A 114,690-nucleotide genomic window follows, 5' to 3' on the forward strand; every position below is an offset into this window, starting at 1 on the left:
CAGGCAAGCCGCCCTATAAGGTCCCTGCCGACGTGATCGCGACGATGGACCGCGCGACCAGCGAGCTCATCGCCAGCGGTGCCTTGGGGCGCGCGCTGCGGGCCGGCGACGTGGCGCCCGACTTCGAGCTCGCCGCACCGGACGGCACCCCTGTGTCGTCGCGCGACCTGCTCGACCAGGGGCCGCTGATCGTCAGCTTCTATCGCGGCGTCTGGTGTCCCTATTGCAACATGGAATTGCAAGCATTGCAGGAGGCATTGTCGGCATTCCGCGAAGCCGGCGCAAAGCTGATCGCGATCTCGCCACAGACGCGGGTCAACAGCCGCAAGTCGGTGCGCCAGAACGGCCTCGATTTCCCGATCCTGTCGGACGAGGGAAACATCGTCGCCGCCGCGTTCGGCCTCCGCTTCGCCCTGCCCGATTATCTGATCGAACTGTACACGAACCTGAAGAACGACCTGCCGAGCTTCAACGGTGACTCCAGCTGGACGCTGCCCATGCCGGGCCGGTTCGTGATCGGGCAGGACGGCGTGATCCGCTATGCCGAGGTCAATCCCGACTACACCCGGCGTCCCGAACCGAGCGACATGCTGCCTGCCGTGCGGTCGGCCGCGCTGGTCCGAGCCTGAACGCCAATCAGGGGCGACGCCAGATGCGGCGGAAGATACTCAACCAAGGGCGAATCGTCATGACCATCAATGGCTTTCAGCTTCACGACTCCACCACCGCTCCCGCCGTCTCGGCGGAGATCCTGAACGGCGTCCAGGCGGCCTGGGGCTTCGTCCCCAACCTTCACCGTGTGCTCGCCGAAAGTCCCGCGGCGATCGAGGCCTATGCGACGCTCTGGGGCATTGCCGAGAAGACCGGCTTCACCGCAGTCGAGCGCAACGTCGTCTATCTCTCGATCATCCATGAGAATGAGTGCGTCTATTGCATGGCCGGGCACACCAACCTGTCGCGCATGGCGAAGGTCGACGATGCCACGATCGACGCCGTCCGCAACGGTCGCCCGATCGCCGATGCCAAGCTCGAGGCGCTTCGCGTATTCGCAGCGCTCGTCACTCGAAACCGCGGAATCGTCAGCCAGGCCGATGTCGCGTCGTTCAAGGCTGCGGGCTACACGAACGAAGCCGTGCTCGACGTGCTGGTGCTGGCCGCGACCAAGCTGATCTCGAACTACACCAACCACCTCGCCGAGACTCCGCTCGACCCCTTCATGAAAGGCGCCGAGTGGGAGGCGCCGGGCAAGTCGCGACAGGCTGTCTGACTCCGCCGCCTCCCGTAGTGCCGGTCCCGCACGTGCGCTCCTACACCATGCCGTAGGACACGATCCGTGACCTCGGCGCCGACCGGATCAACGCTTGGCGAACAGTTCCTGGAACAGCTGCTCCGAGCGCGCCAAGCCCTCCGGCGTGAAAACCACCGACTTGGCCTTGCCGACCGGATCGTGGATCAGCCCCTTGGCATGCAGCCGGTCCATTGCGTCCCAGTCGAAAGACTTCCACGCGCGCGCACCTTCGTGAACTCCCAACGTTAAAAGCGCCAGTACAGCATCGTCGATCCGATCGGTGTCGATGTCCATGACCGCCTCCCACAATCAAACAGGACCGCGATCATGCGATACGTCCCGCCCTGGCTTCAATGGCTGCCTCCCGCAGTGCTCGGCGTATGCTTACCGCCCGAGCCGGTCCCGCTCGCGATCGGTCGCTTCGGGGGCGAAGCGAAGCGCATCATCGTCCTGCTCGACGAACTGCTCGGCCGCCGACGCTTCGCTGCCGGCGATGACCATAGCGTCGTCGGCATCGCCCACTATGGCTGGCTGTGGCGCCGCGCCTTCGCCGAAGTCCTGATCGACGGCCCGACCAGCTTTCCAGCGCGGCATCGTCACGACCGGCGAGTCAAAGGGCATGGGTGGGGCGGCGAGCGCCACCTTCAGGACCCGTCACTCCCACTCGATCGTACCCGGAGGCTTGCTGGTGATGTCGTAGGTGACGCGGTTGATGCCCCGGACCTCGTTGATGATCCGGGTCGCGACGCGGCCCAGGAACTCGTGGTCGAACGGGTAGTAGTCCGCCGTCATGCCGTCCACCGACGTCACCGCCCGGAGCGCGCAGGCATAGTCGTAGGTCCGCTCGTCGCCCATCACGCCGACGGTCCGAACCGGCAGAAGCACGGCGAAGGCCTGCCAGATCGCGTCGTAGAGGCCGGCGTTGCGGATCTCCTCCAGGTAGATCGTATCGGCCTTCCGCAGGATCGCCAGCTTCTCCGGCGTGATGTCGCCGGGGATGCGGATCGCCAGGCCCGGCCCGGGGAACGGGTGCCGGCCGATGAAGCTTTCGGGAAGGCCCAGTTCCCGCCCCAGCTTCCGGACCTCGTCCTTGAACAGCTCGCGCAGCGGCTCGACCAGCTTCAGCTTCATCCGCTCGGGCAGGCCGCCGACATTGTGGTGCGACTTGATGGTCATGCCGCCGCCGGACAGCGACACGCTCTCGATCACGTCGGGGTACAGCGTGCCCTGCGCCAGGAACTCGGCGCCGCCGATCTTGTGCGCCTCTTCGTCGAACACGTCGATGAAGGTGGCGCCGATGATCTTGCGCTTCCGCTCGGGGTCCGACACCCCGGCCAGCTTGCCCAGGAACAGGTCCGACGCGTCGCGGTGGATCAGCGGAATGTTGTAATGGTCGCGGAACAGGGTGACGACCTGATCGGCCTCGCCGGAGCGCATCAGCCCGGTATCCACGAAGATGCAGGTCAGCTGGTCGCCGATCGCCTCGTGCAGCAGGACCGCCGCGACCGAGCTGTCGACGCCGCCGGACAGGCCGCAGATCACCTTGCCCTTGCCGACCTTGGCGCGGATGCGGGCGATCTCCTCCTCGCGGAAGGCGGCCATGGTCCATTCGCCCCGGCAGCCCGCGACATGGTGGGTGAAGTTCCGCAGAAGCTGGGCGCCGTGCGGGGTGTGGACCACCTCGGGGTGGAACTGCACGCCGTAGAAATGCCGGTCGTCGTCGGCGATCACGGCGAACGGCGCGCCGTCGCTCTGGCCCACGGCGCGGAAGCCGTCCGGCAGCCGGGTCACGCGGTCGCCGTGGCTCATCCAGACCTGCTCGCGGGCCCCCAGTTCCCACATGCCCTCGAACAGCGCGCAGGGCTCCTTGACGTCCACGTAGGCGCGGCCGTACTCGCGGTGGTCGGACCCGGTCACCTCGCCGCCGAGCTGGGCGCACATCACGTGCTGGCCGTAGCAGATGCCCAGCACCGGCACCTTCTGTTCGAACACCTCCCGCGGCGGACGCGGCGAGTTCTCCTGCGAGATGAAGGCCGGGCTGCCGGACAGGATGATCGCCTTGGGGTCGAACTCCTTGACCTTCTCCGGCGCCATGCTGAACGGGTGGATCTCGCAATAGACGCCGCTCTCGCGCACCCGACGGGCGATCAGCTGGGTCACCTGGGACCCGAAATCCAGGATGAGAACGCGATCGGCGGTCAGGTCGTTCGAAAGGGGGGCGGTCATGTCTACTCGCTTCAAGCGTGGCAAGGTCTGGCTTCCTAAAGCCGTGTGTTAGCGCACCGGAGGGTCCGCGGACAAGCGCGCCAGCGGCGCCAAGTCCCGCCAGCCATAGGCTGCCTCCGTCAGGTTCGTCCCGGCAAAGCCGATGATCTTCTCGGCCAGCCGGCAACCGCCCAGGCGTTCATAGAACCAGCGGGACGGATTGTTCGCCAGGACCCAGACCACCGCGGAGTTCATCCCGTAATTGGTCAGTTCGTTCGCCATGGCGGCCATCAGGTGCCGGCCGATGCCCCGGCCCTGCGCATGGTCATACAGATATAGCGCGTAGAACTCGCCGCCATAGCCTTCGATGGCGGTCCGCTGCGTCCCGCAGGACGCGAACCCCACCACCCCGAGCGGCGGTTCCACGGCGACGAAGCTGCCGTGGATGCGGGACTGGTCGGCCAGGATCCTGCGCCAGCGCTGCGTGAAGCCCGGGACGGACAAGCCGAGCAGGTAGCCGTCGGGCACCATGCCCGGATACGTCGTTCGCCAACTGGCGACATGAACCTCGGCAATGCCGGCCGCGTCTTCCGGACGGGCGCGACGGATCAGCGCCATGCCTCCTCACTTCGCCGCGCCAGCGGCGTCACGTCGGACCACCCATAGGCCACTTCCATCACCCGCGTGCCGTCGAACATCAGCGGACGCTCGCTTATCAGCACGCCGCCCATTTTCTCATAGAAACGCCGCGCCCGTAAATTGTCGCGCAAGGCCCAGACGGTGCAGGCGGTCATTCCCCTCAGCACGAGGCCCGCTGCCATCGTGGTCATCAGCCGGGTTCCCAGGCCCCGTCCCTGCCCGACCTGAAGGACGTAGAGCGCGTGGAACTCCCCGGAATAATCGTCCAGTCCGACCTGCTCCGGCCCGGTCACGCCGAATCCGACCACCCGGTCCTCGCCGTCCACCGGCATCTCCGAGACGAACACGTCGATGCGGTTCCGCTTGTTGTCCAGCACCTGCGCCCAGTAGCGCGTGCGGCTGAAAACGTCCATGGCGGCCAGCGTGCGGTCCGGGACGATGCCGGGATAGGTCTCGCGCCAGCCGGCCACGTGGACATAGGCGATCGCGGCGGCATCGTCGAGCCGCGCGCGCCGGATCCGCCCGATCATTCCGCGGCGCTCCCGCGCTCCAGCACGGCGGCGAAGAAGCCGTCCGTGCCATGGCGCGCCGGCGAAAGGCGCATGAAGGGTCCGGTCCCGGGGCTGGCGGTGCCGACGGAATCCTGCCACAGCTCGTCTACCGGCTTGACCGTGAAGTCCGGATGGGCCGCCAGGAAGGTTTCGACCTGCCGCTCGTTCTCCTGGGGCAGCATCGAGCAGGTGGCGTAGATCAGCCGCCCGCCCGGCTTGACCAGCCGCGACGCCGAGTCGAGGATGTTGTGCTGCAGCTTCTCCAACTCCTCCAGCCCCGGCCCCAGCAGCCGCCAGCGGCTGTCCGGGTTGCGCCGCCAGGTACCCGTCCCGGTGCAGGGCGCATCCACCAGGACGCGGTCGAACTTGCCCTTGTGGCGCTTGACCCAGGGATCGCGCTCGCTCGACAGCGCCCGGGTCTCGACATTGTGGAGCCCGGCGCGGCGAATTCTCTCCGCGGCGCGCTTCAGCCGCTTTTCCAGCACGTCGCAGGCGACCAGCCGGCCCTTGTTCTGCATGCCGGCCGCGATGGCGAGCGCCTTGCCCCCGGCCCCGGAGCAGAAATCCACAGCCTGGTGGCCCGGCTTCGCGTCGGTCAGCAGCCCGATCAGCTGCGAGCCCTCGTCCTGGATCTCGACCATCCCGCTCTTGAAGGCGTCGGTCGATGCCAGCGGAGGCCGCCCGTGGATCCGGATGCCGAACGGCGACCAGCGGGTCGGCTCGCCCTCGATTCCGGACGCGGCAAGCGCCGCCAGCGCCGCGTCGCGGTCCGCCTTGACGGGATTGGCGCGCAGGTCGAGCGGGGCAGGATCCAACAATGCCGCCAGTTCCGGCACGAATCGGTCGCCGAAAAACTCGCGGAGGTGGCCTGCGGCCCAGTCAGGGCATTCGACCGCGACCTCCTCCGGCATGCCGGGGTGGTCCAGGGTATGGCCCTCCAGCTTGTTCGCCAGCCGGATCTCCCCCTGGCTGAACTGGGCGGGCGCGAATCGGCCGCCGCTGAACAGCTTATCCAGGTGGTCCGCCGGCCGTCCCTGGGCCAGGATCTGGTCGGCGATCAGCAGCGTGCGGGCCGTGACGGGAAAGCCGCCGGCATGCTGGAACCACCAGCGAAGCCGTGCGTGCCGGCGCAGCACGCCGTAGACCGTTTCGGCCACGGCGGCGCGGTCCTTGGCGCCGATGAATCGGCGGGCGCGGAAGAAGGCGCTGATCACGGCATCTGCCGGACGCGGGGTCACCTCCACCTCGTCGAGGAGTTCGATGGCGGCTTGAAGGCGGGCGCCGGGGGTCATCTGGTCTCTGCTGATCGGACGTGGTCACGGGGAAAAGGCGAAGGTGTGACATGGGCGATGAAACGCCGCCACGCAACAGCTTTCATCGTTCCGGCGCCATGGACAAGCCGTGAAAGTGCCGTCGGCCTACGCGCGGCCTGCGCCCTGGGTACTGCGGCATGAAGAAGCTTCGAAGATGTATTGCCGAACGGACGGACTACCTCCATAGTTCTGCGACCGATCGATGTTGCGATGCACCATCGATCGGGAGAGAGCCGTATAGCGTAGTAACTTCAATGGTGCATCGGCATGTCGCCGGTCGAAATCGTCACTGACATCCTGTTTGCCGGAATGGCGGGCATGACCGGCTTCTTCGCCGCCCGCCTCGGCGGAGAGATCTGGTCCCGCATGATCCTCAAGAGCGAAGCCGCCACCCGCGCCCGCGTCAAGCTCAAGCGTTGCGCCCCGCTGATCCCCGCCTTCGAGCAGCGCCGGGCGAAGCTGCGAATCGCCCTGGCGCAGAGCGAGGCCCGGCGCCGTGCGGTAGAGCGCCAGATCGACCAGTTCCAGTCCAAGCTCGACGAATTGCAGCAGCGGGACGACGAGATGATCAGGATCGTCGGGCGCAAGCGGCCCGGCTGCCGGCTGTTCAAGGCGGTCATGGTCAACCGGCACGTGCAGGCCGCGATCCGTGAAGGACGTCCTCACGGCCTGCTCGACGGCAGCTGGGCCCGCGCACAGCATGTGGAAATATGGGCACAGAACCTGCCGGAAGCCAAGGCCAGCCTGGACAGCCGATTCCCGGTCAGCCTCGGCTTCACCCTGATCGAGATGATCGAACCCGAGGAATCATCGGGCGCAGCGACGGAAGGCAACGGAGCGGCCGCATGATCACCACCTACATCCTCTGCTTCTTCACCGGATATCTCGGCGTCCTGATGGGGCTGCGCCTGGCGCTGGACAAGGTGGCGGTCGCCCGGCACCGGGTCAGCAGCCTTCAGCGGGACCGGGTCCGGCAGGTCGCGGCGATCCGCGAAGTGGCCAAGGGCTGCAGGACGGCCAAGCGGAAGGCCGCCGACAGCGACATGCTGGTCGGCCGCCTCACGGCGGAAGTGGCAAAGCTGGAGGAAAAGCTCAAGACCGTCCGCAAGAGCGACAACCGGCTGGTCGTCCTGGACGAGCGCCGGCTGCCCGAGGATCACCGCTGGATCGTCGTGATCTCCGGAGCCGGCGGCGCGCTGCCGGAAGCGACCGGCGAGGAGGGAAACGAGAACTGGAGCGGCAATCTCCGCTTCCTTGTCTGGGCCACGACGATGGAGCGCGCCGTCAAGAAGGCCGCCACGCGCTTCCCGCCCAGCCGCGGCTTCAAGATAGAGGTCGCCACCACGCCGAACGGCGCGGCTGCCAACGGCTCGCCGTCGCAGCCGACCGCCGCTTAGAGGTCGCGGCGGTAGTTGGGTGCCTCGTTGGTGATCATGATGTCGTGGACATGGCTCTCGCGCAGGCCCGCGTTGGTGATCTTCACGAAGTTGCAGCGGGTCTGCATCTCCGGGATGCTGCTGTTGCCGGTATAGCCCATGGCCGCCTTCAGGCCGCCGACCAGCTGGTGGATCACGCCGCTGACCGGGCCCTTGTAGGGCACCCGCCCCTCGACGCCTTCCGGCACCAGCTTCATGGTGTCGCGGACTTCCTGCTGGAAGTAGCGGTCCGCCGAGCCGCGCGCCATGGCACCGACCGAACCCATGCCGCGATAGCTCTTGTAGCTCCGGCCCTGGTACAGGATCACCTCGCCGGGGCTCTCGTCGGTGCCGGCGAACAGGCTGCCCAGCATCGCGCAATCGGCACCGGCCGCGATCGCCTTGGCGAGGTCGCCGGAATACTTGATGCCGCCGTCACTGACGACGGGAATGCCCTGGCGGTGGCACTCGTCGACCACGTCCATTACGGCGGTCAGCTGCGGAACGCCGACGCCCGCGACCATGCGGGTGGTGCAGATCGATCCCGGGCCGATGCCGACCTTGACCGCATCGACGCCGGCGCCGATCAGCGCCTTGGCAGCTTCCGACGTGGCGACGTTGCCGGCGACCACCTGGGTATAGTTGGACAGACGGCGCACCCGCTCGATCTGCTCCATCACCTTGCGGGAATGCCCGTGGGCGGTATCGACGACCAGCACGTCTACCTCGGCATCGAACAGCGCCTCGGCGCGGGCCAGCCCGTCCTCGCCGGTGCCGGTCGCGGCGGCGGCACGCAGCCGGCCCTTCTCGTCCTTGCAGGCGTTGGGGTGAAGTTGAGCCTTCTCGATGTCCTTGACCGTGACCAGCCCGATGCAGCGGTAGGCGTCGTCGACCACCAGCAGCTTCTCGATGCGGAACTGGTGGAGCAGCCGCTTCGCCTCCTCCCGGTCGACGCCCTCGCGGACCGTCACCAGCCGTTCGCTGGTCATCAGCTCCGACACCCGCTGCTGCGGGTTGGATGCGAAGCGGACGTCGCGGTTGGTCAGGATGCCGACCAGCTTGCCCGAGGGCTGCTCGACCACCGGAATGCCGGAGATGCGGTAATTCGCCATCAGGCTCAGCGCATCGGCCAGGGTCGCCGTCGGTTCGATCGTGATCGGATTGACCACCATGCCCGATTCGAACCGCTTGACCCGCCGGACCTCGTCCGCCTGCCGCTCTATGTCCATGTTGCGGTGGATCACGCCGATGCCGCCCGCCTGCGCCATGGCGATGGCGAGGCCGCTTTCGGTTACCGTGTCCATGGCGGCGGACATCAGGGGAATGCCGAGTTCGATCGACTTGGTCAGCCGGGTGCGGGTGTCCGTCTGGGCCGGCAGGACCGAGGATTCGGCCGGCACCAGCAGGACGTCGTCGAAGGTGAGGGCTTCGCGAAACTGCACGATCTGGGCCATTAACCGTCTCCTGGCGTAAAATTTGCGGCACTATACACAGGAAACGCGCCCTGTGAAGTCTACGTTGCCCTGCGGCAAACGCAGGGCTCGCCTAGGCTCATCCTGACATCACCGAGCCTTCCTGGATTTTTGCCGTTCGGCGTCGGTCGGCCTTCGCCTGACAGGGCGAACGCCGACACCCTGCATCGACGCTCCGGCCAGGGTGTCGGCGTCGGCCTTCGGCCGAGGCCGACCTACGTTAATACGACTTTAGCGGACGTTGCTCTTGCCACGCCCCCGTCACACCGACGGTCGGAAAGGCTGTCCCAGGCAGGCCGGCGCCTGGAAACGGCCGCGCCAGGGACCGGCCGATATGATCGTCAGCACCGCGATGGTCGCCAGGTACGGCAGCATGGTGAACACCTGCCCCGGCAGCCCGAAGCCCAGCCCGCCGCTTCCCTGGGCATGGAGCTGAAGGATCGTGACGCCGCCGAAGATATAGGCGCCCAGCAGCACCCGGCCCGGCCGCCACGATCCGAACACGACCAGCGCCAGCGCGATCCAGCCGCGGCCCGACGTCATGTTCTCCGCCCACATGGGCGTGACCGACAGCGACAGGAAGGCGCCGCCCAGCCCGGCCATGGCGCCGCCGAACAGGGTCGCCAAGTAGCGGACCCGAATCACCGGATGCCCGATCGAGTGCGCGGATTCCGCGGATTCGCCGACCGCCCTCAGCACCATGCCGGCATGGGTCCGCTTCAGGAACCAGCCGACCGCCAGGGTCAACGCCACCGACAGGTAGACCATGGCGTCGTACTGGAACAGCAGAGGCCCCAAGACCGGCAGGTCGCTGATTCCGGGAATGTCCAGCTTGGGCAGGCCGGCGATGGGCATGCCGACGAAGCCGGCCCCGATCAGGGCGCTCAGCCCGATCCCGAAGATGGTGAGGGCAAGGCCCGTCGCCACCTGATTCGCCATCAGGGTCAGGACCAGCACGCCGAAGACCAGCGCCAGCGCGGCGCCGGCAAGCGCCGCCGAGCCGATTCCCAGCACGGCGCTGCCAGTCGTCATGGTCACGCCGAAACCCACCACCGCGCCGATCAGCATCATGCCCTCGACGCCCAGGTTCAGCACCCCGGACCGCTCCACCACCAGCTCGCCCACGGCGGCGAACAGCATCGGCGTCGCGGCGATCACCACGGACACCGCGATCAGGACAAGGAAATCGATCATGTGGCGGCGACCTCCCGGCGGGGCTTGGCGGCCTGGTGCCTGGCCGACTGGAAGCGGATGCGGTACCGGACCAGGAAGTCCGAGGCCAGCAGGTAGAACAGCAGCATTCCCTGGAAGACGCCCGTCGCCGCCTGCGGCAGCTGGGCATAGACCTGGGCGTTCTCGCCGCCGATGTAGGAGATCGCCATCACCAGCCCGGCCAGGATGATCCCCAGCGGGTTGAGCCGCCCCAGGAAGGCCACGATGATCGCGGTGAAGCCGTAGCCCGGGGTGAGCTGCGGCGTCAGCTGCCCGATCGGGCCGGCCACCTCGATCATGCCGGCCAGCCCCGCCAAGGCCCCCGCCAGCAGCAGGCTGAACCAGACCGTTCCCTTCTGGCTGAACCCGGCGAAACGGGCCGCCATGGGCGCCTGCCCGACCACCTTGACCTGGAAGCCGGTCACCGTATGGGTCAGCAGGACCCAGGCCGCCACGGCGGCGAACAGCGCCACGAAGGCCCCGGCATGCAGCCGGGTGCCCTCCAGGACGATGGGCAGGATGGCCGCCTCGGTGAACAGCCGGCTCTGCGGGAAATTGAAGCCCTCGGGGTCGCGCCACGGCCCATGGACCAGGATGCTCAGGACCAGCGTCGCGACATATGTCAGCATCAGGCTGGTCAGGATCTCGCTGACCTCGAACCGCGTCTTCAGGAACGCCGGAATCGCCGCCCACAGCATGCCGCCCAGGGCACCGGCCACGAACATCAGCGGCAGGATCCAGAAACCCTCGTCGCCCCAGAAGGCCAGGGCCACGCCGGCGCCGAAGATCGCGCCGATGGTCAGCTGCCCCTCGGCCCCGATGTTCCAGACATTGGCGCGGAAGCCGATGGCGAGCCCGGTCGCGATCAGGATCAGCGGCCCGGCCTTGACCGCCAGTTCCGCCAGTCCGAACTGGGTCTCCAGCGGCGACACCAGGAAGATGTACAGGGTCGATCCGGGATTCAGTCCCAGGAACATGAACAGCAGGTAGCCCGACAGGATGGTCAGCGCGATCGCCAGCAGCGGCGTTCCGTAGACCAGCGATTTCGGGATCTCCCGCCGCGGTTCGAACTTAAGCGACATGCTGGGAGCCCCCCTTGTTCTCCGCCCCGTGTGTTGCCGGCACTTCCGCCGACATCCCGTGCAGGCCGCCCATCAGCAGCCCGATCTCCTCCAGGGAGGCATCCGCCGTGTCGATCGCCTTCGACAGGGTACCGACATTCAGCACCGCCAGCCGGTCGCACAGGGTCAGCAACTCGTCCAGGTCCTGGGAGACGACGACGATCGAGGCCCCGTTCTGCGCCAGGTTGAACAGCGCCTGGTGGATCGCCGCGGCGGCGCCTGCATCGACGCCCCAGGTCGGCTGGGCGATCACCAGCACCTCGGGAGCCTGGAGGATCTCGCGTCCGACGATGTATTTCTGAAGGTTGCCGCCCGACAGGCTGCGCGCCGCCGAGTCAGGCCCGCGCGCCTTGACGCCGAACTCCTGGATGATCCGCTCGGCGAAATCCCGCGTCGCGTCCCGCCTGATCCAGCCGCGCAGCACCAGCTTCATGCGGTTCCGCGCGCTGATCAGCGTATTCGACGCCAAGCTCATGTCGGGCACCGCGGCGTGGCCGTTGCGCTCCTCCGGCACGCAGCACAGGCCCAGCGCCCGCCGCCGCTCGACGCCCAGGTCGCCCACCGGCTTGCCGTCCAGCCGGATGCTTGTCGGGTTCGCGACCGTCAGTTCGCCCGACAGAGCCCGCATCAATTCGTTCTGGCCGTTGCCGGCGACGCCGGCGATGCCGAAGATTTCGCCCGCCGCGACCTCGAAACCGACGCGCTTCAGCGTGGTCCCGAACGGCTGGTCGGTCGGCAGGTCCAGCGCCTCGACTGTAAATCGGGTGGCGGCCTTGGGCCGCGTCCCGCGCCGGGCCAGCGTCTTCAGCTCGGCGCCGATCATCATCTGCGCCATGCCGCGGGTCGATTCCACCGCCGGGTCGCACTCCCCGACCACCTTGCCGCCGCGCAGGATCGTGGCATGGTCGCAGAGATCCTTGATCTCCTGGAGCTTGTGGCTGATGTAGAGGATCGAGCAGCCTTCCGACGCCAGCAGCCGCAACGTGCCGAACAGCCGCTCGACCTCCTGCGGGGTCAGGACGGAGGTCGGCTCGTCCATGATCAGCAGCTTGGGATCCTGAAGCAGGCATCGCACGATCTCGACCCGCTGGCGCTCGCCGACCGACAGGGTGTGGATCTCGCGCCTCGGGTCCAGCGGCAGACCGTAGGCCTGCGACACCTCGACGATCCGCCCGGACAGGCTGCGCATGTCGGGCTTGCCTTCCAGCCCCAGCGCGATGTTCTCCAGCACCGTCATGCCGTCGAACAGCGAGAAATGCTGGAACACCATGCCGATGCCGAGCCGGCGCGCCGCATGCGGGTTGGCAAGCTGGACAGCCTGCCCGTTCCACAGCACCTCGCCCTCGTCGGCGTGGAGCACGCCGTAGATGATCTTCACCAGCGTGCTCTTGCCGGCGCCGTTCTCTCCCAGCAGCGCATGGATCTCGCCCGGCCGGACCGGGAAGCTGACGCCGTCGTTGGCGACGACCCCGGGGAATCGCTTGGTTATTCCGCGAAGCTCAAGACGGGGAGGAACCCCGCCGGCATCGTAGGTCATGTTTCACTCTCCCAGTTCGTCGGGACCCCGTTCCCTCTATGCCTCGGCGTTCGCGGGTTCTGATGCCTCTTTGGACGCTTCGGCGGTCGTTATCAAGAGCTCTGCGGCGACCAGTGCCGCGATCACCTCCGGTCGCTTGTCGCGGTGCAGGGCGGACCCGATCGGGCAGGTCAGCCTGTCCAGCACGCCCGGATCCCCCCCGTGGGCGGTGAAGGTCCGCTCGAACCGCCGCCGCTTGGTCGCCGAGCCGATCAGCCCGGCATAGGCGAAGTCCCCGCGCCGCAGCACCGCTTCCGTGATCTGGAAATCCAGCGCATGCAGATGAGTCAGCACCAGATAGCTGGATCCCGGCGGCGCCTCGGCGACCATGTCCAGGGGCGCTTCCGTCACGACCCGGCGCACGGTCGTTCCGGGCATGGCCTGTGGAAACTCCTCCGCCCGCCCGTCGATCCACAGCATGTCCAGCGGCAGCGGCGCCAGCGCCGACGCGATCGCCTTGCCGACATGACCGGCGCCGAACAGCAGGACCCGCGGCAGCCTGGCGGCGGCGGCACTCTCTTCCGCCTCGATCCGGTCCAGCAACGCCGCGTCGGCCTGTTCCAGGCGCAGCGTCACATGGCCGCCGCAGCACTGGCCGATCGCCGGACCCAGCGGAACGTCCACCATCTCCTCGGGTCCCGCCAGCGCCCGAGCCCGGGCGATCGCGTCCCATTCCAGCCGGCCGCCGCCGATCGTTCCGGCCGTGGCCGCCGGACCGACCAGCATCCGCGCTCCAGGCTCGCGCGGGGTCGAGCCCCGCGCTCCGGCCACCGTCACCAGCGCCGCGCGCTCGCCACGCGCCAGCATGGCCTTCAGCACCGGCGCCAGCCCGGTCATGCCGGCCGCCTTCCCGCCCTCAGGGCCTCGATCGCCGCCAGCACCTTCTCCGGCGTGGCCGGCGGATCGATCCTCGGGCATGTCGCGTAATCGCCGACGCTCGCCACCGCGTCCGAAATCGCATGGAGCACCGACATGCCCAGCATGAAGGGCGGCTCGCCCACCGCCTTGGACCGGTAGACCGTGTCCTTGCGGTTCCGCGCGTTCTCCAGCAGGTGGACGTTGAAGACACGGGGCCGGTCGCTGCAGGCCGGGATCTTGTAGGTGCTGGGCGCGTGGGTCCGCAGATGCCCGCGCTTGTCCCACCACAGCTCCTCCATGGTCAGCCAGCCCATGCCCTGGACGAAGCCGCCTTCGACCTGCCCGCGATCCAGCGCCGGGTTCAGCGAATGTCCGACATCGTGCAGGATGTCGACCCGGTCGACCCTGTATTCTCCCGTCAGCGTATCGACGGTCACTTCCGCCGCCGCCGCACCATAGGAAAAATAGTAGAACGGCTTGCCGCGCCCGGCCGCCCGGTCCCAGTGGATCTCCGGCGTCTTGTAGAATCCGGTGGACGAGAGCTGGATGCGCGCCATGTAGGCGGTTCGGACCAGATCGCCGAACGGGATCTCCTGGTTGCCGATCCGCACCCGGTTGGGCAGGAACACCACCTGCTCCCGCGGCACGCCCCAGTTCTCCACCGCGAAGCCGATCAGCCGCTCCTTGATGGTGGCCGCCGCGTTCTGCGCCGCCTTGCCGTTCAGGTCGGCCCCCGACGACGCCGCGGTCGCCGAGGTGTTCGGCACCTTGCCGGTCGTGGTCGCCGTGACGCGGACCTTCTCGATGTCGATCTGGAACTCCTCGGCGACGACCTGGGCGACCTTCACGTAAAGCCCCTGCCCCATCTCGGTCCCGCCGTGGTTCAGGTGGACGGTGCCGTCGGTATAGACATGGACCAGGGCTCCGGCCTGGTTGTACTGGGTCGCGGTGAAGGAGATGCCGAACTTGACCGGCGTCAGCGCGATCCCCTTCCGCAGCCAGCCACCCCTGGCGTTGTGCGCCCGGATCGCATCGCGTCGTGCTTGATAGTCGGATCGCTCCTCCAGCGCCGTGACGATCTCCGGCGCGATGTTGTCTTCCACGGTCTGGTGATAGGGCGTCAGGTCCCGGCCCTCGCCGCCGTAGAAGTTCAGCTTGCGGATCTCCAGCGGGTCCTTGCCCACTGCATATGCCACCTCCTCGATCACCCGTTCCGCCGCGACCATCCCCTGGGGTCCGCCGAACCCGCGGAATGCCGTGTTGGAGACCGTGTTGGTCTTCAGCGGCAGCGACTTGGCCGTGACCGCCTCGTAGAAATAGGTGTTGTCGCAGTGGAACAGTGCCCGGTCGGTCACCGGCCCGGACAGGTCGGCGGCGAACCCGCAGCGCGCGGCGAACAGGAACTCGACGCCCCTGATCCGCCCGTCGTCGTCGAACCCGACGCGGTAGTCCACCTCGAAATCGTGGCGCTTGCCGGTGATCACCATGTCGTCGTCGCGGTCCGGCCGAAGCTTGGCAGCCCGCCCCGTCTTCTTCGCCACGACGGCCGCCGTCGCCGCGAACAGGTTGGCCTGCGTCTCCTTGCCGCCGAATGCCCCGCCCATGCGCCGGACCTCGACCGCCACCGCGTTGGCCGGCACGTTCAGCACGTGGGCGACGATATGCTGGACCTCGCTGGGATGCTGTGTCGAGCAATGGACCAGGACCTCGTCGTCCTCCCCGGGGATCGCCATGGCGATCTGGCCTTCCAGGTAGAAATGGTCCTGGCCGCCGATGACGATCCGGCCTTCCAGGCGGCGGGGTGCCTCCGCGATCGCCGGTTCCGCTTCGCCCCGCTTCAAGGTCATGGGCGGGAACACCACGGTCCCGCGCCCGCGCGCCTGATCCAGGGTCAGCACCGGCTCCAGGTCCTCGTAGGTCGCGACCGCGAGCCGCGCCGCCCGGCGCGCCTGCTCCCGGGTCTCCGCCGCCACCGCGAACAGCGGCTGGCCCGCGTACTCGATCAGGTCGTCGGCGAACAGCGGCTCGTCATGGCGGCCCATGCAGCTCACGTCGTTGACGCCCGGCACGTCCGCCGCCGTGACGACCTCGACCACGCCCGGCGCCGCTCTCACCGCCGACAGGTCCAGCGACACCAGCCGCGCATGAGGCCGGTCGCTCAGGCCCAGATAGACATTCAGCAGTCCGGCCGGCTCCCGGATATCGTCGACATAGACCGCCTCGCCGGTCACGTGCTTGTGGGCGCTGTCGTGCCGCCGGTCGGAATGAACGGCGCCCGAGATGCGCTCGACGAGACCCGCTTCCGTTGAATCAGGCATGGACCAGCCTCCGGTCGCCGACCAGACGCGTATCCGCGTCGGGATCGGTGGTTTCCACATAGAGTTTCAGCAGCAGGTTGGCGGCCACGGCCATGCGGTAGGACGCGCTGGCCCGCCAGTCGGTCAGGGGGGTGAAGTCCCGCGCCAGCGCCGCCATGGCGTCGCGCACGGTCGCCTCCGTCCAGGGCCGCCCGACCAGCGCCTTCTCGGCTTCCGCCGCCCGCTTCGGCGTCGCGGCCATCCCGCCATAGGCGATCCTGGCTTCCGCCACGGTGCCGCCGTCGATCCTGACCGAGAAGCAGGCGCACACCGCCGAGATGTCCTGGTCGAACCGCTTGGTGATCTTGTAGGCACGGAACCGCGCACCCGGCGCGGGTTTGGGCAGGACGACGGCCTCGACGAACTCTCCCGGCCGACGGTCCTGCTTGCCGTAGTCGATGAAGAAATCCTCGATCGGCATCGACCGCCGGCCGTCCTTCGACCGCAGCACCAACGTGGCGCCGGCCGCGATCAGGGCCGGCGGCGTGTCGCCGATGGGCGAGCCGTTGGCGATGTTGCCGCCGATCGTGCCGACGTTCCGGACCTGCACGGCCCCGATCCGCCGGATCAGCTCGCCGAAATCGGGATAGAGCGCCCCGACCGGATCCTTGATGTCGGTATAGGTGGCTCCGGCCGAGATCTCCAGCGCGGTGCCGGTGTCCCGGATCTCCCGGAAACCCCGGATGCGTCCCGTGTAGATCACGACGTCCAGCACCCGCTGGAACTTGGTGACCCAGAGCCCGACGTCGGTCGCCCCCGAGACGATCCGGGCCTCCGGATGCTCGGCCAGCAGGTCGGCGAAAGCCTCCAGCGTCGCCGGGGCAAGGAACAGCCGCCCGCCCTTGCCGACGCGCAGGGTCTCGTCGTCCTGCAAGCCTGCCAGCCGCTCCGCCGTGGCCGCGGCCTCCGCCGCGAAACGGTCCGCCGCCGGCGCTCCCAGGGCGTACATCCGCTCGCTCGCCGCGACGATCGGCGCGTATCCCGTGCAGCGACACAGGTTGCCGGCCAGCGCGTCGTCCACCGCGGCCCCGTCCGGAGCCTCCTCGCCTTTGTACAGCGCGAACATGGACATGACGAAGCCCGGCGTGCAGAAGCCGCATTGCGACCCGTGGCAATCCACCAGGGCCTGCTGTACCGGATGGAGCCCGCCGTCCGCACCCTTCAGGTGCTCGACCGTCAGCACCTGGCAGCCGTCCAGCGTCGCGACGAAGCGGATGCAGGCGTTCACCGCCTCGTACCGGACCTTGCCGCCCTCCAGCCGCCCGACCACCACCGTGCAGGCGCCGCAGTCGCCTTCCGCGCAGCCTTCCTTGGTGCCGACCTTGCGCTGGTCCAGGCGCAGCCAGTCCAGGACCGTCTGGGTCGGATCGACCTCCCGAATCTCGATCAGCCGGTCGCTCAGCAGGAACCTTACGCAATCGCGCATCGTGCGTCTCTCCTCGCCTCAGCTTCCGCGATATGTGGAATAGGCGAACGGGCTGACCAGCAGCGGCACATGGTAATGGGCACCCGCGTCCGCGATCCCGAAGCGGAGCGGGATGCCGTCCAGGAACGGCGGGTCCGGCAGGTCTACCGCGATCTTCCGGAAATAGGCGTCCACCTCGAATATCAGCTCGTAGATCCCCGTCCGCATCCGGTCGCCGGACAGCAACGGTTCGTCGCAGCGGCCGTCGGTGTTCGTCTTGGTCTCGGTGATCTTCTCCCGCCTGTCGCCGTCGATCCGGAACAGCGTCACCGCCATTCCCGCCGCGGGCGTTCCGTGCATGGTATCGAGGACATGGGTGGTGAGCCGTCCTCCGCTCGCCGCCCCGCTCTCCGCCATTCGTGAAGTCGCCGCCATGTGTCTCTCCTTGCTCGCCTGTTTTCGACTTGTTATCGGTTCGCGGAGTTTCCTAAATTATTCTTTCACCGCTCCGTCTCCGCCGTCGATATCCCTTGGACGGAAAGAGTTTCAAAACTTTCAGGAAGGTCATGCCCCGGGGATGGCATTAGTTTGACGTTACGATCCTATTGGTGGAAGGGTGCAAATGTCTCCGGATAGTTCGAAGGGTCTCGCAACCGCCGTGCCAACGGACACCACGCCGGCCGACAGGGCCGCCGCCGATTTCGTCGCCCGCTTCGGCGGCGTGTTCGAGCACTCGCCCTGGGTCGCCGAGACCGCCCTTGCCGCCGATCCCGCCATCGCCTTGGCCGACATACCGGCGCTCCATGCCGGAATGTGCGCCGCCGTGCGCGCCGCCGGCCGGGACCGCCAGTTGGGCCTTCTCCGGGCCCATCCGGACCTCGCCGGCAAGCTCGCCGTCGCCGGACGGCTGACGGCGGACTCCGCCTCGGAGCAGGCCGGCGCCGGCCTCGACCGCTGCACGCCGGAGGAGTTCGAGCGCCTTCAGGTGCTTAACGACGCCTACACGGAAAAGTTCGGCTTTCCCTTCATCATCGCCGTCCGGGGCCTGACCCGCGCCGACATCCTCGACGCCTTCGAACACCGGATCCACAACACGCCGGAGCAGGAGTTCGAGACCGCGCTGGCCCAGGTCGAACGGATCGCCCTTCTCCGCCTCCAGCAGATGGGTCCCTCGCCCGGCAGAGCCCTGATGGACCGGCTCGACCGGTTCGCCGCCATCTCCGCGGAGCCCGACGCGCTGACCCGGCTGTTCCTTACCCCCGAGCACCGCGCCGCCGCCGATCGGCTGATGGCCTGGATGACCGAAGCCGGCATGACGGCCCGCATCGACCCGGCCGGCAACGTCGTCGGCCGCTACGAGGGCACCCGGCCCGGCCTGCCGGCGCTCCTGATCGGCTCCCACATCGACACCGTGCGCAACGCCGGCAAGTATGACGGCAACCTGGGCGTCCTGGCCGGCGTCGCGGCGGTCGCCGAACTGCACCGGTCCGGCGAACGCCTGCCCTTCGCGGTCGAGGTGATCGGCTTCGGCGACGAGGAAGGCGTCCGCTTCCCGGTGACCCTGACCGGCAGCCGCGCCCTGGCCGGCCGCTTCGACCCCGCCGCCCTCGACGCGGTGGACGCCGACGGTATCGGCTACCCCGACGCCCTGCGCGCCTTCGGCGGCGATCCGGACCAGATCGCGTCGGCCGCCCGCGATCCCGCCGACGTGCTCGCCTATGTCGAGGCGCATATCGAGCAGGGCCCGGTGCTGGAATCCGAGGATCTCGGCGTCGGCATCGTCACCGGCATCAACGGCGCGTCCCGCTACACGGTGACCATCTCCGGAACCGCCGGCCACGCCGGCACCGTCCCCATGACGCTGCGCCGCGACGCCCTGGCGGGAGCCGCCGAGATGGTCCTGGCGGTCGAACGCCACGCCCAGGCGGTTCCCGACCTCGTCGCGACGGTCGGCAGGATCGAGGCCAGGCCGGGCGCCGTGAACGTGATCCCCGGCGGCGCCGTCTTCACCATCGACATCCGCTCTCCCGACGATGCCGCCCGTGTCGCCGCGATGGAGGCCATCGCCGACGATTTCGCCGCCATCGCAGCCCGCCGCGCCCTGACCCACGCGATCGGGAAGACCCACGAAGCGCCCGCGACCGCCTGCGCCCCGGAGTTGATCGAGCGGCTTTCCGCAGCCGTCCGCCGCTGCGGCCTGCCTCCCCGCCGCCTGCCCAGCGGCGCCGGCCACGACGCCATGGCGGTTGCATCCCTTTGCCCGGTCGGCATGCTGTTCACCCGATGCCGGGGCGGCATCAGCCACAACCCCGGGGAGTCCATCACCGTCGAGGACGCCGACCTGACCGTCCGCGTCCTCCTGGACTTCATCCGCCATTTCCGGCCTTGATCAGCGGATAACAAGAGTTCCCATACGCCGGCGGCATATCAGGAACCCGCAGGCCCCATGCCTCCCCGTCCTTGAACCGGCGGAGTCACGGTCGATATGTTAGCATCCTAATAATAAGCTTACTTGGTTCAGTGTCATGAATTCAAAGACGGCCAATCTCCGGGCGACCTTCGGGTTCCGGCTGGCGCGGATCGCGCGCCATTGGCGCCGGGAGATCGACGACGGCCTCCGCCCCTACGGCCTGACCGAGGCCACCTGGCTGCCGCTGCTGCACCTGTCCCACATGGGGAACGAGGCGAAGCAGAAGGATCTCGCCGCCTCGCTCGACATCGAGGGCGCATCCCTGGTCCGGTTGCTCGATGCACTGGAATCGTCGGGTCTGATCGAGCGCTTCGACCACGAGACCGACCGCCGGGCCAAGGTGGTTCGGCTGACCGCGCGCGGCCTCGACCTGCTGGACGGCGTCAACGGCGTCGCCGCCGGGATCCGCCGACGCCTGCTGCTCGGCGTGCTCGACGACGAGATCGCCTCCACGCTCCGGATCTTCGACCGGATCGAGCAAAGCTACTGCCTCGACCACTCGGACGAAGAGGATCGGGAGCCCAAGCGGGCGGCTGGCTGAAGCGCCGTCCATGTTCCTGCTGGACCCCCGCAACCTGCTGTTCGCGGCGAAGGCGTACGGCGCCGCGATGCTGGCGATCTACATCGCCTTCGCGATGGACCTGCCGCACCCGTCCTGGTCGATGCTGACGGTGTTCGTCGTCGCGCAGCCGCTGGCCGGCATGGTCCAGTCCAAGGCCGCCTACCGGGTGATCGGCACCATCGTCGGATCGGCTTTCGCGGTCTTCGCGGTCACCGCCTTCGACGGCTCGCCGGAACTGCTGAGCCTCGTGCTGGCGCTGTGGGTCGGCGTCTGCGTCTACGCCACCGTGCTGGAGAGGACGCCGCGCAGCTACGCCTTCATGTTGGCCGGCTACACCGCGGGATTCGTGGCCTTTCCCATCGTGGATACCCCCGCGATCATCTTCGATACGGCGATCGCCCGCTGCCAGGAGATCATCCTGGGGATCCTCTGCATGGTGGTGGTCAGCCAGGTCGTCTTCCCCCAGCGGGTCGGCCCCCAGCTCATCGGGCGCCTGACCGCATGGCTGAACGATGCCGGCCGCTGGTCGTCTGACGTGCTGACCGACCGGGCCGCCGGCACCGCGGGCGAGGCCGACCGGCACCGGCTGATCGTCAACGCCGCCGCGCTGGACGCCCTGCGCGTCCACGCCAGCTACGACACTCCCGAGCTTCGGGGCGCGGAAGCGGGTATCCGGCGGCTCCAGCGCCGGCTCCAGATGCTGCTGTCCAACGCCGTGTCGATCCAGGACCGGCTCCGCACCCTGCGCCGGACCCGTCCCGACCTGGCCGACGCGTGGAGCCCCCTCCTCGCCGACGCGGCTTCCTGGATCGACGGCTCCGGCGCCGCCGGCCGGGCGGACCGGCAGCGATCCCGCGACGGGCTTCTCGCCCGGATCGACGCCGCCGCTCCGTCCGACGGCGAGATCCGACGCGACGCCGACGCCATGCTGGTGCGCTCGCTGGCGGCCCGGGTGCGCGACCTGATCCTGTACTGGGACGAAAGCTTGGCGCTCCGCGACGCGATCGAGGCCGGGGAGCGCGTCGCCGCCCGCGAGGAGGTTCCGTCCCTGCACCGGGACCACCTGCCCGCCGCCCTGTCCGGCGCCGCGGCATCCCTGGCCGTCCTGCTCTGCGCCGGCTTCTGGATCGCCACGGGATGGTCACACGGCTATCTGGCCGCGATGATGGCCGGCGTCGGCGCCAGCCTGTTCGCGACGCTCGACGATCCGGCCGGCGCGGCCGCCAAGTTCCTGAACCTCGCGATCGTCGCCATGCTGCTCGCCGGCGGCTACCTGCTGTTCGTCCTGCCGGCGGTCGGCAGCTTCCCGATGCTGGTGGTGGCGCTGGCACCCGTTTTCATACCGCTCGCCGCCGCCATCGCGGTGCCGGTCCACATTCCGGTGGCCCTGCCGGTCCTCCTGACGACCGCGGCGACGCTGGCGCTCCAGAACACCTACACGATCGACTTCGCGGAGTTCCTGAACGGCGGGATCGCCCAGGTGGTCGGCCTCGGCTCGGCGGTCGTGGCGCTGTCGCTGACCCGCTCGCTCGGCGCGGACTGGACCGTCGGCAGGCTGATGCGGGCCGTCCGGCGCGACCTGGCCCGGCTTGCGGGAGATGAATCAGGTCTCGACCGCCGCCGGTTCGAGGGCCGAATGTACGACCGGCTGAGCGGCCTCGTGCCCCGGCTGGCCCTGGTTTCGGCCCGGCCGGAGGGGCAGCACCTGATGCGCGACGCGCTGGCCGGCCTGCGCGTTGGTCTGAACCTGCTGGCGCTCCGCCGCGACCGCGCCCTGCTTCCGGAGGAGGCGGCGGCCGAGCTGTCGCGGGTGCTCGCCGAGGTCCGCGGGCACTTCGCCGGAGCCGGCGGCGACCGGTCGATGGACGATCTCCGGGCGGCGCTCGACAGCGCCGTGGCACGCCTGTCGGCGATGGAGACGGGACCGGCCGGCACCGAAGTGCTGCTCTCGCTGTTTGGCATCCGGCAGGCGCTCGTCCATTTCCAGCGGCCGGCGTGATCCGGAGGACAAGCCATGAAGGAACTCGACATCGCCGGCGTCTATGTCGCGCCGATCCTCGGCTGGGCGTTGATCGCGCTCGTGGTCTGGACGGTGCTGCGACGCCTGATCGACCGCTTCGGCGCGTCGCGCTGGATCTGGCATCGCGGCCTGTTCGACGCGGCGCTGTTCGTCATCGTCCTGGGCGGCGTGGCGGCGGTCGCCGGATAACGGAACCATACGAAGATGAAATTCACGATCCCCCTCACCCGCATCGCCGTCACGCTGGTCACGGTGGCCGTCGCCGCCGTCGTCGGCTGGTACCTGTGGGACTATTACATGGCCCAGCCCTGGACCCGCGACGGCCGGGTGCGCGCCGACGTGATCCAGGTCTCCCCCGACGTCTCGGGCATCGTCGCCCGCGTCCAGGTCCGCGACAACCAGCATGTCCGGCGCGGCGACCTGCTGTTCACGATCGACCGGGACCGCTACCGGCTGGCGGTCGAGCAGGCCCAGGCGCTGGTCGAGAGCCGCCGCGCCGACATGGTGCAGCACGAACGCGACATGGACCGGCAGCACCGCCTGAGCGGCGGCGTGGTCTCCGTCGCCGACCGGGAAGCGGCCGAATCCGCCTTCGCCATCACCCGGGCGAGCTTCCGCCAGGCCCAGGCGGACCTGGAGATGGCCAGGCTGAACCTGGACCGCACTGACGTGCGCGCCGTCGCCGACGGCTACGTCACCAACCTGGAGCTCCATGTCGGCGACTACGTGCAGTCCGGCAGCCCGGCCCTGGCCCTGGTGGACAGCGGCTCCTTCCATGTGGTGGGCTATTTCGAGGAGACGAAGCTGCCGCGCATCCGCGAGGGCGCCCGGGTCTCGGTGGCGCTGATGGGCCATGGCCGGACCTTCGGAGGCCATGTGGACAGCATCGCGAGCGGCATCGTGGACCGTGAGCGCAGCCAGAGCCCCGACCTGCTGGCGAACATCAACCCGACCTTCACCTGGGTCCGGCTGGCCCAGCGCATCCCCGTCCGGATCACCCTGGACGACGTGCCGGAGGGGTGGCGGCCCAGGGCCGGCCTGACCGCGACCGTGACGATCCTTCCGGACCCGGCTCCCGCGGACCGGTAGGTTCCCTTCAGAGGATCGGCCGCCGGGATCCGACACGATCGTTTGAAGGTGTTTCGGGCAGAAGGCGGATTGCCGGCCCGGTCCAACGCACGGACTATTCCCGGGCAAGTTCCACGCGAGGCACGCAAAAGACAACAACAGCCTCGATCAGAAGCCGGGAGGGAACGTGACAGCCGAAACCCTGACCAAGAGCGTCGAGATCGACGCCGCCGCCGATCCGGAACGGGGCGACCGCTCCGCCGACATCGACCATATGCCGCCCCTCACCCAGGCGGTCCCGCTGGGCATCCAGCACGTCCTCGCCATGTTCGTCGGCAACGTGACGGTTCCCATCATCCTGGCGAAGGCCGTGGGCGCCACGCCGGACCAGATCGTGTTCCTGGTCCAGGCGGCCATGTTCGTGGCCGGCGTGGCGACGCTGGTCCAGACCTTGGGCATCGGGCCGGTCGGCGCCAAGCTGCCGATCGTCATGGGCACCAGCTTCGGTTTCGTCCCGGTCATGATCCCGATCGCCCAGGCCTACGGCCTGCCCGCCGTGATGGGCGGCGCGCTGGTTGGCGGCCTGCTGATGGCGGCGGCCGGCCTCTATATCCGCCGGATCAACTTCCTGTTCCCGCCGGTCGTCACCGGCACCTTCGTGGTCATGATCGGCATGATCCTGCTGCCGGTCGGGTTCGCCTATGTCGGCGGCGGCTTCGGCGCCGCCGACTTCGGGGCGCCCCGCCACCTGCTGCTGGCCGCCCTGGTGTTCGGCGTCACCCTGGTGTTCCACCAGTTCTTCAAGGGCTTCCTGGCCATGGCGGCCGTGCTGATCGGTCTGCTGGTGGGATATGTCGCCGCCATCCCGCTCGGCCTGGTGGATTTCGCCAAGGTGAGCGACGCCGGCTGGTTCCAGCTGCCGCAACCCTTCGCGGTCGGGATCGAGTTCCACGCCGCCGCGATCGTCGCGATCGGCCTGATGGCCGTCGTCACGGTGGCCGAATCCATCGGCGACATCGCCGGCACCGCGATCGGCGGCGCCAACCGCGAGCCGACCCGGCGCGAGCTGTCGGGCGGCGTCATGGCCGACGGGCTGATGAGCAGCTTCGCCGCCGTCTTCAACGCCTTCCCGCAGATCAGCTTCAGCCAGAATGTCGGGCTTGTCGCGCTGACCGGCGTCGCCAGCCGCTACGTGGTGGCGATCGGCGGCCTGTTCCTGATCGTGGCCGGACTGCTGCCCAAGCTGGGCGCCCTGGTGTCGACCGTGCCGAACGCCGTGCTGGGCGGGGCCGTCGTGATCATGTTCGGCCTGATCACCAGCGCCGGCATGAAGATGCTGAGCCGGATCGACTTCAACAAGCGCAACATGCTGATCATCGGCGTCTCGCTCGCCGTCGCGATCGGCCTGCCGGCCCAGAAAGGCCTGATCGCGGTGGCCCCGCACGGCTTGCAGACGATCCTGGAATCCGGGCTGATCCCCGGCGCGATCGCCGCGATCCTGCTCAACCTCCTGCTGCCCCAAGGCGGCGGCGAGGAAGAAGGCCACTGACCGGCTCACCCCCAGCAACCGAAAGGACCCGCCCGATGCGGCTCTGGATCAAGGACCCCCTCGCCATCCTGGCCGACGGCGCCGACCGCGGGATCGTCATCGAGCAGGGCCGGATCGTCGAACGGGTGGCGGCGGGCCGGGAGCCCGCCGTCCCCGCCGACCAGGTGTTCGACGCGGGCGGCCATGTCGTGATTCCCGGCCTGATCAACACCCACCACCACTTTTACCAGACCCTGACCCGCGCCCTGCCCGCCGCCCTGGACAAGGAGCTGTTCCCCTGGCTCAAGGCACTCTATCCCGTCTGGGCCCGGCTCGACGCGCGGGCCCTGGAGTCGGCGGTCACGGTGGCGATGGCGGAACTGATGCTGTCCGGCTGCACCACCACCGCCGACCACCATTACGTGTTCCCCGCCGGGCTGGAGAACGCGATCGACATCGAGGCCGGCGTGGCCCGCCGGCTCGGCATGCGCGCCGTGCTCACCCGGGGCTCCATGAACCTGTCCGAGCGCGACGGCGGCCTGCCGCCCGACGGCGTGGTCCAGGACGAGGACACCATCCTGGAGGACAGCCTGCGCCTGATCGAGGCCCACCACCAGCGGGGCGACGGGGCGATGGTGCAGATAGCGCTGGCGCCCTGCTCGCCCTTCTCGGTGACCCGGTCGCTCATGACCCGGACGGCGGAACTGGCGGAACGGCACGACGTGCGCCTGCACACCCACCTCGCCGAGACGGAGGACGAGAACGCCTTCTGCCTGGAGACCCTGGGCCGCCGCCCGCTCGACTACCTGGAGGACTGCGGCTGGCTCAGCGGCCGCGTCTGGCTGGCGCACGGCATCCATTTCACCCCCGCCGAGATCGACCGGCTGGCCGCGGCCGGGACTTCGGTCACCCATTGCCCGTGCAGCAACCAGGTGCTGGCGTCCGGCATGTGCCCGGTCCACGGGATGGAGCGCGCCGGCGTCAAGGTCGGTCTCGGCGTGGACGGTTCCGCCTCGGCCGACAGTTCCAACCTGATGCAGGAGGTCCGGGCCGCCTTCCTGCTCCAGCGCCTTCAATACGGCGTGTCGGCGGTGAGCCACCGCGACGCGCTGCGCTGGGCGACCGCCGGCTCGGCGGCCTGCATCGGCCGAGGGGACCTCGGCACCCTCGCGGAGGGGTTCCAGGCCGACCTCGCCCTGTTCAAGCTGGACGAACTGCGCTTCGCGGGGCACGGCGACCCTTTGGCGGCCCTGGTGCTGTGCGGCGCCCATCGGGCCGACCGCGTCATGATCGCCGGCCGCTGGACGGTCGAGGACGGCCGGATCGCGGGACTGGACACCGCGGAGCTTGCCCGCACCCACCAGTCCATCGCCCGCCGGATGACGGCGGACGCCTGAACCTCACCCCTCCAGGGCGACGCCGACCGGCTCGAAGCCCCTGAGCGGCATGTCGGCCGGCCGCTGGAGCCAGTTGTCCTCGGGGTAGTGGCAGGCGCCGTCGATCACGTGGAGGGCATAGGCGCCGCGCGGGCGGGGCGACCGGTTCGGACCGCTCCGGTGCGGCGTCAGCCCGTGCATCAGGATCATCGTGCCGGCCTCCGCTTCGAGCGGCACGAAGTCGGCGGTCGAGAAGTCGTCCAGCCCTCCCAGCCGCTCCAGGGCCGCACCACCCTCGGGCCGGCGCCGGAACCGGGACAGCAGCCCGCGCCGCTGCCCTCCGGGCTCGACCCAGAGGCAGCCGTTCTCCGTCGTCGCATCCTCCAGCGCGAACCAGAACCCCAGGACGCTCTGGGGCTCGGTATAGAGCCATGCCGCGTCCTGGTGGTTGCCGATCTCGCCGCCGGTATGCGCCTGCTTGAAGATCACCATGGACTGGAGCAGACGCGGATCGGCCATGCCGACCTGGTCGCAGATGCGCCCCAGGCGCGGATCGCGGGAGAAGCCGTCGAACAGCGGGTCCAGGTCGTGCAAGGCGTGGCCGATCTTGTCCACGCCCCGCCAGGCCGGATCGTGTGACCCGCCGGCCGCCGGCTGTTCCTGGTCGAAGAAGATCCTGATCTTGTCGCCCGAGGACAGGAAATAGCCCTCGTGCTCGGCATCCCCCAGCTTCGGCAGGAACGCCATCCGCTTCACCTCCCAGGCGAGCTGCGCGGCAAGTGCCCGTGAATAGTCGAGAAGCGCCTGGCATTCGGAGCGGGATACGAAACCAGGCAGCACCAGATAACCAGCCGATCGGAATTCGGCGATCTGTTCCTTGCTCAACACGGGATCGTTCCTTGTCTGGGGTTCAGGCGATGGCGGTGGGCTTGTTCCCGACTTCCGCGGCTCCCGCCCGAGCCGTGTCTACGCAATAAGTAATATCACGATCGACCGTACCGAACTGATGTACATGCACCCGAAGGCCGATAGTCAGGGGAATGGCCATGTATCCATGCGACCAATGACCTGTGCGAAACTTCAAAGCTCCACCCCCAAATCATGCACTCCCATCCGGGTGTCCCGGAACTCCTTCGGAACCATTTCGAAGTGCCTGACAATCTCATGTTTCGTGCGTATCTCAGAAATGATTATGCGAGGTATGACGCCTTATGGACAGGCCCCTGTCCATAAGGCGTCATCGCCCGCCGGCCCGAGGTGGCAGCCCGGCTATTCGTCGCTTTCGTAGGCCGTGACCGCCAGCTCGACCATGCGCTCCAGCACGCGGTCGATGTCGATGTCGGAGCTGGCCTCGTCGACCAGCACCTCTTCCAGGTAGGTGCGAAGGCTGAACGGTTCGACCTCGCCGACCTCGTGCTTCGCCATCAGCGGCATCTCGCCCAGCGCCTTGGCGGCGCGCTTCAGTCTTGCTTCCTGCATTTCCTGTTCCTGTAGTCGTTGCAATCCAATAACGTCCGGTATGGGAGTATGACGCCGGGTGTTCCCCGATTGCGGACGATAAAGGGCCGTACGGGCCAGGAAGGTTAGGAATGTTCCTTTCGACCGTGGAAGGTCGTTACTGGGTCGAATTGATCGACCAGGCGACCGCGGATTGGGAAAGTTTCCGCATGAACCATGCCGTGTCCAAGTATTTCGCCAAGCATGTCGCCGACCGCCGCGCGGTGCCGCCCGGCGACTTCGCCGAAGCGCGTTTCTTTTCCCTCCGGAACAGGAACGCCGAGCCGGTATCGACGGCGATGATCCGGCCGAAGCGGATCGATGTCGGCGTCGCCCATGCCAACAAGTCGCCGTTCCCCGACTATATGGAGGACTACTCGATCCTGGCGCGCCACATGCGCGTGGCGTTCGACACGCGGTGCTATCCGTATGGCCGGTAAGGGCCGCCGCTAAAGGCGGCCGGCAAAGGCGGCACGCGGTTTGCTCGCCCCTCGGACCTTTCCATGATTCTGTCGGAAACCCGCCGGAATCCCTGCCGAGAGGAGCAATCCATGGTACCGATGCTGACACTGGCCCTGCGTCTCGCCCGCCGCTTCCCGGACGACGCGGACCTGCTGGCGGAGTTGCGGGAGGACAAGCTGGTCCGCAGGACGATCGACGCCTGCGAGTTCCTGGCCCTGGCCGCGCGCGAAGGGCGGACCGTCACCGTGGCGGAACTGGCCGCCGCGGTGAAGCTGCCGCTTTCCGGAACCGCCCAGGCGGCCAACGCCAGGGCGGTCGCCACCATCCTGGCCGCGCTGACCACCTATGATTTCGAGAACGCCCGTCCCCTGCTGACCGCGCTTGTCCGCCGCCGGGACGGCAAGCGCCCGCCGCCCGCCTTCTTCGCGCTGGTGGACGAACTCGGCCTGCTCGCCTCCTACGACGACGAGGACGCCTTCCTGGAGGACGAGACCGCCCGGGTCCACCGCGCCTGGGCCGCCTGAGAAAGGCGCCGCCCGAAGGGGAATCGCGCCAGGGGGGACCGCCCGAGGGGGGAATCCGGATTATCCCGGAACGGCGCGACTTCCCGATTACCAGCGGCGGTCAAAATGGATCATGATGCGGCCGACCCTTGGGGGAGCTTGCCGATGTTCGACATGACCACGCTCACGGCGGAAGCGTTCGGGCGGGAGATCTCTGAAGCCTACCGGAACACTTTCGGCGTGCGGGAGCCCCAGAAGGCTGACTTCCTGGCATGCGCCGCCCGCTTGGCGGTGGAGCGGATCGCCAACAGCGACGCCCTCTACCACGACGTCCACCATACCATCATGGTGACGCTGGTCGGGCAGGACATCCTGCGCGGCCGGATCATCTCGCACCGGATCACGCCGAGCGACTGGGTTCATTTCCTGCTGGCGCTGATGACCCACGACATCGGCTATGTCCGTGGCGTCTGCCCGGGCGACGAGGCTGACACCTGCGTGATCGACGAGGCCGGCAACTCGGTCCGCCTGCCCAGGGGATCGACCGACGCCTTCCTCGCCCCCTACCATGTCGAGCGGTCTAAGCTGTTCGTGCGCGCCCGGTTCGGCGAAGATCCGGAAATCGACGTGGACCGGGTCAACCGGAGTATCGAGCTGACCCGCTTCCCCGTGCCCGACGACGGGGACCACGATGCGACCGATACCGAGGCCGGTCTGGTCAGGGCGGCCGACCTGGTGGGCCAACTCGCCGACCCGATGTACATGCGCAAGATCTCGGGCCTCTTCCACGAATTCCGGGAGACCGGGGTGGCGGACCGGCTGGGCTATCAGTCGCCCGCCGATCTTGTCGATTATTATCCGGAATTTTTCTGGACCCGGATCGAGCCCTATGTCGGCCATGGCCTCCGCTATCTCCAGATGACCAGCTCGGGCAAGCGCTGGATCGCCAACCTGTACAGCCACGTGTTCGCGGTCGAGCACCGCCGCCGCAGCCTCGGCCCGCACATCCCGCAGCAGAGCGAGGATGCGCGGCGCGGAACGCCGTTGGCCCGCCCGGAAGCCGGCTAGGAAGGTCCCGGCGTCCCGCTGCGGCGGACAAGTCGGCAAAGGTCGAAATGGCGCCGCTGTGCTTTCTGGGTTTGTGCTTCTTGGGCGGCGATCTCGCCGGTCGCGCGGGCGGTCTCGATCTTCGCGTTCCTGGCTAGCAGATCGATCTGCGGCGCCGACTTGATCAGCCCGATGACTTGGCTGATCTATCCCTTTATCACCATACGCTTATGCAGCTAACCCGATCGTCGCCGGACAGGAGAGCCAAGGTCGTAATGTTCTAACCCGCTTTTTCCGATAACTTTATCAAAAGCGGACCTCGAAGGGCGGTTGGGAAGAAGCCACGCCGGTCGCAGGGCGTTGCAGAAGCGTTTTCCCCACGGATTTGAATGGTCGTCATGCATATCGAATCAGCAAACTCCGGCTGGAGCGATAGGAGGCAACCCTTCGTTCTCGTCGTCGATGACGATCCGGTGGCTCGATTTCTCTACCGTCAAGCTTTGGAGCAGGAAGGCTTCCAGGTTGCGGATGCGAGCGACGGCGGCCCCGCGCTTGCCATGTTCCAGGAGCGCGAGCCCGACCTGGTGCTGCTCGACGTTCTCATGCCGGGAATGGACGGTTTCGCGACCTGCGCCGCCCTGCGCCGCCTGCCCATGGGTATCGGCGCCCACGTACCGGTCCTGATGGTCACCGGGTTGGACGACGTCGGGTCGATCCGCGCCGCCTACGATGCCGGGGCGACCGACTTCGTCACCAAGCCGATCAACTGGACGATCCTGATACAACGCCTGCGTTACATGCTGCGGGCGAACGAAAGCCTGCGCCGGCTGGGCGAAAGCGAGCGGCGGCTGGCTCAGGCCCAGCGCATAGCTGCACTGGGCAGCTGGGACTGGGACATACGATCGGGAGAGATGACATGGTCCCGCGAGATGTTCCGCCTCCTGGGCTACGAGGCCGCCGATGACGGTCCCCCCGAAGTCCGGCCGAGCCTTTCCGCCGTGATGGACCGCGTGCATCCGGACGACCGCGCACATTTCGGGGCCTCCATCGACCGCATCCTCGCGGCGGGCGCGCTGGTCGAGAAAAGAATCGACGTCCGCATCGCCGGGATCGGAGAGCAAGACCTCGACGACGCGCGGATCATACGCTTCACGGGTCGAATGATGCTTGACCGTCGCGGGAGCGTGGTGCGCGCCGTCGGCGTGGCGCAGGACATAACCGAACGGCGGCGCGGCGAGGACACGTTGCGCAAGGCGTTGCAGCAGGCCGAGGCCGCGAACCGCGCCAAGTCGGACTTCCTGGCGAACATGAGCCATGAGTTGCGCACGCCCATGAACGCGATCCTGGGCTTCACCGAGATCATGGACATGAAGCTGTACGGACCGCTCGGCAACGATCATTACCAAGACTACGTGAGGCTGATTCATGAGAGCGGCGAACATCTTCTGCAGCTGATCAACGCGATCCTGGACCTGTCCAAGGCCGAACAGGGCATGATCGAACTTCGCGAGGATAGGATCGACGTCTGCGGGACCGTGCGGGCCTGCCGCCGACTGCTCCAGACGCAGGCCGACGCCAAGCACATCGTCTTGGCACTCGACCTGCCCGATCAGCCGCCGATCCTGTGGGCGGACGAGTTCCGGGTCAGGCAGATCCTGCTGAACATCTTGTCGAACGCGCTGAAGTTCACTCCCGACGGAGGAAAGGTGACCCTTCGGATCCGCTGCGACTCCTCCGGCGGAGATTCCGCAGGGGAACAGTCGGGCGGCTTGGTGTTCGAAGTCGCCGACACGGGCATCGGAATGCGGGTCGAGGATATCCCGATCGCCCTGGCTAAGTTCGGGCAAATCGACAGCTCGCTGTCGCGCCGCTACGACGGTACCGGCCTGGGTCTGCCGTTGACAAAGCGGCTGACCGAACTCCACGGCGGATCGCTGCGCATCCAAAGCCTCCTTGGTGTCGGTACGACGGTGACGGTGACCTTCCCACGAAGCCGTCTACTCGCCGACAGACGGCGGATGGCGACTGAAGGCGAGACGGTTTTCCCAAATATTAGGCCTTTATTAAAACAAACTGCCTCAAGTTAGCATACCTACGTATATTCCATAAGGTGGCCACCGTGCGACTTAGGCTCGGTTTCCAGGCGCTGCTGTCGGTTTTCACCGCAGCTCTCCTGCCGATGGCGCCCGGCGCAACTGCAGCCGAACGGGCCGGTATCGCAGATCTTACGCACCTAAGCCTCGAGGATCTGATGAACCTCCGGGTCGAGGTCACGTCGGCATCGAAGCGGACCGAGACTCTGGGCAAGGTCGCCGCAGCCGTTTCCGTCCTGACCGGTGACGACATCCGGCGTTCCGGCGCCACCAACATTCCAGACGCGCTTCGCCTGATCCCCGGGGTCCAGGTGGCCCGGATCAACGCCAGCAAGTACGCGATTTCGGCGCGGGGGTTCAACGGGCGGTTCGCCAACAAGCTCCTGGTGCTGATCGACGGGCGCAGCATCTATACGCCCCTGTTCTCTGGCGTCTTCTGGGAACTTCAGGATACGCTGCTGGAGGATGTCGACCGCATCGAGGTGATCCGCGGCCCCGGCGCAACGCTTTGGGGCGCCAACGCGGTCAACGGCGTGATCAACATCATCACGAAGCCAGCCTCGCAGACCCAGGGCTTGCTGGTGACCGGCTCCGCCGGCGATGAGGAACGGGGGTCGGGCGGAATTCGGTTCGGCGACACCTTCGCCGATGGGGACGGCCACTACCGGATTTATGCCAAGCACATGCGCCGTGACGCGGGCCTGACCGGGTCTGGGAAAGAGGCGTCCGACGACGTGAATCGCAGCCGCTTCGGCTTCCGCGCGGATTGGAGCGCCGGCCCGACGGACAGATTCACTGCGCAGGGCGGCATCACCACCGGACGGGCAGGCGAAAGCTCCACGATGTTCGAACCCACGGCACCTTTAGCCCGCACGGTCGAAGAACAGGACAGGCTGCTGAATGCTGACATCCTGGGACGATGGACCCGGACTCTTTCGACTGCCTCGGAGATTTCGCTCCGGGCCTATGTCAGCCGGGAGTCCATCCACCTGCCCCAGGTAAAGGCGACGAATGACACCCTGGACGTGGAGTTCCAGCATCACGTCAAACCGCTGGAACGACACGATATGGTCTTGGGGGCCGGATACCGGCTGCACTCCGACGATGTCGAAAGTACCTTCTCCCTTTCGGTCGAACCGGACCGGCGGACGGAACAGGTGATCAACGCTTTCGTTCAGGACGAGATCACGCTGATTCCCGACATGCTCCGCTTCACCATAGGGTCCAAGTTCGAATATAATGGCTACAGCGGCGTCGAACTGCAGCCGAGCGCCCGCCTGCTTTGGACCCCCGCGGCGGATCATACGTTCTGGACCGCCGTATCGCGCGCGGTTCGCACGCCGTCACGGGCTGAGGACGACATCCGGATCGTTCAGACGGCTCAGCCCGGGCCGGGCGGATTGCCGGTGACGGTCGAGGCGACGGGACAACGTGGCTTCGATGCGGAAGATCTGCTTGCGTTCGAAGCCGGTTACCGGACCAGCCCCGCCGCCAATCTGTCGCTCGACTTGGCTGCCTTCTACAACATTTACGACAACCTCCTGTCTCTGGAGCCGCAGCCGGTCGCCTTCGCCGGCTCCCCGGCGCCCCGGTTCGCGTTGCCGCTCCTGGCCGGCAACCGCCTTAGCGCCAGGACCTGGGGAGCCGAAGTCGCCGCCGAGTGGCAGCCGGTCGAAAGCTGGCGGCTTCGCAGCGCTTACACCTTGCTGAAGATGGACGCGGAGTCCGAGACCGGCAGCGGCGACACCGTCTCTGCGGCCGCCGCCAACGGCAGCAGTCCGCAGCACCAGTTCAATATCCAGTCCTCCACCGACTTGACGGAAGACATCGAAGTCGACGTAATCCTTCGACATGTCGGTGATCTGCCGGCGCTCGGGATCGACGGCTACACTACCCTGGATGCGCGCATAGGCTGGCGGGCGGCGGCGGGCGTGGAGTTGTCCCTGGTCGGGCAGAATCTCGTCGGCGGCTCCCGCCTTGAATACCGCCCGGAGTTCCTGTCCACCGATCCAACCCGCGTGGAGCGCGGCGTCTATGCCAAAGCGACGGTGCGATTCTGAAGCATGCCTCGCCGTTCCTTCCTCGACCTGACCTTGAAAACCGTGGCGATTCTGGCCTTGATGCTCTCGGCCGGCGGTCTCGTCTCCGAGGTCTCCGCGGCTCCCAGCGAGTACGAGGTCAAAGCCGCGTTCCTTTACAACTTCGCTAAGTTCACTGATTGGCCTTCCGCGCAAAACGCGGGTCCGGGACCGTTCACCATCTGCATACTGGGCAAAGATCCCTTCGGCACGGCGCTGGACGTGCTGGAGGGAAAGCCCGTGGATGGGAGACCTGTCGCCATCCGACGAATGATGGAGCCAGGAGACCTGCAACGGTGCTGGATCATGTTCGTCGGGCACCCATACGCCGATGGGATGGAACGCCTCGCCGGGGATTTGCAAGGGCAACCCATTCTGACCGTCGGGGACAATCCCGGGTTCGTCCGCTCGGGTGGCATGATCGGTTTCATACTCGACGACGGACGCATCCGGTTCGAGATCGATCCCGACCGGATCTCTCCGGCTGGACTGTCCATCAGTTCGCAGCTTCTGAACCTGGCGGTCATCGTTCGCAGCAAGGAGAGTTCGGGATGGTGACGCTGTTCCGCCTGATGCCGCTTCGGCGCAAGCTGATCACCATCATGCTGCTGACCAGCGGCATCAGTCTCCTGATGATCACGGCGGCTCTAATCCTGCACGAGGAAGTCCGCTTCCGCGAGAGTGCCGTCAATCAACTCGCCTCGATCGGCAAGGTCATCGCGGCCAATACCACTGCGGCGCTGTCGTTCGACGATCCTGGGGCGGCCGGGGACACCCTCGCGGCATTGGCCGCTCATCCGGAGATCCGACAGGCGCACATCATCCGGCGCGACGGCGCACTATTCGCGGCATATCCCGCGGGCCGCGATTCGGCGGCCCCGGGTTCCGACGAGGATGATCACTGGGACCGGGATTTCCTCGATCGCTCCCTCGAAACGATCCGGGCAGGAGAAAGCGGGGAATTCTATTCCTTCCGGCCGAACGAGCTGGACGTCTATGTCACCATCCGCCTGGACGATGAACTGCTGGGTCTCGTCCATCTAACGTCGGACATGACCGAACTCAGCAGCAATCTCTCCCGCTATTACGGCATCGTGGCGCTTGCCGCAGTCATGTCGCTGCTGGTCACCGTCGTGGTCTCGGCTCGGCTCCAGCGGGTGGTCTCCGCGCCGATTATGGATCTGACCAGGACCATGGCGGGCGTTTCCCAGTCCAACGACTATGCTGTCCGCCTGCCCCGCCGATATACGGACGCGCGCTATCCCGCACGCCGCGGTGACGAGATCGACGCGCTGATCGACGGCTTCAATGACATGCTGCTTCAGATCGGGTTGAGGGACGAGCGGCTTGCCCGCCAGGGCGAGATCCTCGAATCCCAGGTCGCCGATCGCACCGCCGCTCTCTCGACCGCCAATGACGAACTGGAGCGGACCGTCCGTGAGCTCCGGCACGCGAAGCGGACCGCGGAGGCGGCGAACCGCGCGAAGTCCGAATTCCTGGCGAACATGAGCCACGAGATCCGGACACCCATGAACGGCGTGCTCGGCATGATGGAACTGCTTCTCGAAACCGATCTGTCGGACCGGCAGCGGCGTTACGCCGACGCTGTGCGGCGCTCCGGAGAAACCCTTGTCAGCCTGATCAACTCGATCCTCGACCTGTCGAAGATCGAGGCCGGAAAGATGGAGCTGGAACTGGGTACGCTGGATGTCCGGACGCTCGTCCGCGACCTGACCGATTTCTTCGACGGACAAGCCGCCGCCAAGGGCGTCAACCTCGCCTGCTTCGTGCCGGCTTCAATTCCCGGTGGGCTGATCGGCGATGCCGGACGCCTCCGGCAGATCCTGACCAACCTGATCGGCAACGCGATCAAGTTCACCGGGAACGGCGGCACGGTGACGGTACGGGTCGGACCCGCCGACGTGACGCCGGGGCAGGATGCATCAGCCGGACCGGTGCGGCTGCGGTTCGAGGTGGCCGACACCGGCATCGGTATTCAGCCTGACAAGCAGGCAACCATCTTCGAAGTATTCGCCCAGGCCGACGGCTCGACCACCCGGCGTTACGGCGGGACCGGGCTGGGACTAGCGATCGCCCGCCAGCTCTGCGCCCTGATGGGAGGGGAGATCGGGGTCGCCAGTGCGCCCGGCAGCGGCTCGACATTCTGGTTCACCGTCCAGTTCCGCCAGCTTGCCGACGTCGAACCTGCCCCAGGGGCCGGAGCTGCGGCGTCGGGGCGCGTGCACGGTCCGGACGGCGCGCGGCGTCTGTCGGGTCGCGTCCTGCTGGTCGAGGACAATCCGGTCAACCGCGAAGTCGCTACTGAAAGGCTGATGCGGCTGGGGTGCACTGTAGATGTGGCAGCCAACGGGATCGAGGCGCTCGACCGCGCGCGCCATCACAGTTACGACCTGATCCTGATGGATTGTCAGATGCCCGAGCTGGACGGCTTCGACGCGACCCGGGCGATCCGCCTGGACGAGACTCGGCTGCCAGGAACGAGGGCCAGGCACGTGCCGATCGTCGCCCTGACCGCAAACGCACTGGAAGGAGACCGGGAGCGCTGCCTCGCCGCGGGAATGGACGATTACCTCGCGAAACCATTCAGCCATAGTCAGCTGTCCGACGTCGTGGGACGCTGGCTGACTCCCGGCGGGTATCCGCCTGTCGGGGAGCCCGGCAGAATGGAGACGACGGAGTCCCTCGGGCCGCTGGACTCGCGGACTCTCGACGAACTGCGCCGGATGGCCGGCGGCGGCAGGCCGGACCTCCTGGCCAGCGTCGCGAGAATCTATCTGGAAAGCACGCCGGAGCTGCTGGAACGCCTCCGCGCGGGAGCGAAGATCGGCGATTGGCACCTCCTGGCCGCGACAGCCCACGCGCTGAAATCGAGCAGCGGCAGCATCGGAGCCGCGGAGCTGTCGGCCCGGTGCCGGGATTTGGAAACAGCGGCCCGCCGGGCCGCCGGTGGGGCGGCCCCGGACGACTTGGTGCCCGGCCGGGTGGTCGGCGCCATCGAGGCGGAGTATGGACGGGTGTGCGCCGCCCTTGCCTCCCTCGCGCCGCCGACGCCAGCCGAAACGATCAGCTCTTGAAGACGACGCCCAACTCCTCGACCTGCTCCGGCGTCAGCGGCCGGGTCGGGTGCACGTGCAGCAGGAAGTGGAGCTTGGCGGTCTCCTCCAGTTCCTCCAGCGCGTAGAGCGCGTCGTTCAGGCTCTTGCCGGCGATCACGGGGCCGTGGTTCGCCAGCAGGACCGCCGCATGCTTGAGCGCCATCTCCTTGACCGCCAGGGCCAGCCGCTCGTCGCCCGGGCGGTAATAGGGCACCAGGGCGAGGTCGCCGACGCGCATCACGTAGTACGCGGTCAGCGGCGGCAGGACGGGCGCGCCGGGCTTGTGGTCCAGGCACGACACCGCGACCGAGTGCGTCGAGTGGGTATGGACGATGGCCCCCGCGTCCGGCCGCACGTCGTAGACGCAGGTATGCAGGAAGGCTTCCTTGGACGGCGGGTCGCCGCCGACATGACGGCCGGAGGCGTCCAGCCGGGACAGCCGCGCAGGGTCGAGCAGGCCCAGCGAGCTGTTGGTCGGCGTCACCAGCCAGCCGTCGTCCAGCCGGACGCTGAGATTGCCCGAGGACCCGTGGACCAGCCCCCGCCGGTACATCAGGTCGCCCATCCGGCACAGGACATCGCGGGCTTCGTTTTCCCTCGTCATCCGGCTTCTCCCCTCCCTTTGTTCAGCCAATTACGGTTCGGCCAAGTATGGTTCAGCCCAGTACTGTTCAACCCACCAAGGCGTTGGCGACCAGCAGGGTCACCATGGCGGTGGCCCAGCATAGCGTGGTCGGAACCGACCAGACGAGCATCTGGTGCTTCGCGTTCTTGACGCCCAGCATCCGGTTGATCACCCAGAAGTAGCTGTCGTTGAAGTAACCGAACGCCATCGATCCGATCGCCGCCGCCTGGGCCGCGAACACCATGTTGACGTCCGGGATCTGCATCAGGATCGGGGCTGAGATCGAGGCGCCGGTGATCATCGCGACCGTGCCGCTGCCCTGGATCAGCCGCACCAGGGAGGAGATCACGAACGGGATCAGCACGGCCGGCAGCGGCAGGGTCGCCACCAGCTCGCCCATGTACTGGCCGGTGCCGCTGTCGCGCAGCACCGCGCCCAGCGCGCCACCGGCGCCGGTGACCAGCAGGATGATGCCGGCGCTCTCGACGCCCTTCTCCATCTCCATGATGACTTCGTTGCGCGGCCGGCGCGACGCCAGGCCGTAGACCGCCACGACGACGCCCAGGCCGACCGCGATGACCGGGTTGCCGACGAAGGCCGCGATCTGGACCGGCAGGGAGGCCGCCAGGGCGGCGTCGCCGCTCGCCTTGACGATGCCCGCGACCAGCGTGTTGACGAAGATAAGCACGATCGGGACGACGATCGGCAGGACCGACAGCCACAGCGGCGGCAGCTCGGACGACCGCGCCTGCTCGGCGTCCTTGAACTGGCGGTAGGCGGCGCTCAGGTCCTCGCCGGTGTCGCGCTGGATCATCGCCTCGATCCGCGGACCCATGAAGCGGGCGTACCAGACCAGCACGAAGGTGCTGGGCAGGGTCAGCACGACGCCCCAGAAGATCATCAGGCCGATGTCGATGCCGTAGATGCCGGCGACGCCCAGGGGTCCCGGGGTCGGCGGAACCGCGTGGTGGGTCAGCATCAGGCCGCCCGCCAGGGAGATGCCGAGCGTCAGCAGCGACTTGCCGGTGTTCTGGGCCAGCGCCCGGACCAGCGGGCTCAGGATGACGAAGGCGCTGTCGCAGAAGATCGGGATCGAGACGATGTAGCCGGTGGCCGTCATCGCCCATTCCTCCCGCTTCTCGCCGAGCGTACGGACGAAGCTGAGCGCCATGCGTTCGGCGGCGCCGGAGATTTCCAGGATGCGGCCCATCATGACGCCGAAGCCGATGACGAGGCCGATGGTGGAGAGCGTGGCGCCGAAGCCCGTCGTGATCGACTTGACGACCGCTTCCGGCGCCATGCCGGCCGACAGGCCGGAGATCGAGGCGGCGACGACCAGCGCCAGGACGGGGTGGATCTTCGTGCGCAGGACCAGCACGATCAGGATGAAGATGGCGAACGCCAGGCCGAAGATGGCCGTGGGACCGACCGCGGAGACCGCGCCGTTCATTGGAGTGCTTCCTTGAGATTCTTGATTGCTTGATGGCCGGATTGCTTGATGGCTGGCGGGCGGCGGCCTACAGGCCGTGGTCGCCCCTGTGGCTGCGCACCACGGTGTCGAAATCGCGGTCCCGCTCGAAGCCGAGGGAGAGGCCGCGGGAGACGTCGAAGTCGCCGGGCCAGCTCAGGACGATCTTCTTGATGCGCTCGTCCTCCCGGAAGCTGACGCGGACGCGGGCCTCCTTGCCGCCGACCCTCTCCAGGCTGTCGAGCATTTCGGCGACGGTAACGGACAGGCCGGGCAGGTTGACAGTGCGGTGGCCGTCGAACCGCGCGCCCTCGACCGCGCCGGCGTGGATCAGGTTCGCGATCACGGTGGACGGCGAGGAGATCCACAGGCGGGTGTCGGCCGGCACCGGGCAGACGCTCTCGACCCCGGCCAGCGGCTCGCGGATGATGCCGCTGGCGAAGGACGACGCGGCGGCGTTCGGCTTGCCCGGGCGCACCACGATGGTCGGCAGGCGGCAGACCCGGCCGTCCACGAAGCCCTTCCGGGAGAAGTCGTTGACCAGCAGCTCGCCGATCGCCTTCTGGGCGCCGTAGGACGATTGCGGCATCACCGCGATGTCGTCGGGAACCACGTCGGGCAGCGTGCCGCCGAACACCGCCAGCGAACTGGCGAAGACGAAGCGCGGCGGCGCGGGCAGGCGCCGGCAGGCTTCCAGCAAGATGCGGGTGCCGTCCAGGTTGACCGCCATGCCGAGGTCGAAGTCGGCCTCCGCCTGCCCGCTGACCACGGCGGCGAGATGGTAGACCGCGGCGACGTCAGGCGTGACGACGCCGTCGATGAAATCCTTGTCGGCGATGTTGCCGATGACCGACCGGACGCGCGGGTCGGTGACCGGACAGGGCGCAAGATCGACCGAGACGATCGAGGAGAATTCCGGGAAGCCGGGTGCGGCGCCTTGCGACAGCAGCGTGCCGATCAGGCGGGCGCCGAGAAAGCCGGCCCCGCCGGTGACGACGAGTTTCATAAGTGCTCAGTTCCCTTTGGGGTAGTATTGGTCTTCGGAAATCCGGGCGGTCAGGCTGCCCCGGAGTCCGGGAAGTGGTCCGCGATATGGACGGTTATGCCCATCCTCGCGATGGCGTCGCGCACGTTCGGGGCCAGCCCGTCGTCGGTCACGATGGCGCCGAGGGCGTCCAGCGGCACGGCGTTGAAAGTCCCGACCTTGCCGTACTTGGTGGAGTCCGTGACCAGCACGGCCTTCACCGCGCTCTGCACGATCGCCTGCTTGACCGGGACCTTGTTCTCCGCCGGCGTCGAGACCCCGCGCATGCCCCAGGACGAGGTGGACAGGAACGCGACGTCGAAGTTGTAGCGCCGGATCGCCTGGGCCGCCGTGTCGCCGACGCAGGACTGGTTCTCGCGCTCCACCTCGCCGCCGGTATGGTAGAGCCGGCAGGCGGAGTGGCGGGCCAGATAGCCGGCGACGACGAAGTCGTTGGTGACGACCGTGATGTCCGACCGCTCCGGCAGCCGCCGGGCGATCTCCAGCGTGGTCGTTCCCGCGTCCAGGTAGACGACGGCGCCTTCGGGCACCAGGGCCGCCGCGGCGCGGCCGATGGCGGCCTTCTGCTCGTGCTGCAGGCGCGACTTGACCACGTGGGACGGCTCGACCGAGATCCGCTCCGGCAGCCGCACGCCGCCCGGCACCGTCATGACGTGCCCGTGGCGCTCAAGCTGCTGGATGTCGCGGCGGACCGTCATGTGGGACACGCCGAGCAGGTCGGTCAGCTCCGCGATGCTGATGACCCCCCGGCCGGCGAGGCTGGACGTGATGAAGTGCTGGCGCTCGGCCGGGATCATCGGAACCTTGGCCATGGCGCGCATGCCTCAGCCCTGCCGTTCCTGCGCATCGAAGAAGAATCGCGGCCCGCCGAAATTGCCCGACTTCAGCGCCAGCGAGATCGGCCGGTCCACCGCCCGCACCCAGGGAACGCCCGGCGCGATCTGCGGACCGATATGGAAGCCGGTCACGCCGAGCGACTGCACCACCACGCCGGAGGTCTCGCCCCCGGCGACGATGAAGGTGTCGGTGCCGTCCTCCGCCAGCAGCTTCGCGAGCCGGCCGAAGGTCCGCTCCACCGCGGCGCTGGCCTGCTCGGCGCCGTACTGCTTCTGGATCCGGCCGAGCGCGTCGGGATCGGTGGTCGCGTAGACCAGCGGCGCCAGGTCGCCGCCCTGCTGGTCCTTCACCCAGGCGAACAGCTCCTCGGCGTAGTCGTCGTCGGCCAGGCAGCGGACGACGTCCACCGGGCAGGCCGGCGCCTCTTCCTTGTAGGCCGCGACCTGGGCGTTGGTCATCTGGGAGCAGGAGCCGGACAGCACGACCGGCCGCTCGCCCGACGGCCGGCCGGCGGCCGCCGCCTGTGCCGGGTCGCTGAGCCGGTCGGTCCAGGCCTTCGCCATGCCGTCGGCCAGGCCGGAGCCGCCGGTCACCAGCTTCATGCCGGCGACCGCCTTGCCGACCGTCGCCACGTCGTCGGAGTTCAGCACGTCGAGGACGGCGTAGCGCATGCCCTGGGCGCGCAGGGATTCCAGGGCGGCCTTGACCGCCTCGGGCCCGCGGGCGACGTCGTCGCTGCGGACGTTGCCGCATTTCCCCCTGGATTGCGCTTCCATCAGGCGCATCAGGTTGCTGTCGGTCATGGGCGTCACCGGATGGTGGCGCATGCCGGATTCGGCCAGCGGCACGCCGTTGACGAACAGGTAGCCGTTGTAGATCGTCCGCCCGTTGACCGGCAGCGCCGGGCAGATGACCGTCAGGTCCTCGCCCAGGGCGTCCAGCAGGGCGTCGGTCACCGGGCCGATATTGCCGCGCGCGGTGCTGTCGAAGGTCGAGCAGTATTTGAAGAAGAACTGCTCGCAGTCCCGCTCGCGCAGCCAGTCCAGCGCCTGGAGGCTCATGGCGACCGCCTCGTCCGGCGGGTTGGAGCGCGACTTGAGGCTGATCACGACGGCGTCGGCCTGGACCTGGAGGTCCTTGTCCGGCACGCCGTTGAGCTGGATGGTGCTGAGCCCGTTGGCGACCAGGAAGCCCGCGATGTCGGTCGCTCCGGTGAAGTCGTCGGCGATGATCCCGAGACGCATCACTTGGTCTCCTTTTCCGGCAGGGTGATCCCGGCGAAGGTCTTGATCACGGCGCTGTCGTCGAGCTTGCCGTAGCCGGCGTTGCTGGCGTTGGCGAACATGGTGAAAGCGGTGGAGGCCAGCGGCAGCGGGAACTTGAGCGAGCGGCCGGTCTCGGTCACGAGGCCGAGGTCCTTGACGAAGATGTCCACCGACGAGGTCGGCGTATAGTCGCCGTCGACCACATGCTTCATCCGGTTCTCGAACATCCAGGAATTGCCGGCCGCGTTGGTCACCACGTCGTACATGAGGTCGAGCGGGATGCCGGCGCGGGCGGCCAGGGCCATCGCTTCCGCCCCGGCGGCGATGTGGACGCCGGCCAGGAGCTGGTGGATGATCTTGACGGTGGCGCCCTGCCCGATCTCCGGCCCGATCTCGTAGACCTTGCCGGCCACGGCATCCAGCAGGGGCCGCAGCTTGGCGAAGGCCTCGGCGCCGCCGGAGGCCATCACGGTCATCTCGCCGGCCGCCGCCTTGGCCGCACCGCCGGAGACGGGCGCGTCCAGCATCAGCAGGCCGTGTTCGGCGAGCCCCGCTCCGATCGACCGGGCGTCGTCGGCGGAGATCGTCGCGGAGACCATCACGCCGGTTCCCGGCCGCAGCTTGCCGGCGAGGCCGTCGTCGCCGAACAGGACCGCCCGGCATTGCGCGGCGTTGACCACCAGCAGGAGCACGGCGTCGAGCCGGTCGGCGAAGGCCGAGCCGTCCGCCGCGGCCTCGACGGCGCCGGCGGCCCTGAGATCGGCCCTGGCGGCCTCGTTCAGGTCGATGCCGTAGGTCTGGAGGCCGGCGCGAATGCAGGACTTCGCCGCCCCCATCCCCATGGAGCCGAGCCCGACTACGCAGACGTGGTACGCGTTGGCTGCCGCCACGACGATCCTCCGGATGTTATGTTTTGTGTCTAAATGCTTCCTGACCTACTAATTATCACAAATCTTAAAACTGTAAAGCCGAAGTTCACAGATTTTCACATACACGGTCGGGCGCGAACGGGCTGCACCTTCCGCGACCGCGCGAGGGCATCCGCGGAATGGATTGCTATCGCGAGTCAGTCGCATTATCAAAGTGTCGGCCGGGCCTGCCCCAGAGGCCGGGTGCCAGCCGACAGTCCCAGGCAATCCGGAACCGGAGAAGGGTATTCCCATGTTCACATCGGTCTCCCACGTCGCGACCGACAAGGCGGAGCGGTTCATGACCCAGCTCTGCAAGCACTTCGCTCACAAGATCCCCGCGTCGTCGGAGAATGGCAGCGGCCGGATCCAGTTCGAGGCGGGCACGTGCCTGCTGGAAGCAGGGCCCGAGTTCCTGACGCTGCGGGTCGAGGCCGGCAGCGAGGACCAACGGAACACCGTCGAGGAAGTGGTCAAGAGCCACCTGGAACGCTTCATGTGGAAGGAGCCGGCGGAGATCACCTGGAACAGGGCTTAAGGCCTCCCCTGCTTAGCAAGTGAGAATGATTTGCATCCGCACTGTGAAGCTGTATCATGACCGGGCTTCCGGGATCGATTGATGCGAGGACACATGTGCGAGCAGTGCGAAGCTGGACCGGTGGAACTGCCTGACGCGGCCAAGGGCCGGCGCAAGCTCTGGGATATCGCCCAACACCTGCACTGTTCGATCGTCGGCACCTGCCTGTCGATGGACGACCTGCGCAAGCTTACCCGCAAGGGCGGCATGCGGGTTTCCGACGACGCGACGGATTATTGCATCCACAGCTACTTCGTCCGGGAAGCCGGGTCGAACGGCAAGCTGGGACGCCTGCTGCACAAGATGCTGGACGACAGGCACGCGGTCGATATCCGCCGGTTCTCCGCCGCCGGCGGCGATGCCGGCCAGATCGAGGCGCTGTGGAACAAGGCGTTCGACAGCGGCCGGGTGGCGGGCGCCTACTGGGCCGTCATGAGCCTTCGGGCCGTGCCGCAGGAACTGGTGACGACCGCCTACGGGCAGGTCCACATGCTCTCCCACGTCCTGGGCAGCTACAACCGCAACGCCATCCAGCGCGTCGCGGCGGCCGAGAAGCAGATCGTCGAGCTGACGCGGCAGCGGGACGCCGCCCAGGCGGCGAAGCTGGAGCTGGAACGCTCGAAGGAGAAGCAGATCCGCGACCTGGAGGCGGAATTGCTTCGGGCGCGCTGCAACGCCCCGGCGCAGCCGGCCTCGCCGGACGCGCGTGAAACACTGACCCTGAAGTCGCGCCTGGCCCGGGCGGAGCAGCGCCTTTCGGCCGAGCGGGAACGCCGCCGCGCGGCCGAGGCCCGGATCGCCCGGCTGGAGCTGCTGGACGACGCGGAAACGCCTCAGCAGGCCCCCGCCCCCGCCGCCCAGCCCGCCGACACGCCGGCCACGATCAACGTCGCGGGCCAATGCGTGCTCTATGTCGGCGGACGGCAGGCCCTGGTTCCCCATATCCGCTCCGCGGTCGAGCGGCGGCAGGGCCGCCTGCTGCACCACGACGGCGGGCTGGAGCAGGCGCCCAGGATCCTGGAGAACCTCGTGACCCAGGCGGACATGGTGTTCTGCCCGCTGGACTGCGTCAGCCATGCCGCCTGCCTCCGGGTCAAGCGCCTGTGCCAGCGGCTGGACAAGCCCTTCCTCCTCCTGCGCAGCAGCGGGGCCAGTTCGCTGGTCCGGGCGTTGCGGTCGGATGCCCATCCCTGAATTCCGGAGAGACGAGACGATGACGTCCCATATCGAGCAGCTCTGCATCGAAAAAGGATTGAAGATGACCGACCAGCGCCGGGTCGTCGCCCGCGTGCTGTCGGAAGCCACCGACCATCCCGACGTGGAGCAGGTCCATCTCCGGGCGATGCGGATCGACCCGAACATCAGCATCGCCACCGTCTACCGGTCGCTCCGGCTCCTTGAGGAAGCCAGCATCATCGAGCGGCTGGATTTCGGCGACGGACGCGCCCGCTTCGAGGAGGCGTGCGAGCGCCATCACCATCACCTGATCGACATCCAGACCGGCGAGGTGATCGAGTTCGTGAACGAGGAGATCGAGGAGCTGAAGAAGAAGATCGCCCAGGACCTGAACTACCGCCTGATCGGGCACCGGCTTGAACTGTACGGCATCAAGCGCCGCCCGGAGCCGGAGGAGTCCTGAGGGATCGTCCCGGCCAAAACGCCGGGCCGGTGAACCGGGAACCAGCCGGGCGCACGGATGCGCCCGGCCCCGTTCCGTCAGACGACGGTGGTCTTCACGTCGATGTTGCCGCGCGTCGCGTTCGAGTAGGGGCACACCTGGTGGGCCTTCTCCACGATCGTCTCGGCCTGGGCATGGTCGAGACCCGGCAGGGATACCCGCAGCGCCACGGCGAGCCCGAAGCCGCCTTCCGACCGCGGGCCGATGCCGACCGACGCGGTCACCGAGGTGTCCGTTGGCATCTTCACCTTCTCCTGGCCGGCCACCACCTTCATGGCGCCGATGAAGCAGGCGGCGTAGCCGGCGGCGAACAGCTGCTCGGGGTTGTTGCCCTCGCCTCCGGCGCCGCCCAGTTCCTTCGGCGTCGCAAGCTTGACTTCGAACGTGCCATCCGTCGTCGCGGCCCGGCCGTCCCGGCCGCCGGTAGCGGTCGCCTCGGCGGTGTATTTCACATCAACTGGCATGTTCTATCCTCCCATTCTTTCGGTAAATTGACTGTTCGGCGGGACCGGCATGCTAGCAGCCGTAGGCGCCCCTGTCTCGGCCCAGGTGGCATGCGGGACGCGAGAATGTTTTGATGAGTTGTTCTTGTAATATCCGCCAGGGAACACAGCGGCCGGCAAAACGAGGCCTTTGACGACCTGCCCCAAGTCGATGCAAATCCATGATCGACATGCCGCTGTTCATGACGCCATGCGGCGGGCGTGATTTTCCCTGGAGCTCCCTTCCGGAAACCATCCGGCGTAAGCCGACCGGACACCGCCGGGGCCGGCTTGACGCTGGCGGTATTTCGGCTTAGCGTTAGTTCGACACGCAAATTAATTAAATCAAGCACATGTCGCGGGCCTGGCGAACAGGTCGGCATTAAGCTGTCGGCAAGAAGAACAGCCTTGGAGGAAACGTTGATGAAGACCAGGATCGCACTCGCCGCGGTGGTCGCGGCATCCTGCCTGTCCGCCACCTGCCTGACCGGGCCGGCTTTGGCCGAGACGTCATCGAAGAAAATCGCGCTTTCGAACAATTACGCCGGCAATTCCTGGCGGCAGGCCATGCTGAAGAGCTGGGCGACCGTGACCTCCAAGGCGGTCGCCGACGGGGTCGTGGCCGATGCGGCCGCCTTCACCACGGCGGAGAACCAGGCGACCGAGCAGGCGGCGCAGATCCAGAACCTCATCCTTCAGGGGTACGACGCCATCGTGGTCAACGCCGCCTCGCCCACCGCGCTGAACGGCGCGGTGAAGGAGGCCTGCGACGCGGGCGTGACGGTCGTCTCGTTCGACGGCATCGTGACCGAGCCGTGCGCCTGGCGGGTCGCCGTCGATTTCCGGAAGATGGGCGAGATCCAGGTCGATTACCTGGCCAAGCGCTTCCCGGAGGGCGGCAACCTGCTGGAGATCCGCGGCCTGGCCGGGGTTTTCGTCGACGACGAGATCCACAAGGGCATCGAGGACGGCGTCAAGAAGCACCCGCAGTTCAAGATCGTCTCCTCGGTCCATGGCGACTGGGCCCAGGAAGTGGCGCAGAAAGCCGTGGCGGGCGTCCTGCCCACCCTGCCGGAGATCAAGGCCGTGGTGACCCAGGGCGGCGACGGCTACGGGGCGGCCCAGGCCTTCAAGGGCGCCGGCCGCGAGGTCCCGACCATCATCATGGGCAACCGGCACGACGAGCTGCTGTGGTGGAAGGACCAGAAGGAAGCGACGGGCTACGAGACCATGTCGGTATCGATCGCGCCCGGCGTCGGCACCCTCGCCTTCTGGGTCGCCCAGCAGATCCTCGACGGGAAGGAGGTTCCCAAGGACCTGATCGTGCCCTTCCTGTCGGTCGAGCAGGACACCCTGGACGAGCGTCTGGCCCAGACCGAGAAGGGCGGCGTCACCAACGTTGAATACACGCTGACCGACGCGCAGGCGGTGATCTCTGGCGCGAAATAGGCTCGGGCCGCAAGTCTTGGACACGCTGATGACGACCGGCACCGAAGCGGCCCTGCGGCTCGACGACGTCCGCAAGAGCTTCGGCGCCGTCCGCGCGCTGGCGGGGGTAAGCCTCGCCATCGCGCGGGGCGAGCGCCTGGGGCTGGTGGGCCACAACGGGGCCGGCAAATCGACGCTGATGCATGTCCTGGCCGGGGTGCTGCGGCCCGATACGGGCACCGTCGGCGCCGACGGGCGGGAAATCGCCGACTATGGCACCGCCGTCGCCCACGGGATGGGCGTGCGCTGCGTCTTCCAGGAGCTTTCCCTCTGCCCCAACCTGACCGTCGCCGAGAATGTCCGGGTACTTCACCCGAAGCTCCGCGGCTGGGGTTGGCGCCGGCGGGCGGCCCGGCTGGTCCTGGACCGGCTCGACGCGATCTTTCCCGGCCATGGCGTCGATCCGGGGACGACCGTCGCCGACCTGAGCCTGGGCCGCCGGCAGATGGTGGAGATCGCGCGGGCCTTCACGGTCACCGACACGCCGCTGCGGCTGGTGATCCTGGACGAGCCGACCTCGTCGCTGGACGCCACGGCGGCGGAACAGCTGCTGTCCTTCCTGCGCCATGCCGCCCAGCGGGACGTCGCCACCGTCTTCATCTCCCACATCCTGCCGGAGATACTGGTCGCCGCCGAGCGGGTGGTCGTGATGCGGGAAGGCCTGGTCGTGCTCGACCGTCCCGCCTCCGGCCTCAGCCGCAAGGCCATCGTCGAGAGCATGGGTGCTGAGGAACATCAACCCGGCGGGCCGGGGACCGCGCGCCCGCAGGGGGCGGCCGGCCGGCCGCGCGCCGTGCTGGCCAGGTCGGCCGTCCCCACCGGAATCGACCTGATGGCCGACAGGGGCGACATCGTGGGTCTTGCCGGACTGGCGGGGCACGGGCAGACGGCCATGCTGCTCCGCCTGTTCGACGCCTGGGGGCGGCGGGACGCTTCGACCGTGGTGGAAAGCCCCGTGGCCCTGGTGCCGGGCGACCGGCAATCCGACGGCGTGTTCCCGCTCTGGTCGATCGCCCGAAACATCTCCGTCCGCTCGCTGGCGAACCTGCGCCGGGCCGGGCTGATCGACCCGGCGCGCGAAGCGGCCCTGGCCCGGACCTGGCGCGACCGGATCGGCATCCGGACGCCCGACCTGGACCTGGGCATCCTGTCGCTGTCCGGCGGAAACCAGCAGAAGGCGCTGTTCGCCCGCGCGCTGGCGTCGGACGCCGGGATCATTCTGATGGACGATCCCATGCGCGGCGTCGACATCTCGACCAAGTCGGAGGTCTACCGCTTCATCCGGGCGGAGGCCGAGCGCGGCCGGACCTTCCTCTGGTACTCGACTGAAATGGAGGAGCTGTTCCAGTGCGACCGCGTCTATGTCTTCCACCAGGGCCGGATCGTCGCCCACCTGCCGCGTGACCGGATGACCGAAGCCTCGATCCTGCGCGCCTCCTACGCCGAGGGGGAGGACGCCGCGTGAGCGCCCTGACCGTTCCCGGTTCCCGTAGCGGCGCCCGGATCGATCCGGTCAGGCTGCTCCGCGCCCTGCTCCCCGCGATCGCGCTGGCGCTGATGCTGACGGTGATCTTCTCCCAGCAGCCGCGCGCCATGAGCTATATCGGCCTGACGCTGCTGCTCAACCTGGCCGTCCCGGTGATCCTGGCGACGCTGGCCCAGCTCTGCATCATCACGGTCGGCGACCTGGACCTGTCGATCGGCAGCTTCGTCGGCCTGTGCGCCTGCATCGCGGCGACCCTGCTCAACCAGACGCCGCTGCTGGGGGTGCTGGCCCTGGCCGCCGCCGTCGCGGCCTACGGGCTGGTCGGCGCGCTGATCCACTGGCGCAACCTGCCCTCCATCGTGGTGACCCTGGGGCTGTCCTTCATCTGGACCGGCCTCGCCGTCCTGATCCTGCCGACGCCGGGGGGCCGCGCGCCGGAGTACCTGACCGCCATCATGAAGTGGAAGCCCGACTTCGTGCCGCTGCCGATCCTCTACGCGGCGGTGCTGGGTATCGCCCTCCATCTGCTGATGCGGTCCTCCTTCGGGACGATCCTGCGCGGAGCCGGCGGCAATCCCAAGGCGCTGGCGAACGCGGGATGGTCGCTGCTGCGGGCGCGGGTGACGCTCTACCTGATCGCCGGCGGGCTGGGCGCCCTGTCGGGCCTCGCCCTTGTGGGGCTGACCACTTCCGGCGACGCCAACATGGCCCTGCGCTATACGCTGATCTCGATCGCCGGGGTGATCCTGGGAGGCGGCGAGTTCACCGGCGGCCGGGTCAACGCGGTCGGCGCCGTGCTGGGCGCCATGACCCTGACGCTGGCCGGATCGTTCCTGACCTTCATGCATATCCCGCCGGACTGGCAGATCGGCGCCCAGGGGGCGATCCTCATCGTCGTGCTGGCGCTGCGCGCCGTGCTGAACCGGGCGGAGGAACGGTCATGACCGCCCTGTCGCCGAAACGGCGGATGGCGGTGCCGGTCTGGGTCTGGCCGCTGGCGGCCGCGGCGGCGATCCTGGCGGTGACCCTGGTCTATTCCGGCGGACGGGGCGCCGCCGAGATCGCCGCGGCGGCGGTGACCTTTTCGGCATTGTTCGTGATCGTCGGGCTGGGCCAGATGCTGGTGATCACGTCGGGTCCCGGCAACGTCGACCTGTCGATCCCGGCCGCGATCTCGCTGTCCGGCGCCATCGCCATGAAGGTGATGGACGGCGACGACGCCATGATCGCCGCCGGTCTCGCGGCGGCGCTCGGCGCCGCCATGCTGCTGGGCGTCGCGAACTACCTGCTGATCCGGCTGCTGCGAATCCCGCCGATCATCGCGACGCTGTCCAGCTCGCTGATCGTCCAGTCCGTCGCGATCGCCTATGGCCGCGGACTGAAGATCAAGCCGCCGCCCCTGTTCGCCGATTTCTGCACCGGCCGCACCCTGGGCATCCCCAACCTGGCTCTGGTCGCGGCGGTGCTGACCGCCCTGGTGCTGCTGGTGCTGTCGCGCACCGTCTACGGCCGCACGCTGCTCGCGCTGGGCCAGAACCCGCGGGCGGCACGGCTGGCCGGCACGCCGGTCGCGCGGACCCGGCTGACGACCTCCGTCGCGTCCGCCGTCCTGGCCGGGTTGTGCGGCGCCCTGCTGGCCGGGTTCTCCGGCGGGTCGTCGCTGAACATGGGGGAGGAATACCTGCTCGCCTCCATCGCCGTCACGGTGATCGGCGGCACCAGCGTAGCCGGCGGGCGCGCCGAACCGCTGGGAATCTGGGGAGCGGCGCTGCTGCTTTTCCTGATCGTGACGATGCTGAACACCTTCGGCTTGAGCGCGGGAGTCCGACTCGTCGCGACCGGGATCATCATCGTCAGCGTCATCGCGATCGGTGGAGGAGCGAAGCGGACCTGATCCCGGCGAAACCCAGGCATAAAAAAAAGCGCGGAAAAAAGATTGCCGTGCTTCATTTTTCAATGAACCAAATCCGCCTCGGCATGTTTTTGCAGTGCGGCAGCGATGCCGCATACGCCTTCTTGGGCGTTTCCTCCCTAAACTTCAGGCCGTCCACAAGGACGGCCTTTTTTTCGCATGTTTTGCGGGAAATTGACACATAGTCTTAAGCATATGCCCTTTGGGGGAGGGCGATGATTGGAGATCCGCCTATCTGACAGGAACAGGCCTGTCGGAGAAAGGAACTTTCCATGCGGAAGACATTCATTGCCGGTACCGCCCTGTTGATGCTCATGGGCGTCGGACCCGCCTTCGCCGAACTTTCCATGCAGGAATACCAGGTTCCGTCGGGCTCCCGCCCGCACGACGTGGCTCCCGCTCCGGACGGTGCGGTCTGGTACACCGCGCAGCGGCACGGCGCCCTGGGCCGGCTCGACCCCGCGACCGGCGAGGTGGAGCAGATCCCGCTGGGCGACGGCTCTGCGCCGCATGGGGTCATCGTAGGGCCGGACGGTGCGCCCTGGATCACCGACGGCGGGCTCAACGCGATCGTCAGGGTCGATCCCGCCACCCGCGAGGTGACGCGCTTTCCCCTGCCCGCCGATGCGGAGAACGCCAACCTGAACACCGCCGCGTTCGACGGCAAAGGCGTGCTCTGGTTCACCGGCCAGAACGGCATTTATGGGCGCCTGAACCCGGCGACGCGCGAGATGGAGGTGTTCCAGGCGCCAGAGGGCCGCGGCCCCTACGGCATCACGGCGACGCCGGACGGCGGCATCTACTACGCCTCGCTCGCCGGCAGCCATATCGCGCGCATCGACACCGAGACCGGCAAGGCGACGGTGATCGAGCCGCCGACCGAGGACCAGGGCGCCCGGCGGGTCTGGTCCGACAGCAAAGGGCATATCTGGGTCAGCGAATGGAACAGCGGCCAGGTCAGCGTCTACGACCCCGCCGCCCGGACCTGGAAGAGCTGGAAGCTGCCCGGCGACGATCCGCTGGCCTATGCCGTCTATGTCGACGAGGACGACAAGGTCTGGCTCAGCGACTTCGGCGGCAACGCCCTGGTGCGGTTCGACCCGGAAACCGAACGGTTCGACGTCCAGCGGCACCCCCGGCCGGAAGCCAATGTCCGCCAGATCCTGGGCCGGAGCGGCGAGATATGGGCGCCGGAATCCGGTACCGACATGCTGGTCGTGGTCCGCACCGGCCAGGACTGACGCAGGATGGGCCTACGGGGTCGGGTTTCTACCGGTCACGCCGTACACCTCGCCGGTGACGAAGCTCGACACCTGGGAGGCGCGCAGCCGAAATGCAGACGTATTGATATCGACTGCCGCGTAGCTCTCTCCGGTTTACGGCCCACAGGATACTTCATCAGAAATCGTTTTCGATATCGCTGATTTTACTCTAATTACTTCAGAGTACATCAGAGTATCGACTCGAAATACAATATTCAAATCACCGAAATCGCATTGTTGTAGATACGTCTCGATTTGTTGAGCATGCTGTTCAGCTTCATCGCCAACAGAATCATCAAATTCAATTCCGAGAAACACAAGTCGATGAACAATTCGACCTTTAGCATAACTGCTGATTTGAGACCCAGCACATTTACATATATTTCTAATTTTTGCCAGCAGTTCTGCACTGACATTTGGATACCCACTGCCAACGGAAAAATCTTGACGCCTCTTTATTTCAGCATCCGATCTATTAACCCTCTTCGCCTCACATATAATCTCCTGTCCGTCTAAATAACCCATAATATCTGGAGTCTTGTGGCCATTCTCTCTCGATCGAGGTATAAACTTGATGTTTTGACATCCGATATCAGACAAATACCCATACGCGATTGCCTCGTTCCAGTAATTGCTCACGGGGTTGGCGGATCGCGAGCCGTCAGGTGACGGCGAAGGTTCCACCGACGAGGTGGCGTACGGCGGTCCAGGCGGATTGACCTTGCCGACGCGCCGTTCCTGTCACGGATCGATACCCGGCGTGGATGCCGGGTCCCCAGTCGGATCGGAAGCCGTTGGTGACCTTGCGGAAGACCACGGACGGGCGAATTTCCTGCTCGCTGGCGTTGTTGGTCGGCGGCACGCGGCGGTCGGCGAGGAAGACGAAGAACTTGCCGCGCCATGCCTTGACCAGCCGCTGCAACTCGCGTCCGGCCGGATGGGCGGCGGGGGTACCGACCAGGGCATCGAGGCCGCGCTCGGCCTTTGCGGCGTAGGCGGCAAGCGTGCTGTCCTTCAGGCCCGGTCTTCGTTTGCCGACGCGGATGGCCCAGAGCAGGTGATCGCGGATCCTGGGTGCGACCATGGTGTCGCCGCAGTCGATGGCGTACTGCACGTCCCTGAGAACGTGGGCCAGGCAGACCTGGTGGACCCGTCCCAGTTCCTGCTGCCCGGCGTAGCGGTCGGAGATCCAGACCTCGGGCCGATGCCCGCCCAGGATCCCGGCGGCCACCGCCCGGGCGCGGCTGGGGGCGATGGTGTGCAGCACGGCTTGCCCGGAATGGAACACCCATTGCCAGTGGATCACGCCGTTGACCCGCGTCGTGGTCTCGTCCGAGGCGATGACGGAAGCCCCCAGGAGTTTGGCCTTGATCGCCGCGCAGGCCGTGTCGAACGCCGTGCCCATGCGGCGCAACGCATTGGCGATGGCGCCCTCTGAGATCGTCAGTCCGAACAACTCCTCCAGCATCCGCGACAGCCGCTCGAAGCCGACATGATGGCTGTGGTGCAGATAGGCCAGCAGTGCCCGGATGCCCGGTCCGAACGGGGTGCCCGGCGGCATGGCGGCGGGCGGGGCGGCCCGGTAGCGCCGCCCGCAATCGCCGCACCGGCCGCCGAACAGCTCGACCCGCGTCACCACCGGGCGGATCACCGGAAGGTCGATGTGGTCGTAGCGGTGCCGGCACCGCTGGGCGCTCTCGGGCACCGCCGTCCCGCAATGCGGGCAGCCCTCGACCAGGCGGCGCTCGGTCCGGTCCGGATCGTCGGCCAGCGGGCGCGATACTCCGGGGCGCGACGGCCGCGGCTTGCGCCGGCGCTTGGCGTCCGCCGTACGCGACGCACCGCCGGGGCCGTCCTGCGACGGCGGAATGTGCGAATTGGCCGACGTCTTCCGCGGCTTCCCGATCAGCGCTTCCAGTTCGGCAACCCGCGCCGCCAGACGCTCGATCAGCGCCGCCTGCTCGACCAGCAGGGCGTCCTTCTCAGCCTCACTCAGACGGTAACGCGGCGGTTTCTCCATCCCATCCTTGACTCATATTCCAAGCCGCAGCGCAACCCTTTTCGCCAACCCCGTGAGCAATCACTCGTTCCACGTATCAAACAAGGCTTGCCAACCCCTTTTTTCGTCTCTTTTAAGCGCACGTCTCGCTAATTCTTTCTGCAATTCTGTCCATGATTCATTATCTAATCGCTGAAGATATGACTCATGCCTAAGCATGTAATTCTTTTTGTCAGGATTCGAATTGATAGTTTCCTGAAATTTCTTGAAGTAACAAAATTCAATTTCCACGTTGTTAATCGTGTATATAAGATCATTGATTCGTGGAAATTCCAATTCCAGCGCGGTGGTAGATGCAGATTTCCTATGATGATCGATCATAATATCCCCACAATGTTAATGCCGATAAAGCATCTGATAGTTGTAAAAATCGCTCATAAGCCACCATTTTTAATTATCAAATCGAGGCGCAAAACCATAACATGACAGTAAGGCTCTAAACTAAATCGATTCGAGCACTAGTACGCGCAAAGTGAGTGATATAAATGTATCACACACTTTGCGCGTAACTCAACGGGACAAGGAATCCAGGTGAACGAGTGAGCAAATCTCTTGCTACGGAGTCGGGTTTCCGCCGGTTATGCCATAGACCTCCCCGGTGACGTAGCTCGACTCCTGGGAGGCGAGCAGGACATAGGTCGGCGCCACCTCGGCCGGCTGTCCGGGCCGGCCGAAGGGCACCCCCTCGCCGAAGCTCGTGATCTTCTCGGGAGGCTGCCCGCCGCTCGGCTGGAGCGGCGTCCAGAACGGACCGGGAGCCACCGCGTTCACCCGGATCCCCTTCTGGGCGAGTTGCTTCGCCATGGACTTCGTGAAGGAGACGATGCAGGCCTTGGTCTGCGCATAGTCGAGCAGGTTCGCCGAGGGTTCGTACGCCTGGATCGACGACGTGTTGATGATCGTCGCCCCTTCGGCCAGGTGCGGCAGGGCCGCCTTGGTGATCCAGAACATCGCGTAGACGTTGGTCTTGAACGTCGCGTCGAACTGCTCTGTGGTGATGTCCAGGATCGACTGCTGCGACGCCTGCTTGGCCGCGTTGTTCACCAGGATGTCCAGCCCGCCGAGGCCCTCGACCGCCCTGGCGACGAGCTGGTTGCAGAAGCCCTCGTCCCGGATATCGCCCGGGATCGCGACGGCCTTACGGCCTTCCGCCTCGATCAGCTGGACGACTTCGCGGGCGTCGGGCTCCTCCACCGGCAGATAGTTGATCGCGACGTCGGCCCCCTCGCGGGCGAAGGCGATCGCGGCGGCGCGGCCGATGCCGCTGTCCCCGCCGGTGATCAGCGCCTTGCGGCCGATCAGCTTGCCGGCGCCCCGGTAGCTCGTCTCGCCATGGTCGGGCCGCGGTTCCATCTTCGAGGCGAGGCCCGGCGGCTCCTGCTGCTGCCGCGGAAAGGGCGGCTTCGGATATTGGGCCAGCGGGTTCTGCTTGGCTGCCTGGGGCGGAACCGCGGCGGCGCCCCCCGCCTGCTGGGCGGACGCCGGGGACGTTCCCGGCAAGGTGGCTGCCGCAACCATCCCGGCGCTCATTCCTCCGAGAACGGCGCGGCGGGACGGCGAGCTGGTGGTGTCTTTCGGATCCATGGCCTTGCTTCTACGACTGTTGGAATGGGTGGACGTGACGCGCCCACCTGCTCTCCAACAACGGACCCGTACCTCCATGCGCGACTTCGATCGTGGTATCCCGCCTGCCCGGAAGATTCGAAATCGCACGCGAATGCACCTCGCGGCCGGTTCGGGTGTTCAAGGAAGGACATGCCGCCCCGAGACGGCCCCGCACGACGACCCGGCACAGGAGATCGAAGCCAGATGACAGCCAATCCTCACCGCGAACGTCCCAGCGACGAGGCCAATGCCAAGCAGCTCGCCATCGCCCGGCGCGAGGGCGCTGCGTACCAGGAAGGCCTGAAGGTCATGGCGACCGAGGTCGCCGATACCGGCGGCACCCAGCAGGCCGGCGACTATATCGTCGGCTTCGCCCAGGAGCGCGCGGAGGGCATGTACCACCTGCGCGGCGAGGGCAAGCTGGAATGGATGGAGCCCGGGGAGGAGAACTGCCACCTGGAAGTCTCCGTTTCCGACGCGGGCGACGGACGATTCATCCCCTACCTGACGATCCAGGCGACCTTGACCAAGGACAGCGGCGAAGTGGTGGGACCGATCCGGATGCCGTTCGTCTGGCATCCGGGCCTGTATCACTACGGTGCCAACATCAAGGTACCCGGCGACGGCACCTACGACCTCGCCGTCAGGATCGAACCGCCCGACTTCATGCGGCACGACGAGGTCAACGGGAAGCGTTACGCCGAGACCGTCGAGGTTTCCTTCCCCGGGGTGCGGATCACGACCGGGCGCGAATAGCGCCCGGCCGGTTCCCGGGGACTTCCGCGTCAGAGGAAGAAATAATCCACATCTCTTAACAGGCCGGCCACGTCGACCGTCAGCACCGCGTCCGTGTCGTCGTCCAGGAAGTCGAAGGTCGTGAAATCCGCGCCTTCCGTGACCTTGATCCTGTCCGGGGTGGCCGGCAGCAGCAGTTCGAGCGTGTCTCCGCCCTCCCCGCCGGCCCCCTGGAACCCGGTGATGGTCTCCCCGAACATGTCGGGCAGGTAATCGCTGAACACGTCTTCGCCGGACCCGCCGACCATCCAGTCCACGCCGGCGCCCCCGCTGATCAGGTCCTTGCCGGCACCGCCATACAGCTCGTCGTTGCCGTCGCCGCCGCTCAGCACGTCGTCGCCGCCCTTGCCGTACAGCACCTGGTCGCCGGCCCCGGCCACCAGGAAATCGTCGTTCCGGGTCGCGAGGACGGTGTAGTCGATCCGTTCCTCGCCCCGCGTCTCGATCACCACCGGACCCAGGCTGGAGACTTCGAACCGCTCGATGCCGTCGACCGGGGCGAAGATGCTCGGCGGATCCTCCGGCGTGGAATTGCCGACAAGCAGGCTCAAGGTGCCCCCTTCGGCGAGGATGCCGACCTCGCCGGGAAACGGGCCATCCCAGCCCCCGTCGAAATCATCGACGTAATAGAACACTTCGCTGTCGATGCGCAGCGTGTCCCGGCCGCCGCCGCCATCCAGCACGGGACCGGTAACGACCTGGTCCCGCAGCTCGATCGGTCCGATCTTCCATACCAGGGTGTCGTTCCCATCGCCGCCGTAAAGCCTGTCGGCACCGGTGCCGCCGTCGAGATAGTCGTTGCCGGACCCGCCGAAGAGCCTGTCGGCCCCGCTTTCCCCGTAAAGGCTGTCGCGCCCGGCCCCTCCCCGGACGGCGTCGTTGCCGGCTCCCGCCCTGACCGTGTCGTCGCCCGAGTCACCGAACACCGAGTCGTTGCCGCCGCCCGCCAGGATGTAGTCGTTTCCGGGGCCTCCCCGTATCTGGTCCCTGCCGCTTCCCCCGCTCAGTCGGTCCGACCCGCCCAGCCCCTTGATGGTATCGTCGCCTGCCAGCCCGTCGAGGGCATCCCCGTCGGGCGTCCCGACCAGCGTGTCCGGACCGTTCGTTCCAACTTTCCGCATCGTCGGCTCCCATCTGTTTCTTGTTGATGTGGCCTTGGATCCCCACGTCGGCCCAAGCCAGGCGACCGATCAAATATACAAATCAAACATTGCAGTACGGTGTTCCAGGCGAACACAAATCGTCAACTCCATCATTGGAGGCTGATGACCGTGCCCCTTGTGAGTACCTATTTGCATTGAAAATAGGCGATTGCGCGTAGGACTGCGAAAGCATGGGTATATGATTTACGCAAACTGGATTTCGACATTTCCGGAACTTTGCGCAGATCCGCGAAGGGGCGGCGGCATGGTGTGAATTCCGGCGCAAGGATCGGAATGCGGCCGGCGCAGACTTGGCATAAACCTGGCGCAGTCACTTCCGCATCGCCGGCTCCCGGTGCTTGTCGTTCCGGTCCGGAAAAGGAGATCAGCATGTCCATTCCCGAAGCCGACCCGCGGTGGACGAAACTGCTCGCGCGCGACAAGTCCGCCGACGGCGCCTTCGTCTATGCCGTGAGGACGACGGGCGTGTTCTGCCGCCCTTCCTGTCCGGCTCGCCTGCCGAAGCGGGAGAACATCGAGTTCTTCGCCAACGGCGCCGAAGCGGAAGCGGCAGGCTATCGCGCTTGCCTGCGCTGCCGCCCGCCGGTGGCGGGAGGCGCCGGGACCCGCACACGCTGAAAAGTCGGGGAGATCGCCGCCTTCATCCGCCCACCGGCTGACCGGACGGCCCTCCGTCGAGCATGGAACCCACCGCTCCTTCCGGCGTTGTCCAGCCGCGTCCTAGTCCAAAGGGCCAACCAGGGGAGGAGAGACAATGCCTGTGAACTGTCATTCGGATACCCGTCGCCTGCTTCGGCGAAGGTGACGGGATGTCGGGAACTTATCTGATCCTGGTCGCCATGGCGGGCATTTCCGCCCTGCTGTACCTCGTCATCAAGGTGCGGCTCCACGCGTTCGTCACGCTGCTGCTGGTCAGCCTTCTGGTCGGCGTCGCGGCCGGAATGCCGCTCGGTGACGTGATCAAGTCGGTCGAACGGGGCATGGGCGGCACGCTCGGCTTCGTCGCGGTGGTGGTCGGTCTGGGCGCCATGTTCGGCCAGATGCTCGAAGTGTCCGGCGGCGCCGAAAGGCTGGCCCGTACCCTGGTGCAGCGCTTCGGCGACGACAAGGTCCAATGGGCGCTCGGCCTGACCGGCTTCATCGTCTCGATCCCGGTGTTCCTGGACGTGGCGATCGTCATCCTCGTGCCGATCCTATACAGGCTGGCCCGGGACAGCGGCAAGCCCCTGCTCTACTACGGCATTCCGCTGGTGGCCGGCGGTGCCGTGACCCATGCCTTCATCCCGCCGACGCCGGGCCCGATCGCGGTGGCGGACCTGCTGGGCGCCGACCTGGGATGGGTGATCCTGTTCGGCACCATCTGCGGCCTGCCCGCCATGGTCCTGGCCGGGCCGATCTGGGGCAGCTACATCTCCAAACGGATCACCAAGGGCGTGCCCGACTACGTCATCCTGAAGGATATCGACGAAAGCCGCGAGCTTCCCAGCTTCGGCGAGGTGCTGTCGATCATCCTGACGCCGCTGCTCCTGATCCTGGTAAGCACCACGTCGGCCATCCTGCTGGAGGAAGGGAACGCCGTGCGCTCGTTCCTGGGCTTCATCGGCCATCCTTATTCGGCGCTGCTCATCGCGACGCTGCTGGCGATGGTTCTTCTCGGCTCCCGCCGCGGCTACGACAAGGAGGAGATCCAGGACATCGTCAACAAGGCGCTGGAGCCGGCCGGCATCATCATCCTCGTGACGGGAGCCGGCGGCGTGTTCAAGCAGGTCCTGATCGACAGCGGCGTCGGCCAGGTGCTCGGCGACATGATGTCGGCGTCCGGCCTGCCCTTCCTGGTCCTGGCCTTCGTGGTGTCCGCGCTGATCCGGGTCGCCCAGGGTTCCGCGACGGTCGCCATGGTGACGGCGGCCGGCCTGGTCGGGCCGATCCTGCAGCAGAACAACGTCGAGGGACCGCAGCTCGCGCTTGCCACCATCGCCATCGCGGCGGGGGGCACGATCCTCAGCCATGTCAACGACAGCGGCTTCTGGCTGGTCAACCGCTTCTTCGGCCTGACGGAGAAGGAAACCCTCCAGTCCTGGACCGTCGCGGTGACCATCGTGTCGCTGGTCGGCTTCGCCATGGTCCTGCTGCTCGGCGTCATCGTCGGCTGACCCCAAAGCCGGATGACCTGAAGCCGGCCGACGGCGTTTTCCATCCGTCATGTCGCCTGCGGTCAGGCGCATGACGGTTCCGGTCAAGCGAACCATCGCCTATTCCGCAGACTGAAGCTCCGGGCCGGAACCGTTTCCCCGGTCCGGAGCTTCAGCAACGCCGAGCAGCGGTACCCGCCATGGCCAATTCGACAGAGATCAACCGCCGGGTCGTCATCACCTGCGCCGTCACCGGTGCCGGTGACACGGTCGGCAAACATCCCGCCATCCCGGTCACCCCGGAGCAGATCGCGGCCGCCGCGATCGAGGCCGCATCGGCAGGCGCCGCGGTCGCCCATATCCATGTCCGCGATCCTGGAACCGGGAAACCCAGCCGCGACCCGGCCCTGTACAGGGAAGTCATGGAGCGGATCCGGGCCAGCGGAACCGATGTCATCGTCAACCTGACCGCCGGCATGGGCGGCGACTTGATGATCGGACCCGACGACGACCCGGTGCGCTTCGGCCCCGGCACCGACTTCGTCGGGGCCGAGGCACGGGCGGCCCATGTGGCGGAACTGCTGCCAGAGATCTGCACGCTGGACTGCGGCTCGCTGAACTTCGGCGACGGCTCGCTGGTCTATGTCTCGACTCCCGACATGCTGCGCCGGCAGGCGTCGATCATCCAGCGCCTGGGCGTGAAGCCGGAGCTGGAGATCTTCGATACCGGGAACCTGTGGTTCGCCAGGCAAATGCTCGACGAGGGGCTGCTCGACGCGCCGCCCCTGTTCCAGTTCTGCATGGGCATTCCGTGGGGTCTGCCGCCCGAGCCGAGAATGATGCTGGCGCTCCGCGACATGCTGCCGGACGGCAGCGTCTGGGCCGGTTTCGGTATCGGCAGGATGCAGATGCCCATGGCGGCGCAGGCCATCCTGCTCGGCGGCAATATCCGCGTCGGGCTGGAGGACAACCTCTACCTGGACCGGGGCGTGCATGCCAGCAACGGCAGCCTGGTCGAACGTGCCGTGACGATCGTGGAGGCCCTGGGCTCGCACGTGGCCGGCCCGGCCGAAGCCCGCGAAATCCTCGGCCTCCCCGCTTCCCGTCCATAAGCGATTTCACAGGAAGAGATCCGATATGACCGAATCCCTCCCCATCCGCACGCTCGGCCTGGTCGGCGGCGGCGTCATCGGCAGCGGCTGGGCGGCGCGCGCCCTCGCCCACGGGCTGGACGTGGTCGCCTTCGACCCGGCCCCGGGAGCCGAAGACGCCCTCCGGGCAGCGGTGGACAATGCCTGGCCGGCACTGGAACGGACGGGTCTCGCGGAAGGCGCCGACCGGGACCGGCTGCGCTTCGTCGGGTCGATCCCGGAGGTCGCGGCAGAGGCCGACTTCATCCAGGAGAACGCGCCGGAGCGCGAGGACCTGAAGCGCGGGCTCCTGGCGGAAATCGACGCGGGCTGCGGCCCCGGTATCGTCATCGCCTCCAGTTCGTCCGGCCTGCTCCCCTCGCGGATCCAGGCGGATTGCCGCCGTCCCGAGCGGGTGGTGATCGGCCACCCCTTCAACCCTGTCTATCTGCTGCCGCTGGTCGAGATCGTGCCCGGCGAGCTTACGTCTGCCGATACCGTGGAGCGGGCAGCCGCCTTCTATCGCTCCATCGGCATGCGACCGCTGAGAATCCGCAAGGAGATCGAGGGCTACCTGTCCGACCGCCTCCAGGAGGCGATGTGGCGCGAGGCGCTCCACCTGGTCGACCAGGGCATCGCCACCACCGAGGACATCGACGACGCCATCGTCTACGGCCCCGGCCTGCGCTACGCTTTCATGGGAACCTGCCTGACCTTCCACCTGGCCGGCGGCCAGGGCGGCATGGCCCACATGCTGGACCAGTTCGGCCCGGCCCTGAAGCTGCCCTGGACCAAGCTGGTGGCTCCCGAGCTGACGCGGGAACTGCGCGACCGCATGGTGGACGGAACGGCGGCCCAGGCCGACGGCAGGACCGTCAAGGAACTGGAGCGCTGGCGCGACGACTGCCTGATCCGCCTGATCGAAGCGCTGGCCCCGGTGCGGCACGAGCGGCGGGCGGAACCCGCCGATCCCGTCGCGCCATGAACGGCGAAGGCCCCTTGCGCCTCCACCGCACCCGCGTGGTACCGGAATGGATCGACTATAACGGGCACCTCAGCGAAGCCTACTATGTGCTGATCTTCGGCCATGCGACCGACGCGCTGCTGGACGCCATCGGCATGGACGGGGATTTCCGGGCCCGGACCGGGCGCTCCGTCTACACGGTGGACGCCCGCATCCTCTATCTCGGCGAGATCGCCTGCGGCGAGGAGGTGGAGATCCGCACCTGGATCGCCGGTGTCGATCCGAAGCGCATGCTGGTCCACCACGCGATGCATCGGACCGGATGCGACCGGCCGGCGGCGCGGACTGAACTGGTGCTGCTCTCGGTGGCGCAGCCCGGCCCGCGCGCGAGCCCGTTCGACCCCGCCGTGTTCCGCACCATCCGGTCGCTCGCCGAAGCAGGACGGGCCTGCCGCCCGGTCCTGCCGGACCGCTGGGTTCCGCCCCCACCTTAACCAAACCGCGAACAGGGAGATTGAACATGACTCTGAGAACCGCCCGCCTGATGGCCGCCGCCGGTATGGCATTGTGTGGCGTGTCGCTGTGGCCAGTCCCGGCCCCGGCGGCCGAACCCGACGAATGCAGGACGGTCAGGATGTCCGATCCGGGCTGGACCGATATCACGTCCACGACCACGACGGCCTCGGTCATCCTGTCGGCCCTGGGATATCAGCCGAAGGTCGTCAATCTCTCGGTCGCAGTCTCGATCGAAGGACTTCGCTCCAAGAACATCGACGCCTTCCTCGGCAACTGGATGCCGGCTCAGGAGGAGATGACACGGAAATACATCGACGGCAGCCAGATCGATGTCGCGGCCGTCAACCTCGAAGGCGCCACCACGACGCTGGCGGTCAACAAGGCTGCGGCCGACGCCGGCGTCAAGACCTTCGCCGACCTCGCGAAGCATGCGGAAAAGTTCGACCGCACCATCAACAGCATCGAGCCGGGATCGTCGGCCAACGCGAAGATCCAGAAGATGATCGATGATGGCGCCTATGGGCTGGGCGACTGGAAACTGGTCGAATCCAGCGAGGCGGCGATGCTTGCCGCGGTCGAACGTGCGGCCCGGCGCGACGAGTGGGCGGTGTTCCTGGGCTGGGCGCCCCACCCGATGAACGTGAAGCTGCCGATGGGATACCTGGACGGCGGGGAGGAGTATTTCGGCCCCAACCGCGGCAGCGCCACGGTCCGAACCCTGACCAGGGCCGGGCTGGCGGAGACCTGCCCCAACCTCGGAACGTTCCTGGAGCAGCTGGTGTTCTCCATCCCGATGGAAAACGAGATGATGGTCATGATCCTGAGCGACAGGATGGATCCCGCGGAGGCGGTCGAGAAGTGGATGCGTGACAACCCACAGGTGCTGGATGCCTGGCTCGCCGGCGTCACCAGCTTCGACGGAAAGCCCGGCCTGCCCGCCGTCAAGTCGGCTCTCGGCATTGCCTCCTGAGCGCTTCGCTCCCGGGGTCGCCGAAGCGCAGCGCATCGCCGCGGAGTGCGCACCTCCCGCGGGCGACGGGATCGCGGGGATGCGCAGCGCCTATGAGACGGAACGGTCCTGGTGGAACCGGCCGGTCATCGACCTGCATTCGGTGACCGACATGGTGCTGGAACTGGAGGACGGCCCGGTGGGAATCCGGGTGTACCGTCCCGAGGCCGGAGCTTCCCTGCCGGCTTTGATGTTCCTACACGGCGGCGGCTTCGTCGTCGGCTCCCTGGACTCCCACGACCGGATCATGCGGCAGCTCTGCCGCCGGTCCGGCGCGGTGGTCGTCGGGGTGGATTACCCGCTCTCCCCCGAAAACCCGCACCCGGCGGCGCTCGACAGGATCGAACAGGCCCTCGTCGCCTTGGCGGACGGTGCGGATGCCCACGGCATCGACCCCGGCCGGCTGGGGATCGGCGGCGACTCCTCCGGTGCCCATCTGGCGCTCGCCGCGGCGCTCCGCCTGCGCGACAGTCGGCCGGACGTCCTCAGGTTCCTGCTGCTCTATTACGGGCTCTACGGGGTGGAGGAGTCGGAGTCCCACCGGCGCTTCACCGACCCGGCCTACGGGCTCACCCCCGACGAACTGCAATTCTACCGGTCCAGCTACCTGGGCTCGGAGCCGGCTCCCGGCGGGAAAGCCCTGGACCTGCTGACATCCGATCTGGCCGGACTGCCGCCCGCCTTCGTCGGGGCCGCGGCGCTCGATCCCCTGCTGGACGACAGCCTCGCCCTTTCCGACGCCCTGCGGAATGCCGGCGGACAGGCCGACCTGCGCGTCTACGACGGCGTCCCCCACGGTTTCCTTCATTGGAGCCGGCTGGTGCCGACCGCCGTCCAGGCGCTGGAGGACGGCGCGCGCGCCGTCGCGGCCGGCCTGCTCAGGCCCCCATCCTGACCGTGGTGGCGGCGGGAGTCGGCTGGAGCCGTGCCGAGGCCCTGTCCCGGCTGGGGCTGGCCCCGGCATGGCGCCGGTATGTCCTGGAGAAGCCCTCGTAGCTGCCGAAGCCGCAGGCGACCGCGATCTCCGCCAGGGAATGGCCAGAATACAGCACCAGCGACCGTGCCCGCTCGACTCTCAACCAAAGATAATAGCTGGTCGGAGACTGGCCGAGCGCCGCGTGGAACAGCCGCTCCATCTGCCGCAGCGACAGACCCGCCCGCTCCGCCAGTTCCTGGAGCGCCAGGGGTTCCTCCAGATTCCGCTCCATGATCCGGACCGCGGCGGCCAGCCTGGGATGGCAGACGCCGAGCCGCTGGGGCATGTCGGCCCGCTGGCTGGAACCGGCGTCCCGGATGGCGGGATGGATGAACTGCTCCGAGACGGCGACGGCGATTCGATGGCCGCAGTCGATGCGGATCAGGTGGAGCATCATGTCCAGCGCCGCCGTGCCGCCGGCGCAGGTCAGCCGCCTGCGGTCGATGACGAAGATCGACGGCTGGACCTCCACCTGCGGATACTGCTCGGCAAGGCTGTCCAGGCATTCCCAATGGGTGGTGGCGGCATGCCCGTCGAGCAGGCCGGTGCGGGCCAGCAGGAGGCTTCCGCTGTCGATGGCGCCCAGGATGGTGCCCTGCCGGTCGAGGCGGCGAAGCGGAGAGGCCAGGGTATCGCTGAAGGAGTCCTGAGGATCGAAGCCGGCGCACAGGATCAGCATGTTGGGCGTCCCGACCTCTTCGAGCCGCCGGTCCGGTACCAGCGTCATGCCGTTGCTCGCCATGACCGTACCACCTGCCGCCGAAGCGGTGGACCAGCGGTAGCAGGTCCGTCCCAGCAACTGGTTGGCGACCCTCAGCGGCTCCACCGCGCAGGTGAACGCCAGCATCGAGAACTTGGGAAACAGCAGGAAGGCGATGTCCCGGCCGGTCTGTTCCAGGGGTGGCGCACTCTTGGCGAACGGCATCGCGGTCAGGCCCGGAACCGGGGTGATAGTCGAAACATCGCCTATTCTGGCGGCAAGCCGGGGCGGTCACGCAAGGGATCTTCAGGGTATCCGATACCCGACCCGCCTTCCCGGCCCCGGCGCCGCCTGATCCGTCCTCAGCGGCAGGCAGGCGGAAAACAGGACATTGCCCCGCCGTCCAACCATGGATTACCGTCCCTTCGACTCGCGACTGTGGAGACGAGCATGCGGATAATCCGAACCCACATCGTCGCCGTCGCCGTGGCGATGGCTTCGGCCGCCTTCGCCCAGGATGTCCGAGAGGAAATCGTGCGCTTCGCGCCGGGCACATCCGGCACGACCATACGGGAAACGATCAAGGGCGATCAGAGCGTGCGCTACTCGGCGCAGGTCCGGGCCGGGCAGACGATGAAGGTCCAGCTCGACACCGGCAACGCCAGCAACTACTTCAACATCACCGCGCCGGGCGCCGCCGAGGCGCTTTTCATCGGCTCCACGCAGGGCAACGACGCCTCCTTCGTTGTGCCGTCGACCGGTGATTACGTGATCGACGTCTACCTGATGCGCAACGCCGCGCGGCGGGGCGAGACGGCCAGATACGCGCTGACCATCCACGTCGAGTGAGGCCCCGACGGCGCCCCGGATCGGAGGAACCATGCCCGCCCGCGCCGACTTCCCTTATTACGACGGCCGCCCGGTTCCGATCACGGGCCGAGGCTGGATCCTGCTCATGCTCAGCGTGGCCGGGGCCTTCGCGGCCCTGATCACCATCCCGGCAGAGACCTTCCCGGCCACGCTCGTCCCGGCCTCGCTGTTCGCCGGCATTCCACTGCTGGCGCTGGCCCATCTGACCAAGCGGCATTGGACGGCGCTGTTCGGACCGGTCGGCCTCAAGCAGGTCGGGCAGATGTTCCTGTTCGGCATACTCGCCATCATCGCCTCCCTGGCGGCGGGTGTGACCGTCTACCTGCTTGGTTCGGTGGCGCCCAATCCCGCCGTCGCCGGCATGGGCGCGATGTCCGGAACCGCGTTCGTCCTGCGGCTCATCCCGACGATCCCGCAACTGCTCGGGGAGGAAATTCTGTCCATCCTGCCGTTCCTGGCCTTCCTGTGGCTCGCCACCACTCACCTGCGGTTGGGCCGCACAACCGGGATCGGCGTCGCCATCGTGAGCTCCTCGCTTCTCTTCGCAGCGGCGCACCTGCCGACCTACGACTGGCATTGGGTCCAGTCCTTCGGCGTCATCGGAACCGCCCGCGTCGTCCTGACCCTGGCCTATATCTGGACCCGGAACCTCTGGGTCTCCACGGGTGCGCATGTCATCAACGACTGGTCCGAGTTCTCCTTCACCTTCGCCGCGAGCCACGTCCCGATCGGCACGCGGTGACGGTCGGGCTCGCCATGATCACGGATATACGCATCTCACCGCCGCGCCGGGACGATCCATGACCCTCGCCTGTTGCATCGGAAATGGAAGAAACCATGCTCGATCCCTGGCCGACCGACGAGGCCGAGGCGCGCGTCGTGCAGGAGGACCTGTGCCACCGCGTCGTGACCCGCGACGATTTCCCTCCGCTCCGCCGCATCGCCGCCGTCGATGCGCACTACAGCGACTCCGACGGCCTGACCTGGGCGGCGGTGGCCGAACTCGACCCGGAGACGCTGGAATTGACGAGGTCCGTCCTGCTGGCCCGGCCGACCGTCTTCCCCTACGTGTCCGGATTCCTGTCGTTCCGCGAGGTCCCGGCCATGGCGGCGGCGATCGGCCTGCTGCCTCAGCCCCCGGACCTCCTGGTCGTCGACGGACAGGGCCTTGCGCATCCGCGCCGTTTCGGACTCGCCTGCCATCTGGGCGTCGTGACGGGACTGCCGGCCATCGGGGTCGCCAAGTCGCGGCTGGTCGGCCGCTACGAGGAGCCGGGACCTCGGCGCGGCTCCTCCTCGCCGATGTTCCACCGGCGGGAACTCGTCGGGGTGGCACTCCGAACCCGCGACGGCACCAATCCGCTTTTCGTCTCCATCGGCCATCGGGTAAGCCTGCCCACGGCCGTGGACCTGGTGCTCCGCTTCACGCCGAAATGGCGCCTGCCGGAGCCGATCCGCCTCGCCGACGCCATCTCGCGCATGCACCGCTGAGCCGGGCCGGCCGTCCACCGACTCATACGACATTGAATAATAATGGGAATATCTCCACAATGAGCGCTTGCGGCGGAGGGGCGATACTCTATCCTGCCACCGGATTGCCGGCACGGTGCGCGTCAAGGGCACGGTGATCCAGAACAGACTTGCCGACCGAGGGGCTCTCCGATGGCGCTGATCAAGAAGTCGACATACGATAACCGGCGCCCCGCCGACCAGGCGGAGAACGCGACCCCCCAGGCCGGAGCGGCCCAGCCTCTTCCCCACGCGACGCCGCAACGGGCGCGTGCCCGGACCTATGCACGGCAGCAGAAGATCGCGGAACGGATCGCGGCCGCCAGCACGGAGATCGCCGCCTCCACGTCGGAGGCCGCCTCCGCGGCGGAAGAGCTTCGCCGCAGCATGGAGCAGATCGCAAGCGGCGCGCAGCAGGCCTCCAGTGCCGCCCAGGAGTCGCTTTCAGCGGTCAGCAACATCGCGGCGCTCCTGGCCAACGCCCGCACCCTGGCGACCGCCTCGCGCCAGAAGACGGAATCCCTGCAGGTCCTGCTGGGAGAAACGGGCGTCCAGATAATCGCCTCGGTCGGAGGCATCTCGGCGGCGGCCCGGCGCCAGACGGCCACAGTGACGCTGATCGAGGGCTTGAAGGAGCTGGCGTCCAGCATCGGCTCGATCGTCCGGACCGTCGGCTACATCGCCGACCAGACCGATCTGCTGGCGCTCAACGCGGCGATCGAGGCGGCCCGTGCCGGTCAGGCGGGCAACGGCTTCGCCGTCGTCGCCGACGAGGTCCGGGCCCTTGCCGAAGTCGCGGAGAAGAGCGCCAGGGACATCGCCGATCTGGTCGGGGAGATCCAGGGGGAGATCGGGTCGCTGGCGGCGGCGATCACCGCGACGGCCGACATGTCGATGCGCGAGGTCGAGAACGGCACCAGGGTCGTCGCCACGATCGAGCAGGTCCGGGCGGACATGAGCGAACTGGCCGCGGCGAGCCTCGACATGGTGGCGGCATCCCAGGAGGCGGAACGGGCGTCGGTGGAAGTCCAGCGCGGTACCGAACTGATCGCGGCGGCGGCCGAGGAGCAGGCGGCGGCCACGGAGGAATCCCTGCGCAGCCTTGCCGAGCAGAGCCTTGCCCTGGAGCAGGCCCAGTTGGCGGCTCAGGAGCTTTCCCTGCTGTCCGACGAGTTGCGCCAGACCAGCGACCTGATCCGAAGCGCCGAGCAGGTCGCCTCCGCGTCGGAGGAACTGTCCGCGACCGTCCAGGAACTGTCGGGAGCCGCCGCCCAGATCATGACCGCGGTCGACCAGATCAGCCGGGGCTCGGGGCAGCAAGCCGCCGCGACCCATCAGTCCGGCACGGCGCTCCGGCAGATCGAGGCCGCGGCGCGCCGTACCCAAGCCAGCACCGGCGGCGCGGTGGAACGGGCCACGGCCATGTCGGCGCTCCTGGCAGAGGGGCGGCAGAACATCACCTCCCTGATCGGCGGGGTCGAACAGGCGGTCGTCGATACCCGCGGCAGCCTGACCCGCATCGGATCGCTCGAGCAGATGGTGCGGCGGATCGAAAAGATCGTGGACGGTATCAATTCCGTGTCGATCCAGACCAACATGCTTGCGATCAGCGGCTCGGTGGAAGCCGCGCGCAGCGGCGACGCGGGACGGGGTTTCGCCCTGGTCTCCTCGGACATCCGGAGCCTGGCGCGGGACTCGGCCGAAAACGGCGACCGGATCAAGGATACGGTCCGCGCGATCCAGGACCAGGTCCAGGCGGTCAGGCGCGAACTCGAACTGACCCTGGCGGCCAACGAGATCGAGGTTCAGAAGAACCGCGACGTCGTCGCGACCTTCGCCTCGGTGGAGGCCGACATGGCGACGGTCCGGAAGAGCAACGAAGCGATATTGCGGGATTCCGACGTCATCCTGCAGGCGGCGCAGCAGGCCGCGGTCGGCACGCAGGAGGTGGCCGCCGCGGCGGAGCAGGCCAGCCGGGCGACCGCCCAGGCGGCGATCGCGTCCCGGCAGCAGGCGCGCGGAGCCGAGGACCTGGCCGCGGCGATCGAGGAAGTGGCGTCCCTGGCGGACGAACTCCAGAACTCCGCCGGCTGACGTCGGGCCGGAAGAATCCCATGTCCCCGCTCCCCTCCGTACAGGCGCCCGCGCCCGCCCCGGCGGTTCCGGAATCCCCGGACCGCCGGCCGCACTTGGTGTTTCGCATCGGCGACATGCGCGCCGCCCTGCCGCTCCGGGAGGTTCGGGAGATCGTCCGCCGCCCGGACGTGCTGGACGTCCCCTTGAGCCCCCCGACCGTCGAAGGGTTGATCAACCTGCGCGGAACCGTCACCGTCCTGCTCAACATGCAGCGCATGCTGGGACAGCCGGTCAACCTTCCGGACGACGGAGGGCGGGTCGTGGTGCTTGATGCCGGCACGCGCGTCGGTCTCCAGGTCGATCAGGTCGCCGGCATCCTCGACCTGGCTCATGGGCAGATGGAGCGGGCCGACATCGCCGAAGAGCGCGACCTTTTTTCCGGGACGGTTCCCGGGGATGGGGAAGAGCCGGCGATCTCGGTGCTGGCGCTCGACCGGGTCCTGCGGCGGGTCTCGGCGTCGGTCGGCCGTCCCGCTCCGCCGCTGGCCGGCAGGACCGCGCCGGCCGGTACCGCGGCGGCGGCGCGGCCCATGCCCGAACCGGCATCCGGGACGGCGGCCGCCACCCGCATGCTGGTCAGCTTCGAATCCGGCGGCGAGGAGTATGCCCTGCCCGTTTCCGCGGTGGACGAGGTGGTCCGCACCCAGGCCAGGACGATGCGCATGCCCCATGCCGACGACACCCTGCTGGGCGTCGTCACGGTGCGCGGGCGGCTGATCCCGCTGTTCGACCTGGCGACGCTCCTGGAGCTCGGGCCGGCGCGTCCGGGGATCGGAGAAGCCGATGCGGCCCGGATCATCGTCCTGTCGTTCGGCGGGCTTCGGGCCGGATTGCTGGTGGACAGGGCCCGCGAGATCCTGCGCGTACCGGCCGGCCAGATCGACCCGGTGCCGCCGCTGTTCCGCCGGGATGGCGGAGAGATCGAAGGGATCTGCCGGCTCGACAGGGGCCGCAGGCTCGTTTCCGTCCTCGATCCCGAGCGGCTGTTCCGGTCGGAGGAAGCGCGGCGCGGCCTCGCCGCGCAGTCCGATCATCCAGACGCCGACACCCCGGAGGAAGGCATGGCCGACCGCGGCGCCGACACGGAATCCTTCGTGATCTTCAGGCTGGGCACCGTCGAATACGGTCTCCCCTCGTCCTGCGTCGAGCAGGTCGCGGCCGTGCCGGATCAGCTGACCCCGGTTCCCAAGGCTCCGGACTTCATCGAGGGGGTCATCAATCACAGGGGCAGCGTCCTGCCGGTGATCGACCAGCGGCGGCGTTTCGCCTTGTCCGGCGCGGCCCCGGCGCGCAGCCGGCGCATCATCGTCACCCGGATGGGTGCGAACCGCGCCGGGATCCTGGTGGATGCGGTGACCGGCTTGCTCAGGATACCCATCGCTGCGATCGAGCCGGCACCCGACCTGTCCGCGGAGCAGATCACCCTCATCTCCCGCGTGGCCAATCTCGGCGATCGGATGATCCTCCTGCTGGAGCCGGGGCACCTGCTGGCCCGCGACGAGGCGGACCTGCTCTCCGACCTCGACGGCACGGCACCCGTTCGGGCTGCGGTCTGACGCGCCGCCATGATTCGTCTGCTCATCATCGACGATTCGGCGCTGATGCGGAAACTGCTGGCCGGCATCTTCGAGCTGGAAGGCGATTTCGAGATCCGGACGGCCCGCAACGGCGCCGAGGCGCTGGATCTCGCCGCGAGTTTCGCCCCCCAGGTGGCGACGCTCGACATCAACATGCCGGTCATGGACGGACTGACCTGCCTGAGCCGCCTCATGGTCGAGACGCCGCTTCCGGTCGTGGTCGTGTCGTCCCAGACGCCCGAAGGCGCGGAAACCACGCTGGAGGCGCTGGCGCTCGGCGCGGTGGACGTGATCGCCAAGCCGGAGGGCACCGTCTCGCTGAACATCGACCGCATCCGTCCGATGCTGGTCGAGACGGTTCGGGCCGCGGCCGGCGCCCGCCTGAGGCCGACGCTGCGGCTTGCCGACCGTATCCGCCACCGGATGAGCCGGACCGCCGCGCCGGACCAGCCTCCCCCGTCCCTGGCGCCGCCATCGCCCGCGACGCCGTCCGGGCGCCGTGCCGGACAACCGGAACCGGCGGCCGGTCTCGTCCTGATCGGTGCCTCGACCGGCGGGCCGCAGGCGCTCGAGACGATCCTGACCGGCCTTCCCGAGGACCTCCCCTGGCCGGTCCTGGTGGCCCAGCACATGCCGGCCAGTTTCACGGGGGCCTTTGCCCGGCGGCTGGACCGGATTTGCCCCTTGCCGGTCGACGAGGTCCGGCAATCCACGGTCCTGCTGCCCGGCCGCGTCCACGTCGCGCGGGGGGACGCCGACCTGATCGTCGCCCGGCGGCCCGCCGGACTGATCGCCACGCCGGTGCCCTCCTCGCCGACCCACCGTTGGCATCCGTCGGTCGACCGGATGGTGACCAGCGCGCTCAACCACGTGCCGGCCGGCCTGCTGGTCGGCGTGCTGGTCACCGGCATGGGCGACGACGGTGCCGCCGCCATGGCGCGGCTGAGCGCGGAGGGCGGCCACGCCATCGCCCAGGACGAGGATACGGCAGTGGTCTGGGGAATGCCGGGCGCCCTGGTCAGGCGTGGAGGCGCCGACACCGTCGCCCCGCTGGCGGATATCGCGCGGGCCGTCGCCGGGGCGGTCGCCCGGGCCGGTTCGCACCGAAGCGAGGCGACATGCCGCTGATCCGCCGCGATCCGCCCAGCCCCTCCGGGGAAATCCCGACATCGCCCGAGGCGGCCCGCCAAGATATGCTGAGTGGCGATCCGCTGGTCCGCAGGCGCGCCGTCCGCCATCTTGGCGACGGTCCGCAGGCCGTGCCGTCGCTGATGGAGGCGCTGCGGCGCGAAGGGGAACCCGCCGTCCGCGAGGCGATCTTCACGGCCCTCGCCGCCCTTCCGGACGCCGCGGAACCGCTGGCCTCGCTGCTTCGGTCGCAGGATGCCGGCCTGCGCAACGGCGCGATCGAGGCGCTGCAGGCCATGCCCGGGCCGGCTCGCCTCCTGCTGCCGGGCCTGCTCGCCGACAGCGACGCGGACGTGCGCCTGCTGTCCGCGGAGATCGCCCGCGGCCTTCCGGCCGGCGAGGCCACGGCGCTGCTGTGCGGGGTGCTGGAACGGGAAAGCGACGTGAACGTCTGCATGACCGCCATCGAGATCCTGGCCGAGATCGGCACTCCGGAGGCCGTGCCGATCCTGCGCGGGCTGCCCCGGCGGTTCCCGGCGGCGCCGGTCGTGGGCTTCGCGGTGGATATCGCGGCCAAGCGCATCACGGGCGCGCAGAACTGACACCCATGCGCGCCGAAAAGCCGGATCAGCCGGACAGCCCCGACATACGGATCGCCGATCATGAGTTCCGGCGGTTTTGCGACTTCCTTTACCGCCGCACGGGCATCGTCTTCGGCGATGGCCAGCGGGCCTATGTGGAACGCCGTCTGGCCGACCGGATCCTCGCCGCCGGCTCGCGCGGCTTCTCCGATCTCTTCGCCCGCCTGCTGGTCGAACCGGACGAGCTGGAGCACCTGATCTCCGCCTTCACGGTTAACGAGACCTATTTCTTCCGGGAGGACTATCAGCTCCGTTGCCTGACCTCCACGCTGCTCGACCGGATCACGGCGCGGAAGCGCCGCAGCCAGCCGATCCGCCTGTGGTCGGTCCCGTGCTCGACCGGGGAGGAACCCTATTCGATCGCCATCTGGCTGCTGGAGAACTGGCCTCATGTCGATTCCTGGGATATCGAGATCGTCGGCTCCGATATCGATGTCCAGGCCCTGAAGGCTGCGCGGGACGGCATCTATTCGGAACGGTCGTTGATGCGCCTGCCCCGCCCGTTGGTCGCCAAGTATTTCACGGCCCTGACCGACGGGCGGTACCGCATCGACGACGCGTTGCGGGGATCGGTCCAGTTCAGCCAGGTCAACATCATCGACCAGGGCGACACGGGACCGTGGCGCGACATGGACGTGATATTCTGCCGCAACGTGCTGATCTATTTCGACGACATGGCCCGCCGCACCGCCGCCAACAATCTTTACGACTGCCTGGCGCCGGGGGGATATATCTGCCTGGGCCATACCGAGTCCATGAGCCGGATATCGCCCCTGTTCCATGTCTGCCGGTTTCCGGAGGCCATCGTGTACCAGAAGCCCGGGGAGGGCGGCCATGCCTGATCGGCCCGCGCGACCGCGCGTCCTCGTCGTCGACGACGGCGCCCTGATCCGTCTCTATTACCGCGAGACCCTGGAGGCCGCCGGCTTCGAGGTGGCCGAGGCTCTCAACGGGATCGAGGCGCTGGAGAAGGTGCTGTCGGAATCCTTCGACCTGCTGGTCGTGGACATCAACATGCCGAAGATGGACGGCATGTCGTTCCTGCGGAACCTGCGCGGCGAGACCGCCTGCGCGGCAGCCGTCCCCGCCCTGGTGATCTCCAGCGAAACGGGCGAGCAGGACGCGGACGACGCGCGGGCGGCGGGGGCGAACTATTACCTGGTCAAGCCGGTCGCCGCGGCCGACCTCGTCCGCCACGTCGCCGTGCTGACCGGGGTGACGGCATGAACCCCCTGCTCGACCAGTTCCTGTCGGAAGGCCGCGAGCTGATCCAGGAGGCGACCCACGGGCTGATCGCGCTGGAGCGGACGCCTACCGGCGACGGGGTCGCCCTCGTGTTCCGCGCCTTCCATACCCTGAAAGGCTCGTCCGGCCTCTTCGACGTCCCGCCGATGACCCGGATGCTTCACGCGGCGGAGGATGCCCTGTCCGCCGTCCGCGCGGGCCGTGCCGCGATCAATGCGTCGCTCATCGACCTGCTGCTGGAAAGCCTGGACCGGACAGCCGCGTGGCTGGATGCCCTGGAAGCGCAGGGCGGGCTGCCTGCGGACGCGGACGCGGCGGCCTCGGACCTGATCGACCGTCTTCGCGGAGCCGTCATGGGAGACGGCGGCCCGGCGGAAGCACCGGCAACTCCGACCTCGAACGACCTGGCTGCCTTCACCGCGACCGAGCGGGCCGCCGCCCTCGACCTGCTGCGGCAAGGGGCTGCCGATGCCAGCGTGTTCAGGATCGTCTACGACCCCGATCCCGGCTGCTTCTTCACCGGCGAGGACCCGCTGAAGCTGGTCAGCCGCCTGCCGGGCCTGGCAGCCCTGCGGATATCTCCGCGGGAGGACTGGCCGGCGCCGGAGATCCTCGACCCCTTCCTGTGCAATCTGCGGATCGACCTGCTGGCCGTCGGCGAGGAGGAGGCGGTACGCCACCCGTTCCGCCTGGTCGCCGACCAGGTCCGTGTTTCCGCGGTCGATGCCGAAATCCTCGGCCCTGAACCCGCTCGTCCCCGCCCGCCGGCCGACCTCGTGAGCGCGGTGCTGGCCGAGCAGCGGCGCCTGCTCGCCGGCGCGACGCCGGAGGGCGAGGTTGCAGGACGCTGGGGATCGGCGGCGGCCGCCGCGGCCAACGCGCTGCGCCATGGGGGCCGGGCGGACCTGGCGGACGACGTCGGCGCGGCGCTCGTCCGGTCGGTGGAACTGCGCGACCCCGCTCCTCTGGCCGAGGCCCTGGATCTTGCCGTCCGCGCCCGGCAGTCCGCCGCCCGGGAACGGGATGTTGACTCCTCTCCGGCGCCGCTCCCCCCGTCGCGCCAGCTGAGGGTGGACGAAGCGCGCATCGACCGCCTTTTCGCCCTGGTCGGGGAGATGATCGTGGCCAAGAATTCGCTGGGCTGGCTGGCCGGACAGGCCGCACTGCCGGTCGGATCGGGAGACATCGTCCGGCCGCTCCGGGACCTGCACGCCGCGATGGACCGGCTGGTGCGCGACATGCACGATGCCATGGTGCGGATCAGGATGGTGCCGGTCGGCCAGGTCTTCGACCGTTTCCCGCGGTACGTCCGCGACCAGTCCATCCGCCTCGGAAAGCCGGTCGATCTGGTGATCGAAGGGGAGGAGACCAGCGCCGACAAGACGGTGGTCGACACGCTTTACGAACCGCTGCTGCACCTCGTCCGCAACAGCCTGGACCACGGGATCGAGCTGCCGGAGGAACGCCGCCGCCACTCCAAGCCGGACCGCGCCACCCTGACGCTGCGCGCCTTCCACTCCAACGACCGCATCGTGGTCGAGGTCGGGGACGATGGCCGCGGCATCGATATCGCCAACGTCGGGCGCCAGGCCGTCCAGGCCGACGTGATTGACGAGGCGCAGCTTGCCGCGCTGGGGGATGCCGAGACCTCCCGCCTGATCTTCACGCCGGGCCTCTCGACGGCGGAGGAGACGTCCGACCTGTCGGGTCGCGGCATGGGCATGTTCGCGGTACGCTTGGCGGTCGAGCGGCTCGGCGGCGGCATCGCGGTGGAAACCGCCCGCCATCGCGGGACGAACATCCGGCTGGAACTGCCGCTGACCCTGGCGCTGCTGCGGATCGTCACGGTCGAGGCGGGCGGAAGGCGGTTCGGCGTTCCGCTCGACGACGTCGCGGAAATGATGAGGCTGCCGGAGGACCGGGTCGGGCGTATCAAGGCGCAATGGGCCTTCGCATGGCGCGACCAGGTGGTCCCGCTGCATTCCCTCGCCGGCCTGCTGGACCTGGGCGATGACCTGCCCGCCCCCTCGGAGGCGCGGATGGTGTTGGTCGTCAGGACCAAGGACGGAGTCTTCGGCCTCGCGATCGACGGGATCGGCGAACGGCTGGAGGTGGTTCTCCGCCCGATGGACGGCGTGCTGGCCGACATTCCGGCCTATCTCGGGACGACCCTGCAAGGTGACGGGCGGGTGCTGCTCGTCCTTAACCTGAAGGAGATCCTGCCATGAGCGTCCGGCTCGCCGACGGGATCATCATCCTTGAAGGGGAATGCCAGGTCGACGAGGCCGAACCGCTGCTCGAATTGCTGCTGGCGGATCCGGGCGCCGCGGTCGATTGGTCCGGCTGCACCCATCTCCATACTTCGTTGGTCCAGGTGCTTCTCGCCCTTCGGCCGGGAATGGCCGGTTCCCCCGGGTCGGAATTCCTTCGAAAGTGGATACTCCCGACATTAAATTGCGGTTGACCGGGAATATCCCTTCGTCTCGCGATGAATGTGGCAACCATTCCGCTGCACCGCCATATTCATCTGGAATCCCGGCGGGCGCGGTTGCATTCTTCGGCATCAAAGTGGCGCTCTGGTCACGCCAAGCTCTAAGATCGAATTGGACGGCACCATCCGTCCCTCAAGGAGCGTATTGTCGGAGAGGCGGGTCGGAGTGCCCATTCTGGAGAAATTATAATATGGCTCGAACCGTGTTGGTTGTGGATGACAGCAAGCTGGCCCGTATGGTCGTCAAGCGTATCCTTGAGAAGACCCGATCGGACTGGCAGATCGCGGAGGCCGCCAACGCGCAGGAAGCCCTCGGCCTTCTGGCCGAAACGAGCGTCGACATCGCCCTGATCGACTTCAACATGCCGGACCGCGACGGCCTGTCGCTGGCCGAGGAGATGCGCGCCGCCAATCCCGACATGCCCATGGCGATCATCTCGGCCAACGCGCAGGACGCGATCCTCGCCCGCGCGCGGGAGCTGGATACCGCCTTCGTCGAAAAGCCGCTGACCGAGGACACGCTGACCAGCTTCCTTTCCGGAGCCGCGCTCAAGCTCAGGCGCGCCGGCAAATGACGCTGGATTTCGATGGCGACCGGATCGCGCTGACCGACCTGGAGCGCGACGCGCTGACGGAGATCATCAATATCGGCGTCAGCCGGGCCGCCAAGAACCTGGGCCGGATGGTCAAGGACCAGGTCCACCTGTCGGTCCCCCGCACCGAGATCATGAGCCGCGACCAGGCCGTCGGCTGGCTTTCCCACCGGGAAAACAGCAGCCTTGTCGCCGTCGGGCAGAACTTCCGCGGTTCCTTCTCCGGCCAGGCCCTGCTCATCTTTCCCGAAGCGAAGAGCCTGGAACTGGTCCGCACCATCCTGGACGACGGATTGTCGCTGGAAGAGATCGTGGACCTGGAGCAGGAGGCGCTTGCCGAAGTCGGCAACGTGGTGCTTAACGGATGCCTGGTCGTCATGGCCAACATGCTCAAGCAGGCGCTCGACATGTCGCTTCCCCGCGTGATGCGCGGCAGCAGCCAGGTCGTGCTCCTGGGAGGCAATGCGGACGACCCGGGCGAGCTGGTCCTTTTCCTGACGATCGATTTCGCTGTCCGCGCCCGAAACATCAACGGCTACATCGCCCTTTTCATGGATTTCCCGTCGCTCAGCGCGATCAAGTCGCTGATCAGCGACTATATCGACGGGTTCGAAGACAAAGAATGAGCCCCTCGTCCGACTCCATCCAGCACAAGAACCATGTCATGGATGCGCTCGACTCTGGAATCGTCATCCTGGGCGGAGACCACCGGGTCTTGACCTGGAACGTCTGGATGGAGCGCGCCACCGACGTGGCGCAGACGACCCTGATCGGGCGATCCATCTGGGACGTGTTCCCGGCGCTGCTCGACACCCGGTTCAGCGACGCGATCGGCGACGCGCTCCACGCCGGGGCGTCCAGCATCCTCACCCACTCGCTGCACTCCAGGCTGCTTCCCCTGCACCTTCCGGACGGGCGGCCGCTGCTTCACGACCTGATCATACGGCCCCTGCCCTCCCAATCCGGCCGGCAATGCCTCATCCAGGTCAAGGACGTGACGGTGACCGTCGAGCGCGAACGCCTGCTGCGCGAACGGCGCGATGCGAAATACAGGGCGGTCGTCGACACCGCGCAGGACGCCATCGTCACGACCGATGCCGGGGGCACGGTGCAATGGATGAACTCGGCCGCGGAGCGCACCTTCGCCATGGCCTCCCAGGACGCGGTCGGGCGGGACATCACCCATCTGCTCTCGCCCGGCGGGGATGTCCCGTGGCCGCGCAACCTGGAGGCCCTGGCGCTGCGGGAATCGTCCGCGCAACCGGTCGAGCTGACGGTTGAGCGCCATGACGGCACGGTGCTGAACCTGGAGCTCTCGCTTGCCCGCTGGCAGAGCGAGAACCGCAACTTCTTGACCGGCATCCTGCGGGACGTTACGGAGCGGAGACGGGTTCGGGACGCGCTGGAACAGGCCGTGGCCGACAAGACGGTGCTCCTCCGGGAGATCAACCACCGGGTCAAGAACAGCCTGCAACTTGTCTCGGGACTGCTGAACCTCCAGATGGCGAGCCTCGTCGACAAGTCGGCCCGCTCGCTGCTCAAGGAAGCCTCCGACCGGATTGCCGCGGTGGCACGGGTGCATCATCGTCTTTACCAGACCGACAGGTTCCGCACCCTCGACTTCGCGGCGTTCCTTGATGAAATGTGCGACGACCTGATCAAGGCATCGGGCGAGCGCGTCTGCGATATCCATCTCGCGACCGAACCGCTGGAAGTCAGCATCGACCACGCCGCCCCGCTCGGCCTGATCACCAACGAGCTGATCACCAACGCGATCAAGCATCGGGGTGCCGATCCCGCCGTCATAAAGGTCACTCTGGAGTGCTGGCCTGACGGCTACGCCCTGACGGTGAGCGACCAGGGGCCGGGACTTCCCCCCGGCTTCGACGCCGCCAAGTCCAGGACCCTCGGCATGCGCATCGTCACGGCCCTGACCCGCCAGATCGGAGGCACGCTGGAGATCCCGCCGGTAGCCCGCGGAACCACCTTCCGCATCACCGTGTCCGGTCACCAGCACTCCTGCACCGATCCGGAGGACGGCGCTCCCTGAGCGATCGTTGATCGGCAATAGGTCATCGTCAGCTGGCCGGCAAGCGGTATAATATGTGGTAAAAGCCGGCTCCGCCAAGCCTCGACTGAAGCCGCAGCAGGAAAATCGGCCAAGTTTTCCAGCATAAGGAAAATGCAGTTTCAGTGCTGGAGCCGTTCATCCTGCCAGCCGAATCTCTGTCCGCATTATCTTGCCCAAAACCACATGGGCGTTACGTTTTCACGGACCTGAACATTGTCCAATCCCCTTGACGAGCTACTTCATCCACGACCGTGAAACACCGGACCTGTGCGATGAGGCAGCAGTGAAAAAATCCGTATATAACTCGACGCCGAGGCAGGTCCGCGAAGAATTGGACGCGCTGCCTGCCGACGAGCGGCTGGTCATCATGCTGGTTTGCGTCGAAGGCTTGAGCTACCAGGAAGCGGCGTCGAAGCTCTTCACGTCCGTGGAAGCGATCAAGACGCGCCTGCTTCGCGGCCGCCTTACATTGATGACGAAGCTGGCCGGCAAAGAGCAATGCCTTGCGCGATCCGACATCGTCCGCCATCGCGGAGATGGGCGAAAGCAGGAAATCTTCGACAGCCCCGCTCCGGACGGAACCTGAAAGCGATCGTACCTTTGGACAGGGCTCTTTCACGATCGTAGGATGTCCGCTATCGTTCTGGAGTGCGGACTGGGATTTGACATGCCGGATCATTTCGATCCGGCATGTCAAAAAAGGATAGCCGGGAATACCCAGTTCTCCGAGTCGTCATATATATGGGCGATAGGTCAAGAGGGGGATGAACTGAAACGAAGGCCCGGCGGCTACATGGATGAAGCTGGAATTTGATCGCCAACCCGGTCCAGGCGTTTCCCTGGCGGTTCAATGCGAAATTCGGCGATGACAAATTTTTGTACCATGGGGGAAACAGTTGCATTCTGAATCGTCATAAGTCTAGCTTCCGATAATCCGGACCAATTTCGCTGAGAGGCCCTACTTCATGGTATGCCCCACCGCGCTTCAAACTTCCGGTACTGACAGAGCTCCCCAACCGAAGCAATGGTTGCCCGGAGCCATGTCAGCCAATTACCGGAACATTGATCCAGACCACATGTTGAACTGATTTCAGAGAGATGATTGCGGCGCCATCCATCCGGTTATCCGTAGTATTTGGCAACGCCCGATCCGCAGGAGAAGTTTTATGCACGATCTGCTTGTCGCGGGACAGCTCTACAGCACCGTTGAGGGCAGCCTGGATGAAGGCCTGATCATGGCTTATGTCGATGGTGAGCTGGACCAGGATGGGCGAAGCTATGTGGAGGGCTTGCTCGCCGGCAACGCCGAGGCGAGGGAATTGGCGGAACTCCTGCGTTTGAGCTCAACCCTGGTAAGGTCCGCCTTCGTCGAGGCACCCGAGATGCCCATGGCCCGCCTTTCGGTCGTTCCGTCGCAGACCTCCGGCCCCTCAAGGCCGACGATGCGGAGCAGACGCATGCAAAGGAACGCTTGATCGAAGCCGGCGGCCGACTGTTCCGCATTTTCCGTCTCCTCGACGGGGCCGGATGGGCATGCATAGGCCGGAGCTTGCATCTTGATGGCGTATGTATGAGCAGCCATCAAGCCTTATGAAGTTTTCGCATAAGTGTATTTTTGTTTAAATCGGTCTGGTTGGCTTTGCCGCGAACAAGTCGACTCAACCGGCTCATGTGCCCGGCGCAATCTCCTAGAACTTACCGACTTCCACCGTTGGTAATAGATAAAGCGGAGAACAGTCTTATTTATCTAGCCTTCGTATATGATCTATAGCAACCCACCCACTGCCAGCAGGGCACTTGATTCAGTAACGCTGAATGTGTTTTCCATTTTATAGATTTTTTTCTAGAATGGCTGGATGGTGCCGTGTCACAAGGAAATTCGTCCTCCTGCAAAAAGTGGGTAGCTCTGAAGTCCCTCCAGGCGAATCCCCAAATTTATCATAACATTTCCCCATTAAGCATCTGCCAGGATCGAAACGGCCGAGGCGCCGCCGCGATCTCACTTAATAATTCCGAGTGGTACTGGAACTGGGTGGCGGGGCCGTGAGAGACAAGATTGTTGCCATTCTGCCGAAGTTGCAACGCTTTGCACGGGTCCTGACGGGGTCGCGGGATGCCGGGGACGAGTTGGTGCAGCGGGCCTGCGAACGCCTCCTGCGCAAGCCGGAGGCATACGACGGCATACTTTGCCTGGAAAGCTGGATGTACCGGGTGATCAACAATGCCTGGATCGACGAGAAGCGCAGCGCGCGCAACAAGCTGTCCGATCCGATCGAAGCCGGCATGGAGATCGTCGGCGAGAACGGCGAGAACACGATCGACGTTCGATCCACCCTGGCCCGGGTACGCCTGGAAATGGCGCGGCTGCCGGCGGACCAGCGGGCTGCCTTGATGCTCGTCTGCGTCGACGGGCTGAGCTACCAGGAAGCGGCGAGCGTCCTTGGAATACCGATCGGCACGCTGATGAGCCGGCTTGCCCGCGCCCGCCTCGCCCTCGCGGAAAGGATGCGGCAGGCCCATTCCGGCACCGCCTGCACTCCCGTGGGCAAAGTTGGCTGAGCCTCTAAAGAATTCGACACTCTTCCAGAGTGGATGAGCGAAGATCAAGATCGAGTAACGCCGGAATCGGCGACCATGGAGGGGTGATCGGCTGGCCGCCAGGACCCGGCTGCTTCAACGGAGAAGGCTCCCGGCGATGCCCCTGCGTACGGAATGTCCATGATAGAACTGACAGATGAAATCCTCGTCGCCTATGTCGACGAGGAATTGCCCCTAGAGACAAGGTTGGCCGTAGAGGCCGGCATTGCCCGTGATCCCGTCGCGCAGTCCAAGGTCAGGGACATGCGCGAGACCGCCGCCCTGCTGCGGTCCGCCTTTCCGGAAGAAGAGCCCAGGGACGGCAGGGACAATATCGTCCTGCTCAAGCCCAGGCCGAGGTCCGGCTTCGCCAAGAACCCCATCCTCCTGGCGGGCCTCGGGGCGGCCGCCATGGTCGCCCTGGTCGTCGGCACCGGTCTCTCCTCGCTTCCGTCGCACGGCGGGCGCGCCGACTTCATGGCCGACGTCGCGGCCTATCATTCGGTATACGCAGCGGAAACGGAACATCTGGCCGAAGTCCCGGCATCGCGGAAGGACCATATCGAGGAATGGCTGGGTGCCCGCATCGGACTCCAGTTCACGGTTCCCGACCTCTCGTCCGAGGGTTGGATCTTCGAAGGCGGCAGGTTGCTCGCGGAAGCCGATCAGCCGATCGCGCAGCTGCTCTATTCCGCCCCGCACCGGCAACCGATCGCGCTGTGCATCACCAAGTCCGACCGGACGGAGAGCGATCCGGCCCGGTACGATCCGGGGAAAGGACTGAAGGTTGCCGCATGGGATGATAGCGGGTACCTATACATCGTAGTGGGCGCCCTTGCTCCGACCGAACTCGATCGACTTACGCAGGAGGTCAGGGATCACTTCCAGCATGCCTGATAAGCGAATTCGAGTGTCCGGTCTCTTTGGTGGCATCACGGCGGAAACGGCCCGTCCGCCGGAATACGCCACCGACCAGATCGTCATCGCATCGAGGGCACTGCCTAGTCAAAGCTGGAGGAAGTCATGGGGAATCCCCGCCAAGAGGCTCAAAGCCTGAAAGCAATCCGTCCGATGGCCGGACGCCGGATACCCGACCGCCGGATACCCGACCGCCTGACGGGTAACCGGAAGCGTCCGTCAGCGGCTGACGGCTTTACCCTCCTGGAACTGCTGGTCGTGCTCGTCATCCTCGGGCTTCTGGCGTCGGTCACCGCCCCGGCCGTCGCGCGTTACCTCAGCGGAGCCAAGGTGGACGCTGCGAAGTTGCAGATCCAGAACCTGTCGACCACTCTCGACATGTACCGGCTGGATACGGGAAGCTATCCGTCCCAGCAGGACGGATTGAAGGCCCTGGTCGAGCGCCCGTCGGGCGCGCAGCGCTGGAACGGCCCCTATCTCCGGAAGGCCGACATGATCAAGGACCCCTGGGGTCAGGAGTACAGATACCGGACCCCGGGAGAGCGGGCCGAGGTCGAAGTGTTCACGCTGGGCGCGGACAAGGCGGTCGGCGGCACCGGGGAGAACCAGGATCTGGGCAGCTGGTGATCCGGTCACCGATTCCCGTTCCGATCAGATCATGAAACGTTCCGCCGGCTTCACCCTGCTCGAACTGCTCGTCGTCATGACGATAGCCGGGCTGGCGATGCTGGCGGCCCCGCGCCTGGGAGGGTCGTGGGCCGAGGGCGCGAAGGAGAGAGCCGCCGTCCGGGAGCTGGGGGCGGCGATGTCCCGCGCCCGCTACATGGCGACGGCGACGCGAAGCCCGGTCGAAGTGCAGTTCGACCTGACGGCCCGCGAATGGCGGATCCAGCCCGGCGGGAAGGGGGGGCGCCTGCCCGGCTCGGATGTCCGGGTCCTCGGAATCGACGGCGGCGCGCCGGGCGACGCCGCCACGCCCGCGATCCGATTCTATCCCGACGGGGGCTCTTCGGGCGGGACCGTCCTCCTGGATCTGCCCGCCGCCAGCCGCGGGCAGGCACGGATCGCGGCTGACTGGCTGAGCGGCAGGATCCAGGTCGATGATTGATGCCCCGCCTGCCCGCGGGCAGCCCCGACCCGCCGGCCGCCGTCCCGGCTTCAGCCTGATCGAGGTCCTCGTCGCGCTTGCGATCCTGGGCATCGCGCTGGGTGCCATGCTGCCGCGCCTTTCCTTCGGAAGCCTGGCGTCCGAGCGCGCCGAGCGCACCGAGGAAGCCGTGATGCTGGCGGAAAGGCTTCTGGCCGAGGTGGGGCGGACAATTCCGACGCCGTCCGGATCGCCCGTCGACGGCACCGGCCCCGACGGGTTCTCCTGGCGCATCGAGACCTGCTGCCTGCGCACGTTGAAAGACGCCACTGCGCAGAGCACCGCCGGCATCGCCGATATCCGGGTGGAAGTGTCGTGGCTGTCCATGCGGGGCATCAGGAACATCTCGATGGTGACCCGCCGGATCGTGCCTGGGGAAGCGAGATGACTCGCCGGCCCGGGTTCACGCTCCTGGAAATGCTGGTGGCGATGACGCTGATCTCCTTCGTCATGGTTGCCGGCCAGCAGGTGATCGCCCTTGCGGCTCGCGCCGCGGCGCCTCGGGGCGACGGCGGCCATATGTTCCTGACGCAACGCCAGATCGCCGATTGGCTGGAAACAGCCCTGCCCGTCCGGTCGGACCGGCGCGACCGCGCACCGCTGATCTTCTCCGGAGACCAGACCTCGCTCCGCTTCGTCACGGTCCTTCCGCAACGCTTCGGCGTCGGCGGACCGAACGTCGTCACCCTGGGCGGAACGCCCGGCGGCCTGCTCGCCAGATGGCAGCCGCTTCGCCTCAGCGGCGAGCAGCGGATCGATGAACGGCTGATCCTGGAAGGCGTAGAGCGGGTCTCGTTCCGCTACTGGGACACTGTCGGCGGTTGGCGGAACGCCTGGCCCGCCGGCCAGCGCCTGCCCGACCTGGTCGAGTTGACCGTGAGCGGCGGTCCCGCCGAGGAATGGCCGCCGATCGTCGTGGCCCCGCGCAATCGCTGACGGTTAACCGTCGATCGAGCGCCAGCCGGACCAGGCGACGGGCTGGCGCATGTCGCCGGTTATCCTGAAGGATGCCGCGCGCGTCAGCCTGATCCCGCTTGGCAGCACCGCCTCGGCCGTCACCGAGAAGATGCGCCGTCGGGAGGGCGCCACCCCGCTCAGCAGCCCGGCAGCCTCGACCGCGCTGCCCAGACGCTGCAACCCGGGCGGTCCCACGACCGGGTCGAACTGCGCCCGGCCACTTTGGACCGTAAGGAACGGCGCCGCCGCGGCAACCAGTTCCGGGGTCATGCCAAGGACCTGCTGCAGTTCTCCCACGGTGTCGAACACCCCGTCCTTGGCACCCGCCGCCAGTCCGGCCGCGGCATACTCCGGATCCTCGGCGCCGTTCGGCCGGCGCAGATTGTCGATGTCGCGGAAATCGGCGATGCGCTCGGACAGCGCCATCGGATCCTCCGCGGTAAGGGCCGGAATGTCCCGCATCAGGTTTTCGAAAAGCAGCGCAAGCAGTTCCGGCTGGGCGCCGTTGAGGTCGATCCTGCCGTCCTCGTCCTGGATCGTCACGTGGACCGGGATGTCGTCGATGAGAAGGTCCAACTCCTGCACGCCGGCGAGGCCGGTCGCCGGCTGCACCGAACCGAGGCGCTCGACCGTCTGGAACGCCGCCTCCTCCACGGCCCCGTCGGCCGCTGCCCGGACCCGGCCCATGTCCAGGGCCCATGTGCTGCGATCTATGTCGAAGCCGGTACGCGACGCCACGATCGCGGTGAACAACCCCACCACCATGACGATCCAGAATACCGCGATCAGGGCGAAACCGGGTCTGCGCATAACGTTGCCTCGACGATGCCGACGGGATCCTGACTTGCCGGCCGCCGCTCGGCCATGGCCAGGCGGAAACCGACGAGCGGACGCGCCGATGTGGGTTTGCGCCTGGCTTATCCCACTGGCGGATGGCGGAACTTTGACAGGGCGGTGCCGGACGCCGCCCGCATCATTCCCGATCCGCTTTTCTTCCGGCGGAATTCGCCTTGGCGACCGCCGACACAAACTTGCGAAGGGTGCGGCTGCCCGTTTCAAACCTGGTCGATACCATCTTCCCTGCGTCGAACCATTCCCGGGACGATCGTCCCGGGGCGATTCATCCGACGGCAGGCGTGATGATCCGTCGTGGAGACAGGACCCCGCTTCACTGGACCGGAAGCCCCTGCCCAGTGCCCTGGATCGGCTCCCTGTAGACGACCGGCAGCAGCGCCTGCATGCGAGACCGCAGTTCGTTGGTCATGTCGCGGGCATCCTGGGTAGATTGCACGATCCGGGGCCGCAGCAGGATAAGCAGCTCGGTGCGCCGAACGTCGGTCGACCTGGTACCGAACAGCGGCCCGACGACCGGCAGCCTCGACAAGTAGGGGACGCCGTCCATGCCGGCGGTGGCACCGTCGCGGATCAGGCCGCCCAGGCCGATCGTCTCGCCGCTCCTGACGGCCACCGTGCTGGCGATCCGGCGCTGGGCGATCGTCGGGGCATCGATCTCGGATGTGGTCGTCACCGTCGCCTCGGAGACGTTCTGCTCGATCTCCATCCGGACCATGCCGCCCTCGTTGACCCGCGGGACCACCTGGAGGGTGACGCCGGTATCGACGTACTGGACCGAGTTGACGATCGGCGCGTCGGGATTGACGACGCTGACCGCCTGCTGGACGGGGATCGGCACGCTGTCGCCGACCTGGAGAAGCGCCGTCTGGTTGGTCAGCGCCAGGACCTGGGGCGACGAGATCACCCGCACGTCCGTGACCGATTCCAGCGCGCGCAGGACGACCCGCGCGTCCGGCGTGTTGAAGGCGACGGCGAAGCCCGGCAGCGCCGGCTGGGGCGTCGCACTGGCGCTTTGGCTCAGCAGGGCCTGGAAATTGCCGCTGTTGAAGAACCACTGCAACCCGTACTGGAGCGTATCGTTGAGGGTCACCTCGGCGATGGTCGCCTCGATCAGCACCTGGAGCGGCTGGGTGTCGAGCTGGCGGAGCGCGTTCTCGATGCGCCGGTACTGCTGCCGGGTGCCCTGGACGATCAGTGCGTTCCGGCTGTCGTCGGCGATGATCCGCAGGCCCGGTGCCGCCACGGCCGTGAAGCCGCTGCCCTGCCCCTGCCCGCTCCCGTCGAACCCGCCGCCGAACCCGGAGCCGCCCTGGCCGCCGAAACCGCCGCCGCCCAGGGGATCGCCGCCGAGTCCCCCCTGTCCGCCCTGCCCCAGTCCGCCCTGGCCAAGACCTCCTTGACCCAGACCGCCCTGGCCCAAGCCGCCCTGCCCCAGCCCTCCCTGGCCGGACGATCCGCCCTGCCCACGGCGGGTCAGGCTGGACTGGGCGAGCTGGCGCGACTGGAGCCCGGGGGCCAATCCCCCGATCTGCTGGCCGGTCTGCTCGGCGCCGAAGATCTGGCCCAGCGCCGTGGCGAGGTCGGCCGCCCTGCCGTTCTGGACGGGATAGACGAACAGCTCCGGATCGGACCCGCCGCCCTCCTGGTCCAGGCGCTCGGCCCAGTTGAGCATGCGGTCGATCATGTCGGCGTTGCGCGTCACGATCACCAGGGCGCTCATGCGCTCGACCGGCACGAAGCGAACCTCCTCGTTCCCCTCCTCCGATCCGAAGATCGCCGTCAATTCCTCGGCCATCGCTGCGGGAGCCGCGTAGCGGAGCGGCTTCAGCGCGAAGGACATGCCCTGCAGCTGGTCAAGGTCGATCGCCTGCACGGTCGCTTCCATCAGGTCCAGCTGCGGCTGCGATCCGGCCAGCACCATGATGTTGCGCTTGGGATCGACCGAGACCACGGCACCCCGGGGCGTCAGCGGGGCCAGCAGCTCGGACGCCTTGGCGGCCTCGATGTGCCGCAACGGAAGGACCCGGACCCCCATTCCCGGTCCGCCGCCAAGGGCCGGGCCGTTGGTAAGGCCGGATTCCGCCGGAACCACCTGGTAACCGTTGGGGAAAGGAACCAGCGACACGCCATGCATCTGGAGCACGCGCTCGACCAGCGGCAGGACGTCGGCCCGCGGGATCGCCCCGCGCGTGTCGACGCTCACGGTTCCCTCGATCCGCGGATCGACCGCATAGGTCAGTCCGAGAATGTCGCCGAGCACGGCGCGCGCGAACTCCCTGATGTCGGTGTCCGGGAAGTTCAGCTCCACGCTCTCGCCGGACGGCGACGGCCGGGTGGAGGTCGCGGGCATCTGGATGCGCAGGCCGCCCCGCTCGACATAGGTCGGTCGCCTCGGCGGTTCTTCCCGGCCGCCGGCGGCAGGCCCGAGCCCCCCGGGTGGAACGAGCGACGTCGGCTGACCCGATGTTCCGCCGTCCGGGCGCATCAGCTCGGACATCCGTTCGTCCAGGTTGTTCCGCGCCGTACCTTGCGCGCATCCCGCCAGAAGGGCCAGGACGGCACAGGCAGAAATTCCCAGTCTGAAACCGGATGGAGCGGGTCTTTGCTGTGTCGTCATCGATCGTTCACCGACTAAAAGCAACCAGGGTTCAAGGGAAGACCTGTGTCGGAAACCGAAACTTCCGTCGGTCACCGAGGCTTGCACTCACCGATGGTACCGGTTCATTTGTTCTATCACTCATGATCCGGTCACAAGGAAAACTCATCGGAAGGGTAGTGGAGGTAGGTTCCGTCACTCTTGCTGGGAACCCCTAAGCGTCGGTCGAAAACCAAAGATGTCCATCGCAGGAGTGAATGGGAAAAAGGAGTAGCTCCAGACTGGTCTCCCGGGCTCAACGTCTTGCACGGCTTGGTTCACCAGTGGCGCGTACTTCATCGGCTCCTCCGCCTCAGCAATGTTTTCCCATTGCGTTCGGCCGGAAGTATCCTGGACAGTGCCGCCCCGAATCGGCACGGCGACTCCCCGGACGCTGGAAAATGCATGCCGGCGTCCGACGTGACCAGTACATCTTTAGGCACAATTTGTAAGATCCGGTCCGGAAGACCCGCCGGGAAGCGCAGACCCGGCAAGGCGGAACGGCATAAGGCGGGAATAAATTCGACCATTGACCGTCAGCACACGGGTATGATCGCGCCCATGAAGCGCATATGCGCGTCCACGACAAGGGGGCCGGACAGGCAGGTGGAAGGGTTGGAATTGCTCCTGATCGCATCGGCACCGCTGTTCGGCGGCATCGTCGGCATCCTGGTGGACCGCTACCCCGCTTCGCCGGATGAGGATGACGCGTGCCCGGCCGCCGCCGGCCGGCCGGCCGCCCTGCGCAGCCTCCATCCCGCCCTGGAGGCCGCCTGCACCTTGGCGGCCATCCTGGCCGCCGTGCTCTTGCCGATGCCGCTGTCGGCCTTCGCCGCCGTCCTGGGCTGGACCCTGCTCGGCTTGGCGCTGATCGACCTGCGCCACCTCGAAGTTCCGGACGCCGTTTCCCTTCCGTTGATCCCCGCCGGCCTCGCGGCGACCTGGTGGGTCGAGCCGCAGGCCGTCCCGGCCCATGCCGCCGCCGCCGCCCTGGGCGCCGGCGCCATCTGGCTGCTGGGAGCGGCCTACCGCCGGGTCCGCGGGCATGAGGGCATCGGCGGCGGCGACGTCCGGCTGTTCGCCGTGGCCGGTGCCTGGGTCGGGCTGGCGGCCCTGCCGAGCGTCCTGTTCCTGTCCGGCGTCTTCGGCCTGCTCGCCGCGGCATTCCTCGTCCGCGGCGGCTGGGTAGAACGGGACGGCCGCATTCCCTTCGTCCCTGCATTGTCCGCCGCATTGTGGGTGGTTTTCCTCGTTCCCGAACTGGTGCAGCCATGACGAGCCTCGCCGACAGCCCGACCGTCACCTCCTCCGCCACCGGCGCTCCGGGCCATGCTCCCCAGGACGCGTTCGCGGGCGACCTGCTGGCGTCCGGGCACCTGTCCCAGGCATCGCTGGATCGGGCTCGCCGGGCGGCGTCGGAAAGCGGAATCGGGCTGCCGACCGCGGTCATCAACCTGGGCATCGTGCCGGAGACCATCGTGGCCGAGACCCTCTGCCGGGCGCTCTCGCTCTCCCCGGTCGAAGCCCACGAGTGGCCGGACGAGGCGGTGGGCGAGGCCAGCCCGCGCTGGATGGAACAGGCCCGCGTCCTTCCGCTCCGGGTGGAAGAGGATCATGTCGTGGTGGCGTCGGCCGACCCGACGGACGCTGCGGCCCTCCAGGCGGCGGGACTGCTGTTCGACCTGCCGGTGAGGATCCGGGTCGCGACGCAATCCGATATCCGCAAGGCGGTCGCCAAGCTGCGGGACGGCGCCGCCTCCGACGGCCATGTGACGACCGTGGCCGGCGACGACGACCTCCAGCGCCTGAAGGACCTGGCGAGCGAAGCGCCGGTCGTCCGGTTCGTCAACCATATGATCGTCCAGGCGGTGGAGAGCCGGGCGTCCGACCTTCACCTGGAAAGCCAGGAAGGCGGGCCGGTGCAGTGGCTCCGCATCGACGGCGATCTCACGCCCATCGAGGCGCCGGCCCCCGCCCTTCACCGGGCCGTCGTCTCCCGCATCAAGATCCTGGCCGGCATCGACATCGCCGAGCGCCGCCTGCCCCAGGACGGCCGCATCAAGATGACCGTCGGCGGCCGCCAGGTCGACCTGCGCGTCGGCATCGTGCCGACGCTGCACGGCGAAAGCGTCGCCATCCGCGTGCTCGACCGCAGTTCAGTGGCGCTCGACTTCGGCAAGCTCGGCTTCACCGGCCCCGTGCTCGACAAGTGGCTGGAGGCGGCGAACCGCCCCTACGGGATCGTCCTGGTGACCGGCCCGACCGGCAGCGGCAAGACGACCACGCTCTACAGCTCGCTGCTCCGCGTCTTCGTCCCGTCCCGCAAGTACTTCACCATCGAGGACCCGATCGAGTACCAGCTTCCCGGTGTCAACCAGACCGAGGTCAAGCCCGGGATCAAGCTGACCTTCGCCTCGATCCTCCGCGCCCTGCTGCGGCAGAACCCCAACGTCATCCTGGTCGGCGAGATCCGCGACCGCGAGACCGCGCAGACGGCGATCGAAGCGTCGCTCACCGGCCACCTGATCATGTCGACACTTCACACCAACGACGCGCCCGGCGCCATCACCCGCATGCTTGAGATGGGGGTCGAGGATTACCTGCTGGCGTCGACCCTCAACGCCGTGCTGGCCCAGCGGCTCGTGCGCACCCTGTGCCCCGACTGCCGCGAGCCCCACCCTTACGCGGACGCGATCGTCCGGCGGTTCGATCTCGGCCGATTCGCCCCCGACGGGCGCGCCCGGCCCATGCATGCCCCCGGATGCCCGTCCTGCCGGGGCACGGGATGGCGCGGGCGGACCATGATCACGGAGTTGATGGTCATGACCGACCGGATGCGCGCCGCCGCCATGGCGCGCGGCGAAGCCTCCAGGCTGGCCGAGATCGCCCGGGAAGAGGGAATGGAGACATTGTTCGAGAGCGGCCTGCGCAAGGTCGCGGACGGCTCCACGACGGTGGAGGAGGTCCTGAGGGCGACCCTGCAGGGAGCTTCCTGATGCCGCTCTTCCAGTTCGAGGCGGTCGAGCGCGACGGCAAGATCGCCGTCGGCACCCTCAGCGCCGCGGACAGCGAGGCGGTTGCGCGCCAGCTCCAGGAGCGCGGCGCCGTGCCGCTCCGGATCGAGACCGGCCAGGCCGCTGCCGGTGGATTCGCAGGCAGCCGCAAGTCGCTGCCGGCCGCCAAGCTTTCGCGTTTCGCCCGCGAACTGGCGCTCCTGCTGGATGCCGGCCTCCGGCTGGACCAGGCGCTGGCGTCGGTCGCCCGGTCGCGCGACCTGAAGTCGATGGCGCCGGCGCTGACCGTGGTGCTGGAGCAGGTCCGCGCCGGCATCCCCTTCAGCGAGGCGCTGGAGCAGCGACCGGAACTGGCGCCGCCCTACGCGATCGGTATGATCCGCGCCGGGGAGGCGGCCGGCGCGCTCGCCACCATCCTGCGCAGCCTCGCCGAACTGGCCGACCGGCGGGCAAGGTCCGCCAAGGCGGTCCGCGCCGCACTGACCTATCCCGCGATCCTGGCGGTCACGGCCGCCGTTTCGATCGGTACCCTGTTCACCGTCGTCCTGCCCCAGCTCGAACCGCTGTTCGACGGCGCCGGGGACCGGCTGCCGACCATGACCGTCGTGGTGCTGGAGGCCAGCCGCCTGTTCCGGGAATACGGGCTCTACGCGCTGGCCGCCCTGGTCGCAGCCGCCATCGCCGTCCGCGTCTCGGTCAACGCTCCGGAGACGCGCCGCGCCCTGCACGGGCTGCTGCTGCGGGCTCCCGTGGCCGGCGGCCTGATCCGCCGGATCGAGGGCGGCCGGTTCGCCCGCCTGTTCTCCACCCTGATCGGCGCCGGCCTGCCGGCCGCGAACGCGCTGGAGCTGGCCCGGGGCGGCGCCACCAACATGGCGTTCGCCGATGCCCTGAAGGATGTCCGGGGAGCCCTGGTCGAAGGCCGCGGCATCGCCGAGCCGCTGGCCGCCACCCGTATCTTTCCGGCCGTCCTGCTGGACCTGGCCCGCGTCGGCGAGGAGAGCGGGCGACTGGGCGAAGTCCTGGGCCACGCCGCCAACATCCTGGAGGAGGAGGTCGAGAGCGAGATCCAGCGCGGCATCGCCCTGCTGGCGCCGCTCCTGACCATCGGCCTGGGCGGCGTGATCGCCTTCATCATCGCGTCCGTCGTCATGGCGATCCTCAGCATGAACTCGATAGCCATGTAAAAGGGCGCTCCGGAAGGGGCGCCCTTCGGCGCGGGATCACGCCGTCGCCGGCCGGCGCCGCGCGGCGACCAGCAGGTAGTCGAGGACGGCCATGACGACCAAGGAGATCCCGACCAGCGGGAACAAGACCCCGCCGATCATCAGGATCGCCAGCACGCCGCGCAGGGCACCCCGGTCCGCCGGCATGGGCGGCACGCCGAGCGAGCCGCCCGGGCGGCGCTTCCACCACATGACCCCGGCGGAGACCGACAGCAGGACGATCGCCAGGCAGACCACGAGCATGACGATCTGGTTCGCGACGCCGAACTCCTGGCCCATGTGGACATTGATGCCCCATTCCAGCGCCCGGCCGAGCGGGCCGTAGTCGGCATAGCTCATGTCGATCAGCGGCTTGCCCGTGTACTGGTCCAGGTGGACCACCCGCTGCTGCGACAGGTCGTCCGGATAGGCCGAGGCGCTGTAGACGCCCTTCGGCCCGCCGGGCAGGCCGACCGCGTAGCCGGGCGCCATGCCCAGCCGGTCGAACGCCGCGACCGCACCATCCAGCCCGATGGAGCCGCCACCGGCCGGGGCGGATTCGGGCATGCGCGCCTGCTCCAGCGACCAGCTCGTCGGTCCCGACACATGCGCCAGATGCTCGTCCGACATCGGCACGTCGACCCGGACTCCTGCCGGATAGCCGAAGTTGGAGCCGTTGGCCCATCGGTTGACATAGTCGCCCCAATAGGCGGACCACGGCATTCCGGTGACGGCCAGGAACACGATGAAGGCGCCGACGAAGATCCCGGTCACGGCGTGCAGGTCGCGCCAGAACACTCGCTGGCGCCGGTTTCCCCGGACTGTCACGACGCCGCCCTCCCGGCCGCGTGGCCACCAGAGATAGATCCCGGTGCCGACCAGCAGGATCGTCCAGCCGCCGACGATCTCGATGACGCCGTTGGCCACCGGCCCGAACCAGGCGAGGCTGTGCAGCTGGCGGACCACCCACATGACCGAACCCTTGTCGGGGATATCGCCGAGCACCCGTCCGGAATAGGGATCGACGAACACCGATACCTTGCCGGCCGCGGTCTTCACGCCGACCTCCGCGGACGAAAGCGGACCCGCCGGAGGCGTGTACTTCACCGCGGTGCCGGGATAAGCCGCGAGCGCCGCATCGACCAGGGTCGAAGGCGCCGCCCGCTCTCCGGCGCTTGTCTCGACGTATTTCAGATCGTGATAGACGAAGTTGTCGATCTCGTCCCGGAACAGATATGCGGCTCCCGTCACCGCCAGGAGGATGAGGAACGGCAGGGCCAGCAGGCCGGCATAGAAGTGCCAGCGCCAGACCGCCCGGTAGACGCTGGTGGACGAGACCGCCGCTGCCCGCGACGGGACGGGTCCGAGGGAAGTTTCTGTCATGACTCGATTCCGATGGCATGAGGCACGCGCGCGGGCTGGCTGCCGGGCGCGGCGTCCTCAGTGAATTTCAGACTCAGCAGGATTGGGGTAGAACCATCGGAGGGGGAGCACGCGGGCGTACCGCCGTCAGGAAATGCCTCGCCGCGGGCGCCTCGGCGCGCCGGGCATGGTCCAACCTCGCGGGCTGCGGGCAAGGCTCTACCGCGTGGCCGTCGGCTGCGGGAACCGGCGGAGCCGTTCCAGAGCAGACGGCGCAGAGGTTGCAAGTCTGCCCGGGCGAACCCTGTCCGGGCTTCTCCTTCGAAACCGGCTGCCGGTCGTGTCCCGCGTGCTGATGTGCCGATGGCGCGTGCACCGGCAGGGCGGCGGCAAGATGATCGCCGGACGCTGCCGCCGGCGCCGGATGCCGCGCTCCGATGGGCACATGGCCGGCCATGACCAGCTGGGAGAATGCGGCGAACAGCGCCAGCAGGATTACCGCGGCGTGCAAGCCGTTCCGGCCGGTGGCGGAACGAACTCCGCCCCGCCGCAGGGTAGTGCCGGGAACGTCTCTGCGGGGTTTCGCCATCGATCGGTTTGCCTGACGATCCGCCAATAAAGTCGGTGGGATAGGTCCAGGACGAGTGGTCTACCGGAATTATTCCGCCTCCACGACCAGAATCAGGGAGCGATCCTTCCCGATCCGTGCCCGCTGGGCCGCGCCCGCCGGATGTCCAGGACCCGAAAGGTGGAGACCCAACCACATGAAGGGACAACTCACTATAACCGTCGGAAAGAAATCTCCCCTGGAGCGGTACTCCCTGGAATTACGGGAATATGGATTCATCCGGTACGTCATCTTCACGAACACGACGCAGAGATGCCGAGGTCGATGTGTCCGGAAGTCGGATAGACAACGGTCCCATCAACACTCTAGTCCGGAGGCACGAAAAAGTTTGAATCTCGACTTTGTTTTTTCACCGTAAAGTATAAATCGCTTCTTCTGACGTGCTCGCAAGTTAACAGCGACCGGTCAAAGAAAAATTTACCAATTCGATCCAGACGGAACAGAGGAATTCCTTTGTCCGATCGTCCGAACGCGTGCCGTTCTGAGCAGAATTCAAGGAGTAAGAACTAATGCGCAGGCGCGAATTCCTCAAGTACGGCAGTGCCATGGCGGCGTTTGCCACGGTTTCGACCTCCCTTCCGGCGATCCTTTCAGCGCAGACCTCCGAGGATGCGCCGACCGGCGAAGAGGCCGATTTCGACCTGGAGATCGTCGATGTCGATGTCGAGCTGATCGACGGCAGCATCGTCCCGATGTACGCCTTCGCCCCCACCGGCAAGGAGCCATCCATTCCCGGCCCCATTCTCCGGGTGACCCAGGGCGATACCGTCCGCATCGATATCCGAAACTCCAGCACCCGACCGCACGGCTTCCAGATCGTCGGCCAGACCAACGCGGTCGTCTCCGGGCTGGCTCCCGCCGACGGCGACGGCGAAGACAAGATGCGGATCGAGTTCGTCGCGACGAAGCCGGGAACCTACTTCTACGTCGATGGCGACAATTCCCCGATCAACCGGGTGCTCGGCCTGCACGGGGCGCTGATCGTGGAGCCGAAGAACGGCTATGCCGACGGCAAGAACCGAAAGAAGCCGATGCCCTACGCGCCGGGCGCCGCGACACCCGCCATGAAGTCGCTGTTCACGGCGCTCGGCGAGTCGACGATCGACGGCGAACCCGCCCGCTTCCCGGGCAAGCCATGGCAGAAGGGACGGGAGTATGTCTGGATCTTCAACCAGATAGACCCGGCCATGTGCCGTCGGATCGGCGGCGGGGAGCTTGTCACCCCAGCCGAGTTCGAGAGCCAGTTCCATCCTCGGTACTTCACGATCAACGGCCTGTGCGGGCTCGACTCCGCCCATGACAAGGCGACCTGCCCGACCGGGCACGCCGGCGAGCCGGCGCTGATCCGCTGCATGAATGCCGGACTGGCGACCCACAGCCCGCATATCCACGGCAACCATGTCTTCGTGCTGACCGAGAGCAACAAGAACGGTCTGCCGATCTACCAGACCAGCCTGAACGAGCACGATGTCTGGACCATGCCGCCGATGATGATCAAGGACGTCCTGCTCCCCTACACGGCGCCGCCGGACGTGCCGCCGGCTCCCTGGAAGATGGTCCAGGAGAAGTACCCGTTGCGCTACCCGATGCACTGCCACAACGAGATCTCCCAGACCTCCGCCGGCGGCTCCTATCCGATGGGGTTGGTCACGGACTGGCATATCGACGGACCGGTGGCCACCAGCTGAGTCACCGTCCCCGCCGATACGCAAAACCCTGGTTCAACCGACAGCACGGCTGCACGGACATTCCGACACGCCGAGCGGCGAAGTCCCGAGCGCCCTGGAGAGCTGAGAATGACGACCATCTACCGCCCCATATCCGATCCCCTGGAATTCGATACCTTCGGCTGCCACCCGTTCGAGAACGATCCCGCGACGCCTGACCGGACCAACCGGCAAGTCTTCCTTCGCCGCCAGGTCGCCGACTGGAACGTGGACATGAAGGATGGCTCCCAGCTTCAGTTCTGGGGCTTCAAGGACCCGGACGTTTCCGGAAGCGACTCCCCCTGGCCGTCCAAGCTCATCCGGGTGAAGCAGGGCCAGGTCTTCCATTGCGAGTTCAAGCCGACCAAGGGTGCCCACACCATCCATTGGCACGGCATCGAGCCCACGCCCATGAACGACGGCGTCGGCCACACCTCGTTCGAGGTCAAGAGCAGCTACGTCTACCAGTGGTGCGCCCACCAGGCCGGGACCTATCTGTACCACTGCCACAAGAACACGGTCCTTCATTTCGAGATGGGCATGTACGGCGTGCTCATCGTCGATCCGCTGACCAAGAGCCCGGACACCAACAACCCCAACTATCTCTACGATCCCTTGCCGCGGGACGAGGTCTCCGACATCACGCCCGGCGCGCCCTACTCGGCCGAATCGATCCTGGTGTTCGACGACGTCGATCCGGTGTGGCACAAGCTCGACCACAATGCCGGCATGTGCGGCGACGATGTCGGACTGGACAAGTTCAACCCGACCTACTTCCTGATCAACGGCGTCCACAACGGCAGGACCCAGACGGACTCGCGGACGGTCACCCGGATGACCGCCGGGCGCAACCTGATGCTCCGCGTCGCCAACGCCTCCTACAGCCGGCTGCATATCACCCTGCCGTTCAACTGCTACATCGTCGAGGTGGACGGCCGTCCCCTGCGGACCAATCGTGCCAAGGGCTGGTTCTCGGCTCCGGAATTCAAGGCGGCCGGCAGCAGGCTCGAGGTCGCCGTGGCCCAGCGCTACGGCATCTGGGTCCCGGAAGTGCCGCGCGGCGACCATCGGATCATCGGCAACTTCCATCACTGGATCACGAACAAGCGGCACTTCGACGGCACCGCCATCGCCAAGATCGTGGCTCTCTGAGCGGAAGGAATCTCGACCATGCGGACCATCACTTTGCCGAGGGGTGCCGGACGCGCGGCGGTCCTCGCCGGGCTCCTGATGGGCGGTGCCGCCCTCCTGCTCGGCACGGCCCCGCTCTCCGCCCGGGCGGAGGGCGGCCACGCTGGCCATTCGGAACGGGGCCATTCGGAACGGGGCCATTCGGAACCGGGCCATTCGGAACCGGCCCAAACGGAGCCGGCAAAGGCCGATGCCGCCCCGGCCGCCGCGGGCCATGGCGGTTACGGCGCCCACAGCGGCTGGCCGGAGCCGAAGAAGCTGGGCGGCGACTTCAGCCTGACCGACCATACCGGACGCAAGGTGACGCTGGCCGACTTCAAGGGCAGGGCTACCGCCTTCTACTTCGGCTATACCCAGTGCGACGATATCTGCCCGATCATCGGCACCAAGCTTGGCATGGCGGTCGACCTGATGGGGGAGATGGGGGATCAGGTCAACATCGCCATGATCAGCGTCGATGACCGCAACGACGGGCCGGAGCAGCTCGCGACCTTCGTCGCCAAGCAGCACCCGCGCCTGATCGGCCTGTCCGGCAACCGCCGCGAAATCTACGAGGTCGCGGCCAAGTACCGGGTCCGCCGCGACTACGTGATGCAGAACCAGGTGGCCAAGGAAGGCGACGAGCCCGCCGGGGAGCATGCCGGCGGCCACGGCGCCCACGGCAACGGGGATCACGGCAACGGGGATCACGGCCAGGAGCAGCACGAGGCCACTCCGATCTCCGCCGAGGCGACCTCCGAGGAAACGACCGAAGGACCTCGGACGCCGGGACAGCGGATCAGGATCCGGTCGGCTTCCGACGATGCGACGCGGCTGCACAACATGGCGATGGCGCATACCACGCACATCTACCTCCTGAACAAGGAAGGCCAAGTTGTCCGATATATTTACCCAAGTATGTCGCCAGAACAGCTTGCCAAGCGGCTCACCGACCTGATCAATGAAGGCTGATCGCCGCCGGCGGGAAACGGCGGGTGATCGCGATTGGAGATGCTGTTCATGGCCGCGACGGGCACGCTTACCGAAAACGCACTGAAGGGCTGGCGCTGGTGGACCGGCGAGCTGAGCTCCTGCGTGCCGCGCCGGCTGCGCACGCTGGTCCAGCCCAAGGACCTGCGCGTCGAACTGGCGGCCGACGCGATCACCGTCCGCCGGTCGGCCCGCTCGTCCTCGACCTTTCCGCTGCCGCTCGGCGCCGCCGACCGCGAGTCCCTGAAGCGGCTGCTTAAGCGTCGCCGCATAGCGGTCGTGTTCGCGGCGGGCCGCGCCGTCACCAGCACGGTCGAACTTCCGCTCGCTGCGGAGCGCTCGGCCCTCCAGGCCCTTCGCTTCGAGGTCGACCGGCGCACCCCGTTCAAGGCGGACCAGGTCCATCTCGGGTATCGCGTCCGGCAGCGCGACAGCGCCGGACGCCGCCTCGTGGTCGACATGATCTGCGTTCCGAAGCGCCTGCTCGTGCCGATCCGCGATGTCCTGGCCGACGCGGAGGGATCCATCGGATCGCTGTCCGTGGACCTTCCCGACGGCAGCGTCGATCTCGGTTTCGGCGCCGCCCGCCCCGCCGTCGGCGGTGCGGGACGGATCGTGGCGTTGGGCTGGGCGATCGGCCTGGGCGCCGCGCTGGCTGGTGTCCTGGTTCCCCTGGTCCGCCTCGAGACGACGGCCGAAAGCCTGGAGGCCGAGGTTGCAGACCTGCGCCTGAGGGCCGGAAAGGCGGGTGAACTCGAACGCCAGATCACCGAGATCGCCGACCGCGAGAAGGCGCTCGATGCGTTCCTGGCCGACAAGGTTCCCCTGGTCCTGCTGGCGGAACTGGCCCGCATCACCGGTGACGACACCTACCTGACGGGCTTCCGGTTCGATGGCCGCTCCGTCCAGATCGACGGCTCGGCCAGATCGGCCGCCGGCGTCGCCGAGGTGATCGAGGGATCGCCCCATTTCCGGAACCCCGTCTTCCGCACGGCCGTCGTTCCCTCGACCGATGCGGGCGAGGATTTCTCCCTCAGCTTCGAGCTGGAGCGCGCGGCACCGGAGGTCCGATGAACACCCTGACCATTTCACCCCGTCTCTCGAAGCTGCTGGCGCTGACGATCCTCGTCACGCTGGTCATGGGATCGGTCAACCTCGTCGTCCTTCCCCTGCTGGACCGCTTCGAGGCGGCCCAGGCCAGGCTGGCCGACGCGGCGGCCTGGCGTGCGCGCCTGACGGCGGCGGTGCAGCGCATACCCGCGCTCGAACAGACGCTGCAGGAAACCAAGGAGGCCGCCGGCAGCCGGAAGGGCATCCTGCGCATCGAGAACGAGGCGCTCGGGTCCGCCGAATTCCAGAAGCTCATCCAGAAGCTCGTGGCGGAATCCGGCATCCAGCAGCGCAGCATCCAGCCGGTGCCGGCACGGCGGGAGCATGATGCGGTCCAGCTCGGGATCCGCGTCAGGGCCACCGGCGACGAAGCGTCCCTGGCAAGGCTTCTCGGCGCCGTCCAGCAGCATGATCCGTCGCTTGCCGTGCGCAGCCTTCATATCGCCGCCGACTCCGTCCGCGGAGACCCGTCGGCACAGGCCCCCCAGATCGACCTGCAGGCGGATTTCGACATCCTGGCCATCGAGGACCGTAAGTAATGAGCCCTTCGTCCCCCCTTCTCATGTCGTTGTTCGCCATGGCAGCCGGCGGCATGGTGCTGGCCCAGGGACTGGGCTGGCAGCCGGAAGAGCCGGCGACGGACATCCCGGCGGCGTCCTTCGAGGTGGAACGGGTGCAGCCCCACGACACGGGCGACCAGGTCGCGGCCGATATCGACGTGCTGCTGCAAAGGCCCGCCTTCACGCCCGGCCGACGTCCTTCCGTCCCGGCGGTCGCCGGGACCGCCACCACGGAGGAGGAACTGGCGCAGGCCGACGTTCCGGTGCCGAAGGTTCTCGGGGTTGCCGTCTCGTCGGTCCGGGCGGTGGCGGTGGTGACGGAGGCCGACGGCGGCCCGACCCGCCGGGTCGCGACCGGGGATGAGCTCGCCGGTTGGCACGTCGTCGCGATCGACCGCGAGAGGGTGACCTTCGGATCGAATGCGGTGCAAGCCGTCGTTTATCTGAAGCGATCGGGGGACCGGCAGCGGGTGGAGGTCACTCCCCTGGTCTCCGAGGTTGCGGAACGGGATGCGCGGGAACAGTCGCAGAAGCCCGAACCCGATCCCCTTTTCTGACGTTCGGACAAAGCAGCACCGGAATCGCGAAGAATAGGCGTATCTCCAAAGCGTGCTCGACGCTCCCGGTTAGGGATAAGCCGAATAAAAGGAAAAGTGCCGGGAATTTATCCGCAGTGGAATCGTCATCCCCCTGAACGCGTCCCCGGTTCGAAAGCCGTCGCGGACGCACCCGATGAACAGGCTTCAGGGAACGTCATCCAATGCGGCTCGGTCCACGCCAATGGCTCTTGTCAGCCTCGACTTGTCTCCTTACCGCTGCGACGGTGACCAGCCTCTGGTCGTCCCTGGCAGTCGCCCAGACCACGCCGGAACAGGAGCCGACCACCGAACTCGAGATCATCGAGGATATCGAAGATACCGAGCCCGAAGACGAAGTCATCGACGTCACCGAACCCGATGACCGTCCCCTGGAATCCCTCAAAGGCAAGGCGCCGCCGCTGCCCGACCTGACCGGCATCGTCAAGAATGCCGCCTGGGCCAAGGCCGCCGGCAAGGCGCTGTTCTGGGACCAGCAGATCGGAAGCGACACGGTGGCATGCGCCAGCTGCCATTTCCGGGCCGGGGCCGATCCGCGCGTGACCAACCAGCTCAACCCCGGGCTCAATGCCGGCGACAAGATGTTCGGCTCCACGGCGGGCACCGGCCTGATGGCGTCCGGCCAGGCCGCCGGCCCCAACATCACGCTGAAGCCGGAAGATTTCCCGTTCCGCAAACTGCAGAATCCGAACAACGCGAAGAGCAAGGTGCTGTTCGACACCAACGACGTGGCGGCTTCGGCGGGCACCTTCGCCGGCGACTATGTCGGCACGATCGAACGCCCCAAGCAGCGGCCGCGGGCCACCAACACCGACCGTTGCAGGATGTCCACCCACGAGGTCTTCAACGTCCTTGGCCACGGCACGCGCAAGGTCGAGCCCCGCAATAGCCCGACCGTCATCAACGCCGTGTTCTACCACCGGAACTTCTGGGACGGCCGGGCGAACAACCTGTTCAGCGGCGTCGGCGTGTTCGGCCGCCGGGATATCCGCAACGACCCCGCGGCGCGTCTTCTGGTGATGAAGCCCGACGGCTCCGTTGCCTTGCAGAACGTCCGCCTGGAGAACGCGAGCGCCGCTTCCCAGGCGGTGGGACCGCTGCTCAGCGATTTCGAAATGTCCTGCACCGCGCGCACCTTCGCCGACATCGGCCGCAAGATGATGGCCCAGCAGGCACTCAAATTGCAGACGGTCCATACGGAAGACAGCCTTTTCGGCACCGGCGGACCGGTGGGCGACATCATCACCGCTTCCAAGATCGGCCTGAAGCATACCTACGGGGAAATGATCCAGAGGGCGTTCGCCAAGCGCTTCTGGGGGTCTCCCGACCGCTTCAGGTTCGAGACCGGCGCCGACGGCACCGTCAGCGTGGTGCAGGACCCCAACGGCTACACCCAGATGGAGCTGAACTTCCCGCTCTTCTTCGGCCTCTCCGTCATGCTGTACGAGGCCACCCTCATCTCCGACGACAGCCCGTTCGACCGCAACCAGCTTACGGCACAGCAGAAGCGCGGCAAGGAGATCTTCGAGGGCAAGGGCAAGTGCATCGCCTGCCACGACGGCCCGCTGATGTCGAAGGCCGCCCATGTGTCGGACCAGGGAAAGCAGCCCAAGCTGGTGGAGCGCATGCCCATGAGCGACGGCAATCCCTCGCTCTATGACAACGGCTTCTACAATATCGGCGTCCGGCCTGTGCAGGAGGACCTGGGCGTGGGCGGCACCGATCCCTGGGGCAAGCCGCTCTCCTTCTCCCGCCAGTGGGTCCAGGGGCGCAAGCTCGACTCCTTCCTGATCAACGCCTGCGATTTCGAAGTTCCTTTCCCCGGCCAGGAAGCAGTCGGGTGCGATGGGGACGTCGTTCCTCCGGGCATCAACCTGAGGGACGAGCGCCTGGCGGTGAACGGCGCCTTCAAGACCCCCACGCTGCGGAACGTGGCGCTGACCCCGCCCTACTTCCATAACGGCGGGCAGGCCACCCTGCAGCAGGTCATGGCCTTCTACAACCGCGGCGGCGACTTCAGCAGCGCGACCAAGTCCCCCGACGTGACCCCGCTGGGCCTGACCCTCGCCGAGCAGGATGCGCTGGTGGCCTTCATGCAGTCGCTGACCGACGAAAGGGTTCGCTGCTCGCGCGCGCCCTTCGACCACCCCGAACTCCTGATCCCCGACGGCCACAAGCCGGACACCGTGAAGGCCGACGGTCGCCTGGCCGACCGGCTGCGGGTCCTGAACGCCACCGGCGCCGCCGGTTACCCCTCCGACAGGTGTCCGTCCAACACCGGCAATCTTTTCGACATGGCGCGCAACATCAACGGCATGCCTATCCGGTAAACTGTCCGTGGCGGATCACTCCGGCAATGGCCCGGGCCAGGCGGCAACGCCCGGCCCGGGCCTTTCGTTTTGATGTGAGGGGATGGCCGAGGCCGTCTCGCGCGCGGATCGCCTCCGCTCGATCGCGGCCGCGGCCGAGCCCTGGCCTTGGGCCTTCTACCCTGACGCCGCCGCCGGCGACGACAGTGCCTGTCGCAGGACACCATCTTGAGCCATGCTTGAGCCATGCCGTAGCCGCCCGATGGATCGCCGCTGTCGTCCGGCGCCGCCGTGAGGAACCTGGCCCGGAGTGCATCCCTCCAATCCCGCCGGAACAATGCACCATGTGACCCCGGGACCGGACTAGAGCAGACACACGAAAAAGGGGGTGCAGCCGTAAAGGCCGCACCCCCGTCTTTTCTACTTCACCGATACGAAGCCGCCGGTTTTCCCGAGACAGCCTTGAGCATCAGTCGATGCGGATCTCCACCTCGACCAGGGGAGAGTTGGCGCCTGCATACTGCGCGCGGACCTTCGCGGGGCATCCCAGCGTCGTCGTGATGCGGGCGTCGAAGTCATACACGCCGAATGTCCCGACGTCCGCGACAGCGGGAGTCGTACCGTATTCGGCGCGCGCGATCCCGTTCAAGGCGGGCTTGAAGATGTTGACGTTGCCCGTCGCATTGCCGGACGGGTTGTGGACGCCTCCCCGGACTTCCAGGTCGATCGTATTGGCGTCACGTTCCCGGCACTGTGCCCTCTGGATGCTGACGGCAGGATTTGCCGCCACCGCGTCGACCAGTTCGCCGCCCGTGGCTTCGACGACGAATGCGAACAGAACCTTCTCGTCGTTGGGCGGCGTGCCGATTTTGCCGTAGTGCCCCTCCGCCGCGACGAGCGTACCCGGCAGAAGCGTCGTCGGCTTGATCCGGAAACCGTACTCGTTGAGCATCGGCGAGCCCTTGTAGCGGGCATCGTAGAGAGGGTGAGTGCCGTCCAGGTTTTTCTTCATGGCGGGATAGGACTGGCCGGTCGGAGTGCTGGGCAGGAGGATGACCTTGCTGCCTTCGATGTCAAACCAACGCTCACCTGCCGTGTTCACGTTTTTCCGGACCGTCCCAAGAAGGACGTTTTCAGCCGTGTCGGCGTAGAAGGTGTCGGCCGTGACATTACCGAATTGGTCGCTCGTGCCGGTGACGATCGAGGTGCCGCCGATGAACCCCCGTTCGCTGCCCGTAAAGCCGGGAATGGCCTTCGTGCTCCACAGATCCTCGGCACTGATCGTGCCCGAGGCAGTCGTGATGATCGTTCCAGGAACTATATCGACCCAGACCCCCATCACCTTCGCTCGGCTGTTGTCCTTGTCCAACTCCTCGAGCTTGCCTTCGATCTCGACTTCCTGCGTTGTTACCTGGGCCACGGCAGGCGCAGGAGCCATCACGACGGTCGCTGCCAACATCGGCTGGGTCAGCAGGGCTGTAGACATAAGAATAGTGCGAGTGAGATTGCGCATGAGCACGTCCTCGGTGCCGCTCTCCTATTAAGAGCGTTATGTTACAGATGCAGGCTTTCGGGAAACCCTCAAGGTAACTGTCTTCAACTATCGTATCGGACAGGCATGGGTTATTATTACTTGAAAGTCAGCAAAGCGCTCTTCGGCATATGGCATGGACTTTGGTCATATATTGAATGAACCAGCCTCTCCAGCCACTACGGACTCTTGTTATTTTCTTCTCCGGGCCGACGGAACGACGAATTAGCACCTCCCCTATCACTGCTTTCACTGCGATGACGGTTGGGAGAAGCCGATATTCCTCAGAAAATAGCATCTTGAAGGAGTAAACCTTTTCTGCAGGGGCGGGGGCTGGAATACCCGGCCTGCAGGTACTCCGCCCGGCTTCCGACAGCATCTTCGGCAGATCGCGGAAGTAGACAGGTGCGGTGGAGAAGACCATGGAGTGACGAGTCCGGAAAACTCCATGCATATCTCGGATTCGTCGACAATGTTTACCTGGATCAAGGCGCACCCTCCCCCGGTCGGCCAGGATTTTCCGAAATGCGCCTGCGGACGGCTCCGCGGGTTCCGAGGGAGGAAGACGGCGATGACTTTTCAGGACATTCTTGTTCATGTGCGCCCCTACGGATCGATCGAACCCGTGGAGGTGGCCCTGCGGCTCGGCGGGCGGTTCGACGCCCGGGTAACGTGCCTTTATCCGTTGGAGGACGTTGCGCGCATGAGGGCGATCCTGACGGAGAACTCGGCGCCCTTGCAGACGCTGATCGATCGCGACTACGCCGCGGCCACGGAGGCGGAGCTGCGGATACGCTCCCTGGCGGAGCGCGAAGGCGTCGATCTGGCCTGGTGCGCGTACGAGGGCGAGGCCGCCGACCTGATCGCGATCGTCAGCCGCCTGCAGGAACTGGTCGTCGTCGGCAAGACCGAACCCGGTGAAAGCTGGGGCGTGGTCGAGCGGATCGTGACGGTGCCGACCGGCCGCCCGATCCTGGTCGTGCCGTCCACCGGCCCCTTCTTCGACACGGGGAAATGCGTCCTCGTCGCCTGGAACGGCAGCGCCCAGGCCGCCGACGCCGTGCTCCGCGGCCTGCCCCTCCTCGCCGAGGCGGAGCGCGTCGTCGTGCTTTCAGGAAGCGAGGACCGCGAGAGGCTGCCTTCGGCGACTCCCCGGCCCCAGCTCGACGTCGTGGCGTTCCTGAAGCGTCACGGGATCGAGGCGGAAGTGCGCGGCACCGATGTCTCCGGTGCCGCCGCGGGAATGGCGATCCTGGATGCGGCCCGCGACGTTTCGGCGGACCTGGTCGTGATGGGAGCGTTCGGCCGATCCCGGCTGCGCGAGTGGGTGCTGGGCGGAGCCACGCGCACCGTGCTCGACTACATGCACATCCCGGTCCTGATGGCGCACTGATCCGCCGCCGGGTACCGCCGCCAAGTACCGCCACGGGTCACCGCGTCAGGCGGAATCCCGTGGCTCGCGGCCGAGCCCCTGTTCCAGGTCCACGACCGCCCGCAGCGTCTTCAACACGCTGTCGGGCGTCAGGCTGATGGAGTCTATGCCCAGCCGGACCAGGAACTCGGCGATCTCCGGATAGTCCGACGGTGCCTGCCCGCAGATCCCGCAGGGCCGCCGGTTCCGCTTCGCGCCTTCGACCGCCTGCCGCAGGAAGGCGAGCACGCCGGGATCGCGCTCGTCGAAGTCGAAGGCCACCAGCGGGCTGTCCCGGTCCACGCCGAGGGTCAGCTGGGTCAGGTCGTTGGAGCCGATGGAGAAGCCGTCGAACAGCTTGGCGAACTCGTCCACCAGAAGCACGTTGTTCGGGATCTCGCACATGACGTAGACCTCGAGCCCCTTCGCCCCCCGCTCCAGCCCGTGGCGTCCCATGGCGTCGATCACCCGCTCCGCCTCGGCCAAGCGGCGGCAGAACGGCACCATCACCTTCACGTTGGTCAGCCCCATGTCGTCGCGCACGCGAGCAAGCGCCCTGCACTCCAGGGCGAACCCCTCCTCGTAGGCCGGATGGGCATAGCGCGCGGCGCCTCGGAACCCCAGCATCGGGTTTTCCTCGACCGGCTCGAACCACCGCCCGCCGACCAGCGACGCGTATTCGTTCGTCTTGAAATCGGACAGGCGGACGATGACCGGACGCGGATAGAAGGCCGCGGCGATCGTGCCGATCCCTTCCGACAGGCGCTCCACGAAATAGGCGCCGCCGTCGGCATGGTGGCGGATCAGCCGGTCGATGCGGCCGCGCTCCCCGGCATCCTCGATGCGCTCTGGATGGATCAGCGCCATGGGGTGCGCCTTGATGGACTCGGCGATGATGAATTCCATGCGGGCCAGTCCGACGCCGTCCACCGGAAGCCGCGCGGTCTGGAACGCCTGGTCGGGATTTCCCAGGTTCACCAGGATGCGCGTCCGGGGCCGGGGCAGCCGGCTCAGGTCGACGCGCTCGACCCGGAACGGCACGGTGCCGTCGTAGACGATGCCCGTGTCGCCCTCGGCGCAGGACACCGTAACGGTCTGCCCGTCGGTCAGCGCCTCGGTCGCGCGCTCGGCCCCCACGACGGCGGGAATCCCCAGTTCCCGCGCGACGATGGCGGCATGGCAGGTGCGGCCGCCCCGGTTGGTGACGATGGCGGCAGCGGTCTTCATCACCGGCTCCCAGTCCGGCGTCGTGGTGTCGGCGACCAGCACCTCACCGGGACGGAACGACGACAAGTGGTGGGCATCGGTCACCACCCGCACCGGACCGCTGGCGATGCGCCCGCCGACTGCGCGGCCGGAAGCCACCGGCCTCCCCTTCCCCTCGGGCACGAAACTCTCCAGTTCCAGCGCGTTGCCGCGGGACGCGACCGTTTCCGGCCGCGCCTGGACGATGTAGAGCCCGCCGTCGAGCCCGTCCTTGGCCCACTCGATATCCATGGGCTGGCAGTAGTGATCCTCGATCCGGATGGCGGACTCGGCGAGCCGCAGCACCTCGGCGTCGGTCAGGCAGAACCGCTCCCGGTCGGCGTGCGGCGTGGGTACGATCCGCGTCGGCTCCCGCGGGCGGCCCGTCCGGTAGACCATCCTCACCTGCTTCTCGCCGAGCCGGCGCCGCAGGACAGCGCGGTAGCCATCCCGGAACGTGGGTTTGTGCACGTAGAACTCGTCGGGATCGACGGCGCCCTGGACCACCGTCTCGCCCAGGCCGTAGGCGCCCGTGATGAAGACGGCATCGCGGAATCCCGATTCCGTGTCGAGCGTGAACATCACCCCGGCCGCCGCCAGATCGGAGCGCACCATCTTCTGCACCCCGACCGAGAGGGCCACCTTGAAATGGTCGAATCCCTGGTCCACCCGGTAGGAGATCGCACGGTCGGTGAACAGCGAAGCATGGCAGCGCCGCACCGCGTCGAGCAGCATCGCCTCCCCGGACACGTTCAGATAGCTCTCGTGCTGGCCGGCGAAGCTGGCGGTGGGAAGGTCCTCCGCCGTGGCGGAACTGCGCACCGCGACCGTCAGGCCGTCGCCATACTCGGCCAGCAGCCTGCGCCAGGCGGTCCTCACCTCGGCCTCCATGCGCGGGGTCAGTCCCGCGGCATAGACGATTTCCCGGGCCTGGGCCCCGGCACTGGCGAGGCCGGAGACGTCCGTCTTGTCCAGCCCGTCGAGCAGGCCGTGCAACCCGTCCCACGCCCCCGCCTCGGTCAGGGCGTCTCGGAACGCGGCCGCGGTCAGGGCGAAACCATCGGGAACCTCGACGCCGAGCGGCTTCAAGTTACGGTACATCTCCCCGAGCGAGGCGTTCTTGCCACCCACCGACGGAACGTCGTCGCGTCCCAGTTCGGAAAACCAGCGGATATAGCCCTCGTCCGGCATGGCAGCCCCCCATCATCATACTTCAGCCCGGCATCACACTTCCGTATGTCCACTGGGGAGGATAGGCGGGGCGATCGGCGATGCCTTAACCTCGATCAAGGACGGCCATGATCCGGTCTGGTGCCGTCGCCCGGTGCGGCCAGGCAGGCGCCGGACGGAGAGAACTGGAGAGACCTCATGATCGACGCATTCACGCGCCGCAGCCGGATCGCCTATTTCTCGATGGAAATAGCGCTCCGCCCCGAGATCCACACCTATGCCGGCGGCCTCGGCATCCTCGCCGGCGACACGGTGCGGTCCTGCGCCGACCTGGAGCTTCCGGTCGTCTTCGTCACCCTGATCAGCCGGCTGGGCTATCTTCGGCAGGAGATCGACCCAGGGGGCCGGCAGGTCGAACATCCCGACCCGTGGGAACCGGAACGCTGGGCCAGGAAGCTGGGCGCCAAGGTCGCCGTCGTCATCGAGGGCCGGGACGTCTGGATCCAGCCCTGGCTGTACCGACACCGGGGAAGTCTCGGCTACGAGATCCCCGTCCTTCTCCTCGACACCGTCCTGGACGAGAACGCGCCCGAGGACCGGGACATCTGCGCCAGACTGTACGGCGGCGACGACGCCTACCGCCTAGACCAGGAGATCGTGCTCGGCATCGGCGGCTACCGCCTGCTGCGGTCGCTCGGTTTCGAAATCGAGACCTACCATATGAACGAAGGGCATTCGGCCCTGCTGGCGATGGAACTGCTGCACGGGCACCGCAAACCCAACGGCGGGCCGGCGGAACATGCCGGGTTCGACCCGGAAGTCGCGCGGCAGCAGTGCGTGTTCACCACCCATACCCCCGTGGAGGCGGGCCACGACCGCTTCCCCTACGATCTCGTGGTGCGCAAGCTGGACGGCACGCTGGACATCGCGGCGCTCAAGGCGTTCTCGGGTCCCGATTGCCTCAACATGACCCGCCTTGCGCTGAACCTCAGCGGTTACGTCAACGGCGTCGCCAAGCGGCACGCCGAGATCTCGCGGAAGCTCTTTCCCGGTTACCGGGTCCATGCCATCACCAACGGCGTCCATGTGGAGACCTGGACCAGCGAGAGCTTCGCTCGCCTCTACCAGGACCATTTCCCCCAGTGGCGCCACGAGCCGGAAACGCTGATGCGGGCCGACGGACTGGACGACCGGAAAGTCTGGGAAGCCCACCGGCAAGCCAAGCAGGCGCTTCTGGATCGCGTCGCCCACGAGACCGGGACCCGGCTGTCACCGGACATCCTGACCCTCGGCTATGCCCGGCGCATGACCGGCTACAAGCGCCTGGACCTCCTGTTCAGCGATCCCGACCGGCTTCGGTCACTGGCGCGCCGCCATCCCTTCCAGGTCGTCGTCGCGGGCAAGGCCCATCCGCGCGACGAGGGCGGCAAGCGCATCATCGAGGCGCTCCACCGCTGCCGGGACGCCCTGGCCGGCGATGTCCCGGTGGTCTTCCTGCCCAACTACGACATGGACCTGGCCCGGCCGCTCACCTCCGGCCCGGACGTGTGGCTGAACACGCCGCTGCCGCCGCTGGAAGCATCCGGGACCAGCGGCATGAAGGCGGCGCTCAACGGCGTGCTGAACCTGGGGGTGCTGGACGGCTGGTGGATCGAGGCGTGCATCGACGGCACCACCGGCTGGGCCATCGGCGACGCCGACCTCGGCACCGCCGACGACGACGCCGAGGACTTGTACAGCAAGCTGGAAACCGACGTCCTGCCGCTGTTCTACGCCGACCGCGCGCGCTGGATCTGGATGATGAAGCAGTCGATCAGCAAGATCGCCAGCCATTTCAACAGCCAGCGCATGATGCGGAGATACGCGTCGGAAGCCTATCTCCGCTGAGGTCTCCCGGTCGGCCGCGCCGATGCGTCGGGCGGAGGCCGAGCGCGTAGCGGCGAGTGGAATGGCGGACTATATTGGCGACACGGTCGCCCCGGAATGAGGAAGTGGCGGATAGGGTGGGATTCGAACCCACGGTGAGGTTTCCCCCACGCAGCTTTAGCAAAGCTGTGCCTTCAGCCTCTCGGCCACCTATCCAGCGCGGCGCTCTGTATAGCGAGCGGGGCTTTGTTCGGCAAGCCCCTATCGTGCGCGTTCCATTACCTTTTTACCGCAACGCCTCAGACCGCCGAACGGCTCTTCTCGATCGCCTGGATCAGGTCGCGGATCAGGTCCTCGGCATCCTCGATGCCGACCGACAGGCGCAGCAGGTCGTCCGGGACCGGCGTGTCCGCGCCCTCGATGCTGGCGCGGTGCTCGATCAGGCTCTCGACCCCGCCCAGCGACGTGGCGCGGGTGAACACTTCGGTGTGGGCGGCCACCGCGACCGCGGCGGCGACACCGCCGCTCATGCGGATCGACAGCATGCCGCCGAACCCGTCGGTCATCTGGCGGCGGGCGATATCGTGCTGGGGATGGCTCTGGAGGCCGGGATACAGCACCTCCGAGACGCCGGGATGCCCCTCGAAGTAGCGGGCGACGTCCAGCGCGTTGGCCGAGGCGGTCCGCACCCGCGGATAAAGCGTGCGCATGCCGCGCAGCAGCAGCCAGCTTTCGAACGGTCCCAGCACCGCTCCCAATCCCTTGCGGACACCCTTGATCCTGTTCCAGTGGTCGTCGGCGGCGGCGGTGACCAGCGCGCCGGCGATCACGTCGCTGTGCCCGTTAAGGTACTTGGTGCCGGCATGCATCACATAGTCGGCACCGAACGCCAGAGGGCGGGTGATCACCGGGCTGGCCGAGGTGCTGTCCACGGCGAGCCGCGCCCCGGCGGCATGGGCGATGTCCGAGGCGGCCTGGATGTCGGTCACGTCCCACATCGGGTTGCTCGGGGATTCGATCCAGACCAGCGCCGTCTTGCCCGGCCGCACCGCGCGCCCGAGAGCCTCCATGTCGGCGCTCGGCACGAACTCGACGTCCAGCCCCCAGGGTCTGGCGAAGTCGATCAGCCAGTTGCGGAGCGACCAGTACATGACGCTGGGCGCCACCACATGGTCGCCCGGCTTCAGCGCCATGAACAGCGCGGTCGCCGCCGCCATGCCGGAGGAGAACACCAGCGCCCCCTGCCCGCCTTCCAGCCGGTTCAGCAGCGCCTCGACCTGGTCGTAGGTGGGGTTGTCGGCCCGGCTGTAGACCCGCCCGTGGGTCCCGTAGCTGTTGTCGGGGTCCCGGAGATATGTCGTGCTGGGATGGATCGGCGGAACGATCGCGCCGGTGTTGGGATCGATCCAGCCCAGGGCGTTGGCGGCAAGGGTCTCGGGCTTCAGGCTGTCGGGCTTGCCGGCCATCGCGGGGATCTCCTGGAATTGTTTTTCTTGATGGATGAGAAAGGATGCCGGACCCGAAGGCCCGGCATTCCCGCCGCGTCGCGTCAGCCGTTCAGCTTCCTGGTCAGGATCTCGTTAACCATGGCCGGGTTGGCCTTGCCCTGGGTCTGCTTCATGACCTGGCCGACGAAGAAGCCGAACAGCTTCTCCTTACCGCCCTTGTACTCGGCGACCTTGTCCGGGTTGGCCGCCAGCACGCCATCGATCGCGCTGTCGATGGCGCCCGTGTCGGTCACCTGGCGCAGGCCCTTCTCCTCGACGATCAGGGCCGCCGGCTTGCCGGTCGCGACCATCTCGGCGAACACGTCCTTGGCGATGCGGCCGCTGATCGTATTGTCGGAGATCAGGTCGATCAGGCCGCCCAGGTCCTCGGCCGAGACCGGCGACTGATCGATCCCCTTGCCCTGCTTGTTGAGCGCGCCGAACAGCTCGCCCATGGTCCAGTTGGCGGCCAGCTTCGGATCGCGGCCCTTGGCGACGGTCTCGTAGAAGTCGGCGCTCGCCCGTTCCGCGACCAGCACGCCGGCGTCATAGTTCGACAGCTTGTAGTCGCTGATGAAGCGCGCCTTCTTGTCGTCGGGCAGTTCCGGCAGGGTCGCCTTGATCGCATCGACCCAGGACTGCTCCAGCTCCAGCGGCAGCAGGTCGGGGTCGGGGAAGTAGCGGTAGTCGTGCGCCTCCTCCTTGCTGCGCATCGACCGGGTCACGAACTTGGTCGTGTCCCACAGCCGCGTCTCCTGAACGATCGTGCCGCCGCCCTCGATCACCTCGATCTGGCGCTGAACTTCGTAGTCGATCGCCATCTGGACGTAGCGGATCGAGTTGACGTTCTTCGTCTCGGTCCGCGTGCCGTAGGGCTCGCCCGGCCGCCGCACCGACACGTTGACGTCGCAGCGCATGGAGCCTTCCTCCATGTTGCCGTCGCAGGTGCCGAGATAGCGAAGGATCGCCCGCAGCTTCCGGACATAGGCCGCGGCCTCCTCCGAGGTGCGCATGTCCGGCTCCGAGACGATCTCCATCAGGGCGACGCCGGACCGGTTGAGGTCGACATAGGTGCGGCTCGGATGCAGGTCGTGGACGCTCTTGCCGGCGTCCATCTCCAGGTGGAGGCGGGTGACGCCGACGGTGCGGCTGGTGCCGTCCGGCATGTCCAGCACGATCTCGCCCTTGCCCACGATCGGCTGCTGGAACTGGCTGATCTGGTAGCCCGACGGCAGGTCGGCGTAGAAGTAGTTCTTGCGGTCGAACACCGAGAACAGGTTGATCTGCGCCTTCAGGCCCAGCCCCGTGCGGACCGCCTGCTCGACGCAGTGCTCGTTGATGACGGGCAGCATGCCGGGGAACGCGGCATCGACGAAACTCACCTGCGTGTTCGGTTCGGCACCGAAAAGGGTCGAGGCTCCCGAGAACAGTTTCGCGTTCGAAATGACCTGGGCATGGACTTCCAGCCCGATCACCACTTCCCAGTCGCCGGTCTCGCCCTTGATCAAACTAGTCATTGTCCAACTTCCTCAAGATCAGGGTCGGCGTCAGCCGCGGGCGGCGACGAAGGGCGGCAGGGCGTCGAAGCCGGCGGCATTCTCCAGCACGCCGGCCACCCGCAGCACGGTCGACTCGTCGAACGGCCGGCCGAGGATCTGCAGGCCCAGCGGCAAGCCGTCGGATGCCAGCCCCGCCGGCACCGAGATGCCGGGCAAACCCGCCAGCGATGCCGGCACCGTGAACACGTCGTTCAGGTACATGGCGATCGGATCGTCCATCTTCTCGCCGATGGCGAACGCGGTGCTGGGCGCCGTCGGCGTCAGGATCACGTCGCACTGCTTGTAGGCTTGCTCGAAGTCCTGCGCGATCCGGGTCCGTACCTGCTGCGCCTTGCGGTAATAGGCGTCGTAGTATCCCGCCGACAGCACGTAGGTGCCGATCATGATGCGGCGCTTGACCTCCGCCCCGAAACCCTCGGCGCGGGTGTTCTCGTACATGTCCTTCAGGTCCTTGCCCTCGACCCGCAGGCCGAAGCGGACGCCGTCGTAGCGCGCCAAGTTGGACGAGCACTCCGCCGGCGCCACGATGTAATAGGTCGCCAGGGCGTACTTGGTATGCGGCAGGCTGATCTCGACCGGCTCGGCACCGGCCGCCTTCAGCCAGTCGATGCCCTGCTGCCACAGCTTCTCGATCTCGGCCGGCATGCCGTCGACGCGGTATTCCTTGGGGATGCCGACCTTGAGGCCGCGGATGTCGCCGGTCAGCGCCGCGCGGAAGTCCGGCACCGGCATGTCCACGCTGGTCGAATCCTTGGGATCGAACCCGCACATGGAGCCCAGCATCAGGGCGGCGTCCCCGACCGTGCGGGTCATCGGTCCGGCCTGGTCGAGCGACGAGGCGAACGCGACGATGCCCCAGCGCGAGCAGCGGCCATAGGTCGGCTTGATGCCGACGATGCCGACGAACGAGGCCGGCTGGCGGATCGAGCCGCCGGTGTCGGTTCCGGTCGCGGCCATGGCGCAGCGCGCCGCCACCGCGGCGGCCGAGCCGCCCGACGATCCGCCGGGCACCAGCTTGCGGGTCCACTGCCATTCCTGCACCGGGCGCGGCTGGCGCACGGCGGCGGTCAGTTCGGACAGGAAGCCGCCCTCCTCCGCCAGGTCGCG

At 67.3% G+C, this 114,690-nt stretch carries 104 protein-coding genes and 1 tRNA gene (2 of these 105 running past the window's edge); 68 read left to right on the forward strand and 37 right to left on the reverse strand.

Going from position 1 to position 114,690, the window contains the following annotated elements:
- Positions 1-629, forward strand: partial view of a peroxiredoxin-like family protein gene (locus JL100_RS13085; protein WP_202679443.1) — the 3' portion only. 46 nt of this gene lie to the left of the window's left edge; the window shows 629 of its 675 coding nt (coding positions 47-675); the start codon falls outside the window, past its left edge; it ends in the stop codon at positions 627-629.
- A 59-nt stretch (positions 630-688) separates the two neighbouring features.
- A complete protein-coding gene (locus JL100_RS13090) occupies positions 689-1,267 on the forward strand; it encodes a carboxymuconolactone decarboxylase family protein (RefSeq protein WP_202679442.1) in 579 nt (192 codons plus the stop codon).
- A gap of 87 nt (positions 1,268-1,354) precedes the next feature.
- Here the strand turns inward: JL100_RS13090 and JL100_RS13095 are convergent, their stop codons facing one another.
- The 6 genes from JL100_RS13095 to JL100_RS13120 all read right to left on the reverse strand — a co-directional run bounded on the left by JL100_RS13095 (position 1,355) and on the right by JL100_RS13120 (position 5,975).
- Positions 1,355-1,582 (reverse strand): DUF6429 family protein, encoded by a 228-nt coding sequence (locus JL100_RS13095; RefSeq protein WP_202679441.1) that lies wholly within the window; start codon positions 1,580-1,582, stop codon positions 1,355-1,357.
- 90 nt (positions 1,583-1,672) lie between these two features.
- The gene (locus JL100_RS13100) at positions 1,673-1,930 is read right to left on the reverse strand and encodes a hypothetical protein (protein ID WP_202679440.1); all 258 of its coding nucleotides are present in this window, start codon (positions 1,928-1,930) and stop codon (positions 1,673-1,675) included.
- Positions 1,931-1,942: 12 nt separating this feature from the next.
- Positions 1,943-3,514 carry a glutamine-hydrolyzing GMP synthase gene (guaA, locus tag JL100_RS13105; RefSeq protein WP_202679439.1) on the reverse strand — a complete coding sequence of 524 codons (1,572 nt, stop codon included), beginning with the start codon at positions 3,512-3,514 and terminating at the stop codon, positions 1,943-1,945.
- 48 nt (positions 3,515-3,562) lie between these two features.
- Positions 3,563-4,111, reverse strand: a complete 549-nt coding sequence (locus JL100_RS13110) for a GNAT family N-acetyltransferase (protein ID WP_202679438.1) — start codon at positions 4,109-4,111, stop codon at positions 3,563-3,565.
- Complete coding sequence (locus tag JL100_RS13115) at positions 4,102-4,662, reverse strand: GNAT family N-acetyltransferase (RefSeq protein WP_202679437.1); 561 nt, start codon at positions 4,660-4,662, stop codon at positions 4,102-4,104. Before JL100_RS13115 ends, JL100_RS13110 begins: the two co-directional genes overlap by 10 nt.
- The gene (locus JL100_RS13120) at positions 4,659-5,975 is read right to left on the reverse strand and encodes an RsmB/NOP family class I SAM-dependent RNA methyltransferase (protein WP_202679436.1); all 1,317 of its coding nucleotides are present in this window, start codon (positions 5,973-5,975) and stop codon (positions 4,659-4,661) included. The genes JL100_RS13115 and JL100_RS13120 overlap by 4 nt, the downstream gene beginning before the upstream one ends.
- Positions 5,976-6,263: 288 nt before the next feature.
- Here JL100_RS13120 and JL100_RS13125 point away from each other — a divergent pair, with 288 nt between their 5' ends.
- Positions 6,264-6,845: a hypothetical protein gene (locus JL100_RS13125; protein WP_202679435.1), complete on the forward strand. Its 582-nt coding sequence runs from the start codon at positions 6,264-6,266 to the stop codon at positions 6,843-6,845.
- Positions 6,842-7,393 (forward strand): hypothetical protein, encoded by a 552-nt coding sequence (locus tag JL100_RS13130; RefSeq protein WP_202679434.1) that lies wholly within the window; start codon positions 6,842-6,844, stop codon positions 7,391-7,393. Before JL100_RS13125 ends, JL100_RS13130 begins: the two co-directional genes overlap by 4 nt.
- On the opposite strand, the gene guaB is transcribed toward JL100_RS13130, so the two are convergent.
- From guaB to uraH, 8 genes are all read right to left on the reverse strand, one after another.
- Entirely contained in the window at positions 7,390-8,865 is a 1,476-nt protein-coding gene (gene guaB, locus JL100_RS13135; RefSeq protein WP_202679433.1) for an IMP dehydrogenase, read from the reverse strand. The two genes, JL100_RS13130 and guaB, sit on opposite strands and share 4 nt — an antisense overlap.
- A 279-nt stretch (positions 8,866-9,144) precedes the next feature.
- A complete protein-coding gene (locus JL100_RS13140) occupies positions 9,145-10,077 on the reverse strand; it encodes an ABC transporter permease (protein WP_202679432.1) in 933 nt (310 codons plus the stop codon).
- Positions 10,074-11,177, reverse strand: a complete 1,104-nt coding sequence (locus JL100_RS13145; RefSeq protein ID WP_202679431.1) for an ABC transporter permease — start codon at positions 11,175-11,177, stop codon at positions 10,074-10,076. Before JL100_RS13145 ends, JL100_RS13140 begins: the two co-directional genes overlap by 4 nt.
- Positions 11,167-12,753 (reverse strand): ABC transporter ATP-binding protein, encoded by a 1,587-nt coding sequence (locus tag JL100_RS13150; RefSeq protein ID WP_202679430.1) that lies wholly within the window; start codon positions 12,751-12,753, stop codon positions 11,167-11,169. Before JL100_RS13150 ends, JL100_RS13145 begins: the two co-directional genes overlap by 11 nt.
- 36 nt (positions 12,754-12,789) lie before the next feature.
- Entirely contained in the window at positions 12,790-13,629 is an 840-nt protein-coding gene (gene xdhC / locus JL100_RS13155) for a xanthine dehydrogenase accessory protein XdhC (protein WP_202679429.1), read from the reverse strand.
- Positions 13,626-15,968, reverse strand: coding sequence for a xanthine dehydrogenase molybdopterin binding subunit (gene xdhB / locus JL100_RS13160; protein ID WP_202679428.1), 2,343 nt, complete (start codon positions 15,966-15,968; stop codon positions 13,626-13,628). Before xdhB ends, xdhC begins: the two co-directional genes overlap by 4 nt.
- The gene (gene xdhA, locus JL100_RS13165) at positions 15,961-17,433 is read right to left on the reverse strand and encodes a xanthine dehydrogenase small subunit (protein WP_202679427.1); all 1,473 of its coding nucleotides are present in this window, start codon (positions 17,431-17,433) and stop codon (positions 15,961-15,963) included. Before xdhA ends, xdhB begins: the two co-directional genes overlap by 8 nt.
- 18 nt (positions 17,434-17,451) lie before the next feature.
- Positions 17,452-17,847: a hydroxyisourate hydrolase gene (uraH, locus tag JL100_RS13170; RefSeq protein WP_228421235.1), complete on the reverse strand. Its 396-nt coding sequence runs from the start codon at positions 17,845-17,847 to the stop codon at positions 17,452-17,454.
- 187 nt (positions 17,848-18,034) lie between these two features.
- On the opposite strand from uraH, the gene JL100_RS13175 reads away from it, so the two are divergent.
- From JL100_RS13175 to JL100_RS13205, 7 genes are all read left to right on the forward strand, one after another.
- The gene (locus JL100_RS13175) at positions 18,035-19,801 is read left to right on the forward strand and encodes an allantoate amidohydrolase (RefSeq protein ID WP_228421236.1); all 1,767 of its coding nucleotides are present in this window, start codon (positions 18,035-18,037) and stop codon (positions 19,799-19,801) included.
- Positions 19,802-19,937: 136 nt separating this feature from the next.
- Positions 19,938-20,423 (forward strand): MarR family transcriptional regulator, encoded by a 486-nt coding sequence (locus JL100_RS13180; RefSeq protein WP_202679425.1) that lies wholly within the window; start codon positions 19,938-19,940, stop codon positions 20,421-20,423.
- A gap of 10 nt (positions 20,424-20,433) precedes the next feature.
- A complete protein-coding gene (locus JL100_RS13185) occupies positions 20,434-22,443 on the forward strand; it encodes an FUSC family protein (RefSeq protein ID WP_202679424.1) in 2,010 nt (669 codons plus the stop codon).
- Between the two features lie 15 nt (positions 22,444-22,458).
- Complete coding sequence (locus JL100_RS13190) at positions 22,459-22,653, forward strand: DUF1656 domain-containing protein (protein WP_202679423.1); 195 nt, start codon at positions 22,459-22,461, stop codon at positions 22,651-22,653.
- A gap of 15 nt (positions 22,654-22,668) precedes the next feature.
- Positions 22,669-23,553 carry an efflux RND transporter periplasmic adaptor subunit gene (locus JL100_RS13195; protein ID WP_202679422.1) on the forward strand — a complete coding sequence of 295 codons (885 nt, stop codon included), beginning with the start codon at positions 22,669-22,671 and terminating at the stop codon, positions 23,551-23,553.
- 166 nt (positions 23,554-23,719) lie between these two features.
- Positions 23,720-25,081 (forward strand): uracil-xanthine permease family protein, encoded by a 1,362-nt coding sequence (locus JL100_RS13200; RefSeq protein ID WP_202679421.1) that lies wholly within the window; start codon positions 23,720-23,722, stop codon positions 25,079-25,081.
- A gap of 35 nt (positions 25,082-25,116) precedes the next feature.
- Positions 25,117-26,457: an 8-oxoguanine deaminase gene (locus JL100_RS13205; protein ID WP_202679420.1), complete on the forward strand. Its 1,341-nt coding sequence runs from the start codon at positions 25,117-25,119 to the stop codon at positions 26,455-26,457.
- 3 nt (positions 26,458-26,460) lie between these two features.
- Here JL100_RS13205 and JL100_RS13210 read toward each other — a convergent pair whose 3' ends face one another.
- Together JL100_RS13210 and JL100_RS13215 are read right to left on the reverse strand one after the other, a co-directional pair.
- Positions 26,461-27,324: a phytanoyl-CoA dioxygenase family protein gene (locus JL100_RS13210; protein WP_228421237.1), complete on the reverse strand. Its 864-nt coding sequence runs from the start codon at positions 27,322-27,324 to the stop codon at positions 26,461-26,463.
- A 381-nt stretch (positions 27,325-27,705) separates the two neighbouring features.
- Complete coding sequence (locus tag JL100_RS13215) at positions 27,706-27,915, reverse strand: hypothetical protein (RefSeq protein WP_202679418.1); 210 nt, start codon at positions 27,913-27,915, stop codon at positions 27,706-27,708.
- Positions 27,916-28,025: 110 nt separating this feature from the next.
- Here JL100_RS13215 and JL100_RS13220 point away from each other — a divergent pair, with 110 nt between their 5' ends.
- From JL100_RS13220 to JL100_RS13250, 7 genes are all read left to right on the forward strand, one after another.
- Entirely contained in the window at positions 28,026-28,373 is a 348-nt protein-coding gene (locus tag JL100_RS13220) for a hypothetical protein (RefSeq protein ID WP_202679417.1), read from the forward strand.
- A 111-nt stretch (positions 28,374-28,484) separates the two neighbouring features.
- Entirely contained in the window at positions 28,485-28,919 is a 435-nt protein-coding gene (locus JL100_RS13225; RefSeq protein WP_202679416.1) for a hypothetical protein, read from the forward strand.
- Between the two features lie 144 nt (positions 28,920-29,063).
- A complete protein-coding gene (locus JL100_RS13230; protein WP_202679415.1) occupies positions 29,064-29,966 on the forward strand; it encodes a hypothetical protein in 903 nt (300 codons plus the stop codon).
- A 368-nt stretch (positions 29,967-30,334) separates the two neighbouring features.
- A complete protein-coding gene (locus JL100_RS13235) occupies positions 30,335-32,032 on the forward strand; it encodes an ATP-binding response regulator (protein WP_228421238.1) in 1,698 nt (565 codons plus the stop codon).
- Between the two features lie 32 nt (positions 32,033-32,064).
- The gene (locus tag JL100_RS13240) at positions 32,065-34,098 is read left to right on the forward strand and encodes a TonB-dependent receptor plug domain-containing protein (RefSeq protein ID WP_202679413.1); all 2,034 of its coding nucleotides are present in this window, start codon (positions 32,065-32,067) and stop codon (positions 34,096-34,098) included.
- A 3-nt stretch (positions 34,099-34,101) separates the two neighbouring features.
- The gene (locus tag JL100_RS13245; protein WP_202679412.1) at positions 34,102-34,674 is read left to right on the forward strand and encodes a YfiR family protein; all 573 of its coding nucleotides are present in this window, start codon (positions 34,102-34,104) and stop codon (positions 34,672-34,674) included.
- Positions 34,668-37,211 (forward strand): ATP-binding protein, encoded by a 2,544-nt coding sequence (locus tag JL100_RS13250; protein ID WP_202679411.1) that lies wholly within the window; start codon positions 34,668-34,670, stop codon positions 37,209-37,211. The genes JL100_RS13245 and JL100_RS13250 overlap by 7 nt, the downstream gene beginning before the upstream one ends.
- Here the strand turns inward: JL100_RS13250 and otnC are convergent.
- From otnC to ltnD, 6 genes are all read right to left on the reverse strand, one after another.
- Positions 37,201-37,836 carry a 3-oxo-tetronate 4-phosphate decarboxylase gene (otnC, locus tag JL100_RS13255; RefSeq protein WP_202679410.1) on the reverse strand — a complete coding sequence of 212 codons (636 nt, stop codon included), beginning with the start codon at positions 37,834-37,836 and terminating at the stop codon, positions 37,201-37,203. The genes JL100_RS13250 and otnC overlap by 11 nt on opposite strands.
- Positions 37,837-37,903: 67 nt before the next feature.
- Entirely contained in the window at positions 37,904-39,307 is a 1,404-nt protein-coding gene (locus JL100_RS13260; protein ID WP_202679409.1) for a GntP family permease, read from the reverse strand.
- Positions 39,308-39,374: 67 nt separating this feature from the next.
- A complete protein-coding gene (denD, locus tag JL100_RS13265; protein ID WP_202679408.1) occupies positions 39,375-40,331 on the reverse strand; it encodes a D-erythronate dehydrogenase in 957 nt (318 codons plus the stop codon).
- 50 nt (positions 40,332-40,381) lie between these two features.
- The gene (locus JL100_RS13270) at positions 40,382-41,182 is read right to left on the reverse strand and encodes a DeoR/GlpR family DNA-binding transcription regulator (RefSeq protein ID WP_228421239.1); all 801 of its coding nucleotides are present in this window, start codon (positions 41,180-41,182) and stop codon (positions 40,382-40,384) included.
- Positions 41,183-41,194: 12 nt separating this feature from the next.
- Positions 41,195-42,451 carry a 3-oxo-tetronate kinase gene (gene otnK / locus JL100_RS13275; protein ID WP_211113024.1) on the reverse strand — a complete coding sequence of 419 codons (1,257 nt, stop codon included), beginning with the start codon at positions 42,449-42,451 and terminating at the stop codon, positions 41,195-41,197.
- Positions 42,451-43,362 (reverse strand): L-threonate dehydrogenase, encoded by a 912-nt coding sequence (gene ltnD, locus JL100_RS13280; protein WP_202679406.1) that lies wholly within the window; start codon positions 43,360-43,362, stop codon positions 42,451-42,453. The genes otnK and ltnD overlap by 1 nt, the downstream gene beginning before the upstream one ends.
- 271 nt (positions 43,363-43,633) lie before the next feature.
- Here ltnD and JL100_RS13285 point away from each other — a divergent pair, with 271 nt between their 5' ends.
- The 3 genes from JL100_RS13285 to JL100_RS13295 all read left to right on the forward strand — a co-directional run bounded on the left by JL100_RS13285 (position 43,634) and on the right by JL100_RS13295 (position 45,596).
- The gene (locus tag JL100_RS13285) at positions 43,634-43,918 is read left to right on the forward strand and encodes a DUF2218 domain-containing protein (RefSeq protein ID WP_202679405.1); all 285 of its coding nucleotides are present in this window, start codon (positions 43,634-43,636) and stop codon (positions 43,916-43,918) included.
- Between the two features lie 120 nt (positions 43,919-44,038).
- Positions 44,039-45,151 carry a DUF2325 domain-containing protein gene (locus JL100_RS13290; protein ID WP_228421240.1) on the forward strand — a complete coding sequence of 371 codons (1,113 nt, stop codon included), beginning with the start codon at positions 44,039-44,041 and terminating at the stop codon, positions 45,149-45,151.
- A gap of 19 nt (positions 45,152-45,170) precedes the next feature.
- Positions 45,171-45,596, forward strand: coding sequence for a Fur family transcriptional regulator (locus tag JL100_RS13295; protein ID WP_202679404.1), 426 nt, complete (start codon positions 45,171-45,173; stop codon positions 45,594-45,596).
- Between the two features lie 77 nt (positions 45,597-45,673).
- Here the strand turns inward: JL100_RS13295 and JL100_RS13300 are convergent, their stop codons facing one another.
- Positions 45,674-46,099 carry an organic hydroperoxide resistance protein gene (locus tag JL100_RS13300; RefSeq protein ID WP_202679403.1) on the reverse strand — a complete coding sequence of 142 codons (426 nt, stop codon included), beginning with the start codon at positions 46,097-46,099 and terminating at the stop codon, positions 45,674-45,676.
- A gap of 441 nt (positions 46,100-46,540) precedes the next feature.
- Here JL100_RS13300 and JL100_RS13305 point away from each other — a divergent pair, with 441 nt between their 5' ends.
- From JL100_RS13305 to JL100_RS13325, 5 genes are all read left to right on the forward strand, one after another.
- Positions 46,541-47,566: an ABC transporter substrate-binding protein gene (locus JL100_RS13305; RefSeq protein WP_202679402.1), complete on the forward strand. Its 1,026-nt coding sequence runs from the start codon at positions 46,541-46,543 to the stop codon at positions 47,564-47,566.
- Between the two features lie 28 nt (positions 47,567-47,594).
- On the forward strand, positions 47,595-49,070 hold the full coding sequence (locus JL100_RS13310; RefSeq protein ID WP_202679401.1) for a sugar ABC transporter ATP-binding protein: 1,476 nt from the start codon (positions 47,595-47,597) through the stop codon (positions 49,068-49,070).
- Positions 49,067-50,035 carry an ABC transporter permease gene (locus JL100_RS13315; RefSeq protein WP_228421241.1) on the forward strand — a complete coding sequence of 323 codons (969 nt, stop codon included), beginning with the start codon at positions 49,067-49,069 and terminating at the stop codon, positions 50,033-50,035. The genes JL100_RS13310 and JL100_RS13315 overlap by 4 nt, the downstream gene beginning before the upstream one ends.
- Positions 50,032-50,985 carry an ABC transporter permease gene (locus JL100_RS13320; RefSeq protein ID WP_202679400.1) on the forward strand — a complete coding sequence of 318 codons (954 nt, stop codon included), beginning with the start codon at positions 50,032-50,034 and terminating at the stop codon, positions 50,983-50,985. The genes JL100_RS13315 and JL100_RS13320 overlap by 4 nt, the downstream gene beginning before the upstream one ends.
- A 290-nt stretch (positions 50,986-51,275) precedes the next feature.
- Positions 51,276-52,244, forward strand: coding sequence for a Vgb family protein (locus JL100_RS13325; protein ID WP_202679399.1), 969 nt, complete (start codon positions 51,276-51,278; stop codon positions 52,242-52,244).
- A gap of 135 nt (positions 52,245-52,379) precedes the next feature.
- Here JL100_RS13325 and JL100_RS13330 read toward each other — a convergent pair whose 3' ends face one another.
- The 3 genes from JL100_RS13330 to JL100_RS13340 all read right to left on the reverse strand — a co-directional run bounded on the left by JL100_RS13330 (position 52,380) and on the right by JL100_RS13340 (position 55,908).
- A complete protein-coding gene (locus JL100_RS13330) occupies positions 52,380-52,904 on the reverse strand; it encodes a hypothetical protein (RefSeq protein WP_228421242.1) in 525 nt (174 codons plus the stop codon).
- Between the two features lie 22 nt (positions 52,905-52,926).
- Positions 52,927-54,285 carry an IS66 family transposase gene (gene tnpC / locus JL100_RS13335; protein ID WP_202685838.1) on the reverse strand — a complete coding sequence of 453 codons (1,359 nt, stop codon included), beginning with the start codon at positions 54,283-54,285 and terminating at the stop codon, positions 52,927-52,929.
- 594 nt (positions 54,286-54,879) lie between these two features.
- On the reverse strand, positions 54,880-55,908 hold the full coding sequence (locus tag JL100_RS13340) for an SDR family oxidoreductase (RefSeq protein WP_202680187.1): 1,029 nt from the start codon (positions 55,906-55,908) through the stop codon (positions 54,880-54,882).
- A gap of 225 nt (positions 55,909-56,133) precedes the next feature.
- Here JL100_RS13340 and JL100_RS13345 point away from each other — a divergent pair, with 225 nt between their 5' ends.
- Positions 56,134-56,685 carry an iron transporter gene (locus JL100_RS13345; RefSeq protein WP_202680188.1) on the forward strand — a complete coding sequence of 184 codons (552 nt, stop codon included), beginning with the start codon at positions 56,134-56,136 and terminating at the stop codon, positions 56,683-56,685.
- Positions 56,686-56,714: 29 nt separating this feature from the next.
- Here the strand turns inward: JL100_RS13345 and JL100_RS36530 are convergent, their stop codons facing one another.
- Complete coding sequence (locus JL100_RS36530) at positions 56,715-57,845, reverse strand: calcium-binding protein (RefSeq protein ID WP_202680189.1); 1,131 nt, start codon at positions 57,843-57,845, stop codon at positions 56,715-56,717.
- Positions 57,846-58,256: 411 nt separating this feature from the next.
- Here JL100_RS36530 and JL100_RS13360 point away from each other — a divergent pair, with 411 nt between their 5' ends.
- From JL100_RS13360 to JL100_RS13390, 7 genes are all read left to right on the forward strand, one after another.
- Entirely contained in the window at positions 58,257-58,505 is a 249-nt protein-coding gene (locus JL100_RS13360) for an Ada metal-binding domain-containing protein (RefSeq protein WP_202680190.1), read from the forward strand.
- A gap of 191 nt (positions 58,506-58,696) precedes the next feature.
- Positions 58,697-60,040, forward strand: coding sequence for a GntT/GntP/DsdX family permease (locus tag JL100_RS13365; protein ID WP_202680191.1), 1,344 nt, complete (start codon positions 58,697-58,699; stop codon positions 60,038-60,040).
- A 179-nt stretch (positions 60,041-60,219) separates the two neighbouring features.
- On the forward strand, positions 60,220-61,131 hold the full coding sequence (locus tag JL100_RS13370; RefSeq protein ID WP_211113054.1) for a BKACE family enzyme: 912 nt from the start codon (positions 60,220-60,222) through the stop codon (positions 61,129-61,131).
- Between the two features lie 25 nt (positions 61,132-61,156).
- The gene (locus tag JL100_RS13375) at positions 61,157-62,134 is read left to right on the forward strand and encodes an L-carnitine dehydrogenase (RefSeq protein WP_202680192.1); all 978 of its coding nucleotides are present in this window, start codon (positions 61,157-61,159) and stop codon (positions 62,132-62,134) included.
- Positions 62,131-62,607, forward strand: a complete 477-nt coding sequence (locus JL100_RS13380) for a thioesterase family protein (RefSeq protein ID WP_202680193.1) — start codon at positions 62,131-62,133, stop codon at positions 62,605-62,607. The genes JL100_RS13375 and JL100_RS13380 overlap by 4 nt, the downstream gene beginning before the upstream one ends.
- 26 nt (positions 62,608-62,633) lie before the next feature.
- Entirely contained in the window at positions 62,634-63,599 is a 966-nt protein-coding gene (gene choX, locus JL100_RS13385; protein ID WP_202680194.1) for a choline ABC transporter substrate-binding protein, read from the forward strand.
- Between the two features lie 79 nt (positions 63,600-63,678).
- Entirely contained in the window at positions 63,679-64,533 is an 855-nt protein-coding gene (locus JL100_RS13390; RefSeq protein ID WP_202680195.1) for an alpha/beta hydrolase fold domain-containing protein, read from the forward strand.
- On the opposite strand, the gene JL100_RS13395 is transcribed toward JL100_RS13390, so the two are convergent.
- A complete protein-coding gene (locus JL100_RS13395) occupies positions 64,517-65,539 on the reverse strand; it encodes a GlxA family transcriptional regulator (protein ID WP_202680196.1) in 1,023 nt (340 codons plus the stop codon). The genes JL100_RS13390 and JL100_RS13395 overlap by 17 nt on opposite strands.
- A 225-nt stretch (positions 65,540-65,764) precedes the next feature.
- Here JL100_RS13395 and JL100_RS13400 point away from each other — a divergent pair, with 225 nt between their 5' ends.
- The 22 genes from JL100_RS13400 to JL100_RS13505 all read left to right on the forward strand — a co-directional run bounded on the left by JL100_RS13400 (position 65,765) and on the right by JL100_RS13505 (position 85,153).
- Entirely contained in the window at positions 65,765-66,163 is a 399-nt protein-coding gene (locus JL100_RS13400; RefSeq protein WP_202680197.1) for a hypothetical protein, read from the forward strand.
- A gap of 31 nt (positions 66,164-66,194) precedes the next feature.
- Positions 66,195-66,926, forward strand: coding sequence for a CPBP family intramembrane glutamic endopeptidase (locus tag JL100_RS13405; RefSeq protein ID WP_202680198.1), 732 nt, complete (start codon positions 66,195-66,197; stop codon positions 66,924-66,926).
- A gap of 95 nt (positions 66,927-67,021) precedes the next feature.
- Positions 67,022-67,675 carry a deoxyribonuclease V gene (gene nfi / locus JL100_RS13410; RefSeq protein ID WP_202680199.1) on the forward strand — a complete coding sequence of 218 codons (654 nt, stop codon included), beginning with the start codon at positions 67,022-67,024 and terminating at the stop codon, positions 67,673-67,675.
- Between the two features lie 171 nt (positions 67,676-67,846).
- Positions 67,847-69,787 (forward strand): methyl-accepting chemotaxis protein, encoded by a 1,941-nt coding sequence (locus JL100_RS13415; protein ID WP_202680200.1) that lies wholly within the window; start codon positions 67,847-67,849, stop codon positions 69,785-69,787.
- 20 nt (positions 69,788-69,807) lie between these two features.
- Entirely contained in the window at positions 69,808-71,385 is a 1,578-nt protein-coding gene (locus tag JL100_RS13420; RefSeq protein WP_202680201.1) for a chemotaxis protein CheW, read from the forward strand.
- A 9-nt stretch (positions 71,386-71,394) separates the two neighbouring features.
- The gene (gene cheB, locus JL100_RS13425) at positions 71,395-72,534 is read left to right on the forward strand and encodes a chemotaxis-specific protein-glutamate methyltransferase CheB (protein ID WP_202680202.1); all 1,140 of its coding nucleotides are present in this window, start codon (positions 71,395-71,397) and stop codon (positions 72,532-72,534) included.
- Positions 72,525-73,136, forward strand: coding sequence for a HEAT repeat domain-containing protein (locus JL100_RS13430; protein WP_202680203.1), 612 nt, complete (start codon positions 72,525-72,527; stop codon positions 73,134-73,136). The genes cheB and JL100_RS13430 overlap by 10 nt, the downstream gene beginning before the upstream one ends.
- Positions 73,137-73,141: 5 nt before the next feature.
- Positions 73,142-74,017: a CheR family methyltransferase gene (locus tag JL100_RS13435; RefSeq protein WP_202680204.1), complete on the forward strand. Its 876-nt coding sequence runs from the start codon at positions 73,142-73,144 to the stop codon at positions 74,015-74,017.
- Complete coding sequence (locus JL100_RS13440) at positions 74,010-74,402, forward strand: response regulator (protein WP_202680205.1); 393 nt, start codon at positions 74,010-74,012, stop codon at positions 74,400-74,402. The genes JL100_RS13435 and JL100_RS13440 overlap by 8 nt, the downstream gene beginning before the upstream one ends.
- Positions 74,399-76,648: a chemotaxis protein CheA gene (locus JL100_RS13445; RefSeq protein ID WP_202680206.1), complete on the forward strand. Its 2,250-nt coding sequence runs from the start codon at positions 74,399-74,401 to the stop codon at positions 76,646-76,648. The genes JL100_RS13440 and JL100_RS13445 overlap by 4 nt, the downstream gene beginning before the upstream one ends.
- Positions 76,645-76,884 (forward strand): hypothetical protein, encoded by a 240-nt coding sequence (locus JL100_RS13450; RefSeq protein WP_202680207.1) that lies wholly within the window; start codon positions 76,645-76,647, stop codon positions 76,882-76,884. Before JL100_RS13445 ends, JL100_RS13450 begins: the two co-directional genes overlap by 4 nt.
- 218 nt (positions 76,885-77,102) lie before the next feature.
- On the forward strand, positions 77,103-77,486 hold the full coding sequence (locus JL100_RS13455; protein ID WP_202680208.1) for a response regulator transcription factor: 384 nt from the start codon (positions 77,103-77,105) through the stop codon (positions 77,484-77,486).
- On the forward strand, positions 77,483-78,130 hold the full coding sequence (locus JL100_RS13460; RefSeq protein ID WP_202680209.1) for a chemotaxis protein CheX: 648 nt from the start codon (positions 77,483-77,485) through the stop codon (positions 78,128-78,130). Before JL100_RS13455 ends, JL100_RS13460 begins: the two co-directional genes overlap by 4 nt.
- Positions 78,127-79,554, forward strand: a complete 1,428-nt coding sequence (locus tag JL100_RS13465; protein ID WP_202680210.1) for a sensor histidine kinase — start codon at positions 78,127-78,129, stop codon at positions 79,552-79,554. The genes JL100_RS13460 and JL100_RS13465 overlap by 4 nt, the downstream gene beginning before the upstream one ends.
- 247 nt (positions 79,555-79,801) lie before the next feature.
- Positions 79,802-80,161, forward strand: a complete 360-nt coding sequence (locus tag JL100_RS13470) for an RNA polymerase sigma factor (RefSeq protein ID WP_202680211.1) — start codon at positions 79,802-79,804, stop codon at positions 80,159-80,161.
- Positions 80,162-80,741: 580 nt separating this feature from the next.
- Positions 80,742-81,050, forward strand: coding sequence for an anti-sigma factor family protein (locus tag JL100_RS13475; protein ID WP_202680212.1), 309 nt, complete (start codon positions 80,742-80,744; stop codon positions 81,048-81,050).
- A 568-nt stretch (positions 81,051-81,618) separates the two neighbouring features.
- Complete coding sequence (locus tag JL100_RS13480; protein WP_202680213.1) at positions 81,619-82,134, forward strand: RNA polymerase sigma factor; 516 nt, start codon at positions 81,619-81,621, stop codon at positions 82,132-82,134.
- A gap of 159 nt (positions 82,135-82,293) precedes the next feature.
- Positions 82,294-83,049: an anti-sigma factor family protein gene (locus JL100_RS13485; protein WP_202680214.1), complete on the forward strand. Its 756-nt coding sequence runs from the start codon at positions 82,294-82,296 to the stop codon at positions 83,047-83,049.
- Between the two features lie 174 nt (positions 83,050-83,223).
- A complete protein-coding gene (gene gspG / locus JL100_RS13490) occupies positions 83,224-83,697 on the forward strand; it encodes a type II secretion system major pseudopilin GspG (RefSeq protein WP_202680215.1) in 474 nt (157 codons plus the stop codon).
- Positions 83,698-83,728: 31 nt separating this feature from the next.
- Entirely contained in the window at positions 83,729-84,178 is a 450-nt protein-coding gene (locus JL100_RS13495) for a GspH/FimT family pseudopilin (RefSeq protein ID WP_202680216.1), read from the forward strand.
- Positions 84,171-84,605, forward strand: a complete 435-nt coding sequence (locus JL100_RS13500; protein ID WP_202680217.1) for a type II secretion system protein — start codon at positions 84,171-84,173, stop codon at positions 84,603-84,605. Before JL100_RS13495 ends, JL100_RS13500 begins: the two co-directional genes overlap by 8 nt.
- Positions 84,602-85,153: a prepilin-type N-terminal cleavage/methylation domain-containing protein gene (locus JL100_RS13505; RefSeq protein WP_202680218.1), complete on the forward strand. Its 552-nt coding sequence runs from the start codon at positions 84,602-84,604 to the stop codon at positions 85,151-85,153. Before JL100_RS13500 ends, JL100_RS13505 begins: the two co-directional genes overlap by 4 nt.
- 3 nt (positions 85,154-85,156) lie before the next feature.
- On the opposite strand, the gene JL100_RS13510 is transcribed toward JL100_RS13505, so the two are convergent.
- Together JL100_RS13510 and gspD are read right to left on the reverse strand one after the other, a co-directional pair.
- The gene (locus tag JL100_RS13510) at positions 85,157-85,984 is read right to left on the reverse strand and encodes a type II secretion system minor pseudopilin (protein WP_202680219.1); all 828 of its coding nucleotides are present in this window, start codon (positions 85,982-85,984) and stop codon (positions 85,157-85,159) included.
- 358 nt (positions 85,985-86,342) lie between these two features.
- Positions 86,343-88,526, reverse strand: a complete 2,184-nt coding sequence (gspD, locus tag JL100_RS13515; RefSeq protein ID WP_202680220.1) for a type II secretion system secretin GspD — start codon at positions 88,524-88,526, stop codon at positions 86,343-86,345.
- 759 nt (positions 88,527-89,285) lie between these two features.
- Between gspD and JL100_RS13520 the strand changes: the two genes are divergently transcribed.
- The 3 genes from JL100_RS13520 to JL100_RS13530 are packed head-to-tail and all read left to right on the forward strand — an operon-like array spanning position 89,286 to position 92,865.
- Positions 89,286-89,939, forward strand: coding sequence for a prepilin peptidase (locus JL100_RS13520; RefSeq protein ID WP_228421243.1), 654 nt, complete (start codon positions 89,286-89,288; stop codon positions 89,937-89,939).
- Positions 89,936-91,660 carry a GspE/PulE family protein gene (locus tag JL100_RS13525; RefSeq protein ID WP_202680222.1) on the forward strand — a complete coding sequence of 575 codons (1,725 nt, stop codon included), beginning with the start codon at positions 89,936-89,938 and terminating at the stop codon, positions 91,658-91,660. Before JL100_RS13520 ends, JL100_RS13525 begins: the two co-directional genes overlap by 4 nt.
- Positions 91,660-92,865: a type II secretion system F family protein gene (locus JL100_RS13530; RefSeq protein WP_202680223.1), complete on the forward strand. Its 1,206-nt coding sequence runs from the start codon at positions 91,660-91,662 to the stop codon at positions 92,863-92,865. The genes JL100_RS13525 and JL100_RS13530 overlap by 1 nt, the downstream gene beginning before the upstream one ends.
- Positions 92,866-92,901: 36 nt before the next feature.
- Here JL100_RS13530 and JL100_RS13535 read toward each other — a convergent pair whose 3' ends face one another.
- Positions 92,902-94,266, reverse strand: coding sequence for a PepSY-associated TM helix domain-containing protein (locus tag JL100_RS13535; protein WP_202680224.1), 1,365 nt, complete (start codon positions 94,264-94,266; stop codon positions 92,902-92,904).
- Positions 94,267-95,382: 1,116 nt separating this feature from the next.
- Here JL100_RS13535 and JL100_RS13540 point away from each other — a divergent pair.
- From JL100_RS13540 to JL100_RS13570, 7 genes are all read left to right on the forward strand, one after another.
- The gene (locus JL100_RS13540) at positions 95,383-96,561 is read left to right on the forward strand and encodes a multicopper oxidase domain-containing protein (protein ID WP_202680225.1); all 1,179 of its coding nucleotides are present in this window, start codon (positions 95,383-95,385) and stop codon (positions 96,559-96,561) included.
- Positions 96,562-96,669: 108 nt separating this feature from the next.
- A complete protein-coding gene (locus JL100_RS13545; RefSeq protein ID WP_202680226.1) occupies positions 96,670-97,731 on the forward strand; it encodes a multicopper oxidase domain-containing protein in 1,062 nt (353 codons plus the stop codon).
- Positions 97,732-97,749: 18 nt separating this feature from the next.
- Complete coding sequence (locus JL100_RS13550) at positions 97,750-98,721, forward strand: SCO family protein (protein ID WP_202680227.1); 972 nt, start codon at positions 97,750-97,752, stop codon at positions 98,719-98,721.
- Positions 98,722-98,769: 48 nt separating this feature from the next.
- The gene (locus JL100_RS13555) at positions 98,770-99,813 is read left to right on the forward strand and encodes a PilN domain-containing protein (protein WP_202680228.1); all 1,044 of its coding nucleotides are present in this window, start codon (positions 98,770-98,772) and stop codon (positions 99,811-99,813) included.
- On the forward strand, positions 99,810-100,388 hold the full coding sequence (gspM, locus tag JL100_RS13560) for a type II secretion system protein GspM (protein WP_202680229.1): 579 nt from the start codon (positions 99,810-99,812) through the stop codon (positions 100,386-100,388). Before JL100_RS13555 ends, gspM begins: the two co-directional genes overlap by 4 nt.
- The gene (locus JL100_RS13565; RefSeq protein WP_202680230.1) at positions 100,388-100,966 is read left to right on the forward strand and encodes a hypothetical protein; all 579 of its coding nucleotides are present in this window, start codon (positions 100,388-100,390) and stop codon (positions 100,964-100,966) included. The genes gspM and JL100_RS13565 overlap by 1 nt, the downstream gene beginning before the upstream one ends.
- A gap of 266 nt (positions 100,967-101,232) precedes the next feature.
- On the forward strand, positions 101,233-103,335 hold the full coding sequence (locus JL100_RS13570; RefSeq protein WP_202680231.1) for a cytochrome-c peroxidase: 2,103 nt from the start codon (positions 101,233-101,235) through the stop codon (positions 103,333-103,335).
- Between the two features lie 448 nt (positions 103,336-103,783).
- Here the strand turns inward: JL100_RS13570 and JL100_RS13575 are convergent, their stop codons facing one another.
- Positions 103,784-104,827, reverse strand: coding sequence for a hypothetical protein (locus JL100_RS13575; protein WP_202680232.1), 1,044 nt, complete (start codon positions 104,825-104,827; stop codon positions 103,784-103,786).
- 589 nt (positions 104,828-105,416) lie between these two features.
- Between JL100_RS13575 and JL100_RS13580 the strand changes: the two genes are divergently transcribed.
- Complete coding sequence (locus JL100_RS13580; RefSeq protein ID WP_202680233.1) at positions 105,417-106,238, forward strand: universal stress protein; 822 nt, start codon at positions 105,417-105,419, stop codon at positions 106,236-106,238.
- A gap of 45 nt (positions 106,239-106,283) precedes the next feature.
- On the opposite strand, the gene ppsA is transcribed toward JL100_RS13580, so the two are convergent.
- Positions 106,284-108,692: a phosphoenolpyruvate synthase gene (ppsA, locus tag JL100_RS13585; RefSeq protein WP_202680234.1), complete on the reverse strand. Its 2,409-nt coding sequence runs from the start codon at positions 108,690-108,692 to the stop codon at positions 106,284-106,286.
- 177 nt (positions 108,693-108,869) lie between these two features.
- On the opposite strand from ppsA, the gene glgP reads away from it, so the two are divergent.
- Complete coding sequence (gene glgP, locus JL100_RS13590; RefSeq protein WP_202680235.1) at positions 108,870-110,558, forward strand: alpha-glucan family phosphorylase; 1,689 nt, start codon at positions 108,870-108,872, stop codon at positions 110,556-110,558.
- A gap of 105 nt (positions 110,559-110,663) precedes the next feature.
- Here glgP and JL100_RS13595 read toward each other — a convergent pair.
- The 4 genes from JL100_RS13595 to JL100_RS13610 all read right to left on the reverse strand — a co-directional run.
- Positions 110,664-110,753 (reverse strand) — tRNA-Ser (locus JL100_RS13595).
- Positions 110,754-110,836: 83 nt separating this feature from the next.
- A complete protein-coding gene (locus JL100_RS13600; protein WP_202680236.1) occupies positions 110,837-112,003 on the reverse strand; it encodes a trans-sulfuration enzyme family protein in 1,167 nt (388 codons plus the stop codon).
- An 83-nt stretch (positions 112,004-112,086) separates the two neighbouring features.
- Positions 112,087-113,541: an Asp-tRNA(Asn)/Glu-tRNA(Gln) amidotransferase subunit GatB gene (gatB, locus tag JL100_RS13605; RefSeq protein WP_202680237.1), complete on the reverse strand. Its 1,455-nt coding sequence runs from the start codon at positions 113,539-113,541 to the stop codon at positions 112,087-112,089.
- A gap of 30 nt (positions 113,542-113,571) precedes the next feature.
- Positions 113,572-114,690, reverse strand: the 3' portion of a protein-coding gene (locus JL100_RS13610; RefSeq protein ID WP_202680238.1) for an amidase family protein. The gene runs 453 nt beyond the window's last position; only the last 1,119 of its 1,572 coding nucleotides appear in the window; the start codon falls outside the window, past its right edge; it ends in the stop codon at positions 113,572-113,574.

Origin of the sequence: Skermanella mucosa (genome assembly GCF_016765655.2) — a bacterium.
Classification (GTDB): Bacteria; Pseudomonadota; Alphaproteobacteria; order Azospirillales; family Azospirillaceae; genus Skermanella; species Skermanella mucosa.

Excerpts from the sequence above, each read along its gene's own strand:
- JL100_RS13090 (WP_202679442.1), top strand. The coding sequence starts at position 689 with ATGACCATCAATGGCTTTCAGCTTCACGACTCCACCACCGCTCCCGCC.
- JL100_RS13095 (WP_202679441.1), bottom strand. The coding sequence starts at position 1,582 with ATGGACATCGACACCGATCGGATCGACGATGCTGTACTGGCGCTTTTA.
- guaA (WP_202679439.1), bottom strand. The coding sequence starts at position 3,514 with ATGACCGCCCCCCTTTCGAACGACCTGACCGCCGATCGCGTTCTCATC.
- JL100_RS13110 (WP_202679438.1), bottom strand. The coding sequence starts at position 4,111 with ATGGCGCTGATCCGTCGCGCCCGTCCGGAAGACGCGGCCGGCATTGCC.
- JL100_RS13115 (WP_202679437.1), bottom strand. The coding sequence starts at position 4,662 with ATGATCGGGCGGATCCGGCGCGCGCGGCTCGACGATGCCGCCGCGATC.
- JL100_RS13120 (WP_202679436.1), bottom strand. The coding sequence starts at position 5,975 with ATGACCCCCGGCGCCCGCCTTCAAGCCGCCATCGAACTCCTCGACGAG.
- JL100_RS13125 (WP_202679435.1), top strand. The coding sequence starts at position 6,264 with ATGTCGCCGGTCGAAATCGTCACTGACATCCTGTTTGCCGGAATGGCG.
- JL100_RS13130 (WP_202679434.1), top strand. The coding sequence starts at position 6,842 with ATGATCACCACCTACATCCTCTGCTTCTTCACCGGATATCTCGGCGTC.
- guaB (WP_202679433.1), bottom strand. The coding sequence starts at position 8,865 with ATGGCCCAGATCGTGCAGTTTCGCGAAGCCCTCACCTTCGACGACGTC.
- JL100_RS13140 (WP_202679432.1), bottom strand. The coding sequence starts at position 10,077 with ATGATCGATTTCCTTGTCCTGATCGCGGTGTCCGTGGTGATCGCCGCG.
- JL100_RS13145 (WP_202679431.1), bottom strand. The coding sequence starts at position 11,177 with ATGTCGCTTAAGTTCGAACCGCGGCGGGAGATCCCGAAATCGCTGGTC.
- JL100_RS13150 (WP_202679430.1), bottom strand. The coding sequence starts at position 12,753 with ATGACCTACGATGCCGGCGGGGTTCCTCCCCGTCTTGAGCTTCGCGGA.
- xdhC (WP_202679429.1), bottom strand. The coding sequence starts at position 13,629 with ATGACCGGGCTGGCGCCGGTGCTGAAGGCCATGCTGGCGCGTGGCGAG.
- xdhB (WP_202679428.1), bottom strand. The coding sequence starts at position 15,968 with ATGCCTGATTCAACGGAAGCGGGTCTCGTCGAGCGCATCTCGGGCGCC.
- xdhA (WP_202679427.1), bottom strand. The coding sequence starts at position 17,433 with ATGCGCGATTGCGTAAGGTTCCTGCTGAGCGACCGGCTGATCGAGATT.
- uraH (WP_228421235.1), bottom strand. The coding sequence starts at position 17,847 with ATGGCGGCGACTTCACGAATGGCGGAGAGCGGGGCGGCGAGCGGAGGA.
- JL100_RS13175 (WP_228421236.1), top strand. The coding sequence starts at position 18,035 with ATGTCTCCGGATAGTTCGAAGGGTCTCGCAACCGCCGTGCCAACGGAC.
- JL100_RS13180 (WP_202679425.1), top strand. The coding sequence starts at position 19,938 with ATGAATTCAAAGACGGCCAATCTCCGGGCGACCTTCGGGTTCCGGCTG.
- JL100_RS13185 (WP_202679424.1), top strand. The coding sequence starts at position 20,434 with ATGTTCCTGCTGGACCCCCGCAACCTGCTGTTCGCGGCGAAGGCGTAC.
- JL100_RS13190 (WP_202679423.1), top strand. The coding sequence starts at position 22,459 with ATGAAGGAACTCGACATCGCCGGCGTCTATGTCGCGCCGATCCTCGGC.
- JL100_RS13195 (WP_202679422.1), top strand. The coding sequence starts at position 22,669 with ATGAAATTCACGATCCCCCTCACCCGCATCGCCGTCACGCTGGTCACG.
- JL100_RS13205 (WP_202679420.1), top strand. The coding sequence starts at position 25,117 with ATGCGGCTCTGGATCAAGGACCCCCTCGCCATCCTGGCCGACGGCGCC.
- JL100_RS13215 (WP_202679418.1), bottom strand. The coding sequence starts at position 27,915 with ATGCAGGAAGCAAGACTGAAGCGCGCCGCCAAGGCGCTGGGCGAGATG.
- JL100_RS13220 (WP_202679417.1), top strand. The coding sequence starts at position 28,026 with ATGTTCCTTTCGACCGTGGAAGGTCGTTACTGGGTCGAATTGATCGAC.
- JL100_RS13225 (WP_202679416.1), top strand. The coding sequence starts at position 28,485 with ATGGTACCGATGCTGACACTGGCCCTGCGTCTCGCCCGCCGCTTCCCG.
- JL100_RS13230 (WP_202679415.1), top strand. The coding sequence starts at position 29,064 with ATGTTCGACATGACCACGCTCACGGCGGAAGCGTTCGGGCGGGAGATC.
- JL100_RS13235 (WP_228421238.1), top strand. The coding sequence starts at position 30,335 with ATGGTCGTCATGCATATCGAATCAGCAAACTCCGGCTGGAGCGATAGG.
- JL100_RS13245 (WP_202679412.1), top strand. The coding sequence starts at position 34,102 with ATGCCTCGCCGTTCCTTCCTCGACCTGACCTTGAAAACCGTGGCGATT.
- JL100_RS13250 (WP_202679411.1), top strand. The coding sequence starts at position 34,668 with ATGGTGACGCTGTTCCGCCTGATGCCGCTTCGGCGCAAGCTGATCACC.
- otnC (WP_202679410.1), bottom strand. The coding sequence starts at position 37,836 with ATGACGAGGGAAAACGAAGCCCGCGATGTCCTGTGCCGGATGGGCGAC.
- JL100_RS13260 (WP_202679409.1), bottom strand. The coding sequence starts at position 39,307 with ATGAACGGCGCGGTCTCCGCGGTCGGTCCCACGGCCATCTTCGGCCTG.
- denD (WP_202679408.1), bottom strand. The coding sequence starts at position 40,331 with ATGAAACTCGTCGTCACCGGCGGGGCCGGCTTTCTCGGCGCCCGCCTG.
- JL100_RS13270 (WP_228421239.1), bottom strand. The coding sequence starts at position 41,182 with ATGGCCAAGGTTCCGATGATCCCGGCCGAGCGCCAGCACTTCATCACG.
- otnK (WP_211113024.1), bottom strand. The coding sequence starts at position 42,451 with ATGCGTCTCGGGATCATCGCCGACGACTTCACCGGAGCGACCGACATC.
- JL100_RS13285 (WP_202679405.1), top strand. The coding sequence starts at position 43,634 with ATGTTCACATCGGTCTCCCACGTCGCGACCGACAAGGCGGAGCGGTTC.
- JL100_RS13295 (WP_202679404.1), top strand. The coding sequence starts at position 45,171 with ATGACGTCCCATATCGAGCAGCTCTGCATCGAAAAAGGATTGAAGATG.
- JL100_RS13300 (WP_202679403.1), bottom strand. The coding sequence starts at position 46,099 with ATGCCAGTTGATGTGAAATACACCGCCGAGGCGACCGCTACCGGCGGC.
- JL100_RS13305 (WP_202679402.1), top strand. The coding sequence starts at position 46,541 with ATGAAGACCAGGATCGCACTCGCCGCGGTGGTCGCGGCATCCTGCCTG.
- JL100_RS13310 (WP_202679401.1), top strand. The coding sequence starts at position 47,595 with ATGACGACCGGCACCGAAGCGGCCCTGCGGCTCGACGACGTCCGCAAG.
- JL100_RS13320 (WP_202679400.1), top strand. The coding sequence starts at position 50,032 with ATGACCGCCCTGTCGCCGAAACGGCGGATGGCGGTGCCGGTCTGGGTC.
- JL100_RS13325 (WP_202679399.1), top strand. The coding sequence starts at position 51,276 with ATGCGGAAGACATTCATTGCCGGTACCGCCCTGTTGATGCTCATGGGC.
- tnpC (WP_202685838.1), bottom strand. The coding sequence starts at position 54,285 with ATGGAGAAACCGCCGCGTTACCGTCTGAGTGAGGCTGAGAAGGACGCC.
- JL100_RS13340 (WP_202680187.1), bottom strand. The coding sequence starts at position 55,908 with ATGGATCCGAAAGACACCACCAGCTCGCCGTCCCGCCGCGCCGTTCTC.
- JL100_RS13345 (WP_202680188.1), top strand. The coding sequence starts at position 56,134 with ATGACAGCCAATCCTCACCGCGAACGTCCCAGCGACGAGGCCAATGCC.
- JL100_RS36530 (WP_202680189.1), bottom strand. The coding sequence starts at position 57,845 with ATGCGGAAAGTTGGAACGAACGGTCCGGACACGCTGGTCGGGACGCCC.
- JL100_RS13360 (WP_202680190.1), top strand. The coding sequence starts at position 58,257 with ATGTCCATTCCCGAAGCCGACCCGCGGTGGACGAAACTGCTCGCGCGC.
- JL100_RS13365 (WP_202680191.1), top strand. The coding sequence starts at position 58,697 with ATGTCGGGAACTTATCTGATCCTGGTCGCCATGGCGGGCATTTCCGCC.
- JL100_RS13370 (WP_211113054.1), top strand. The coding sequence starts at position 60,220 with ATGGCCAATTCGACAGAGATCAACCGCCGGGTCGTCATCACCTGCGCC.
- JL100_RS13375 (WP_202680192.1), top strand. The coding sequence starts at position 61,157 with ATGACCGAATCCCTCCCCATCCGCACGCTCGGCCTGGTCGGCGGCGGC.
- JL100_RS13380 (WP_202680193.1), top strand. The coding sequence starts at position 62,131 with ATGAACGGCGAAGGCCCCTTGCGCCTCCACCGCACCCGCGTGGTACCG.
- choX (WP_202680194.1), top strand. The coding sequence starts at position 62,634 with ATGACTCTGAGAACCGCCCGCCTGATGGCCGCCGCCGGTATGGCATTG.
- JL100_RS13390 (WP_202680195.1), top strand. The coding sequence starts at position 63,679 with ATGCGCAGCGCCTATGAGACGGAACGGTCCTGGTGGAACCGGCCGGTC.
- JL100_RS13395 (WP_202680196.1), bottom strand. The coding sequence starts at position 65,539 with ATGCCGTTCGCCAAGAGTGCGCCACCCCTGGAACAGACCGGCCGGGAC.
- JL100_RS13400 (WP_202680197.1), top strand. The coding sequence starts at position 65,765 with ATGCGGATAATCCGAACCCACATCGTCGCCGTCGCCGTGGCGATGGCT.
- JL100_RS13405 (WP_202680198.1), top strand. The coding sequence starts at position 66,195 with ATGCCCGCCCGCGCCGACTTCCCTTATTACGACGGCCGCCCGGTTCCG.
- nfi (WP_202680199.1), top strand. The coding sequence starts at position 67,022 with ATGCTCGATCCCTGGCCGACCGACGAGGCCGAGGCGCGCGTCGTGCAG.
- JL100_RS13415 (WP_202680200.1), top strand. The coding sequence starts at position 67,847 with ATGGCGCTGATCAAGAAGTCGACATACGATAACCGGCGCCCCGCCGAC.
- JL100_RS13420 (WP_202680201.1), top strand. The coding sequence starts at position 69,808 with ATGTCCCCGCTCCCCTCCGTACAGGCGCCCGCGCCCGCCCCGGCGGTT.
- cheB (WP_202680202.1), top strand. The coding sequence starts at position 71,395 with ATGATTCGTCTGCTCATCATCGACGATTCGGCGCTGATGCGGAAACTG.
- JL100_RS13430 (WP_202680203.1), top strand. The coding sequence starts at position 72,525 with ATGCCGCTGATCCGCCGCGATCCGCCCAGCCCCTCCGGGGAAATCCCG.
- JL100_RS13435 (WP_202680204.1), top strand. The coding sequence starts at position 73,142 with ATGCGCGCCGAAAAGCCGGATCAGCCGGACAGCCCCGACATACGGATC.
- JL100_RS13440 (WP_202680205.1), top strand. The coding sequence starts at position 74,010 with ATGCCTGATCGGCCCGCGCGACCGCGCGTCCTCGTCGTCGACGACGGC.
- JL100_RS13445 (WP_202680206.1), top strand. The coding sequence starts at position 74,399 with ATGAACCCCCTGCTCGACCAGTTCCTGTCGGAAGGCCGCGAGCTGATC.
- JL100_RS13450 (WP_202680207.1), top strand. The coding sequence starts at position 76,645 with ATGAGCGTCCGGCTCGCCGACGGGATCATCATCCTTGAAGGGGAATGC.
- JL100_RS13455 (WP_202680208.1), top strand. The coding sequence starts at position 77,103 with ATGGCTCGAACCGTGTTGGTTGTGGATGACAGCAAGCTGGCCCGTATG.
- JL100_RS13460 (WP_202680209.1), top strand. The coding sequence starts at position 77,483 with ATGACGCTGGATTTCGATGGCGACCGGATCGCGCTGACCGACCTGGAG.
- JL100_RS13465 (WP_202680210.1), top strand. The coding sequence starts at position 78,127 with ATGAGCCCCTCGTCCGACTCCATCCAGCACAAGAACCATGTCATGGAT.
- JL100_RS13475 (WP_202680212.1), top strand. The coding sequence starts at position 80,742 with ATGCACGATCTGCTTGTCGCGGGACAGCTCTACAGCACCGTTGAGGGC.
- JL100_RS13485 (WP_202680214.1), top strand. The coding sequence starts at position 82,294 with ATGATAGAACTGACAGATGAAATCCTCGTCGCCTATGTCGACGAGGAA.
- gspG (WP_202680215.1), top strand. The coding sequence starts at position 83,224 with ATGGCCGGACGCCGGATACCCGACCGCCGGATACCCGACCGCCTGACG.
- JL100_RS13495 (WP_202680216.1), top strand. The coding sequence starts at position 83,729 with ATGAAACGTTCCGCCGGCTTCACCCTGCTCGAACTGCTCGTCGTCATG.
- JL100_RS13500 (WP_202680217.1), top strand. The coding sequence starts at position 84,171 with ATGATTGATGCCCCGCCTGCCCGCGGGCAGCCCCGACCCGCCGGCCGC.
- JL100_RS13505 (WP_202680218.1), top strand. The coding sequence starts at position 84,602 with ATGACTCGCCGGCCCGGGTTCACGCTCCTGGAAATGCTGGTGGCGATG.
- JL100_RS13510 (WP_202680219.1), bottom strand. The coding sequence starts at position 85,984 with ATGCGCAGACCCGGTTTCGCCCTGATCGCGGTATTCTGGATCGTCATG.
- gspD (WP_202680220.1), bottom strand. The coding sequence starts at position 88,526 with ATGTCCGAGCTGATGCGCCCGGACGGCGGAACATCGGGTCAGCCGACG.
- JL100_RS13525 (WP_202680222.1), top strand. The coding sequence starts at position 89,936 with ATGACGAGCCTCGCCGACAGCCCGACCGTCACCTCCTCCGCCACCGGC.
- JL100_RS13530 (WP_202680223.1), top strand. The coding sequence starts at position 91,660 with ATGCCGCTCTTCCAGTTCGAGGCGGTCGAGCGCGACGGCAAGATCGCC.
- JL100_RS13535 (WP_202680224.1), bottom strand. The coding sequence starts at position 94,266 with ATGACAGAAACTTCCCTCGGACCCGTCCCGTCGCGGGCAGCGGCGGTC.
- JL100_RS13540 (WP_202680225.1), top strand. The coding sequence starts at position 95,383 with ATGCGCAGGCGCGAATTCCTCAAGTACGGCAGTGCCATGGCGGCGTTT.
- JL100_RS13545 (WP_202680226.1), top strand. The coding sequence starts at position 96,670 with ATGACGACCATCTACCGCCCCATATCCGATCCCCTGGAATTCGATACC.
- JL100_RS13550 (WP_202680227.1), top strand. The coding sequence starts at position 97,750 with ATGCGGACCATCACTTTGCCGAGGGGTGCCGGACGCGCGGCGGTCCTC.
- JL100_RS13555 (WP_202680228.1), top strand. The coding sequence starts at position 98,770 with ATGGCCGCGACGGGCACGCTTACCGAAAACGCACTGAAGGGCTGGCGC.
- gspM (WP_202680229.1), top strand. The coding sequence starts at position 99,810 with ATGAACACCCTGACCATTTCACCCCGTCTCTCGAAGCTGCTGGCGCTG.
- JL100_RS13565 (WP_202680230.1), top strand. The coding sequence starts at position 100,388 with ATGAGCCCTTCGTCCCCCCTTCTCATGTCGTTGTTCGCCATGGCAGCC.
- JL100_RS13575 (WP_202680232.1), bottom strand. The coding sequence starts at position 104,827 with ATGCGCAATCTCACTCGCACTATTCTTATGTCTACAGCCCTGCTGACC.
- JL100_RS13580 (WP_202680233.1), top strand. The coding sequence starts at position 105,417 with ATGACTTTTCAGGACATTCTTGTTCATGTGCGCCCCTACGGATCGATC.
- ppsA (WP_202680234.1), bottom strand. The coding sequence starts at position 108,692 with ATGCCGGACGAGGGCTATATCCGCTGGTTTTCCGAACTGGGACGCGAC.
- glgP (WP_202680235.1), top strand. The coding sequence starts at position 108,870 with ATGATCGACGCATTCACGCGCCGCAGCCGGATCGCCTATTTCTCGATG.
- JL100_RS13600 (WP_202680236.1), bottom strand. The coding sequence starts at position 112,003 with ATGGCCGGCAAGCCCGACAGCCTGAAGCCCGAGACCCTTGCCGCCAAC.
- gatB (WP_202680237.1), bottom strand. The coding sequence starts at position 113,541 with ATGACTAGTTTGATCAAGGGCGAGACCGGCGACTGGGAAGTGGTGATC.